Below are 92,522 nucleotides of genomic sequence, written 5' to 3'. Positions count from 1 at the left end.
CTTCAGAGATCGGAAGTGGCTCGTTATTTTCGTCTAATCCGAGGCTAAAGAAGTTGAGAATAATGCTTCCAATCTCTCCAAACGCTCGAAAAGATGAACTACCAGGCACATCGACAGTGAATTCAGCCACTATGGCATCTAGCTGTTGATCGCTAGGTAGATCTAGGCCACGGTATGCGAATGACTAGAGAGGTGGTGTGCCTTCTCCTCCGCCTGCAAACGTAAAGGTTTGCATGCCAACTGACCGATTGTACTCATCTTGATTATCATCAAAGGTCACAAGACGGTCGCTCGAGTCTGGATTTAACAGCACAACATCAATCACGGACCAGTCGAAATTTGGTCCAACATTTATCAAATCCAAGCTGAAAAGATGAAAGTTAACCTCAGTAAGATTGGGAACATCAACAACCATGACTCGATTAGCACCGACAATCGAGTCTGCTCCAGAACCGCCCCAGAAAACTGTCGGAAGAGTGCTTAGACCTAATTCATAGCGATCGTTCCCAGAGCCACCTGCTATCATCAATGGTGCGGTTGTGCCGAAGACACCGCCTCCAATGAATTTATCGCTCGCATCCGTACCGATGAAAACCTCAACATTGTCGTATGTATCGCCTTCCGCGTCGCCGCCGGAACCCGAGCCGCGGATGTTGCCGAAAGCAGGGTCAAGCAACGGCAGGTCAATTCTAACGCTCCCGCTCGTTGGATCAAACCGGACGACATCTATTCCAGCACCGCCATCAATCATATCCGCACCGGATCCGCCATCGAGAATATTCGCCTGATCATTGCCAATAATGAAATCGTTCTGATCGGTACCGATAACGTTCTCAAAACCCGTGATGATGGTTACGCCGAAGCCATTGTCATTCGACTGCATGAACTCTTGCAGCAGATCTATCATCACGCCGGACTCATCCGTCACGTCGCTCAGATCCAGCGTATCTCCTGATGCGGAATTTCCGAGTGCATCTATCAGGACCAGATCGGACGTAGCAACCGCCAGGCTTCCAGAAATTGCGAAAATGTCGTTGAATTCCGTACCAACGATCCCTTCGATATTCAAAAGCGTGTCTGTATCGCCCCAAGGGTCCGTGACCTGGGCAAAAAAGGTGTTCTGCCCTGCCTCCGGATTTTCCACAGCTATGAGGGCTGCGGCGATGCCAGACTGCACCGGCGCGTCCATGTCACCTTCCAAACCCGAGTAATCGACAAGGTCAGAACCACCCTCGCCATTCAACAGGTCATTCCCGGTGCCGCCTACAAGCGTGTCATTTCCATCGCCGCCCAAAAGCTGATCGTCACCACCGGCACCTATCAAACGGTCATTGCCGATGCCCGTTAACATGACATCCCCATTGCCGCCTCCGACGAGATCAAAATTTAGGCTAAGATCGTCAAGTGGATTGTAGGTGAAACCGGGAAAATCCACAACCGTGTCGATGCTGGAAATCAGACTGGCGACCTCGTCTGCACCATCAATCCCCAGCATGGAAAGCAAGGTTCCGATATAGGAGTTGGAATTCTGCGAATAGCTATAGTGAATGTTCGCTTGCGCTTGAAACTGGGCGTGAATTTGTGCCCATAGCGCCCAGACATCATCTTCTGTCCGGTCAGAACCTGCGAAAGAGATGTCGAGTGTAACAATTCCATAGCGATCTGTGACCTGGTAGTTTGGGGTGTTATCGAGATCGTCGTGTAAACGGTCCAACCCGGTAATACCGGTCGAAGGAAATTGCCAAGTACCGAACGTGTAGCCTGCCAGTGCTCCTGCCGTAAGTCCAAGCGGCCCGCCGAGAAGGCCTAACCCCACCGCTGTTGTCCAAAACGTAGTGGGGGCTTGAACCTCGATCTCACCGTCGCCGTTTACCAACTGCAAGTGTCCCCAACCGAGAGTCTCTGAGTTCTGATCGGGAACCAAAAAATCCGTTGCGTCGATGAAGTTTCCTGCCAATGCAATTGTTGCCATGTCCCACCCCTAAAATAAAACCACTACTTTGATGTTTGCCCGTATGCCGTTCCCCACAGTTGCCCATCCTCGTTCCAGCTTGCGGAGAAGGTTTCTGCGTGCACGACCTTAGAGCACAGAAAATTGCTGGAAAAATTACGTGAGACGTAGCATTTTTCTGTCTCGCTCAGAAGATTCCCTGCCTTAACGCTGGTTGTGGCAACTTCAACCTGTCTGCCGTCGCGTACCGCCCGCCCCGAGCTGGTGTAGAGTTCCACTCTCCGCAACCCTTGCACCTCAAACCAACGTTTTGCAGCCATGGGGTTTCCGAGGCTCGAGAAAATTCGGAAAAGGCAGACCTCGATGACGGCTTCGGATCGCATCTTGCGCCAGTCGATCTGCGTCAGGTCTGGAGCGTCGTTCCGTTTCTCGGCAGGCAACAGACAATCCCGAACATCATCAAACCGCGCTGCTGCCCAACGGTCAGCATGTTTGATCGGTGGGTTGCCGTAAACCTTGTAAGGATCAGAATTCTCTGTGGCCAGATGGTCGTACTTGATCGTGCAACTGCCCGTGGATCGACATTCCGCCCTGGTGTCCTCTTCTGAGGCGTCCGCAAATGCGACCGTCGCGGTCAGGAGCGCGAGTGCTGTGGCGGGCAGAACAAAAACACCAGTTTTCATCACTTATTCCCAAACAACGATCAACACTCTGACGTCCTCCGTCCGGACAATCGAGGGTTGAACAACCCGGCTTGTAAAGTACGGAAATCCTTACCGCCACGCAAATGCGCAGGATGATTGATGACTGGAACGCGCCGGTATGGTGACATCATACCCGCCATGAAACTGAAAAAGGCTGCGTAATGTTGATTTTCGTGTCGGATTGACCCATTGGGGGTGCGCACGAAAAGTTGGACTGTTTTCACGTCATAAGTCCTAGGCTTTTACGGTATTCCATTGGGCTTCGACCGCCGAGAGACATCTTGATGCGCGTTTCGTTATACCAGCGGATGTAGGCGTCAACCTCGTCAATAAACTGGGCCGCGGTGAGAGCCGGCCAATCACGAGGATAGAAGAACTCAGTCTTCAATCGCCCGAAGAAGCCTTCACATGCGGCATTGTCCTGCGAGCTCGCCTTTCGTGACATCGAACGAACGAGCTTTGCTGCATCTATACGTTCCAGCCAGCCAGGCCAGCGGTAGTGGCCTCCGCGATCGCTGTGGATTGGCCGCGCTTCGCTGTCCGCGATGGTCTCCGGCAAACACGGAGCGATTCAGTCAGCCTTGCGATTTTCATCTGCAATCATGCCTCTCGCCGCCGTCTACGCCGAGCGGCTGGTTGCCCCAGTCTTTCTTCGCGGATACGGGCGAGGAGGGTTTCGGCGGGCTCATCCGTGGGGTCTTGGGGGACGAGGTCGCCTGCGAAGGCGCGTGCCAGAATGCGCTGTTCGAGGCGGCCCAGCAGTTTCAGGGCCTTTGTGGCCTCGGCGGCAAGGCGGTCGATCTTGGCGAAGGCGGTTTCGATACGGCGGACGATTTCGTGATGTTCATCGAAAGAGGGCAGCGGAACAGGAGTGTCGCGGCAGATTTCCAAGGTAAGATTGCGCTGACCCGCTGTAGCTTTGGAGCGCGATAGAACCCAAGCAAGGAACCATTCACTCGACAGCCAGGTGAGCTACCCCCCGAAATTCGGACACTGACGTAAGCTGCAATTTGTTGTCTGCTGATCTTCAACATGAAGGAGATCAGGAATGTCTAAACGGAAGCAACATCACCCGGAGTTCAAGGCAAAGGTCGCTTTGGAGGCGCTGAAAGGCGAGGAGACGGTCAGCGAGCTGGCAAGTCGGTTCGGTGTACACCCTACGATGATCCATCAATGGAAGCGGGCATTGCTCGCAGGTGCGTCTGGCGTATTTGAACGAGGGGGGCAGAAGACACTGGAGGTCGATGAAGAGCAGGTAAAGGACCTGCATGCCAAGATCGGGGAGTTGGCCGTCGCCAACGATTTTTTGGCCAGCAAGCTCAAACCCTGGACCGGCAAGTGAGGCGCAAGATGATTGCACCGCATCTAGCGGGCCTGTCGGTTGGCAAGCAATGCGCGTTGCTGTCGATCCCGCGGTCGTCGTTTTACTACGAGCCCAAGGGCGAAAGTGAGATGAACCTCGACCTGATGCGCGTGATCGACAAGCAGTTCCTGGAGACGCCGTTTTATGGCGTGCGTCAGATGACTTGGCCCTTGCGGAATGAAGGTCATCTGGTGAATGAGAAACGGATCCGGCGCTTGATGCGGCTGATGGGTCTCATGCCGATCTACCAGAAGCCCAACACCAGCAAGGCGGCCAAAGCGCACAAGATTTATCCCTATCTGCTGCGCGGCCTTCGCGTGGGTCGACCCAACCAAGTCTGGTGCGCAGACATCACGTATCTGCCGATGCGTCGAGGCTTTCTGTATTTGGTCGCCATTATGGACTGGCACACCCGCAAGGTGCTGGCGTGGCGCATCTCAAATACTTTGGAAGCAGAGTTCTGCGTTGATGCGCTGAACGAAGCCATTCACAAGTTCGGCTTGCCAGAGATCATGAATACCGATCAGGGCTCACAGTTGACATCCTTTGCCTGGACAGATCGCCTACGGCGATCTGGTGTGCGTATCTCAATGGACGGCAAGGGCCGCTATCTCGACAACATCTTCGTCGAGCGCCTTTGGCGATCCATGAAATACGAATGCGTCTATCTGCACGCTTGGGAGACCGGATCAGAAGCGAAGGCAGGCGTCAGAAAATGGGTGGAGTTCTACAACCACAAGCGTCCGCATTCTGCCCTTGGCGGCAATCCACCTGCTGTGATCTACTGGCAGCGAAATGGAACAAACAAACCCGATCAGCAGGTGCAAAGAGTAGCTTAATCTACACCAGAACCTGTCCAACAATTGGGGAGTAGCTCAGACATCCGCAACCGCTTGCCTGCTGCGGAGCTTCTGAAAACCTTTACGCCAGGCCAGATCAATGCAGCTTTCGCGGCTCCGACGACGCTTTTGGTCGCAGATCGGCTTGCGGAAACTGCTCGGAAAATGACGCGCAAGAAAACCGAATTGACGCTGGATCATGTGTATGGTTTGGACAGCGTGCGGCAGTCTCTGGACCGAATGTTGAATGATCTCAAAGCGTGGCGGGCGGGAGAGGTATCTTGGGCTGAAGTGACATCCAGCGGCGTATTTCATGGCCCTCCAGGAACCGGGAAAACCACATTGGCGCGAGCGTTTGCTGGCTCCGCGGGTATCGCGATCATTGAAACGTCATATTCTGATTGTCAGAAACACGGCCATCAAGGGGATATGCTTGCTGCTCTGGACAGGAGCTTTGCTGCTGCGAAAGAGGCTGCCCCAGCTGTACTATTCATTGATGAACTCGACAGTTTCTCGCAGCGTGACGCCGCAAGTTTAAATACAGGCTATATGCGCGGGGTCGTCAATGGCCTGCTCGAACAGATCAACCGAGCGAAAGAAGTTGAGGGGCTAATTCTCCTTGGGGCGACGAATTCACTTGATGCGGTTGATCCGGCAGTCATTCGTAGCGGTCGGTTCGATCTCAAGCTGCATGTGCCGCACCCTGACAAGAAGGGGCTTGAGGCTATCCTTGCTGCGAAACTTGGGTCTGCGACTGCCAAAAGGCTCGATCTCGCCAGTCTTGCCGCCAGACTACTGGGTCAGTCCGGAGCTGTGGCGGAGGCAATCGTTCGTGATGCTTTGGGAAGAGCGCGGGAGGACCGAACAACCGTTCGACAAAAACACCTCGAGAACGCAGCAGATCAGATTGTGCCCAAATTGGACCAGGATATCCTGTGCCGGGCGGCAGTGCATGAGGCCGGTCACGCGGTGGCAATGATGCGTTTGGGTTGACCCCTTCCAAAACGGGTGTGTCTAACGGCACAAGGTGGGCAAGTCGAGCACATGCCGTTTCAGATACTGACACCAAAAACGGCACGACAGCGTGTCCAGGTCTTGCTGTCGGGCAGGGCCGCCGAAATTTGCATCTTTGGCGACCCGAGCTCTGGAGCGGGCATCGGTGCAGAAAGTGATCTTGCACAGGCAACAAACTTGGCCCTCGCAATCGAGCGAAAGTGGGGGTTCGGCGAGAGTGGTCTCATCTGGGATTCCGGGACCGCGAATGAGATGTGGCGCTTGCCGGAAAAAGAAAGACGCCGAGTGGAACGGCATTTGCAAGATGCGTCCAGCAGGGCTCTTGTAGTAGTCACAGAGAATAAAGCGCAGATCGTCGATTTGGCGGAGCATCTCTTTCGTGTCAGAGAGATGTCGACGCGCGACATCATCACGTTTGCAAAGCAAATCACAGGCGAAATGACTGTCGGCAAAGCCTCGTGAAGAGACGTGCGCGCGATATAGTGGTGTGTGACTGGGCTCAGTTTTCCGCAGCAAATCGTCACGCCACTCCACTGCAAAAGCCCACCGGGTGCAAACTGCAACCGGCGGGCTTTTTGATGATCTGATTGAAGTTCAGACCTCTGGCCGGTTCGCCAGCCAATCGAGGATGACGCTGGCTCGCCATCCAATGAGACGATCGGTAAACTTTATCGGGGGCGGAAATGTCCCCGCATGGACCTGTCTGTAAATTGTTGAACGGCTCAGTCCGATAATACTTTGCAAATCTTTCTGTCTTAAAATTTTGTCCGTCATTTAGATCCTCTTCTTATGCGACACGACAAAACTAACAGAAGAAGGTTAAAGCCACGTTTACGTTTTGTTCATGATTTTCCGCTCACGTAAGCGGCCCAGTCTTGCATGTAGGGAATGCGCTGCGCCAGGTAGCTTGTACGATTGTAAGCGTCGATCGCGGCATCACCTTTGCGCACATGCCCGATGCAAGCCTCGGCGACTTCAAACGGGCATTGCGCTTGATCTGAAAGCCAAGTCCGGAGCGAAGATCGAAAGCCATGGGGACGGGCTGCTACCTTGTGATCAACGAGGTAGTTGCGCATCGCCATTTTATTCAACGGACCTCCGGTGGCACTAGGGAAGAGATAGCCGTTGCGTTCATAGTTTTTGGCAAGTTCGATCACATTCAGGGCCTCTGGGCTCAAAGGCACGTCGAAGCCGGTCGTGTTGGACAGTCGCCCTTTTGCGTACAGCGCGGGGAGTTTCCAGATTGATCCGTTGATCTGATTGATCTGCATATTGATGACAGAATCTGCGCGAACGCCGGTCAGGATCAACATGCGCAGCGCGAGTTGCGTTGGGTCGTTGTCTCAGAGTGTCTGATAAAATGCGGGCACTTCTAACCACGGCAGGGCGAGGCTCGGTTTTGCAGGTTTCTTGTTTTCCCCGAGGATGATGATAGCTTCATCAATTATTTCGCGGTTTACGAGAAAGCCCTTCGCTCTGGCGTATTTGAACACGATCCGAAGCCGCGAGATTGCTTTTTTTCCCGTGACGGTTTTTTGATGCCATATGGGGGCGAAGGCCCGCGCAATGTCATCCTGATCGATTTTGACGATTGGCATTTAGCCAATCTTTGGCAAGACATGCACACGAAGTGGACCCAGCCATGCGCCGTTTGCGTTCGCACCCTTGAGGCTCGGCTTTTGAGCCTCAAAAGTTGCCGTGGCCAGAGCTTCCAGACGACCATCCCGCGCATTGGCTTGCTGACGTTGCAGGCGGCGCTCTTTGACGGGATCGATACCCTCGTGGACTTGTTTGCGAGCCATGTCAGTTTTTCTACGGGCGTCCGCCAGGCTGACAGTTTTCAGCGAGCCGAGGCCCATTTCCCTTTGCCGACCCCAGAGGCAAAAGCGGAATACCCACTGCCCCCCGCCGTCTGCGCGCTTGTGAAGCCACAATCCTTGCCCATCGCAATACTTGCCCGAGGGCAGGGATTTGAGTTCTGCAACCGTAAATTCATTTGATTTTGCCATGAGGGCACCTCGATTTTTGACTTTTCCCGCTCGTTCTGAGCGGGCTTGACGGCTTGAGGCGGGGATGATGCCGACAGACAGGATTGTCGCGCGTTGCGGGGCGTCCGGTTCGGGGCCTTTAGCGCGTTGGGTTTCATGCCTCGCGGCGTGATTTCAGCGATCCGCGGTCACGCCGGGCACGGGTTGATGCGGCGTAACTGGACGAGGCGGCGCATGTTGTAGGCGAGGTTCTTCATGCCGATCTTGGCCTTCGCCCGCACCATGCCGATCGTGCGCACCAGCGTGCCGCCCATGTCATTGGCCTGCGCGCCGAAGACATGCTCGACCCGAACCCGCACCGAGGATTTGGTCCGGTTGCTACCCTTGGCCTGTTCGGTCAGCGGCTTGCCCCGTTTCCCCTTGCGGTGGATGCGGCTCTTGAGGTTCCGGTCTCGCAGCTTGGCCTCCATCTCCTCTGACCGATACGCCGCATCTGCCCAGACGCCCGCGCCGGTGTTGCCTTTCATCAGCAGGTGATCCACCGCCTGGCTGTCGTGCAGGGCGGCATCGCTGACATGGTAACGACGGACCAGCTTGTGCTTGCGGTCCACGTTGACGCGGTTCTTGTAGCCGTAATGCGACTTCCCATGCTTCTTGGTCCAACGGGCGTCGGTATCCTTCTGCGATCGCTTGGCGGGCTTGTCGGCCCAGCCCTCGGGCACGTCGCCGCCCTTGATCGCCTTGTATTCATCACGGGTGTTGTGATTGCGCGGCACCGGCACGATGGACGCGTCCAGGATCTGCCCACCCCGCGCGATGTAGCCCTGCCGCGCCAGATAGCCGTCGAATTGCCCAAACAGCGCCTCAACCAGCCCCGCCTTGGCCAGCCCCTCGCGATAGAGCCACACCGTCTTGGCGTCGGGCACCCGGTCCTCGAGACCCAGACCAAGGAGTCGCATGAACGAGAGCCGGTCGCGGACCTGATACTCGATCTGGTCGTCGGACAGGTTGTGGAGCGCGCTCAAGACCAGCGTCTTGAACATCAAAACCGCATCCCAAGGCCTGCGCCCGGCCCGCGACTTGCGCTCCGCATCCGGCTTGCGCCAGACCCCTTCCAGCACCGACCGAAACTCCTCCCACGGCACGACCGCGTCGATCTCCACCAGCGGGTCACGCTTTGCGTCCAGGTTCGCGTAGCGGTCCGAAAGATCAAAGAAACCCATCTGCGCCATCGTCAAACCCCAAGCCATGGAACCTCCCGGCCATCATACCGACGTGGTCAGGTCAGGGCAATTTTTCGAGGTGCCCATGAGAATATCCTCCAAGTTATCTACATTCTGACGCAACACTGCCCGAGCTGCCCCGGGACGCCTTGACACACTAAAGCATTGTGATTTAAGGAAGATTAATTCCTGTGACACACAGTGAACACGCCTGACACGATAACGATACGCCTCCGGCGGGAGTATTTCGGCCAAGAAAAAGCACAACACGCCCGGTCCGCCCTGAAATTGGCAAGTTTCAGGGTTATGTCGGTGCAAGAGGCAGCAAGAGGAGCGGTGCTATGAACGCCAATCAGATGATCAACATGGTGGTTCGCATGATCCTGCAACGGGTGATGCGCGGCGGCATGACGGCGGTGAGCAAGAGAATGAGCGGCGGCGATGACGCGGCGGCACGCAAGACCGTGCAGCGCGGGCGGCAGGTGATGAAGATCGGCCGCAAGATGGGGCGCTTTTAAGCCTTGAAATGCTTGGAGAGTTTCAGGCCCTGACCCTGATAGTTTGACGCTATGCCCGCGCCGTAGAGCTGATCGGGCACGCGGTCCATGTGTTCATAGACCAAGCGTCCGACAATCTGGCCATGTTCCAACACGAAAGGTGCCTCGTGGCAGCGCACTTCGAGCACGCCGCGAGAGCCGGTGCCGCCTGCGGCAGCATGGCCAAAGCCGGGATCGAAGAAGCCTGCGTAATGCACCCGGAATTCGCCCACCATGGCCACATAGGGGGCCATTTCGGCGGCGCATTCGGGGGGGATATGCACCGCCTCGCGGCTCACCAAAATGTAAAAGGCACCGGGATCGAGGATGATCTGGCCGTTGTCGGAATGCACCTCTTCCCAATAGGCGGCGGGATCGTAATGGCCGATCCGGTCAAGGTCGATCACGCCGGTGTGCGGCTTGGCGCGGTAACCGACCAGCGTGCCGGTGGCAGGGCGCAGATCGACGGAAAAGCCAAGCCCTTCGTCGATCATGGCGGCACCATCCACCAGCGGCGTTTGGGCGTGGAGCGCGCGCAGGGCGTCATCCGAGAGCACGGCCTGACCTGCGCGAAAGCGGATCTGGTTGAGACGCATGCCGGGGCGCACCAGCACGGAAAAGGAGCGCGGGCAAATCTCGGCATAGAGGGGACCGGCATAGCCGGGGGTCACACGGTCAAACTCGACCCCGCTGTCGGTGATGAGGCGGGTCAAGAGATCGAGCCGACCGGTCGAGGATTTGGCATTGGCAACGGCCTGCACGCCCAGGGGAAGGGCCAGCGATTCCATCAAAGGGACCACGTAAACGCAGCCTTTTTCCAGCACCGCCCCGGCGTCGAGGTCGATGCGGTGCATTTCAAACTCGGCCAGCCTATCGGCGACGGTGCGCCCGGTCCCGGTGAGAAACGATGCCCGCACACGGTAGGCCATCTGACCGAGACGCAGGTCAAGGCTGGCAGGCTGGATCTGTTCGGGCTGGATCGCGGGTGTGCCGGACAGGGTGCCCGTGTCGATCATGGCGCGGATTTGTTGGCTGGAAAGAACCCCGGTCATCTCTGCCCCCTCTTTTTGCGCCCCGCATTCTGGTCAGGGTGCCCGAGGGGCCGAGGCGGGCGGAATCGTCGGTAAATTTGGTCGGGCTAGCAGGACTTGAACCTGCGACCTTCCGTCCCCCAGACGGACGCGCTACCAGGCTGCGCTATAGCCCGACGATGGGCTGTTCATAGCGATTTTGTCCGCAGGGGCAAGAGGGAAATCCCGAAATCGCGCAGGGATTTACCGGTCTTTGGCGTGAGAGGCGGCCTGAGCCCGGAGTGCTGCGACGAGCGGGGCAAAGCGGCGGGCCAATTCCGGGGACACGGGCCGGGGCAGGGTGCTGAGCGCGGTCAGAAGACCGGGGGCTGCGGCGAGGGTGTCGCTCGGATCTGCGGGGAGATCGGGCTCTGCGAAGGGCTCTGGCGGGGGGGTGGTCTCGGCCGCCACATAGTCTGTGGTCTCCGGCGTCTGGACCGGGACGGGAGTGGAGAGTAGGAGGTCATCCGGCTCGGCAGCGGGTTCTGGTTCGAGTGCTGATAGGGGTTCGTCCTCAGCAGTGTCAGCCTCTGGCTCCGGGTCACGGGCGGCAGAGTGCGTGGTCGGTGCGGCCCGCGCGTGGTCTGCTGCCTGGGAGATATCGCTCTCGTCTTTGGCCGTGTCCGCCAGATTATCAGTTGCGTCCGCAGTCCCGGAGTCCGGTTCAGGCTCTTGCCCGGGATGTGCGAAGGTCAGCACGTCGGCGGGGCGCGCGGGTGCTGTTTCGACATCGAGTGCAATGCCGCTGATCTCGCCCGTGGACTCGTCGTCCAAGGGCGGCGACATCCCGCATACGTGTTGAATACCGTTCTCGCGGAGATATTTTTGCGCGCCCTTGATGGTCATGCCCTGATCATGCAGGAGCGCTTTGATGCCACCAATCAGCGTCATGTCTGCGGGGCGGTAATAGCGTCGTCCACCGGCGCGCTTGACCGGCTTGATCTGGGTGAACTTGCTTTCCCAGAACCGCAGCACATGCGCCGGAACCTCAAGCCAATCCGCGACTTCGCTGATGGTTCTAAAGGCGTCGGCGGCTTTGCCCATGGGCGGCGATATCCTCAGCTCTTGGTGCCGTCGGCGACGCGGTCTTTCATCAGGTGAGAGGGGCGAAAGGTCAGCACCCGGCGTGGGTTGATCGGCACTTCTTCGCCAGTTTTGGGATTGCGGCCGACGCGGGCCGTCTTGTCGCGCACCGAGAAGGTGCCGAAAGATGAGATCTTGACCTGTTCTCCGCGCACAAGGGCGTCGGACATATGGTCCAGAACGCTCTCGACCAATTGCGCCGCGTCATTGCGCGACAGCCCAACCTCGCGGAAAACGGCCTCGCTCAAATCCATCCGTGTTAATGTCTTGTCGGTCATCACATCCCCGCGATTTTTTTCATTACATTGCGGCGAAGAGATTTCCGAGTCAATCTCAACCACTTACAGGCAGCGGTTAACCTGCGCCTTTTCGCGCATTTTGGTGAGATTCACCAGCGTAGGGCCACGGCGCCCCACGCCAGACCCCCGCCAATAGCCTCGGCAAGCAGCAAATCGCCCTGTTTGATCTTGCCGGAGGCCACCCCGACCGAGAGCGCCAAGGGGATCGAGGCGGCAGAGGTGTTGCCATGATCCTGCACGGTGACGATGACGCGGTCCATCGGCAGGCCCAGTTTCTTGGCCGTGCCCTGAATGATGCGGATATTGGCCTGATGCGGGACGATCCAATCGACATCGGCACCGGTCAGCCCGATTTTCTCGAGTGCGGCCTCGGCGGTCGACGCGAGCTTCTCGACCGCCTGACGGAAGAGGGGGTTGCCCTGCATGCGCAGTTTGCCCGCCTCGCCGGTGGTTGAAACACCGCCATCGACATAGAGCATATCGCGATAGCGACCGTCGGAATTGAGGTCGGAGGACAGGATTCCGCGATCGGCGGAGGTGCCGGTGCCCTGTTCTGCCGCCAGCACCAATGCGCCCGCCCCATCGCCAAAAAGCACGCAGGTCGAGCGGTCCGTCCAATCCATGATGCGGCTGAAGGTCTCTGCGCCGATCACCAGCACGCGCTGCGCCTGACCGGAGAGGATGAGCGCGTTGGCGGTGGTGAGCGCGTAGATGAAGCCTGCGCAAACGGCCTGAATGTCAAAGCCGAAGCCACGCGTCATGCCAAGCTCTTTTTGCACCATCGTGGCCACAGAGGGGAATGTCAGGTCTGGTGTCGATGTCGCGACAACGATCCCATCAATGTCATCGGCGACAAGACCCGCATTCGTGAGGGCTGCGCGCGCGGCGCGCACAGCGAGATCCGATGTGGGTTGGCCATCGGCGGCAAAATGACGGCGTTCGATGCCGGAGCGGGTGCGAATCCACTCGTCCGAGGTCTCCAGAGTCTTTTCGAATTCCGAGTTGGGAACGATGCGGTCTGGTAGATAATGCCCGATACCTTGGACGACGGAGCGCAGTGTCATTCAGTTTCAGCCTCTGGTTGGGGCTCTGTTTGGAGATCTGAGGGGGCATCCTGATCCAGCAGGGCCGCAGAGGCAACCCGCGCCGCCAGCTTGTCGGAAAAGCCCGATTGTGCCAACTCGAACGCCAGTTTGATTGCGGAGGATACGCCCATGGAATCGGCCGCGCCATGCGATTTGACCACGGTGCCGTTGAGCCCGAGGAACACGCCGCCATTGGCGCGGCGCGGGTCAATCCGCTTTTTCAGGCGGGCGAGCGAGGTATAGGCCAGCACCGAGGCCAGGCGCGACAGCAGCGAATAGGCAAAGGCCTCGCGCAGCAGGTCGGAAATCAGTTTGGCGATGCCTTCGCCGGTTTTGAGGGCCACGTTGCCGGTGAATCCGTCGGTGACGATCACATCACATTTGGTGCCGGGCAGGTCGCGCCCTTCGACAAAGCCGACGAAATCGAAATCCGCAATCCGGGCGTTGGCGGCGATGAGGTCATAGGCCTCTTTCAGCTCGGCGCGGCCCTTGTGCTCTTCGGTGCCGACATTGAGCAGGCCGATCCGGGGGCGCGCAAGGCCGAAGCCGTTGCGCGCATAAGAAGCCCCCATAAGGGCATATTGCATCAGATCCTTGGCATCGGCGCGAATGTCTGCGCCGCCGTCCAGCATGATATTGTGCTTTTGCGGATTCTTGGAGGGCCACATGACCGCTATGGCGGGGCGGAAGATGCCCGGCAGCTTGCGCAGTCGCAGCACCGACATGAGCATCAGCGCGCCGGTATTGCCGCAGGAGACACAGACCGTCGCCTCGCCCATGCGAACCGATTCGAGCGCGGACCACATCGAGGTCTCACGCCCGTGACGCACCACATGCGACGGCTTGTCTTCCATCTTGACAACTTCGGGCGCGTGCCGGATTTCGCATCGCTCGGAGAGGCCACGACGTTTCGAGATCAGGCGCTCCAACTCTTCGCGGGGGCCATGTACGATAAACCCGATATTGGGGTTCTTGGACGCGGAATCGGCAATGCCGGCGACAATGGTCGCCGGCCCCTGATCCCCGCCCATGGCGTCAATCGAGATGATGGTGCGTCCTGCACCCGCCTTGGATTGGTCCGTGCGAGCGGTCATGCAGCAAATCGCCTATCGCGGCTTCAGGCCGCGTCGTCTTCCAGGTCGATCTCTTCCACCAGCGCCACGACCTCGCGGTCGGCATAGTGTCCGCACGCGGAGCACACATGATGCGGGCGCTTCAGTTCGCCGCAGTTGGTGCATTCGTTCGGATTGCCTGCAACCAGCGCGTCATGGGCGCGGCGATTGTTGCGGCGCGATTTCGATACTTTGTTCTGTTGGACGGCCATGTCGCAACCTCAATTCCTGTGGGCCGATATGGCCCTGTTTCACGGGTGTTCGCGGCTCATAGTATGTTACGAGCCGCCGGTTCAACCCCAAATTCCGGTGAGAGCGGGAAAATACAGAGATTTAATGCCGGGGCAAGCGATTCTTGGGGTCAGCGCGAGGCGATCAGTCGTCATTGCCCTCTTGCAGCTTGTCTCGCAAGCTGGCGAGGGCGGCAAAGGGCTTGGTCTCTTCGTCCTGCAGGGGGGCAACACCCTCCTCGGCGATTGCGAGGCTGCCGAGTTCGGCACCATCGCGGCGCGGATAGGCGGGCAGCGCCAGCGCCAAGGCCTCGATCATCACGCGAGAGAGGTCGATTTCGGCACCCAGGGGCTCAAACGTGTCATCCTCGGGCATCTCGATCTCTGCGCCGGGTTCGACCGGGTCGAGATCGGCCTCTGGCGAAAAGCGTCGGGTGACTTTCTCATCAATGCGTGTCTGCACGGGCTCGAGCGTGACCACGCAGGGCTGGATCACGGTTGCGCCCAGGTCGGCCTGCAACAACCAATCCTTGCGCCCCTCGGCGCTCAGCGTACCGCGAAGGCGCAATTTGCGCAGACCGAGCAGATCGAGTTCCGCGGAGATGGCTTCTGTCTGCGCCGTGTCAGGCACCAGATCAAACGTCACGGGCCGGCGGGTCGAAAGGTCAGCCACGCGAATAACCTGGGTCTTTTGCGGGTGTTGTGACATCTTTCCCCTCGCTTCCATTCTTGAAACATTGCATCACCTTGCTGTAAGCGGGATAAAAGCCACAGGCGGCCAAGACAAGAGGGCAGAGATGACAGCGATCCGAAACCGAGTGGTCAGCGCCTTGGCGCTTTGCTGTCTTATTGTCGCAACCGGCTGTTCAGCCACCTACCGCAATCACGGCTATGTGCCGCCCGAAGAAGACCTGCAAAACCTCGTGGTGGGGGTGGATACCCGTGCCACCGTGGATGATGTCGTTGGGCCGCCATCTTTGTCAGGCGTGCTGGCGGATGGTGATTATTATTACGTGCGCAGCCGGGTGCGTGAATATGGCATGTTCCGCCCAAAGGTCGTGGAGCGTCGGGTTCTGGCAATTTCGTTCAATGACGATGACACGATCGCCAATATCGAAGAGTTCGGGCTTGAGGCCGGTCAAGTGGTGCCGCTGGCGCGGCGTGTGACGGATTCGTCTGTGATCAAGAATGGCTTCCTGCGCCAGATCCTGAGCAATATCGGCAATCTCAACCCCGCCTCTGCGTTCGAGTAAAAAGAGGTCATGCCGCTGTCACAGCTTGCGTGCTAAAGCGACCGGGACTAGGGTCGCTCAGCGCAGACGGGGTCGCGGCATGGCAGGGCTTGGCAATCAGCGGTATCAGGCACGGATCGGCACCACGCCCGAGGATCGCCACGCCGCACAGCGGTTGCGGGCGCGGGCCTTTCTGGGCGAAGCCGAGGGGCTGGATCGCGATGCGTTTGACGATATCTGCACCCATGTTCTGATCGAGGACGCTGCGAGCGGTGCTTTGGTCTGTTGCTTCCGGATGCTGATGCTGACCGGCGGGTCTGAGGTCGCGCAGAGCTATTCTGCGCAGTTCTACGAATTGTCCGCGTTGGCCGGATTTGAGGGCAAGATGGCCGAGATGGGCCGGTTCTGCATCGCGCCCGGCCTGAACGATCCCGATATTCTGAGAGTGGCCTGGGCGGCGATGACGCGGTTTGTCGATGCCAACGGCATTGAGATGCTGTTTGGCTGTTCGTCGTTTCAGGGAACCGAAACGGACACCTATCTCGATGCCTTTGCTATGCTGCGGGAGCGGCATCTGGCACCGCGACGCTGGTGGCCGCAGGTCAAGGCCCCGAGCGTATTTCGCTTTGCGCAGCGTCTGCGGCGGCACAAACCGGATGTGAAATTGGCGATGCGGCATATGCCGCCTCTGTTGCGCACCTATTTGATGATGGGAGGGTGGGTGAGCGACCATGCGGTCATCGACCGGCACCTCAACACGCTGCATGTGTTCACCGGCGTCGAGATTGGCGCCATTCCGGCCACGCGCAAACGACTGCTCCGAGCGCTGGCAGGCTGAGGTCCCTTGACGCTGCCGGGGCGGCAGGATAGCCCGCGCCCATGGCACGCGCACCTCTTTTACAACTCACCGACATTTCGCTCACCTTCGGGGGTGAGCCTGTGTTTCACGATCTCTCGCTTGTGGTGCAACCCGGCGACCGGGTGGCGCTTGTGGGGCGCAACGGATCGGGCAAATCCACGTTGATGAAGGTGATGGCCGGTCTGGTCGAGCCGGATCGCGGTGTGCGGGTTGTCACGCCGGGCATCAGTGTGGGCTATATGGAGCAGGAGCCTGACATGGTCGGGTTCACCACGCTGGGGGACTATGCCGCGAGTGAATTGGACCCGGCCGAGACATACAGGGTTGAGATGGCGGGCGAGGGGCTGAAATTCGATCCGGCACGCCCGGTCAGCACGGCTTCGGGCGGGGAACGGCGGCGCGCGGCGCTGGCCAAGCTGATGGCTGAGGCCCCCGATCTGATGCTATTGGACGAACCGACAAACCATCTCGATATTGAGGCGATTGCCTGGTTGGAAACCGAGTTGCGCGAGACCCGTAAAGGCTTTGTCCTCATCAGTCACGACCGCGCTTTTTTACGTGAACTGACGCGCGCAACCCTCTGGATTGACAGGGGAATGACGCGACGACAGGAAAAGGGTTTCGAGCACTTTGAAGTCTGGCGTGACAAGATCTGGGAAGATGAGGATCAGCAGCGGCACAAGCTGGATCGCAAGATCAAGTCTGAGGGGCGTTGGGCCGTTGAAGGGATCAGCGCGCGACGCAAGCGCAATCAGGGGCGGGTGCGTGCCCTTGCCGAATTGCGTGCGGAGCGCAGCAGTCAGATCAGGCGTCAGGGCACGGCAGCAATGGCGCTTGAAGCGGGGCCGTCCTCGGGACGGAAAGTCATCGAGGCTCTTGATATTTCAAAGGCTTATGGCGACAAGCTCATCTTGGACAAGTTCAGCATCAAAATCCTGCGCGGTGATCGGGTGGCCTTTGTTGGCCCCAATGGCGTGGGCAAGACGACGCTGCTCAAAATGCTGCTCAAAGAAATTGAACCTGATGCCGGAACCGTCAGCCAAGGCACCAATCTGATGCCTGCGGTGTTCGATCAGGCGCGGGCACAATTAGACCCGGAAATGAGTCTCTGGGAAAGCCTGACGGGCGATGCCGATATGCGGGTATCGGGGCAGGCGGATCAGGTGCTGGTACGCGGTCAACCCCGGCATGTGGTGGGTTATCTCAAGGATTTCCTGTTTGACGAGCGGCAGGTGCGCGCCCCGGTCAAGTCTTTGTCGGGGGGAGAGAAGGCCCGGCTTTTACTGGCCAAATTGATGGCGCGCGAAAGTAACCTGCTGGTCTTGGACGAACCGACCAATGATCTGGATATCGAGACGCTCGATCTCTTGCAGGAGCTGCTTGACGATTACGACGGCACGGTTCTGCTGGTCAGCCATGATCGCGATTTTCTGGACCGGGTGGCGACCAAGACAATCGCCATGGAGGGGGATGGTCATGCCACCACCTATGCCGGGGGCTGGTCGGATTACCGGGCGCAGCGCTTGGCGGATGTCACAGAGGATTCGGCGAAAAAAGCCGAAAAAACAGATAGTAAAAAGCCGGAGTTGAAGCAGAAAAAACCCGCCGCTACGCGCCTCAGTTTTACTGAAAAACACCGGTTCGAGGAACTGCCGGCGATGATTTCACGGCTTGGTGCCGAGATTGGCAAGCTCGAAGGTCTTTTGGCCGATCCGGCGCTTTTTAAGCGCGAACCGATCAAGTTCAAAAAGGCCACGGAGGCCTTGACGGCGCGGCAAGCGGCCTTGGCTGATGCCGAGGAGGAGTGGTTGGCATTGGCAGAGCGGGCCGAGGGCTGATTTCTGCTGTAGTCCGACACCTGTCGCCGCTAAGGTGCGTTTCATGACCGGCACGGACGACAAAATCAAGGATCGTATCAAGCGACTTTATGAAGGGCGCAGCACGCGCGCGACCCGATTTCGCTATGCGCTTCTGGCCTTTGACGCGTTGAGTATTCTGTTCTTTCTGGCGACGGCCACCTTGACGCTCAATCCGGCGCTGATCGTCGCGGATGTCGTCATTGCGCTCATCATCCTTGGCGATTTTGTCTGTCGGCTGTGGATTGCCGAGAATCGCTTGCGCCATCTGCGCCAGATCTATGTGCTCGTTGATATCGTTGTTCTGGCGTCGCTCATTGTGGCGCCGTTTCTGGGGCAGGGCTGGGCCGCGCTGCGGCTTTTGCGCGCGCTACGACTCGTGCATTCTTACCATCTGCTGCGTGATCTGCGCCGCGATGTGCGGGTATTCCGCCTGCATGAAGATGCGATTGTCGCGGCTGTGAACCTTTTGGTGTTCATTTTTACCATGACGGCGTTGGTCTTTCTTTTTCGCGGGGGTAAGGAGCCGGGGCTCGAGACCTATGTCGACGCGCTCTACTTCACGGTGACGACGCTGACCACGACGGGATTTGGCGATATCATCATGACCACGGGCACCGGGCGGCTCTTGGCGGTTGGGATCATGGTGGTGGGGGTTGGTCTGTTCCTCGGACTTGCGCGGGCCATCTTCATGCCCTCCAAAGTGCGCTACAAATGCGAAGGCTGTGGCCTGTTGCGGCATGACCCGGATGCGATCCACTGCAAGCATTGTGGCCGTGAGGTCCGGATCGAGACTGAGGGCGCATAGCTGCGCCTCACTGCATCCGCAGCGCCCCATCAAGGCGGATCACTTCGCCATTGAGATAGCCGCATTCGATGATGAAGGTCGCGAGCTGGGCATATTCCACCGGATCGCCCAGACGTTTGGGGAATGTCACTTCTGCGGCGAGACTGTCCTGAACCTCTTGCGGCAGGCCGCGCAGCATCGGCGTGGCAAAGGTGCCGGGGGCAATGGCCATGACGCGGATACCGTCGCGCGCCAGATCCCGGGCCATGGGCAGCGAGAGACCGACGATCCCCCCCTTGGAGGCGGCATAGGCGGCCTGACCCTTTTGCCCGTCAAAGGCGGCGATGGAGGCGGTGTTGATGATCACGCCGCGTGCGCCATCTGTATCGGGGACGTTCTGCGCCATTTCCGCCGCTGCCAGGCGCGCCACGTTGAAAGACCCCACAAGGTTGATGTCGAGCGTGCGCCGAAAGAGGTCGAGCGGGTGCGGGCCGTCGCGGCCCAGCACCTTGGCACCGGTGGCGATGCCTGCGCAATTGATCGCCGCTGTGATCCGGCCCATGGCGGATTTGGCTGTTGCGATGGCGGCTGACACTGAGGCCTCATCGGTGACATCGGTCGTTACGAACTGCGCACCGATTTCCGCGGCGATGGCCTCTCCTCGCTCCGCATCGCGGTCAAGCAGCGTCACCGCGGCACCCATGGCGCGGAAATGGCGGGCTGTCGCCTCGCCCAGACCAGAAGCACCGCCGGTGATGATCGCGGCTGTTTCGTCAATGCGCATTTTGCCCTCGCTTGATTTAAATGAACATGTGTTCAAATACTGGGTGTGATCCCTGCTGTCAAAGACTGTCTTGGGCTTTTTCTTGGTCCAAATACTCGGCTCCGTTCACTCTTGGCGCTGTCGTAAGCGGGTGATCACCCCGAGCGTCAGCACGGTGAGCACGATGCGGTAGATGTGGTGGATCGTCACAAAGGCGGGATTCGCCTGAAGGCTGAGCGCCACCAGCGCCATTTCGGTAACGCCGCCGGGGGCGAGGGTGATGAGGAGCACATCCACCGCCTCGCCCGTCATCTCATGCAGGGCGAGGGCCAGCCCGACGCCGAGGGTCAGCATCGCGCCCACCGCCGCCAAGGCGAGCGCAGCACCGCGCAGCAAGAGGCTGCGGCTAAGCCCGGTAAAGCGCATGCCAAGTGCAGTGCCAAGCACGATTTGTGCCATGTTCACAAGCCATTGCGGGATGTCAAAGCTGAGCCAGCCGCTGAGCGACAGGGCCGCCGCAAGGGCCATCGGCCCGGTCATTTGCCCTGCAGGCAGGCGCAGCAGATGACCGAGACCCAAGCCCCCAAGCCCCGCCAGCACGATCAGCGGCAGGTCTGACCAGGGCACATCGGGGCGGGCCATGGTCATGCCGGCAGAACTGCCCACCGGGGCCCCCAGCCAGAGCGAGAGGCCAAGGGGCAGGGCCGTCACCACCACGATGATGCGCAGGAATTGCTGCATCATCAGGCGGGTTACGTCGGCGCCTGCCGCCTCGCCCAGTTCGATGCTCTCATAGAGCCCGCCGGGGGTGCTTGCGTAAAAGGCGGTGGTGGGATCATAGCCACCAAGATGGCGAAAGATCGTATAGCCCATAGCATGCGCCAGACCGACAAAAAGCGTGACTGCGCCAAAGGTTAGCGCGTAGTGATGCGCCTCGGTGAAGAGGGCGGGGGTGACTTGGGCACCGATCATGAGGCCAATGATGGCGATGAACATGAGGCGCAGTTTCTGGGGAAAGCGGTAGCCTGTGGGCAAGCGTTCCGGCAGGACGGTGGCGATGAGCGCCGAGATCGTCAGCGGACCCAGGAGGAAGGGCAGGGGCAGGCCGATGGCCTGGCCTGCAAAGCCCGAGAGAGCAGAGAGTATGAGCAGGAGAAGGGTGGTCGCGTGGATCGGCATGGCGCCAGTTCAAGCATCGGGCGCGGGCGGGGGCAAGGGGGGGATCAGAGGAATGTGACGAATTTGTCAAAGGGCATTTCGCGCAGACGTTGACCTGTGGCTGCGAAGATCGCATTGGCCAGCGCCGGGGCGGCGGGGGGCACGGGCGGCTCGCCGATGCCCTTGATCTTGGTGCCGTTTTCCAGACCGCGGACGGTGATTTCCGGGCATTGATAGAGGCGAAGTGATTGAAATGTATCGAAATTGCCCTGTTCCGCCGCGCCGCCCGCATAGGTGATCTGGGCGTGCATCGCATGTCCCAGACCAAAGAGCACGCCGCCCTTGACCAGCCCTTCAAAGTTGATCGGATCAAGGATGCGGCCCACGTCGGCGGCGACGAAGACGCGGTCAATGCGGAGGCCGTTTTCGGTGTTCGTGACCTCGACCACTTGCGCGCAGGGAACGCCGAAGGAGAGGCAGAACGCGATGCCGCGACCCTGACCGGGGGCAAGGGCGCTGCCCCAGTTCGACATCTCGCCGACCGCCTCCAGCACCTGCCGCGAGGGGGCGTGAGTGCAAAGGCGCAGGCGCTCGGTCAGCGGATCGGCCCCGGCGGCGTGGATCAGTTCGTCAAGCAAACAGTCGTGGAAAAACCCGTTGGAGGATGCCCCCACCGAGCGCCAGGACGAGATCGGTGCCAATTCGGGCGCGCGGTAGCCGGTGACGCGGTAGTGAGGAATATCAAAGGGTTGATCCCATGCACCGGCCACGATTTGCAGGTCTGGACCGGGGGTGGGGATGCCTTGGCGGCCCATCTGTGAGGCGAGGATCGAGGGCATGGCGATGCCCAGATCATAGGCCGTGACCTGCCCGTTTGCGACCCGGCCCCGCCCGCGCGCCATGGCGATCTGGCGGGGAAAGTCGTGGGACATGTCCTCTTCACGGGAATAGGTCAGTTTCACCGGCCTGCCGGGCAATTCCATCGCGATGCGGGTGGCGTGGCGCGTCACCTCATCCTCGAGCCGGTGGCCAAAGCTGCCGCCGATCATCAGGGCGTGGATGTGGATCGCATCAGGTGTAAGGTTTGTAAGCTTTGCCACGTTATTTTGTACAAAGCGCGGCACTTGGGTGCCGGTCCAGATATCGACCCGCTCGGGCGTGTAGAGAACGGTGGCGTTGAGCGGTTCGAGCGGCGCGTGGGCGAGGTAGGGCGCGCGGTATTCGACGGTCAGATCGGTTCCCTCCGAGAAGGCGGTTTCGATATCGCCCGTGTCGCGGAACTGGCTGTCTTGCCGGTCGGGGGTGAAGCTGTCTGCGAGGGTTTGCCAATGGGCGTCCATCTCGGGTGGGATGGGGGCGGGGCCCCATTCGACCGGGATCGCGGCGACCGCCTGCATCGCGCGCCATGTGGTGTCGGCGATGACGGCGACGCCCTCGGGCAAGGCCACCACCTTGATCACGCCGCGCATGGTGAGGGCGGGGGCGGGATCATGGCTGAGGCGCGTGCCGCCCATCGCCGGGTTGAGGCGGAGCGCGGCATGGGCCATGTCGGGGAGCGTCATGTCGATGCCATAGGTTTGCGTGCCGGTGGATTTGGCGACGATGTCGATGCGCTGCATCGGTTGGCCGATGAGTCGCCAATCGGAGGGGGCGCGCAGGGTTACATCGGTGACAGGCTCGGTTTTCGCGGCCTCGGCGGCGAGGCTCTGATAGCTGAGGCTGGTGCCGTCGGGCAGGATCACCGCGCCGCGTTCGGTGCGCAGGTCTGTGACAGAGATGTTATGCAACCGGGCGGCGGTGGCCTTGAGCGTTTCGCGCGCGACGGCCCCGGCATGGCGGAGTTTGTCAAAGCCATCGGGGACGGTGGTAGAGCCGCCGGTGATCTGCATGCCGAGAAATTTCATTGGCGCATCGGCAAGGCTGCGCACGGTTTCGGCAAGCCAACTGTCATCTGTGGCGCGGAACGGCACGGCATCGCCCGACAGGGCGGTGTTGTAATAGGCGGGGCTGGGGGGGCCGGGATCGGTTTTGATCTGGTCAAGATCCACATCGAGTTCCTCGGCAATGAGGGCTGCCTGAAGGGATACGGCCCCTTGGCCTTTGTCGGCGCGGGGGGTGATGAGGGTGATCGCGTCAGCCGTGATGCGCACATAGGGGGTCAGCGCCGCTGCCCCCTCGGGCAGGTCGGTGAGCAGCGGGTTGGCGTAGGGCGTCTTGTACCGCCAGACACCAAAGGCCACACCGCCCGCGATGGCGGCGGAGCCGATGAGGAATGTGCGGCGAGCGATGGTTTTGGCGCGGCCCATGGGTCACGCCCCCTTGAGGCTGCGCGCCGCGGTTTTGACCGCCTCGCGGATGCGGGGATAGCTGCCACAGCGGCAGAGATTGCCGGACAGGGCGTCGTCAATCTCGGTGTCGGTGGGATCGGGGGTCTCACTGAGGAGGCTTGCGGCCTGCATGATCTGGCCGGACTGGCAATAGCCACATTGCGCGACCTGATGCGCGATCCATGCGGCCTGAACTGGATGCGGCGCATCGGGCGTGCCCAGCCCTTCGATCGTGGTCACAGGCCCCCAGACATCGCCCACCGCCACCTGACAAGAGCGAGTGGCCACCCCGTCGATATGCACAGTGCAGGCGCCACATTGGCCGATACCGCAGCCATATTTCGGCCCGGTGATCCCCAGAACATCGCGCAGCGCCCAGAGGAGCGGCATGTCGGGTTCGAGATCATCCAGAGAATGGTTGGTGCCGTTGACGGTGAGTTGCACGCGCAGCCCTTTTTGCAGCCTTTGGAATAATAATAAACCGATCAGTTCAGTTGTCCAGATGGCATGGCAATTGCTGTTTCACTCGGGCGCAAAGACCGTATAGTAGGGGCCTATGAAGCAAAAAACCGGAAAACGGATGCAGGTCGTCATTCACGCAGGAGCCCATCACACCGATGACGACAGGTTGATCAATTGCCTGTCCGCCAATCGAGAGATGCTGGCTGAGCACGGCACCAATGTGCCTGATCCGCAACGCTATCGCCGTTTGGTGCGGGATATTCTGCACCGGGCGCAGGACTCCGGGCTGGCACCGGATGCACGCGACATTCTGGTTGATGCCATCAGCAATGAGGGGGCGGTGGATCGCCTTGTTCTGTCCAATCCGGGATTCTTCGGCACACCCAAGATGGCGGTAGGCGGCGGGACTTTTTACGGTGCGGCCGAGCATCGGCTCAATCTCTTTCGGCAACTCTTTCCCGACGATCAGATCGAGTTGTTTCTTGGAGTGGTCAATCCGGCGACCTTCTTGCCACCGCTGCTCAGGCAGACCGAATTCGATACGATCGAGGCCTTGTTGCGTGGCTATGAGGTGGCGCAGCTGAGGTGGTCGGAGCTTGTCACCCGGATTCGCACCCATCATCCGGATATTCCCGTCACCGTCTGGTGCAATGAGGATACGCCGCTGATCTGGAGCCAGGTCGTGCGTGAATTGGCTGGAATTGACCCCACGGTGCAATTTGAAGGCGAGTTCAGCCTGCTGGAAGAAATTATGACGCCGGCAGGGCTCGAGCGGTTTCGCGGCTATGTGGCGGCCCATCAGGGCATGACCGAAGTGCAGAAACGCCGGGTCGTTGCTGCGTTTCTGGATAAGTTTGCCGATGAGGCCGCCATCGAGGAAGAGCTAGACGTGCCCGGCTGGACCGATGCTGTGGTGGGCACGTTGACCGAGCTCTATGACGAGGACATGTTCACAGTCCAGCGCATACAGGGCGTTCAGGTCATAACCCCGTAAAGCGGGGCAATTGAGTGAGAATTTCGCTTGCAGTGCCGAGACAGCTTGTCTAATCAGGCGCGCAAGCCCCTATAGCTCAGCTGGTAGAGCAACTGATTTGTAATCAGTAGGTCCGCGGTTCGAGTCCGTGTGGGGGCACCATTCCTAACATTCTAGAGTGTGAGCACCGAGGACGCGGTGCTTTACCTGTTGGACATATCCACAGTGATTAAGAGATTCGGCGATATCTTTGGAGCGTTGAGTTTCCAGAGTCGCAACAGACGTCAGTTCATAGCCCTATTGTTGCGGCTTTCGTCGCGGTGCCATGATTTTGCCACAGGTGCGGAGGGGGGTCGAAAGGGGGCCTCGCTTGTCGCAGAATTTGAAACAATTACACGCTATGCGTGTGGTGTGTGGCAGGGGCGACGGAGGTTGTTCCAGTTTTCTCATATTTTTAGAGATCAGCCCAATCGGTTTGGGAAACAGTGCATTACCATGAGGTGAGCATTGTGCGGCAAAAACAAGGCTGGCGTTAACCAGCGTGACGCAATTTTGGCACTTTTGCGCCAGATTTCCCTTGGGCCAGCCTATTCGAAAGGATAATGTCTAGTCAGCCCAACTGGGGGGTTATGTCTGTAGGTCGCGGGGGCGGCCGCACAAAACCATCGCGTTTATCCGTAATGCGCTTGCGCTTACTACGGGTCTGCCTGAACGTGATATTTGGAAGTTTTGGGTGTCTTGCCCCTAAGTGTAGTGCCATGTTGGTATTGCTTCCCCTTTGGTTCTGTGCCGGCCGCTCCTGTCTTGCATCGTCAGGAATGGCGCAGGCGTTTTTGAACAGGGTCGCAAGCATGTGCTTTTGAAGCACGGGAGATGGAACATGGCAATTAACAGAATTGACGGTGATAACACCGAAAACCGCATTGATATTGCTTATACAGCTGATCCCGAGGGGGATCGTATTGACGCGAACGATGCACCGGATGGTTCCAACGATGATGTGGTCGACGGGCTGGGTGGGGATGATACGATTCTCGCAGGTGCCGGGGACGACACGGTTTTTGCCGGGTCTGGCAGCGATTCTGTCGAGGGCGGCGCGGGAAATGATCTGCTCGTTGGCGACACGCCCGATCCGGCAGCGGGCGGGCGGGAGGTGTTTCAGTGGAGCGAGGCCCCCGATCCCAACGATGCAGACCCGATTGATGCGGGCGATCCGATCACGGGGTTCACGCAGAATACCGGCTCTGTCGATGTCACATTCTCGGTGCTCAAGACCTCGGTGACAAATGATACGACCTTTGGGGCGAACACGCAGGACGTTTCGGGCGTCGTGACGGGTGGCGCACCAGCGGATGCCAACAGTTCGCTCTCGGCGGACCTCACTGCGGCGGGAAAAACCGATCTCAAACTTCAGTTCTCGTCAGAGGTGGAGAATGTGTCGTTCAAGATCAACGATCTGGATGGCACTGAGCATGTCCAGATCTTTGCCCTCGATGCCGATGACAATCTCATCCCGGTGACATTCACGGCCGGATCAGCTGTGACCGTCCTGAGCCCGGAAGAGGCGCTTGGTGCCGGGTCCGGTTCAGACGATAATCCGACGCATGGTTTGTTGGTTGAAATCGCGGGTCCCGTGTCACAGCTTGTCATTCGGTATTCCGATGAGGCCGGAACCTCGGACGGCATTAACGTGACGGATGTGTATTTCGGTCTGCCGGGCAGCGTGATCGACACCGGGCTTCCGGGCGATGACACGCTGATCGGGGGCGACGGCGATGATACGCTCCTCGGTGAGATCGGAGACGATTCTCTGATTGGTGGCGATGGGGCGGACAGCATCCTTGGTGGCGCGGGAAATGACACGATCGACTCCGGGTCTCCGGTATCGACAGGTCCTCTCCCCGATCTGGGCTTTGGCACGATCGTTCCCGCTGATCCTGATCCCGAGAACGACCGGGATTTCGTATCGGGTGGCGATGGCGATGACGTGATCCTGACCGGCGACGATGCCGATACGATCACGGGCGGCACAGGTGCGGATGTCATCGACGGTGGTATTGATGCCGACCTGATTGATGGTGACGAGGGCAATGACACCCTCATCGGGGGCGAGGGATCGGATACGATCAATGGCGGCGCCGGTGATGATGTGATCTATGGCGGGCTTGATCCAAGCTTTCCGGACGAGTTCAACATTCCCGACGCGACGGACCCCGAGCCTGACAATGGTCGGGATCTGATTGATGGCGGCGATGGCAATGACACGATCTTTGGTCAGGATGATGACGACACGATTTTTGGTGGCGCCGGAGATGATGTGATCGACGGCGGCATCGACAATGACTTGATTGATGGCGGGGCTGGGGCGGATGTCCTGACCGGGGGCCAGGGCGACGACACGGTCACGGGAGGCACCGGCAACGACACGCTGAGCGGTGGCGATGGTGCCGATAGTCTGAGCGGTGGTGATGATCGCGATGTATTCCTCGCGGCTGGTGCGGGCGATGTGATTGACGGCGGCACTGGCGACAGCACGGATGACGGGGTCAATGACGATTTCGACACGCTCGACCTGCGCGGTCTTGGGCGGTTCGACATTGTTGGGCAAACTGTTGATGCGGATGGTGATTCGACCTCGGGGACTGTCAATTTCCTTGGCACGGACGGCGCGGTCACTGGGTCGCTGCAATTCACCGAGATCGAGAACCTCATTCCTTGCTTTACCCCGGGCACGGCGATTGCCACGCCGCGTGGCGAAAAGCTGGTGGAAGAGCTGAAGGTCGGCGACAAGGTGATCACCCGCGACAACGGCTTGCAGGAGATCCGTTGGATTGGTCAGCGTGTTCTCAGTGGGGATGAATTGATGCGCTCGCCGCATCTGCGCCCGATCCTGATCCGTGCTGGCTCTCTTGGGCATGGTCTGCCCGAGCGGGATATGCTGCTCAGCCCGCAGCACCGGATTCTGCTCAATTCGGATCGGGCCGCGCTCTATTTCGAAGAGCGTGAGGTATTGGCGGCGGCCAAGCATCTGATGGGAATTGAGGGGGTCGAACAGGTCGAGACGCGGGCGGCCACCTATATCCACTTCATGTGCGATCAGCATGAGGTGGTTCTGTCCAACGGCACCTGGACCGAGAGTTTCCAGCCCGGTGAGCAAGTGTTGGACGGGATGGGGGCTGCGCAGCGGAACGAGATCTTTGATCTCTTCCCAGAGCTTCGTGCGATTGAGGGGATTGACGCCTATCAGGCCGCGCGGCGCTCGCTCAAGCGGCATGAGGCACAGTTGCTGGTGCGCTGAACGGCGGCTCTATTGTTACGAATTCGTGGACAATCCCGGTGTAGTGCCGGGATTGTTTCGTTTTGATGCGGTGGATGGTGAGGCGTACCGGGGCAGGGGCCGACGGCGTGTTTTGCGCGCTGAGGCCGGCCCGAAACAGGTGGTCGATGCCGGGGGCATGATGCGGGTGCGCACGAGCAGATAAGCCCTGCGGGGCGCTATAAGCGCGGATCAGAGATTTTAGGGAATGCTAGCAGGATCAAGGGGGTAAGTGGCGGACCGAGGAGGATTCGAACCCCCGACCCCTTGATTCGTAGTCAAGTACTCTATCCAGCTGAGCTATCGGTCCGTGGAGGCAGCAATTAGACTCTGGCGCAGAGCATTGCAAGGGCGTTTTGGCAGAAATCAGGCGGAGAGGTCGAAATTTCCCTTGGGAAAGGTGATGCAAAAGGCAGTGCCGGTCTCGTCGCTGCGTTCGAGCGTGAGGGTGCCACCGTGACCGCGCACCAGCTCTGCGGCGATGGTCAGACCAAGGCCGCTGCCGCCCTTGGTGGTGCCGCCCTGAAACGGCTTGAACAGATGTTCGCGTGCGCGGGCGGGCAGGCCGGGACCGGTATCGGCGACACGGATATACCATTCGCCTGCATCCTCATCGGCCATGACGCTGATTTCGCCGGGGCGACCGCTGTTCACGATGGCCTGACGGGCATTGCGCACCAGATTGCCGATGATCCGGTAGAGTTGTTCGGCATCGGCCAGCAAGATCAAGGTGTTGGGAACGTCTTCGGCAAAGCTGACATTGGCCTCGCCTGCGGCCAAGCGTTCGCTGTCGATCACATCGGCCACGACATCCGCCAGATGCAGGCGGGCCAAGGTCGGCCCGGGCTCTTCGGCCTTGCCATAAGCGAGGGTCGCCTCGCAGAGATGCACGGCGCGGGTCAGGGAGTTCAACAGTTTGGGGGCGAGGCGCTTGACGGTCGGATCTTCGCTGGTCTCGATCCGATCGGTAAAAAGCTGGGCGGAGGTGAGGATATTGCGCAGGTCGTGATTGACCTTGGCCATGGCACCGCCAAGCTGGGCGAGGTGCTCTTTTTGTTTGAGCGCGCTGGTGAGCTGGGTCTGCAGCGATTGCAGCGTTTCCTCAGCCTCGCGCAGTTCTTTGACGCTCGACCTGGGGCGGATCACCAGCCGGGCATCTTCGGGGGAGGCGGCATAGGCCTGCATGGTGCTGACCACGCGTTTGATCGGTTTGACCAGCGTGACGCGCACCGCCAGAAAGAGCAGAACGGCGGTAAAGATGGAAATGACCAGCGAAAGCCAGAGGATACGCAACCCATAGTCGATCATCGCGGCGCGCAGGCCGGTGGTCTCGAGGGTGATTTCGATCAGCAGCCCGCCCATCCGAACGGGTTCACCGATGATGCGGATCACTTGAGAGTCGGGGGTGGCGAGGCGCAACATGGCGTCACGGATCAGGGTAAAAGCGGGAGCATCCCGCAGATCGAACGTTTTTGTGATGGGTTGCGGGACGGGTGACGAGAGCATGAGTTGCCGGGCATCATCGCGACGCAGAACAACGTTGAACACCTCGGCGTTGCGCAGGAGTTCTTCTTGCAAGTCGGGTGTCACCTCTTCGGAGGCGAGCAGGACGAGCGAGGCGATCTGCGCCCGCTCCAGTCGGGTCATCAGATAATCTTCGCGAAAGCGTGCGATGGAGGGCACAAAGATCAGCACCTCGGCCAGCATCACAAAGATGGCCGTCAGGATCAGAAAGCGTCCTGAAAGTGAGTTGAGCAAAATGTCCCCTCCCGAGGGTGGCTGCGATCAGGGCAGCCAGCGTTGCACGAAGCCGACGATACGTTTCACGCCTGTGCTGTCAAACAGACGTGGTGAAAAATAGGCCCCGGCGGCGCGTTTGTTGATTTCGCCTATCGTGGGGTAGGGGGCGACCATATTGGCCACATGTTTCATCTTGAGCTTGTTCGCGAGCACCAGCGCCCAGAGGTTGATCAACTCGCCCGCCTGCGCACCTGCGATGGATACGCCGACGGGACGCCCGCGCACGACCATGACCTTGATCAGACCGGCGGTCTTGCGTTCTGCGATGGCGCGGTCGTTATGGGAGTAATGAAAGCGCACGACCTCAAGGTTGCCGCCGTGTTCCTTGCGCGCCTGCGCCTCGGTCTGACCGACCTGCGCCAGTTCAGGATCGGTATAGCTGGCCCAAGGGATATGATCGGTGCGTTGTTTGGCGGGCAGGCCCAAGAGCGCCTGACGGATGATGAGACCCGCGTGATACCCTGCCACATGGGTGAATTGCAGACCGCCCGCGACGTCGCCTATGGCATAGACGCGTTTGTTTGTGGTGCGCAGAGAGGCGTCCACCTTGATGCCGCGTTTGGTGGTCTCGATTCCCGCAACCTCAAGATTGAGGCGTTGGGTATTGGCCTTGCGGCCCACCGCCATGAGCAGGTGGGTGCCTTTGAAAATGCGCCCGTCCTTGGTCTCGATCTCGATGGCCCCGGCAGTGCCGCGAATTTCGGCAGCGAGGGCGTCTTCGGCAATGTCGATGCCTTCGGCCCGGAATTGGTCGATCACCACAGCGGCCATTTCGGGATCGTCATTTCCAAGAACCTTGGCACCTTCGATCACCGTCACGGCGCACCCCAAGCGCCGATGGGCCTGTGCCATTTCCATTCCGATCGGACCGCCGCCGACGATCAGCAGATGCCCCGGCTTTTCTCGGAGATCAAAGAGCGTTTCGTTTGTCTCAAAGGGCACGGAGTCGAGCCCCGGAATAGGGGGGACAAGGGGGGACGAGCCGGTGGCGATGACGACGCGGCGGGCGGTAATGATGTGCTCGCCGGCCTTGACCTCTGTCGGGGAGATGAATTCGCCATAGTCACGGATGACGCGCACGCCCAAGCCTTCGAAGCGGTCTTGGCTATCGACCGGTTCAATCTGGGCGATCACATCGGCCACGTGATCCTTGGCTGCGGCGTAATCCGCTTGCGGTGTTTGATCCGCGACGCCGTATTGCACGGCATGGGATTGGGCATAGGCCGCCTTGCCGCTGGCAATCAGCGCCTTGGACGGCACGCAGCCGAAGTTGAGGCAGTCGCCGCCCATCTTGTGGCCTTCGAGCATAATGACGCTGGCGCCCATCCGCACGGCCCCCGCTGCGACGGATAATCCGCCCGAGCCAGCCCCAATGACCAGCAGATCGGTTTTCAATCGTGTCATGTTCAAAGTTCCTTCTTGCCGCGAATGGCCTTGATGATCATGGGAAGCGCCGCAAGGGCGCATAGACCAAGAATAGGTCCGATGATCTGGGGTTCCCACAAGAGGGAAAGATCGGGGGTTCCGCCCCGGTCGAACACTTCGCCCAAGCCCACACCGATCCAGGTAAAGACGATGGCGCCGGGAATGATGCCCAGCACGGTGGTGAAGGCAAAGTTGACGAATTTGACGCCAACCAGCGCGGGCAGCAGATTGGCGACGAAGAACGGCACCGCAGGCACCAGGCGCATGAGAAAGAGGACGCTGATTTCGTTGTTGTGCAACCCCTCCTTGAGGCGCTTGAGCGTGCCGTCGGAGGTTTCGATTTTAGCAGCAAGGGTCTTGCCCAGCCCGGCGCGCGCCGCGAGAAAGATGGCGCAGGCACCCAGCGAGGCGGCGATGACATTAAAGCCGGTGCCCAGCACGAGGCCAAAGAGAAAGCCGCCCGTGACCGAGGCCACCGCCGCACCGGGCAGGGAAAAGGCCACGATGACGAAATAGATCGCGATGAAGGCCAGTGCCATCAGCGCAATGTTGGCATCCCGATAGGCAATCAGCGCTTCGCGATTGTCGCGCAGCGTGTCAAAGGTGAGGTAATCGCGCAAGGTGACAAACCCCACCACCGCCACGATCAGAATGATCGCCAAAGGCACGTGGCGCGTCCAGGAGGAAGGTTTGGTCGATTTTGTCTCAGGGCTGCTCTGATCCATGGTCTCGCTCTGTTTCAGGACGGTTGTGTTCTAGGTGCCCTGTCCGAGGTGCATGCGCCAGTGGCCTCACGCGGGGGTGATCAAGGGTGATGGTTTGCGTCGCATGACTGGCGTGATACAAGCGACTTGTAACATTGACTGCGCAGGCGTGCAGGTTTTTGTTGCAAAAGCCGGGGCTGGGGTTTGACTTGTGAAATAGGGGCCTCTATAGACCGGGCTTCGGATACACATAAATGCGGCGCGATTCCTGATATGCGCGGCCAATTAAGTCGGAGACGGAGCGATGAAACGCACCTTTCAACCCTCGAACCTCGTTCGCAAGCATCGCCACGGGTTTCGTGCGCGCATGGCCACCAAGGCCGGTCGCAAGATCCTGAATGCGCGTCGCGCACGTGGCCGCAAGTCTCTCTGCGCGTAAGCGCTGAGGCAAGGTGACGAAAATGACACCGCCGGAGGCCCCGCGCAGCGATGCAGGGAGGATGCCACCGGCGGTTTCGTCATGTCCGGGGGTCAAGGCCTCGTCCAAGATGAGCGTGTTGCGCAAACGGTCGGATTTTCTGGCAGCGGCGCGGGCGCAGCGTCAAGGCACCGGGTCGATGATGGTGCAGGGGCGCGACCGACGGGATGGCGATGGGGCGATCCGGGTGGGGTTCACTTGTTCCAAGAAAGTGGGCAATGCGGTGGCGCGCAACCGGGCCAAACGGCGGCTCCGGGCCGTGGCACGGGAGCTGCTGGCCGCAGAAGGCAAGTCTGGTTGGGATTATGTGCTGATCGGACGCGCAGACGAGACGGCCGCGCGCCCCTTTGAGGCGTTGAAACGTGATCTTTGTTATGCGCTGCGCAAGCTGGCGGGGCAGGGATGAGCCCGCTGGCGCATGTGCTGGCCTTGCCCATTCGCGCCTATCGTCTGCTCCTGAGTCCCTGGGTGGGCTGGCATTGCCGCTATCATCCGACATGCAGTCACTATGCGCTGGAGGCGCTGGAAAAGCACGGCGCGTTGCGCGGGGGGGTGCTGGCGGCATGGCGCATCCTGCGCTGCAATCCCTGGGGGCAATGTGGACATGACCCGGTGCCTGAACCGGGACACCGCCGCGACCCTGTGGAATAAAAGGTCGAATCGCCCTTTTACCTCGGGGGTATCCATGCAATAGGGAAGCGCCAAACGAGCTGTCCATGGAGATGTGAAATGGAGATTCGCGAGGCCCTCACCTTTGATGATGTTCTGCTGGTACCGGCGGCGTCCAATGTCTTGCCGAACACGGCGGATACACGCACGCGGGTGACCCAATCTATCCTGCTGAACATCCCGCTGCTGAGCTCTGCCATGGACACGGTGACCGAGGGGCGCATGGCCATTTCCATGGCGCAGTCGGGTGGCATGGGGGTGATCCACCGCAACCTGACCATCGAGGAACAGGCCCGCGAGGTGCGCCGCGTCAAACGGTTCGAGAGCGGGATCGTCTATAATCCCATCACGCTCACACCCGATCAGACGCTGGCGGATGCCAAGGCCTTGCAAGAGCGCTATAATGTCACCGGCTTTCCGGTGGTGGATGAGACCGGCCGCGTGGTGGGGATCGTGACCAATCGCGACATGCGCTTTGCCGAGGATGACCGCACGCCGGTGCGGGTGATGATGACAAGCAACGATCTGGCGATCCTGCAAGAGCCTGCGGATCGGGATGAAGCCAAGAGCCTGATGAAGGCGCGGCGGATCGAGAAATTGCTCGTGACGGACAAGGCAGGCAAGCTGACCGGCCTCTTGACGCTGCGCGATACCGAACAAGCGGTTCTCAATCCGACGGCCTGCAAGGATGATCTGGGTAGGCTGCGGGTGGCGGCGGCGTCGACCGTGGGCGATGCCGGGTTCGAGCGGTCGCAGGCGCTGATTGATGCGGGCGTGGACATGGTGGTGATCGACACCGCGCATGGCCATTCCGAGGGCGTGGCCCGCGCCGTGGAGCGGATCAAGGCGCTGTCCAATGCCGTGCAGGTGGTGGCAGGCAATGTCGCCACTGCCGAGGCCACGCGCGCCCTCATTGGGGCCGGGGCCGATGCGGTCAAGGTCGGGATCGGGCCGGGCAGCATCTGCACCACGCGGATGGTGGCGGGCGTTGGCGTGCCGCAACTGACGGCGGTGATGGACAGTGCGCGCGCGGCGGGCGATGTGCCGGTCATCGCCGATGGGGGGATCAAGTTCTCGGGCGATTTTGCCAAGGCGATTGCGGCGGGTGCCTCTTGTGCGATGGTCGGATCCATGCTGGCGGGCACGGATGAAAGCCCCGGTGAGGTGATCCTCTACCAGGGGCGGACCTTCAAGGCCTATCGCGGCATGGGGAGCCTTGGCGCCATGGCGCGCGGCTCGGCGGATCGGTATTTCCAGAAAGATGCGGCGAGCGACAAGCTGGTGCCCGAGGGCGTTGAGGGGCAGGTGCCCTACAAAGGGGCTGCGGGCAGCGTGATCCACCAGCTTGTGGGCGGTCTGCGGGCCGCGATGGGCTATACCGGCTGTGCCACGGTCGAAGAGATGCGGCACAATTGCCAATTCGTGCGGATTACTGGCGCGGGACTCAAGGAAAGCCATGTGCATGATGTGCAGATCACCCGTGAGAGTCCGAATTACAGGATTGGATAGGGTTATCATCGTGTTGCGCGGCGTTCTTGAGGTGATGTGGTGACGCCCGGCGCGCGGGTTTCTGCCGCGATCGAGGTGCTGGACCGCGTGCGCGCTGGCGAGCCTGCGGAAAAGGCGCTGACAAACTGGGCGCGGGGCGCGCGCTATGCCGGGTCCAAGGATCGGGCGGCGCTGCGCGATCATGTGTTTTCCGTGCTGCGTTGCTGGCAGTCCTGCGCCGCGCGCGGTGGCGGTGAGACGGGGCGCGCCTTGATGCTGGGGGCGCTACGGGATCAAGGGATTGATCCTGATGACTTGTTTACCGGAGATGGGCATGCGCCGGAGCCTTTGACAGAGGCGGAGCGTGTCTTGGGTGAACGGGATGCCGCGGCGATGCGGGATCTGCCAGAGTGGCTCTGGGAGCGGTTTCAGGCGTCGCTTGGGGCGGACGCGGAGGCCGCAGCGCGCGCGCTTCGTACGCGCGCACCGATCATGCTTCGCGTGAACTTGCGCCGTGCCGCGCGGGATGAGATCATTGCGAGACTGCTGGATGAGGGCATTGTCGCGCGGCCCGTGGGAATTGCGCAGAATGCCCTGCAAGTTATTGAAGGTGAGCGAAAAATAGCAGGATCACAATGCTATTCCGAGGGCTGGATCGAGCTTCAGGATGGTAGCAGTCAAGCGGCGATGGACGCGGTCGAGGTGCCGGAAGGGGCGCGTGTTCTGGATTATTGTGCCGGAGGTGGAGGCAAGGTTCTGGCTCTTGCGGCGCGCATCGAGGCTGCATTTTTCGCCCATGACGCTGCACCTTCGCGGATGCGCGACCTGCCCGCGCGGGCGGCACGTGCTGGCGTCAAGGTGCGGTGCGTTGATCGCCCTGAGGGGCGGTTCGATCTGGTTCTCTGCGATGCGCCCTGTTCTGGCAGCGGCACGTGGCGGCGCACCCCCGAGGCAAAATGGGCGCTGACGCCGGACAGGCTGACGGAGCTGACAGAAATTCAGGCGCAGATTTTAGCGGATGCCGCGCCGCTTGTGACCGTCGGAGGACAGTTGGTCTATGCAACGTGTTCGGTATTAAATGAAGAAAATCAATTCATTATTGAGAGTTATTCAAGTAATAATCCTGGCTGGTCTCTCGTTGGGATGCAGCAATGGCCGATTTCCGACGAAGGGGACGGATTCTTTCTCGCGCAACTTCGGCGTGATTGTTAAAATTCGAGCAACCTTGACGTGATTTACGCCCCGTCGTTAAGTCTCACTTAAGGCTTTCACCCGATAAAGAGGTGGAAGAATTGTAAAGTGAGGGACCGGCGTGGCGTTCATCCCCTATTCGGGTGGTCCCTTTCATCAGGCCGCTCAGCGGCTTGGGCCGCGTGCAGGTTTCATGATGTTGGCGGCGGTTCTTTTTGGGGCGACTGCTCTCATTGTTCCGCGGGGGCAGGCGCAATGGCTCTTGTGGCTGGTCGGCGCAACCTTGGGTCTCGTGGCGCTTTGGGTTGTGATGATCAACCGACATGCACAGGGGCATCGGCGTGATACCTCAGGGCAAGCGGCGCTGATGCTGGAGGCAGACCCGGTGCCCTCGGTTCTGGCAGAGGTTGAGGGGCGTCTGCTTTACGTCAATGCCGCGGCGCGCCGGACATTGGATGCGGAGCGGGCAACGACGCTGACGAGCGCCTTGCGACAAATTTTGGCAAATCCGGGAGCCATTCTTTTTCGGATGGAAACCCGCGCTTTGGCAAAGGGAGCGGCCGTCGAGGATCTTGTGACCCGCGCGGGACATGTGCGGATCAGTGTGCACCGCAGCGGCGAGTCGCATTTCCTGTGGCGAATCGAGAGATCGGCGGATCATGCCACCCGAGAGTCAGAGGCGCATCCATTGCCGATGCTGACGGTGGGGCGCAACGATGCCGTCCTTTACATGAACTCTGCCGCTCGTGATCTGGTCGGAGAGCGGGCGCGCGCGCTCAGCCGGATTTGCGGAAACCTGCCTCTGAAGTCTGGACAGATTAATGACATCGCGACGCCGGACGGGCCGGTGCCCTGTCTTGTGGTCGAACGCGAAGGCATGGCCGGGCGGCGAGAGGTGTTCCTGTTGCCCGGCGTGCAGGGGCCAGAGCGGCCACCGGATGGCTGGGCGTTCTTTGACGAGTTGCCGGTGCCCCTTCTGAAACTGGCTGCAGATGGCACGATCCAGTTGTCCAACCGACCAGCCCGAGAGGTATTGGGGGTCGAGAGCGTTGCTGGGCTTGCCCTGAGCGATATGTTGGAGGGCTTGGGCCGGTCGATCACGGATTGGCTGAGTGATGTGGCGACGGGACGCGGCACTGTTCATTCCGAGTTTTTGAGGGTTCGGCGCGACGATCGAGAGATGTTCGTGCAGGTGACGCTGAACCGGGCGATGGATGCCGGTGCGGTGGTGCTGATTGCGGTGTTGACTGACGCGACGGCCTTGAAATCGCTCGAGGCGCAGTTTGTCCAGAGTCAGAAAATGCAGGCAATTGGGCAACTCGCCGGCGGCATCGCGCATGATTTCAACAATCTTTTGACGGCTATTTCCGGGCATTGTGACCTGTTGCTCCTACGCCATGATCAGGGTGATCCGGATTACAGCGATCTCATGCAGGTCAATCAGAATGCCAATCGCGCGGCGGCGTTGGTGAGTCAATTGCTGGCCTATTCCCGCAAACAGACGCTGCGGCCGCAGGTGATCGACCTGCGCGATACCTTGTCGGATCTCACGCATCTGCTCAACCGATTGGTGGGGGAAAAGGTATCACTCTCGCTCAGCCATGATCCGACCTTGTCGCCGATTCGCGCAGACAAGCGGCAATTGGAACAGGTCTTAATGAACTTGGTCGTCAATTCGCGTGATGCGATGCCAATGGGGGGCGAAATTCGGATTGTTACTCAGAATTTGGTGCTGACTGAACCGATGATGCGGGACCGGGCGGTGGTGTTGCCAGGAAGCTATGTGTCTGTTCGGGTCAGTGATGCAGGGGTCGGCATTGCCCCGGACAAGTTGCAAAAGGTGTTTGAACCTTTTTTTACCACGAAACGCACCGGAGAGGGGACGGGCCTCGGTTTGTCTACGGCCTATGGCATCGTGAAGCAAACAGGAGGGTTTATCTTTGTTGATAGCAAGCAGGGGGAGGGCACCTGTTTTCAACTGCTCTTTCCGGCACATGTGGGCGCGGAAAAGGTTGTGATGCAATCCTCTCTGCCGTTGGCGTCCGAGTCGCAAGGCAGCGGCGTGGTTCTGTTGGTTGAGGATGAGGCCCCGGTACGCGCCTTTGCCAGCCGGGCGTTACAATTGCGCGGTTTCACGGTGATGGAGGCCGAATCCGCCGAAGATGCGCTCGAGATTCTCGAGGATGCGACCCTGCATGTGGATGTGTTTGTGACCGATGTGGTTATGCCCGGGATTGACGGACCGGGCTGGGTGCGCCGTGCTTTGACGTCACGGCCAAAGGCGCGCGTTGTCTTCATGTCCGGCTATGCTGAGGAAACCTTTGGTGACACCCAGGCGCGCATTCCCAATTCCGTCTTTCTGCCGAAACCGTTCTCTCTCAATGAGCTGACGGAAATCGTGCTGCGCCAAATGATCTGAGTGAGCGCGTCTCGCTCTTGTTGGACCAGGCGCAGACCAACCGAAGAAGTTGGGGCGACGGCGGGAGTCAGACGGGCGTCAGGCGGGCGTATCCGGCTTTGATCTGGCACGCATCGGCGTATAGGCTCCGGCTGAGCCAATCCCGTCCCAAAGTGAGAAATCCTCAGAAAATTTGCGGCGCAACCGTGCCTCAATGTCAGGAGCCAGCGATAGCGGCACTTTTGGAGAGAGATTGAGGGTCTGGGGTGCAATGCTTGTGCCCAGCCGCGTATCAAGAAAGTGGCGCAGACCCGATTGGTCCTCGTAGCGGAAGAGATGTGTGACACAAGCACCGTTGCGCTGTGGTTCCAGAAATTTGGCCTGGCTGCCGACGCGCGCGAAATCGGGCTGATCGCCGGAGCAATAAGCGGTAACAAAGTCGTCAAAGGAGAGCCCTTGGGTGCTATTGGGATGGCCTGTCATTTCGGGCCGTTGGCGATAGCGATACCAGCTTCCGAGCCAGTCCAGCGGTTGGCGCATGACTGCGGCGACGTCAAAGCTGCCTTCGAAAAAGCGGTCGATCATCGGGCGAAAGAATCGATTGTAGCGAAACACGGGCGCGTGTTTGAGCTCGGGCGGGGCTGACACGACGATCGCGGCCAGAGGAGCGAGCGCCGCTTCATAGGCGGTGCTTCCGGTCTTGGGCACCGACAAGAGCACCAGCCTTGCTTTGGAAAAAACCAGCATATGCGCCTCTTGGGGTCCGTTCCGACAATTTAGATCCGCTTAAACTACTTGTTAATTGTTGTGCGGGAAAGTGGAGTCACCAGAATTTTCTTGAAATGTTCTCTCTTTGTCCTCATAAGATGCGGGAACAAGAGGCGAACACAGGCAATCATTGCCGCCCGCGGCAGGGTGTGGAATAAGGGACCGAACAAATGGCAACGGCAGATCTTCTCTCCATGGATAACAAGCGGAACGCGGACAAGCAAAAGGCGCTCGACAGTGCGTTGGCGCAGATCGAACGGCAGTTCGGCAAAGGCTCTATCATGAAGTTGGGCGGTGAAAATCCCATCAAGGATATCGAGTCGACATCGACCGGATCACTCGGGCTGGACATCGCGCTTGGTATCGGCGGTATTCCCAAGGGCCGGATTGTCGAGGTTTATGGCCCTGAAAGCTCTGGCAAGACCACGCTAACACTGCATTGCGTGGCGGAAGAGCAAAAGAAGGGCGGGGTTTGCGCCTTTGTGGATGCAGAGCACGCGCTGGATCCGATCTATGCCCGCAAGCTGGGGGTTGATCTGGATGAGTTGCTGATTTCGCAGCCAGATACCGGGGAACAGGCGCTGGAGATTGTCGATACATTGGTGCGCTCGGGCGCGGTCAGCATGATCGTCGTGGATTCGGTTGCCGCTTTGACCCCTAAATCCGAACTGGAAGGCGAGATGGGCGACAGCAGCGTGGGCGTACACGCGCGCCTCATGAGCCAAGCGATGCGCAAATTGACCGGATCCATCAGCCGGACGAACTGTACTGTGATCTTTATCAATCAGATTCGTATGAAGATCGGCGTGATGTTCGGCAGTCCCGAGACCACCACGGGCGGCAATGCGCTGAAATTCTACAGTTCGGTGCGGCTTGATATCCGGCGTATCGGGGCGGTCAAGGATCGGGATGAAATCGTGGGCAATGCAACCCGGGTCAAGGTCGTCAAGAACAAGGTTGCCCCGCCGTTTAAGCAGGTTGAATTCGACATCATGTATGGCGAGGGCATCAGCAAGACGGGTGAGTTGGTCGACATGGGCGTCAAGGCGGGCGTGGTCGAGAAATCTGGCAGTTGGTACAGTTATGGCGATGAGCGGATCGGTCAGGGGCGGGAAAACGCCAAGACCTATCTTCGCGACAATCCCGCCACCGCTCTGGAGATCGAAGACAAGATCCGTGCCTCGCATGGATTGGACTTTCACATGTCCGAAGGGACGGATGACGGTGATATCATGGAGGCCTGATTGCCTCTGCCAAGAGCACCACGGGGCCCGGGCGATGCTTGGGCCTTTTTCTTGCGGTGGACATGGTCCGGCGGCCCCGTTAAATCAGCAAGACGCAGGCCACACACTCGCCCCGGAAAGAGATACCCATGCCCACGCTGAATGAAATCCGTTCGACCTTTCTGAGTTTTTTCGAACGCAACGATCACCGCGTTGTCGAGAGTTCGCCCTTGGTGCCGCGTAACGATCCGACGCTGATGTTCACCAATTCCGGTATGGTCCAGTTCAAGAACTGTTTCACAGGGGTGGAGCATCGCGAGTATGTGCGGGCCACGACCAGCCAGAAATGCGTGCGCGCGGGCGGCAAGCACAATGATTTGGACAATGTCGGCTATACCGCGCGGCATCACACGTTTTTCGAGATGTTGGGCAATTTCAGTTTTGGCGATTATTTCAAGGAGCAGGCGATCCCCTATGCGTGGGACCTGCTGACCAAAGATTTTGGGATCGACAAATCAAAGCTTCTGGTCACGGTTTATCATACGGATGATGAGGCGGCGACCATCTGGAAAAAATACGCGGGCCTCAGCGATGATCGGATCATCCGGATCAAGACGGATGACAATTTCTGGTCGATGGGACCGACCGGTCCCTGCGGCCCCTGTACCGAGATTTTCTATGATCATGGGGACAGTATTTGGGGCGGCCCTCCGGGCAGCGCGGAGGAGGATGGCGACCGGTTCATCGAAATCTGGAACCTCGTTTTCATGCAGAATGAGCGGTTTGAGGATGGCACCATGCGCGCGCTCGACATGCAGTCGATCGACACGGGTATGGGGCTAGAGCGGATCGGGGCGCTCTTGCAGGGCAAGCACGACAATTACGACACCGACCTCATGCGCAGTCTGATCGAGGCCAGCGCGCATGCCACGAGCCAAGATCCGGATGGACCGGGCCGCGTGCATCACCGGGTGATTGCGGATCACCTGCGCTCGACCTCATTCCTCATGGCGGATGGCGTCATGCCGTCGAATGAGGGGCGCGGTTATGTGCTGCGCCGGATCATGCGTCGCGCGATGCGGCATGCGCATATGCTGGGCGCCAAGGATCCGGTGATGTACCGGCTCGTGCCGGCCTTGGTTGCGCAGATGGGACAGGCCTTTCCAGAATTGGGTCGCGCACAGGCGATGATCGAAGAAACGCTGCGCTTGGAAGAGACGCGCTTCAAACAAACGCTGGAACGGGGTTTGCGTCTGCTTGATGACGAGTTGACGGCGCTGGATGACTCCGCGGCCCTGCCGGGGGCGACGGCGTTCAAGCTCTATGACACGTATGGGTTTCCGCTTGATCTCACGCAGGATGCGCTGCGCGAAAAGGGGCGCGAGGTGGATACTGCCGGGTTTGACGCGGCGATGGCCGAGCAGAAGGCCAAGGCACGAGCGGCGTGGTCGGGCACAGGTGAGGCTGCGGATCAGGCCGTATGGTTTGATATTTCCGAACAGGTGAGCGCAACGGATTTTCTGGGCTACGATACCGAGGTCTCTGAGGCGCAGGTGGTTGCCATTGTGTCCGAGGGGAAACGGGTCGATGCGATTGAGCCGGGTGGAACAGGTTGGGTGATCTTTAACCAGACCCCCTTTTACGCGGAGTCCGGCGGGCAAGTCGGTGACCAGGGGCGTCTGGTTGGGAAAGCAGTGAGTGGCTCTATTTCAGACACCAAGAAATTTCCGGGTGGTCTCTTTGGTCACCTGTTTACGCCGGATGAGGGACGGCTGGGCGTTGGGATGAGCGTCAAGCTGGAAGTGGATCACAGCCGACGCAACGCGATCCGGGCCAATCATTCGGCGACGCATTTGCTGCATGAGGCGCTGCGCAAGGCGCTTGGAGAGCACGTGGCGCAGCGCGGATCGTTGAATGCAGAGGATCGGCTGCGGTTTGATTTCAGCCATGCCAAGGCGTTGAGTACCGCCGAGTTGGAGCGGGTCGAAAGCGAAGTGAATGAGTTTATCCGCCAGAATGCACCGGTCGAGACGCGGATCATGACGCCAGATGATGCACGGGCCCTCGGGGCGCAGGCGCTCTTTGGCGAGAAATACGGCGATGAGGTGCGCGTCGTGTCGATGGGCGCTGAGGCGGGATCGGGCAAGGGCGCCGATGGTCGGACCTATTCGATCGAGCTGTGTGGCGGCACGCATGTGCGGCGCACGGGTGATATCGGCGTCTTTGTCGCGCTCGGAGATGCGGCGTCGAGTGCTGGCGTGCGGCGAATCGAGGCGCTGACCGGAGCGGCGGCATTCGACTATCTGAGCGGTCAGGCAGCGCGTCTGGGGCAGGTGGCCTCGGAGTTGAAAGCCCGGCCAGAGGATGTGGCGGACCGTGTCAAGGCGCTGATGGACGAGCGCCGGGCGCTGGCCAACGAGGTGGCGCAGCTGCGCCGCGAATTGGCAATGTCCGGAGGTGCGGCACAGGGCGGCACCGTAGAAGCGCGGGACGTAGGCGGTGTCAAGCTGATCGCTCAGGTGATGACAGGCGTGCAGGGCAAGGATTTGCCCCCCCTGATTGACGAACATAAGGCGCGGCTTGGCTCGGGTGCGGTCTTGCTTATTGCCGATACCGGCGGCAAGGTGGCAGTTGCGGCGGGTGTCACCGACGATTTAACCGGTCGGCTCTCGGCGGTCGAGATGGTGCGCGTGGCGGTGGTCGAACTGGGTGGCAAGGGTGGCGGTGGGCGACCCGACATGGCGCAGGGCGGCGGCACGAGCATGGACGGGGCCGAGGCCGCGATTGCGGCGGCCACCGGGATCATAGAGGGGGTCTTTACCTCCTAGGGAGGTTGAATGAGCGCCTATATCATTGCCCGGATCACGGTGACGAATCCGCAGGATTATCAGACCTATGCCAGTCAGACCGTGGCCACAGCCGAAAAGTTTGGCGGGCGGTTTCTGGCCAAGGGCGGGGTTCAGGATGTGCTGGAAGGGATCTGCCCGGACCGGCATGTCATCATCGAGTTTCCCGATCGGGCGACCGCGCTGGACTGGTATGGGTCTGACGCCTACAGGCGGATATTGCCAATTGCGATGAGCAGCAGCGAACGCGATATCGTCCTTGTGGATGGTATCTGACTTTAGAGACAGGAGTTTTACCCTATGCCAGCCCTCTGGATTGCCCATGTGACCGTGACCGATGCCGAAGCCTATGGCCGCTATGCGGCGCTTGCTGGTCCGGCGATTGCCAAACATGGCGGGGAATTCATCGCGCGCGGGGGGCGGTTTGTGCAGCTTGAGGGCAAGGAACGGCCGCGCAATGTGGTGGCACGTTTTCCGAGCGTCGAGGCGGCAGAGACGTGCTATCACAGCGCCGAATATCAAGCCGCGCTGGATCATGCGCGGGGAGCGTCTGAGCGGGAGTTGGTGATCGTCGAAATCACCGAATAAGCTGGACCGCCTGCCGTCCGGCCCTACCTCTTGTCGCGCGACAGGAGCGGGCGATGCGGGTTTTATTGACAGTTTGGTTGGTCGTTGCGGGCAGTTTAGCGGGCGCGCAGGACCTGTCCGCACTCATGGCCCCGGGGGGAGTGGCGCTGATGCGGCATGCCTTGGCACCGGGAACGGGTGATCCGGCGGCGTTTCGTTTGAGGGATTGTGCGACGCAACGCAATCTGGATGCGCGGGGGCGGGCGCAGGCGCAGGAGACAGGAGCAGCGTTGCGGGCGGCGGGAATCGCGTTTGATCATGTCTGGTCAAGCCGCTGGTGCAGGGCGTTGGACACGGCCGCGTTGATGGAAATGGGCGCGGTCAGGGAACAGCCACCGCTTGATTCCTTTTACGCGGGGCAGGGCGATCCGGAAGGGCAGACAGCGGCGACGTTGCGCCTGATCGACGCGCTGCCAGAGGCGGCGCGGGTGCTGATCGTGACCCATCAGGTCAACATTACCGCGCTGACTGGGCTCGGTGTGGGATCGGGCGAGATTATCATGACGCGGCGTGGGCCAGAGGGGCTGATCCCCGTCGGGCGTTTCAGCATCGTCCCCTGAAAGCAAAAGCCCCGGCGCAGGGCCGGGGCGATCAGGTTCTAGTCCTTTTTCGACATGCGCTTGCGCTCGTGTGGGTCGAGATAGCGTTTGCGCAGGCGGATGGATTGCGGCGTCACCTCGACCAACTCGTCGTCATCGACATAGGCAATCGCCTCTTCCAGGCTCATGGTGATCGGAGTGGTCAGGCGCACCGCCTCATCCGTACCGGAGGCGCGGACGTTGGTCAGTTTTTTGCCCTTGAGGGGGTTCACTTCCAGGTCATTGTCGCGGCTATGCTCGCCGATGATCATGCCGGTATAGATTTTGGCCTGCGGGCCGAGGAACATGCGGCCGCGTTCCTCGAGATTCCACAGGGCATAGGCCACCGCCTCGCCGTTTTCCATAGAGATGAGCACGCCTGCGCGACGTCCGGGGATCGGGCCGCGATGCGGTGCCCAGGAATGGAACACGCGGTTGAGCACGCCGGTGCCGCGCGTGTCGGTGAGGAATTCGCCATGATAACCGATGAGCCCGCGCGAGGGCACATGGGCGATGATGCGGGTCTTGCCCGCACCCGAGGGTTTCATCTCGACCAGATCGCCGCGCCTGGGCCCGGTGATTTTCTCGATCACGGCACCGGTATATTCGTCGTCAACGTCGATGGTGACTTCTTCGATCGGTTCCAGCCGCTCGCCGTTCTCGCCTTCGCGCATGAGCACTTGTGGGCGGGAAATGCTGAGCTCAAAGCCTTCGCGGCGCATGTTTTCGATCAGCACGCCCATCTGCAATTCACCGCGTCCGGCCACCTCGAAGGCGTCGCCACCCGGTGTGTCGGTGACTTTGATGGCGACGTTTGATTCCGCCTCTTTCATCAGACGTTCGCGGATCACCCGGCTCTGGACTTTTTTACCTTCGCGACCGGCGAGGGGGCTGTCGTTGATGCCGAAGGTCACGGTGATGGTGGGCGGATCAATCGGTTGTGCCTTGATCGGGGTTTCGACGGCGAGGGCGCAGATCGTGTCGGCGACCGTCGCCTTGGTCATCCCTGCAAGGCTGACGATATCGCCAGCGGTCGCTTCTTCGATGTCTTGGCTGGCAAGGCCGCGGAAAGCCTGGATGCGGGTCACCCGGAACTGTTCGATCTTTTGGCCGATGCGGCTCAGGGCCTGAACGGTCTGGCCCACCTTGAGGCGGCCCGATTCGACGCGGCCGGTGAGCAGACGTCCAACAAAGGGATCGGCCCCAAGCGTTGTGGCCAGCATGCGGAAATCTTCGTCAATATGTGCAATCTGTCGGGGCGCAGGCACATGGTTGAGGATCAGATCAAAGAGGGCGGTCAGATCCTTGCGTGGGCCGTCCAACTCGTGATCGGCCCAACCGGAGCGGCCCGAGGCATACATATGCGGAAAGTCGAGCTGATCATCATTGGCGTCGAGCGACGCGAAGAGATCAAAGCATTCGTTGAGCGCACGGTCAGGCTCGGCATCGGGTTTGTCGACTTTGTTGAGTACGACGATGGGGCGCAGCCCGAGGCGCAACGCCTTGGCGGTGACGAATTTTGTTTGCGGCATCGGGCCTTCGGCGGCATCGACAAGCAGGACAACGCCATCGACCATGGATAGAATCCGCTCCACCTCGCCACCGAAATCGGCGTGGCCGGGGGTGTCGACGATATTGATGCGGGTCTTCTTGTAGAGAACGCTCGTCGGCTTTGCGAAAATCGTGATGCCCCGTTCGCGTTCCAGATCGTTGCTGTCCATGGCACGTTCATCGACGGATTGGTTGGCGCGGAACGAGCCCGACTGTTTCAGCAATTCGTCCACAAGCGTGGTTTTGCCGTGGTCGACGTGAGCGATGATGGCGATATTGCGCAGATCCATGGGGGACGTGTCCTGATATTGTTCGCCTGCGCCCTATACGCCGCAGCGCGGAATGACCAGAGGCAAAGCGCCCCTGTGGCCGTATCATGCCGCGTGCTTGTGTCGCTTTGGGAACAGAGGCACAGCGCGGGGCCACGCCAGCATACTCGGCCCGAGGCGCTGTGCCAAGGCACCGCTGCCAAGTTTGAAGCGGGCGAGGCCGGGGGATTGCACACTGTCGGCGGGACCGAGATCGAGCCGGACGATGCCCCGGTCTGCCAGTGCAGTCGCGGCCTCCCAAAGCAGGAGTGTATGCGCCGAGAGGCGGCGCCCCTCTGAGCCGGTCCAGCCGATGTGATAGGTCGCGGTGTCGCCATGGGTGAGGATCAGCAGATGCGCGATGCTCTCAGCCTTGTGGTGGGCGGACCAGACCTGAACAGTGCCCGGGTTTTGCGCCGCATAGGCGAGGGTAAAGGCCAGTGGCAGGGCGCGGTAACGGCATGTGCGCTGCTGAACGGCCTCTTGTCGCAAGAGGGCGCTGTGCCGATTGGGGTCAAACGAGGTTTCGATGATCACAAGCCCTGCCGCTTGCGCGTGGCGCAGTCGGTTGCGCCATTTGCCATGCTGCGCGGCCAGTCGCATCGCCTGTGGCGGGCGCAGGTCCAGTTCGGCAAGGGTCTGACCGGGGATGAGCGCCCGGTAACCTTGGGCGGCAAGCTGATCGCCGTCCGCCTCGGTCGCGGCATTGGCGAGCCATAGGCCGCGGGGCAAGGCCAGCGGCAAGGCGGAGAGAATGGCATGACAGGAGGCTGGGGGAAGGTTGGATCGCCAGATCGGGCCGCGCGGCATCCAGTGAAAGGTGAGAGGGCCGATGCGCCGCTCAACCACCTGCGCCTGTGCCAAGGTGTGACCGTCCTGAACGGCGCGCAGAGTCTGCACGGTGACGCCCAAGGCCCGGAGCGCACGCGCGTACTGCGGTTGCTGGTGCAGTGGCGCCGAAGCAGGGGGGGCAGAGAAGTCCGTTAAGAGGATATCCATGCGCCCTACATAAGCGCATGGTTCGTTAAGTCTGGGTTAAGTCGTGCCGATTCAGAACGGGATTTCGTCATCCATGTCGCGCGAGGGGCGGCTGCCGCCCGAGGCCGGGGCGGCGGCTGGAGCCGATCCGTAGTCGCCACCGTAATCACCGCCGTAGCCCTGATCCTGACCGCCACCATAGCTGCCACCACCACCGCCAGCCCCGCCCTCAGCGCGGCCATCGAGCATGACCAGAGTGGCGTCAAAGCCCTGAAGCACGATTTCGGTGCTATATTTGTCCTGCCCTGACTGATCCTGCCATTTGCGGGTCTGCAGCTTGCCCTCAAGATAGACCTTGGAGCCTTTGCGCAGATATTGCTCGGCGACGCGCACCAGCCCTTCGGAGAAGATGGCGACGGAGTGCCATTCGGTCCGCTCGCGGCGTTCGCCGGTGGCGCGGTCCTTCCACGTTTCGGAGGTGGCGATGCGCAGGTTGCAGACCTTGCCGCCGTTCTGAAAGGTCCGGACCTCGGGGTCGCGGCCCAGATTGCCGATGAGAATTACCTTGTTGACAGAGCCGGACATCGCGCCCTCCTTGAATCATGTCGTGGTTCGCGTTTGACGGTTACACCACCGCATTGGCGTGAAGGAAAGGTTAAAATTGTCGATAAATGCGGTGAAACTTGCCGATGTTGCGGAAAGTGCGAAAAGAAATGCTCGAATTCCGCGCCGGATTGCCTATAGTGCCCGGCAGAGACACGGATGGGGGCAGTACCGGAATGCAGCGGATCGCAAGCGCGCTTGTGGCCTTTGGGCTAATGTTACCGGGTGTGGCAGAGGCAGACGTGCTGTCGAGCAAGAGTCGGGTCAGTCTTTTCAAATCGCAAACCAGCGTTCTGGATAATCGGGCGCGACAGCAATACAACAATTCGGTGCGATTGCAGCCGCAGCGCGTCAAAACTCCGACAATGTGGGATGATCTGGCCCCGACCTTTCGGGGGGCGTATCGCGGTCCTTATCTCGAGATGGCGAAACAGGCGGCGCGACGCTATCGCGTACCCGAGGATCTTTTTCTGCGTTTGGTGCAACAGGAGTCTGGCTGGCGAGCCGATGCGCGGTCGCACAAAGGGGCGATTGGCCTTGCTCAGTTGATGCCACAGACGGCGCGCAATCTGGGGGTCAATCCGCATGATCCGCTTGAGAATCTCGAGGGCGGGGCGCGCTATCTGGCCGAGCAGTATCGCATGTTCGGATCGTGGCGGCTGGCTTTGGCGGCCTATAATGCTGGGCCCGGCGCCGTGCAGAAATACGGCGGTGTGCCGCCCTATAAAGAGACCCGGAATTACGTGAAGGTCATTCTGGGAAGCTGATCTGTCCGCTTCAGGTCGCAAATCCGATTTTGTACAGGTGAATTTCGTTGGCGGGATGCTTTGCGGCATTTACCAGCCCCGGCCGATGATGATTATAGAGCGCGCGCCAATAGGGTTGGATGATGACGCCCTCGTCGCGCAGGGTGGTTTGTAGCCGGGCCATGATCCCGCGGCGGCGATCGGGATCGTCGAGGTGATTGGCCTCGTCGAGAAGGGCATCAAACTCTTCATTGGCAAAGCCGCTTTCGTTCCACGCCGCGTTTGAGCGATAGGCAAGGCTCAGCACCTGCACGTCGAGCGGGCGGTGGTTCCATTGGGTCGCTGAAAAGGGAAACTCGCGCCAGTTGGCCCAAAACTCGGGGCCGGGTAGGATACGGCGGCGCACGGTGAGACCGGCGTCGCGCAATTGCGCCGCAACCGCATCGCCGGTGTTGCGCTGCCATTCGTCATCGACGGTCACAAGTTCATGTTCGAATCCCAGAAGGCCAGCCGCCTCAATCTCGGCGCGGGCGCGGCCGGGGTCGTAGGAGGCCGGGCCAATATCGGCGTAAGCAGGGTGGATCGGGCTGACATGGTGATTGGCTGCAACTGTACCGCGCCCGCCGTAGCCAAGTTCGAGACAGATCTCATTGTCCACCGCCAACGCCAAGGCACGCCGTATGGCGCGGTTCAAATACGGGTTGGTGCCCACCATACGCGCAGTCTGAGAGGCGCGGATCACGGTGGTGGCGGCGGTTTCGGTCCGGGTGCCGATCCAGCCAATGGCGTCCATCGCATCAATGAAATCGCCAACGGTTTCGTAGAGTAGGTCGATGTCGCCACGCTCGGCCGCGCTGAGCCAGCCCGAGGGGTTGGTGCCAAAGTCGATGAATTCCACCCGGTCGAGCCACGGCCCGCCAAAAATCTCGGTGCCCCACCAGCTATGATCGGGGTGACGTTCCAAGATGCAGCGCTCACCGGGCACGAGGCTGACGGGGCGGAATGGACCGGTGCCGATGCCGTGTAGAAAAGGATCGCCGCCCTCGTAGCTCTGATGCACGATCGCCGCGGGATAGTCCGACATATTGGCGATGACCGAGATGTCGGGCTGTGAGAGGTTGAGCGCGACCGTCAGATCATCCAGCACGGTGATACCCCCGTCGCGGGCTTGTCCGGTGCCGGGGTCGATCAGACCGGCAAAGCGTCCGGCCATTGAATTGCCCACCGCAGAGGTGTCGCACCAACGCACGATATTGCGCGCCACATCCTGAGCGGTGAAGAGATCGCCATTGTTCCAGATCACACCGGGGCGCAGATGCAAGAGGTAGCGGGTGGCATCCTCATTCACCTGCCAGCGCTCGAGCAGCATCCCGGTGAATGTACCATCGTTCTGATATTCCACCAGATACTCGAGAAAGCCGCGGGTCTGATTGCCAAGCTCGCTCCAGTCATAGCTGCGCGGATCGGTGAGGGCTTTGACACTCTGTTGAATGCGAAGTGTGCCGCCCTGAGCGGGAGCCGGCTGAGCCTGCGCGGGGCGCGTGAGGCCGCCCAGCGCATAGGCGGCACTTGCGCTGAGGCCGAAGGCGGTGGCGCGGCTCAGGAATTCACGTCGACCCATCTGACCTTCACGCAGGGCGCGGGCGTCGGTGAGTGTGGCGGTGTGAGAAAACTGGCGCGGCATCTGAGGCTTTCGCAGAGTGGAGACTCGTAGGGTCGTTGGTCGGGTCCTGAACATTAGATAATGCGTGCGTATAAAGAGCAACCCATTGTGGGCCAGGTGAGGCTCAGGTCGCGAGGGCGGCGGGCTTGCGCGTGGATGCTCCAGCGCGGAGTGCAGAGGGGGTAAGGCCGGTATGCTGCAAGACGAAGCGCGAGAAATAGGCAGCGCTGCCAAAGCCAAGGGTTGCGGCGATCTGGCCTATCGGTAGATCGCCCGCCTCCAACATGTCGCGCGCAGCGTGCAAGCTGCGTTCGGTGAGAAGATCGGCGGCGGTGAGGCCGGAAGCCTGCTTGCATACCCGCGTGAGATGGGTCGGCGTGACGCCCAGCGCACGGGCATAGACCGCCATCGCGCGCCCACTGGTGAAATCGCGGGCAACGAGGGCGGCATAGGCCTGCATCAGACGGGTGCTGGAACTGGGGCGCTCTTGCGGTCCTTGGGCAATCATGGCGCGGCGCAGCCAGACGGTCAGCATCCGCGCCTGCGCATTCAGCGCCTCGTCCATAAAGTCGCGGCGGGCAGATTGCTCGCGCTGCATCGCTTCGAGAATTGCGGTCAATTCGTTCTGGCTGGTGACGTCGCGGATGCGCAGATGATGGGCGGTATCCGGCAAGAGGATTGGGCCACCGGCAGGGAGGATGCAGACCTGTCCAAACCCGGTCTTGCCCAGATCGAGCGCGAACATGGTCCCGGCTGGAATGGCCAGTGCATTATGCACGCCCACGCCGCGCCGCACCCCGTCGATAATGGCGATTCCCTGACCTCGTGTGATCCAGACCAAGGCGTGATGGTCACAGCTATGCTGAAGAGTGAGGCGCCAATCGGTCCCTTTCGCCCATTGCACCACGGTCTTGATCTCGGCATGCGCCATCTTTGGGGCCTAAAAAAAGTTGCGTTTTCACAAGTATTGCATGCTGAATACGGCAAGTCAGGGGTAAAAGTCTGGAATATCTAAAATATTGGACTGGGATCGGCGGTGTGACGCCTAAGGTTGGAAATTTGCGACGATTGACGGATGGAAATCCTTGAGTGTATAAAATGAACAAGTGTTCAATAAATCCGTTTCGGAGGAGGAAACGCGATGTTCAATGCGGTCATGCAGTTTGATCTGGGCGAGGATGTGAATGCCCTGCGCGAGATGGTGCATCGTTGGGCGCAAGAGCGCGTCAAGCCGATGGCAGCGGAGGTTGATCGCAGCAACGCCTTTCCCAACGCGCTCTGGCGGGAAATGGGGGATCTGGGCCTTTTGGGGATCACCGTGCCCGAGGAATATGGCGGGGCAGGGATGAGTTACCTCGCCCATGTGATCGCGGTCGAGGAAATTGCGCGCGCCTCTGCCTCGGTCTCGCTGAGCTATGGCGCGCATTCCAATCTCTGCGTCAATCAGATCAAGTTGAATGGCACGGCTGAGCAGAAGGCCAAGTACTTGCCGGGGCTCGTCAGCGGGCAGCATGTCGGCGCGCTGGCCATGTCTGAGGCGGGCGCGGGCAGTGATGTGGTCAGCATGAAACTGCGGGCCGAGAAGCGGAACGATCATTACAAGCTGAATGGCAGCAAGTACTGGATCACCAACGGGCCGGACGCCGATACTTTGGTGGTTTACGCCAAGACCAACCCGGACGCCGGATCCCAGGGGATCACGGCCTTTCTCATTGAAAAGACGATGAAGGGGTTCAGCACGAGTCCGCATTTCGACAAGCTGGGGATGCGCGGCAGCAATACCGCTGAGCTGATCTTTGACGACGTTGACGTGCCGTTCGAAAATGTCTTGGGCGAAGAGGGCCGGGGCGTGCGCGTGCTCATGTCGGGTCTCGATTACGAGCGCGTCGTTCTGGCGGGCATCGGCACGGGCATCATGGCGGCCTGCCTCGACGAGATCATGCCCTATCTGGCGGAGCGCAAACAGTTTGGGCAGGCCATTGGCTCGTTCCAGCTGATGCAGGGCAAGATCGCGGATATGTATACGGCTATGAATTCTGCGCGGGCTTATGTCTATGAGGTGGCCAAGGCCTGTGACCGGGGTGATGTGACCCGGCAGGATGCGGCGGCCTGTTGTCTCTATGCCTCTGAGCAGGCGATGGTGCAGGCGCATCAGGCCGTGCAGGCAATGGGTGGGGCAGGCTTTCTTGCCGATGCGCCGGTGGCGCGCCTTTTCCGCGATGCCAAGCTGATGGAGATCGGGGCAGGCACGTCTGAGATTCGGCGCATGCTGGTGGGACGCGAATTGATGGGGGCGATGGGGTGAGACTGGCTTTGGTCCTCATGGTCATAGCGGGCGCCGCACTGGGTCAGGATGCCGTCGTCGATGAGGCCATTGTGAAGGCGTGTCATGCCGAGGCTGGACCAGGAGAGGATCAACCCTCTTGCGTCGGTGCGGCGGCACGGATGTGTCAGGCACAACCCGGCGGCGATACGACCTTGGGGACCACAGAATGTCTCATGGCGGAAACGGCGGTTTGGACAGATCTGATGCACGCGGCCTACGCCGCTCAGGTCGAGGCGCTGGACGAGGGTGAGCGCAACCTTGAGGCACAGTTGGCCGTCGCGCAGGACGCGTGGAACGCATATCGCGAGGCGGAATGCGGGCTGCGCTATGGCTACTGGATTGATGGATCAATCCGAACGATCATAGCTGCGGCGTGCCACTTGGAGAAGACGGCGGCACGCACACAGGAACTACGCAGTCTGGGGGATATGGAATGACAGCCGTGAGGCGAGTTATGGACCTATGTGGCGTGCTGATCTTGAGCGCAACACCGCTTGTCGCACAGGACTTGGTGTTTGACATCGCGCCGGTCGAGGCCTGTATTCGCGCAAACGGTGGCGAGGCCTGCGCGGGCAAGGCGGCTTCGGCCTGCATGGAGGCGACGCCAGGCGGGGGAACAACGGTCGGGATGGGCGGTTGTCTCGATCGAGAGCGGGCGCAGTGGGACGGGTGGCTGAACACGGTCTATCAGCAACTTTACGCGAAACTGGCGGCTCAGGATGCGCAAATCCAATCCTATGCGCCAAAGCAAGCCGAGGCGCTGCGCGACATGCAAAGGGCGTGGATCGAGTTTCGCGACGCGAAATGTGGGTATGAGGCGGCGCAATGGGGCGGTGGCACCGGGGCTGGACCTGCGGCGGTGAATTGTCACTTGCACGCGACCGCGCGGCAGATGCTCTATCTGCAATCCAGTCAACTGGGGCACTGAGGTCATGTCACGCCGTCTGCTGTTCCTGCCTCTGATTGCGCTCATCGCGGCCGCGGCCGGATTTGGGCTCATGCTGGGAGGGCGTGCGGCGACGACGACCGAGACTGAGGTGATCGAGCGTGTGGTGGCGGTATATCTGAGCGATGCGGGGGTGGGGGCCGCGCGGTCGGATTGTGCTGCGCGCCCGGCGGCGAGCGCCGATCTCTGGCTGGTGGTGGCCTGTGGGCCCTATGAATATTTTGTTGATGCCTATGGCAGACTGGTCCATGTGAACGCGCCCGAGGCTGCGTCATGAGCGGCGCGCGTCCGCTTTTGGAGCGCGCGCCTTATGAGGCGCTTTACGATGGGTTCCGCTGGGAGATCCCTGCGCGTCTGAACATGGCGGCGCAGGTCTGCGATGTCTGGGCCGCGTCAGAGCCTGAGCGCGTGGCGATCATCGACCTCTCGGGCGAGGGGCCACAGGAGGTCCGGTACGGCGCATTGCGGCGCATGGCGGATGGTCTGGCGCAGGCGCTGGTGGCGCGGGGTGTTCGGCGCGGCGATCGTGTTGGCGTGTTGCGCGCCCAAGGGGCGTGGTGTGCCGCGGCCCACATCGCGATCTGGAAGGTCGGCGCAATCTCAATACCTTTGTTCAAACTCTTCATGCAGGATGCCTTGACCAGCCGAGTGGGCGACGCTGGGGCGCGGGTGGTCGTGACTGATCCTGATGGCGTCAGGATGCTGCGTGCTTTACCCGAGGTCGCGACTTTGGTGCCCGAGGACGAAGGGCTGACCGAGGCGCGGTTTGAGACGGTCGATACGGGCGCGGATGAGCCTGCCGTGCTGATCTACACAAGTGGCACGACAGGCAGCCCCAAGGGTGCGTTGCATGCGCACCGGGTGCTGACCGGGCACCTGCCGGGCGTCGAGATCAGCCATGATTTTCTGGGCCAGACCGGCGATTGCCTCTGGACGCCTGCGGATTGGGCGTGGATTGGCGGGCTCTTCGATGTTCTGATGCCGGGATTGGCGATTGGCGTGCCGGTGGTCGCGGCGCGCATGGTCAAGTTCAGCCCAGAGGAATGCATTAAGATCATCGAGCAAGGCTTTGTCAAAAATGTATTTTTTCCCCCAACTGCGCTGCGCATGCTCAAAGCGACCGATGCGCGGATCACCGGGTTGCGGAGCGTGGCGAGCGGTGGAGAGCCTCTTGGGGCGGAAATGCTCGACTGGGGACGACAGGCGTTGAATGTGACGATCAACGAGTTCTACGGGCAGACAGAGTGCAATATGGTCGGGGCGTCTTGTGGCGCGCTGTTTGAGACGATGCCGGGCTGTCTGGGGCGGGCGGTTCCGGGGCATGCGGTGGCCGTCATTGACGACGCGGGTCACGTCACGGATGGTGAGGGAGAGATTGCCGTGCGGCGCGGATCGGCCTCAATGATGCTGGAATATTGGCAAAGACCGAGAGAGACAGCAGAGAAATTTCGCGGCGACTGGCTCCTGACCGGGGATCGCGGTGTGATCGAAGGCGGTTATATCCGTTTTGTCGGGCGCGAGGATGATGTGATCACCTCTGCCGGGTATCGGATCGGACCGGCTGAGATTGAGGATTGCCTGCTGACCCATCCAGCCGTGGCGACCGTGGGTGTGGTGGGCAAGCCTGACCGCCTGCGCACCGAGATCGTCAAGGCCTATGTCGTGCTGAAAGCAGGTGTATCGCCCTCGACCGCCTTGGCGACAGAGTTGCAGGATCACGTCAAGGCACGTCTCTCGGCCTATTCCTATCCCCGGGACGTTGCATTTCTCGATGCTCTGCCGATGACGGTGACGGGCAAGGTGATCCGCAAGGATCTCAGAGCGCGTGCGGCGGCGGAGGGGCTGGAATGATGGTCCCGATACAGGAAAAATGGGCTGGCACATTGGCCAGCCCCTTCAGTTCGATCCTGTTTGGGAGGGGATCAGAACTTCATCACGTAAGCGGCGTTGAAGATCCACGGATCAATCTTGACCTTGCCGATGTTTACACCACCGACTTTTGCGTCGGTTTCGATGTCGATGTAGCGCACGTCGAGGCGAAGCGCGGATTTCTCGCTGATGGCATAGTCCGCACCCGCATGCAGGGCGAGACCCCAAGAGTCGTCGAGGTCGATCGAGACGCCGTTCAGCGGACCCTTGCCCTTTTCATCAAAGAAGTAGGTGTAGTTGATGCCGACGCCGACGAACGGGGTGAAGGCGCTGGAATTGGTGAAGTGATACTGCAACGACAGGGTCGGCGGCAGATGCTTGGTCTCGCCAACCGTACCGGCACCGCCAAGGTCGATGTCATGCTCGAAGGGCCAAGAGGCCAGAAGCTCGATACCGATTTTGTCGGCAACGAAGTATTCCACCGTGATCGTCGGGCTGAAGGCGCCATCGGCGCTGACCTTGCCTGCGGCTGTATTGCTGCCGTCGCCGGGTTCGATCCAGCCGAGGCCGAGACCGAGAAGGAAGTCGCCCTTTTCTTGGGCGAAGGCCGGAACTGCCGCAGAAGCCAGCAGGGCCGAGAGGGTGAGGGCGGTGATATGTTTCATGGTCTGTCCACTCTTGTTCTTACCGGACGGGGTATGCGCCCATCCGACTCGGAAAACATTGATTTGGGTCAAGTTGCCCGGTTGCTGCGGCGCTGCGGTAAATATGCAACAGGATTGCCCAACCAAGGGGAAAGCTCATGCGTTTGACATCATCCGTTCTGACGGGGTCCGAGGTATTCAAGGCCAATCGCGCCGGCCATCTCGAAGCTCTGAGTTTGGTCCGCGAGGCTGCCGACTGGGCGGCAGCAGGAGGCGGCGCGCAGGCGCGCGAGCGGCATGTGTCACGCGGCAAGATGTTGCCGCGCGACCGGGTGGCGGGCCTGCTTGACCCCGGCAGCCCGTTTCTGGAGGTGGGCGCCACGGCGGCGCATGGGCTCTATGATGGGGCCGCCCCCTGTGCCGGGGTGATTGCGGGCGTGGGGCGCGTCATGGGGCGCGAGGTGATGGTGGTGTGCAATGACGCCACCGTGAAGGGCGGCACCTATTATCCCATGACGGTCAAGAAGCATCTACGCGCGCAGGAGATCGCCGAGGAATGTCACCTGCCATGTGTCTATCTGGTGGATAGCGGCGGCGCGAACCTGCCCAATCAGGATGAGGTATTTCCGGACCGCGACCATTTCGGGCGGATTTTTTACAATCAGGCCCGGATGAGCGCCAAGGGCATCGCGCAGATTGCTGTGGTGATGGGCAGTTGCACCGCTGGTGGCGCCTATGTGCCCGCGATGAGCGATGTCACCATTATCGTGCGCGATCAGGGGACGATTTTTCTGGCAGGCCCGCCCTTGGTCAGGGCCGCGACGGGCGAGGTTGTCAGCGCCGAGGATCTGGGCGGCGGCGACGTCCATACGCGCCTCTCGGGCGTGGCGGATTATCTGGCCGAGGATGACGGGCACGCGCTGGCACTGGCGCGGCGGGCGGTTGCGTCGCTGGGCAGCGGGGGCGCGCCGACTCTCCGTTGGGAGGCACCCGAAGAGCCGGCCTATGACCCCGAGGAATTGCTGGGTGTCGTGCCCGCCGATCTACGCACGCCCTATGACATCCGCGAGGTCATTGCGCGCGTTGTCGATGGCTCGCGGCTGGATGAGTTCAAGGCACGGTTTGGCGAGACGCTGGTGACGGGCTTTGCCCATATCAAGGGCTGTCCGGTGGGGATCGTGGCCAATAACGGCGTCTTGTTCTCTGAAGCCGCGCAAAAGGGCGCGCATTTCGTGGAACTGTGCAGCCAGCGGCGCATCCCTCTGGTGTTTCTGCAAAATATCACCGGTTTCATGGTCGGCCGCAAATACGAGAATGAGGGCATCGCGCGGCACGGGGCCAAGATGGTGACGGCGGTGGCGACAACCTCCGTGCCCAAGATCACCATGGTGGTGGGTGGCTCCTTTGGCGCGGGCAATTACGGCATGGCGGGGCGCGCCTATCAGCCACGTTTCATGTGGTCCTGGCCCAATAGCCGGATATCGGTGATGGGGGGCGAGCAGGCGGCGGGGGTGCTGGCGACGGTGCGCCGCGACGCGATCGAGCGCAAGGGTGGCACCTGGTCGACCGAGGACGAGGCCGAGTTCAAGCGCCCCACGGTCGAGATGTTCGAGCGGCAGGCGCATCCGCTCTATGCGTCTGCGCGGCTCTGGGATGACGGGATCGTCGACCCGCGCAAGAGCCGCGATGTGCTGGCGTTGTCCTTGCGCGCGGCGCTCAACGCGCCGGTTGAAGAGACGCGCTTTGGCGTGTTTCGGATGTGAGGGGCGGGTGACGTGCGAAAAGGCAAGATCACACGGTTCTATCGCGGGGCGCGCCGACATCCGAAATGGGATCTTGGAACGCCGCCGAACCCGCGCGACCGCTCTGCCTTACGCCTCGCACGACGCGGGTTGCGTGACAGAATACTCGATCCCGCGTTTTATCTGCGCGGTGTGATGGTGTTGGGGACGGTCACTTTGATCCTTTTACCGCTTGGGGCGGATATTTTCACCACGGCGCGCATTGGCACGCTGGCGGTTTCGGGGAGTCAGAGCCCGGGGTGTCGATTGGCCGGTGTGACTGATGGCGATACGGTTCGGCTCTACTGTCCGAATAGAGGGCTCATTTCTGCTCGGCTGACGGGGTTCGACACGCCAGAATTGTTCTCGCCGAAATGCGCATCGGAACTCAAGAATGCCATACGTGCGAAATGGGCGCTGAGATGGATGATGATGACGGCCCAAGAGGTGACGTTCGTTCGAGAGGGGACGGATCACTATGGGCGTGCTCTGGTCTTTGCATCCGTGGATGGCGTTCCGGTGGCGCGTTCGATGATCGCCCGTGGAATGGCGCGGTCTTATGATGGCGAAGCGCGACTTGGGTGGTGCTGAGGATAATCAAAATGGGGCATGCCGTGAAGATTGAGTATTTGAAGAACGATGAAACTGGGAGCATGTGCCATGTTTGAGCGGATATTGATCGCGAACCGGGGGGAGATTGCTGGCCGGGTCATGCGCACGGCACGGGCGATGGGCGTCGAGGTGGTGGCGGTCTATTCCGACGCCGACCGGGGGGCCGCACATGTGGCGCTGGCCGACCGGGCGGTATGGATCGGGGGGGCGGCACCAGCCGAGAGCTATTTGCGCGGCGAGGCCATTATCGCGGCGGCGCTGGAGACGGGGGCGCAGGCCATTCACCCCGGCTATGGTTTCCTGAGCGAAAACCCCGATTTTGTCGAGGCCGTGGAGGCGGCGGGGCTGGTCTTTATCGGCCCCTCCTCGGCGGCCATTCGGGCGATGGGCCTCAAGGATGCGGCGAAGGCGCTGATGGAAACGGCGGGCGTGCCGGTGGTGCCGGGCTATCATGGGGCCAATCAGGACCCTGAGCATCTTGCCGGGGCGGCGGAGGCGATAGGCTATCCGGTGCTCATCAAGGCCGTAGCGGGGGGGGGCGGCAAGGGGATGCGGCTGGTGGAGCGGCCTGAGGATTTTGCCGACGCTCTGGAGAGTGCGCAGGGTGAGGCGCGCACGGCCTTTGGCAATGCCGCCGTTCTGATCGAGAAATACATCCAGAAGCCCCGGCATATCGAGGTGCAGGTGTTTGGTGATGGCCACAAAGCGGTGCATCTTTTTGAGCGTGATTGCTCGCTCCAGCGGCGGCATCAGAAGGTGATCGAAGAGGCCCCCGCGCCCGGCATGACGTCCGAGGTGCGCGCCGCCATGGGGCAGGCAGGGGTGCGCGCGGCGGAGGCGATTGGCTATGCGGGGGCCGGCACGGTCGAGTTCATTGTCGATGGCTCAGACGGGCTGCGCCCGGACCGCTTTTGGTTCATGGAGATGAACACCCGGCTGCAAGTCGAGCATCCGGTGACGGAACTGATCACCGGCGTCGATCTGGTGGAATGGCAATTGCGGGTGGCGGCGGGTGAGGGGTTGCCGCTCGTCCAAGAGGAGTTGACGATCAACGGTCACGCCTTTGAGGCGCGGCTCTATGCCGAGGATGTGCCCAAAGGGTTCTTGCCCGCCACGGGGCGGCTGACGCATCTGGAGTTTCCGGCGGGTGTTCGCGCCGATAGCGGCGTGCGGGCGGGCGATGAGATCAGCCCCTGGTATGATCCGATGATTGCCAAGGTGATCACCCATGGCCCCACGCGCGCGGTGGCGTTGCGACGGCTCTCGGCGGCGCTGGCGGGAACCGAGGTGGCCGGGACGGTGACGAACCTCGGGTTTCTGGGGGCGCTGGCGCGGCATGCGGGATTCGCGGCGGGCGAGGTCGATACCGGGCTGATTGCGCGCGATAGTGAGGCGCTGGTGATGGTGCCTGAGGCGGGGTCAAGCGAGGTGGCTTTGGCGGCGCTGGCAGGGTTGGGGCTGCTGGACGATTCGCCGCCCGATGCGGGCTTTGTCCTCTGGGCACCGCTCGAGCGGGAGGTGGTGTTGATCCATGGCGGCGAAGAGACCGCGGTGCGGCTGATGACACACGGGGGCGATGCGCATGATCTGCGGGTAGGGGAGGCGCTGGTCGAGGTACGGCGCGTCGATGGTCGCTGGCGGCTGGATGGGCAGCCTGCGCCGAATGTGGCGGTGGATGGCAGCCGGATCACGGTTTTTGCGCGCTATGGGCTTAGTTTTGATCTGGTCGATCCCTTGGCGCGGGAAGGGGCCGCCGGGGGCGATGCCACCTTGATCGAAGCGCCGATGCCGGGGCTGGTCAAGGCGGTCTATGCCACGCCGGGGCAGGCGGTGGCCAAGGGCGACCGCTTGGCGGTGCTGGAAGCGATGAAGATGGAACACAGCCTCTTGGCCGCACGCGACGGGGTCGTGGCCGAGGTCTTGGTGTCGGCGGGTGATCAGGTCAGTGCCGGGGCGGCGCTGGTCCGGTTGGAAGACGCCGGTCAGACATGACGGACGCCCCGCATGTGATAGGCTACGGGCCGAGCGTCTATACCCGCGCGGTGCGAATGGCGCTCGTTCTCAAGCAGGTAGCCTACGATTATTCGGAAATTGACCCATTCGAGCCGAACCAAGCTGACACGCTCGGTCAAATCCACCCGTTCCACAAGGTGCCGGTGATTGAGCATCGAGGCTTCAGGCTTTCGGAAACGCAGGCCATTCTGGACTACATCGACGGAGTGTTCCCGGGGTTGGCATTGATGCCTCAAGATGTACTGGCCAGGGCCCGGGCCCGACAGGTTATGTGCATCACGGATTCCTATCTGTATCGACCTCTGATCACGCAGGCCTTTTCGCACGGCGTGTTTCGGCCGCTTGTCGGCGAAGCGTTCGACCCTGCCGAAGTCCATGCGGGGTTGATCGAGGCACCCAGAGTGCTGGACGCCTTGGAGGAGATCGCCGCTGAGGGGCAGGTCTTGACGACCGGGTGCCTGTCGCTTGCGGACTGTCTGCTCTGGCCGATGATGGATTATTTTGCCATGCTGCCGGAAGGAAGACAGATGATGACACAGCGCAGCGCGTTGTGGGCATGGGCACAGTGGATCGGGGAAACGCACGTCGCCGAAGTCACGCGGCCCGAGTTGGTAGGAGACAAGGTATCATGATTGCCCTACACCACGTGCCGCTCGCACGGTCGTTTCGGGTTATGTGGCTCTTGGAGGAGATGGGGCTGGATTATGAGGTGAGGTATTATTCGATCCGCGACGGCTCGATGCGCAGCGCGGCGTTTCTGGCGCTGTCGCCTGCCGGGCGCGTGCCGGTGTTGGAGCATCACGGCGCGGTCTGGTTCGAAAGTGCCGCGATTGTGCAGCTTTTGTGCGAGACCGATCCGGAGGCGGGGCTGATGCCCGCGTTGGGAAGTGCGGAGCGGGCGCGGTGTCTGGAGATATTCGGCTATGCCGAAACGGTGGGCTGTCTTTTGGAGAACCTCAACCTCAATCAGGTGTTTTTGCGCCCGCCCGCGCAGCCATCTCCGGTGGTGGTCAAGCTGCTCAATGCCCGCCTGCGCACGAGCCTTGCGGCGATGGAAGCGCGGATGGAGGCGGATTACCTCTTGCCCTCGGGCTTTTCGGCGGCGGATGTGATGTTCGCCTATGGGTTTGAATTGGCGCGCTATTACGTCGATCTTGCGGCCTATCCCCGGCTCATGGCTTACTGGGCGCGGTTGCGTGCGCGACCGGGCTATAGTCGGGCCAAGGCGCGGGACGGGGTTCAGGATATCTACACCCAAGAATTTTATCCGGTCTCGGAGGGGACGTGATGGCAGAGCATGTCGAGATTTTCGAGGTCGGTCCGCGCGACGGGTTGCAGAACGAGGCGCGGCACATTCCAACGCGGGACAAGATCGCTTTCGTGGATTGCCTGAGCGATGCGGGGTTCTCACGCATCGAAGTCGCGAGTTTCGTGAGCCCAAAATGGGTGCCGCAGATGGCGGATTCGGGCGAGGTGCTGCGCGGTATTCGGCGCGCGCCGGGGGTGCGTTATGCGGCCCTCACGCCGAATATGCGTGGGCTTCAGGATGCGCTGGAGGCGGGGGCGGATGAGGTGGCCATCTTTGGGTCCGCCTCGGAGGGGTTTTCACGCGCCAATATCAACGCCACGATTGACGAGAGCCTCGCGCGGTTCGCGCCGGTGATGCAGGCGGCGGGGGCGGAAGGGCTGCGCGTGCGCGGCTATGTATCCTGCGTGGTCGAGTGCCCCTATGACGGGCCGGTGGCCCCGGCTGAGGTGGCGCGGGTGGCTGAGGCGCTTTGGTCCATGGGCTGCTACGAGATCAGCCTTGGCGATACGATTGGGCAGGGCAGGCCCGAGGCGGTCGGGGCGATGCTGGCGACGGTCACGGATGCTGTGCCGGTGGATCGGCTGGCGGGGCATTTCCATGACACCTCGGGGCGCGCGCTCGAGAATATCGAGGTAGCCTTGGCGCAGGGGGTGCGGGTGTTTGATGCCGCCGTGGGGGGCCTCGGGGGCTGTCCCTATGCACCGGGAGCCGCTGGAAATGTGGCGACCGAGGAGGTGCAGGCGCGTCTTGAGGCGCTTGGCTATGAGACCGGGTTGGATCGCGAGGTCTTGACCAAGGCCGCCGAGATGGCGCGGGCGATGCGTTCGGGGCAGGGAGAGGGCTGATGTTCGAGACAATCCATGTGAACCGGGACGCGCGTGGCGTGGTGACGCTCACGCTGGACCGGGAAGAAAAACACAATGCCATGTCGGCGCAGATGATCGCCGAGTTGCACGATGCGGCGGAAACCTTGGGCGCGGATGCTGAGGTGCGGGTGGTCGTGCTGGCCGCGCGTGGCAAGACATTCTGCGCGGGCGGTGATCTGGGCTGGATGCGGGACCAGTTCGAGGCGGAGCCTGAGGCGCGGGGGCGTGAGGCCGCAAAACTGGCGTATATGCTTCAGGCGCTCAATACCCTGCCCAAGCCGCTGATTGGCCGGGTGCATGGCAATGCCTTTGGTGGCGGTGTCGGCCTGTTGAGTGTATGTGATGTGGCGATTGGTGCGGATCATGCGCTGATGGCCTTGACCGAGACTCGGCTGGGCTTGATCCCCGCCACAATCGGCCCCTATGTCGTTGCGCGGATGGGAGAGGCGCGGGCGCGGCGCGTATTCATGTCGGGACGCCGGTTTGACGCCGCCGAGGCGGTGCAGCTTGGCCTTTTGGCGCGGGCCGTGCCCGAGCGCGATCTGGATGCCGCCATCGAGGCTGAAGTGGCACCCTATCTGGACTGCGCACCGGGGGCGGTGGGACAGGCCAAGGCACTGGTGCGCGCCCTTGGTCCGCAGGTCGATGACGCAACGATAGCGATGACCATCGCGGCGCTTACGACCTGTTGGTCAGGCGACGAGGCCCGCGAAGGCATTGGCGCATTCTTTGACCGGCGCAGACCGGCCTGGCAGGTCTGAGTCGCGCGCTTTTGCCGCGCTGCACGAGTGTCTGGTCAGGGAACATGGCCAATTTAACCCATTTCCGGCATACCGCTGCATGCATAACAAGAGAATCCCGCAGACTTGAGGGTCAAACCTGCGCGCGCTCGGTTGACCCCTGCCAAGGGCGGGTTTAAACCCGCGTAAGTCATGCAGCCATCTTGATGCGCCGATCCTCGCGCATGAAAGGAGCCACCCCGTGGAAGAGATGCTGAGGGAATACCTTCCCATCCTCGTTTTCCTGGCCGTTGCCATTGGTTTGGGCCTTGTTCTCATCCTTGCCGCCGTCATTCTGGCCGTCCGCAACCCCGATCCCGAAAAGGTCAGCGCCTATGAATGCGGGTTCAATGCATTCGACGACGCGCGGATGAAGTTCGACGTGCGATTCTATCTGGTGTCGATCCTCTTCATCATCTTCGATCTCGAAATTGCGATGCTGTTTCCATGGGCGGTGGCGTTTCAGGATCTGAGCATGGCAGCGTTCTGGTCGATGATGGTGTTTCTGGGCGTGCTGACCGCAGGGTTCGCCTATGAATGGCGCAAAGGAGCGATGGAATGGCAGTGATGACAGGTGCCAATACCGCAGGGCCGGACCGCGAGGTCGCAACGCAGGCACTGAACGCCGAGTTGCAGGACAAGGGATACTTGCTGACCTCGACCGAGGATATCATCAACTGGGCGCGCACCGGGTCGCTGCATTGGATGACCTTTGGTTTGGCGTGCTGTGCTGTCGAGATGATGCATACCGCCATGCCGCGTTATGATGTGGAGCGTTTTGGCTTTGCGCCGCGCGCCAGCCCGCGCCAGTCGGACGTGATGATCGTGGCCGGAACGCTGACGAACAAGATGGCCCCGGCGCTGCGTAAGGTCTATGACCAGATGCCAGAGCCGCGCTATGTGATTTCTATGGGAAGTTGCGCCAACGGTGGCGGTTACTATCACTACAGCTACAGTGTTGTGCGCGGTTGCGACCGGATTGTGCCGGTGGATATCTATGTACCGGGCTGCCCACCAACGGCAGAGGCCCTGGTTTATGGCATTCTGCAATTGCAGCGCAAAATTCGCCGGACGGGGACAATTGTCAGATGAGCGCAACACTCAAGGAACTTGGCGGCTATATCGAGGCGAAGCGCGTGGATTGCGTGCTGGGCTGGGAGGTCGCGCATGGCGAATTGACGGTCGATGTGGCGATCAATCATATCGCGGGGCTTGCGGAGTTTTTGAAAACCGACCAGAACTGCGCCTTTTCCTCGCTGGTTGATATTACGGCGGTGGATTATCCCGAGCGGGCGAAGCGGTTCGATGTGGTCTACCATTTCCTTAGCATGTACCAAAATCACCGCATCCGTTTGCGGGTGGCGGTCCGCGAAGAGGATATGGTTCCCTCGATCACCGAGCCCTATCCGGCGGCCAACTGGTTCGAGCGTGAAATTTTCGACATGTTTGGCATTCTCTTTTCCGGCCATCCAGATTTACGCCGCATCCTGACCGACTACGGATTTCGCGGGCACCCGCTGCGCAAGGATTTCCCGACCACGGGCTACACTGAGGTGCGCTATGACGAGGTGCAAAAGCGCGTCGTCTATGAGCCTGTGAGCCTTGTGCAGGAATACCGGCAGTTCGATTTCATGAGCCCATGGGAGGGTGCCGAATACATCCTGCCGGGTGATGAGAAGGGGGCGAAGTGATGGGAGGTTACGGTATGGGCGGTGGCGGCCTGATCTTCATGCTGATCTTCGCCGTGCTGATTGTGATTCCTTTCTGGAAATTGTTGCCGAAGTTCGGCATCCCGAACTGGGTCAGTCTTGTCGCTATCATCCCACTTGGGGCACTTGTTCTGCTCTGGATCATGGCGTTCCGCGATCAGTTTGACGGAGGACGTGGTTAATGGACGGCAGCAAAGGTTTCGATGACGCCCTGACGGGCGAGCAGAAGATCCGCAATTTCAACATCAACTTTGGGCCGCAACACCCTGCAGCGCATGGGGTTTTGCGTCTGGTACTAGAGCTGGATGGTGAGTTGGTGGAGCGGTGTGACCCGCATATCGGCCTGCTGCATCGTGGCACCGAAAAGCTGATGGAGAGCCGGACCTATCTGCAAAACCTGCCCTATTTCGACCGGCTGGACTACGTGGCCCCGATGAATCAGGAACATGCCTGGTGTCTGGCCATCGAAAAGCTGACCGGCGTTGAGGTGCCGCGCCGCGCGAGCCTCATCCGGGTGCTCTATTGCGAGATTGGCCGTATCCTCAACCACCTCCTGAACGTCACCACGCAGGCGATGGACGTGGGCGCGCTCACCCCACCGCTCTGGGGTTTTGAAGAGCGCGAGAAGCTGATGGTGTTCTATGAGCGGGCGTGCGGTGCGCGTCTGCACGCGGCCTATTTTCGCCCCGGTGGCGTGCATCAGGACCTGCCGACCGAGTTGATCGACGATATCGAGACCTGGGCCAATGAATTCCCTAGGGTGCTGGATGACATCGACGGGCTGCTGACCGAAAACCGGATTTTCAAGCAGCGCAATGCCGATATTGGCGTCATCAGCCAGCAAGAGGCGCTCGATTGGGGCTTTAGTGGCGTGATGGTGCGTGGCTCTGGCATGGCGTGGGATCTGCGCCGCGCCCAGCCTTATGAATGCTATGACGAGTTCGATTTCCTCATTCCGGTGGGCAAGAATGGCGATTGCTATGATCGCTATCTGTGCCGGATGGAAGAAATGCGCCAATCGCTGCGGATCATCCATCAGGCGATTGAAAAATTGCGCGCCCCCGAGGGGCAGGGTGAAATTCTGGCACGGGGCAAGATCACCCCACCCAAACGCGCCGAGATGAAGCGTTCGATGGAGGCGCTGATCCACCATTTCAAGCTCTATACCGAGGGATTCCACGTCCCTGCGGGCGAAGTCTACGCTGCGGTCGAGGCGCCCAAGGGTGAGTTTGGCGTGTATCTGGTGGCAGATGGCACCAACCGCCCGTATCGAGCCAAGATCCGTGCGCCCGGCTTCTTGCATTTGCAGGCGATGGATCATGTCGCCAAAGGTCATCAACTGGCCGATGTCGCGGCGATCATCGGGACGATGGATGTCGTATTTGGGGAGATCGACCGATAATGAGTTGGGCAAGCCTTGCCATAGCACTTTCGGGTGCGGGTGTGCTGGTGACGGGGCTGCTTGCGGGCCTGTTCCTGCGCGACCCGGTGGCAGGGATGGCTGCAACGACGCATCGCGCCGAACAGTTGCCGCAGGTGATGGCAAACCGATATGTTGCCATGCTCATCCTGACCGTTGGGGCGACGATTTATGGTGATGTCAAAGTGATTGCGCTGCTCTTTGTGGCCTTCTCCTACATGGCGTTTCACGATGCCTGGATCTATAGCCGAGCAGGACAATCGGTGGCCAAGCATATCGGTGCCGGGGTTGCCGCTCTGAGTGTTGTGATGGTGGCACTCTTGGCAGTGGGGCAGGGCGCATGAAGGGTATCGTTACGCTTTTAGTTGCGGCGCTCCCTGCGTTGGCTCAGGCTCAGGCCGTGCCTTCAGAGCGGATCGAGGAATTCGTTGGCGTAATGGCCGAGCATGCCTGTCGGATGTCGCCCTATCAAGCAGACAAAGTCATGCCTGATGCTGGGTTCGCTGACAAGGATGAGAGCAAGGCGATCACTGAACAGCTCATCACCGAAGAGCGCGCGCGCATTCTCGATGGGCAGTTGGTGGTCTTTGGAGGCGCCTGTGGCGGCAAGCTTGATTATTCGGGCCGCGAGCGATTCTTTGCCGCGATTGCAGACAATAATTGCGCTATGACGATTGAAGAAGCCAAGCTCTTGTTGCCGCGTGTGGGTGTCGAGATAACCGAAGTGCAGCTCTTGATGGACAAGATGGAGCGGATGTCGGAAATCCGCGTGTCTGACGATCAAAAGGCGGTATTTCTGGAACAGAGCCTCTGCGACAAATTCAAGGGTCTGTCGGCGGATATGATGAAGAGCAATCCCGAAACCGCCGTTGCCCCACGCAACCCCGCGCAATTGCGCACAGATTTGATCGCTTATATGAAGACCGTCGATTGCAAACTTGGTCGAACAGACGCTGATAGCCAACTTCCCGCCGCTGGTTTCACCACCAAGGAACTGCGCCCCGTGATTGGCAAAATGATTGCGGACGGCGAGGCCGTGATGAATGTCGACGACGATTCCCTGACCCTTTCGCAAGAGGTGTGTTCCGAATGATGCATGCACGTGTCGCAGCGCTCGCCGCTTTGGCCTTGGTTGCGGGCTGTGGCCTGCCACCGCAGGGAGTGACCCAACAGGATATCGCCCTCTACGATGCTGCTGCCGCTTCATTGGGGTGCTCCATGGTGACCGAACCTGACTATCTGGCAGCCGAGATCCAGACCGGGCTGGAGCGGCAGCAATTACTTGATATCACTGCCTATAAATTGTCCTCGGGCGGAGCCGTTCGGCTGCCTGATGGGGGCGTGAAACTGACTACAGGAGCCTGTGCCTGAGAATGCTACGTCGTCTCTATCATAAACAGCCCGAGAGCTTTGCCTTCAGCCCCGCCAATCAGGCCTGGGCTGAGGGGCAGATCAGTAAATATCCCGAAGGCCGACAAGCCAGCGCGATCATCCCGCTTTTGTGGCGGGCTCAAGAGCAAGAGGGCTGGTTGAGCCGTCCGGCGATCGAGCATGTCGCGGATTTGCTGCGGATGGATTACATTCGCGCGCTCGAGGTGGCGACGTTCTATTTCATGTTCCAGTTGCAGCCCGTGGGCAGCGTGGCGCATTTCCAGATTTGCGGCACGACGACCTGCATGATCTGTGGTGCTGAGGATCTGATAGCTGTCTGTCAGGACAAGATCGCACCCAAAGCGTTCGAGCTGTCGGCGGATGGTAAGTTTTCCTGGGAAGAGGTTGAGTGTCTGGGGGCTTGTGCCAACGCGCCGATGGCGCAAATTGGCAAGGATTATTACGAGGATCTGACGACCGCGCGCTTTGCCGAGATCATCGACGAACTGGCCGCAGGCAAGGTGCCGGTGCCGGGGCCGCAAAATGGCCGCTACGCCGCTGAACCAAAGTCGGGGTTGACCAGCCTCAAGGAGTTCGAGAGTGGTCGGGCACAGTATAATGCTAGCGCACAGGCCGCGGTGGATATTGGTGATACGGTCAAACGGATTGATGGAACTGAGGTTCCGCTTCTAACGCCGTGGCGCGACAAGGGTGCGATGCACAAGCCCGCGCCCTCTGCGGTACAGCAGAACGCCGAACCGGTGGCGATCGTGCCCAAGGTAGCAGCCGGCACGCCTGCAGATGCCACCGGGGCTACCAAGGCCGAGGCGCAGGCGACGGCTACGGCGAAACCGGCAGTGGAACCGGCGGCCAAGCCCGTGAAAGCGGCGGCTGAGGCTGAGGTCACGCCGGGCAAGAAGCCCAAAGTAATGAAGTCACCGCGGAAATCCGGCCCGGATGATCTCAAGATGATCAAGGGTGTCGGTCCCAAGCTGGAGCAGCTTTTGCACAGCATGGGCTTTTACCACTTTGATCAGGTGGCAAGTTGGACGGAGGAGGAGATCAGTTGGGTCGATCAGAACCTTGAAGGTTTCAAGGGACGGGTCAGCCGGGACAACTGGGTTGAGCAGGCAAAATTACTGGCTGACGGCAAAGAGACGGAGTTCTCTGCCCGGGCCAAGAAAGGCGGAGTTTACTGAACACGCCTGCTTGAACAAAACAGGGGGTTACTGTCATGTCTGATACGTCGAAATTGAGCACTTGCCAGATCGTAAGTTGGGGTCTCGCGGCCCTGTCGGGGATACTGGTGGTCTGGTCAACCACGCCTGCCGTCGGTTTCTTCGCAGCGCTGCTGCTTGGATTGGCGTGTGCGGTGTTCTTTGGTCTGGTGCTGACAGGGCTGGTCTGTACCGGCTACAGCGCGGAGGACCGGGGGATCGCGGTCAGCGATGTCGAGGCAACGTTGCGCGGCGTGACGGGAATTACGGGCTACAAGGCCCCCGATGTTGAAGACGACGCTCCGGTCGCGGCATCGCCGGCACAATCCGCGCCGGTGCCGACACCCCAAGCCCAGCCGAAATCGGGGGGCACCGACACGGGGCCAAGCAGCGCGGCGCGGGCCAATGACGGCGATGACGAGGCGGTGGGTACGCAACCTGAGGCATTGGCCAAGCCACGCGGAGGTAAGGCGGATGATCTCAAGCAGATCAAGGGCGTGGGGCCCAAGCTCGAAAAGCTCTGTAACGCGATGGGCTTTTACCACTTTGACCAGATTGCAGGCTGGTCGGCAGACGAGATTGCCTGGGTTGATGCCAATCTCAAAGGGTTCAAGGGGCGGGTGACACGCGATAACTGGGCCGCACAGGCCAAGACGCTTGCCGCTGGTGGCGAGACCGAGTTTTCGAAACGCGTCGCAAAGGGCGGCGTTTACGAGGAATGATGCAAGCGATGAGCGCGCAGGACAGAGACAGGCAAATGGCACGCAAGGGCCGCACCGTGGGTGTGGTGATTGCAGCGACTATGCTGATCTGGATGGCCGCTCAATGGCTGGGCGCACAGATGGAATGGCCGATAAGGTTCGTTTTTTTGTTCGATCTGGCCGCCATTGCCGCCTTTGTATGGGCGTTGGTGGTGACTTATCAAATCTGGCGCATGCGCCGGGACAATCAGGGGTAGCGGAATGCTCAAGGACCAGGACCGTATCTTTACCAATCTCTACGGGATGCATGATCGCAGCCTAAAGGGTGCCTTGGCGCGGGGGCATTGGGATGGCACGGCCAAGATACTGCAGAACGGCCGCGATTGGATCGTGAACCAGATGAAGGCGAGTGGGCTTCGCGGCCGTGGCGGTGCGGGCTTTCCTACGGGCCTGAAATGGTCGTTCATGCCCAAGGAAAGCGACGGGCGCCCATCCTATCTGGTGGTCAATGCCGATGAATCCGAGCCGGGAACCTGCAAGGACCGTGAGATCATGCGCCATGATCCACACACACTGATCGAAGGCTGTTTGATAGCAAGTTTCGCGATGAATGCGCATGCCTGCTACATCTACATCCGCGGGGAATACATCCGCGAAAAAGAGGCGCTTCAGGTCGCTATTGATGAGGCGTATGCGGCGGGACTGGTTGGCAAGAATGCCTGTAAATCCGGCTGGGATTTCGACATCTACCTTGCACATGGGGCAGGCGCTTATATCTGCGGCGAGGAAACGGCGCTCCTTGAAAGCCTTGAGGGCAAAAAGGGTATGCCTCGGATGAAGCCACCCTTTCCGGCGGGCGCGGGCCTCTATGGCTGTCCGACCACGGTGAACAACGTGGAATCGATTGCCGTGGTTCCGACCATCCTGCGCCGTGGCCCTGAGTGGTTTTCAAGCTTTGGCCGTCCGAACAATTCGGGGACCAAGCTCTTTGCGATTTCGGGTCATGTGAACAACCCCTGCGTTGTTGAAGAAGCGATGTCGATCAGTTTTGAAGAGCTGATTGAAAAGCATTGTGGCGGGATTCGCGGTGGCTGGGACAACCTTAAGGCTGTGATCCCCGGTGGCTCCTCCGTGCCGTGCATTCGTGGCGAACACATGCGCGAGGCGATCATGGATTTTGATTACCTGCGCGAACAACGCTCGGGCCTTGGCACGGCAGCGGTCATCGTGATGGACAAGTCCACCGATATGATCAAGGCGATCTGGCGGCTCTCAAAATTCTACAAGCATGAAAGCTGCGGTCAGTGCACGCCCTGCCGTGAGGGCACCGGCTGGATGATGCGGGTCATGGACCGGCTGGTGCGTGGCGATGCCGAGGTCGAGGAAATCGACATGCTTCTCGACGTGACCAAGCAGGTCGAGGGCCACACCATTTGTGCGCTTGGTGACGCGGCGGCTTGGCCGATTCAGGGCCTTATCCGTAACTTCCGCGACGAAATCGAGGATCGGATCAAGTCGAAACGCAGCGGACGCGTCAGCGCCGTGGCGGCGGAATGAGCGCCTTGCGTGCATATCGTCTCGCAGGGATTGCCCTGATTGCGATGACCGTGCTCGCAGGCTGTGCAGAGCGCGAGGAGCGGGTGCTGTTCAACGGCAACTACTATCCCGGCAAGGCGCGGGCACAGAAAGAGGACCGGCGCAATTTCACTGCCTCGGTACGGCGTGCCGGTCGTGGACTCGAGGGCGCGCAACAGGCCGTCCTGTACGAGGCAACGCGGTATTGTCTGACCAATTTCGGCACCTCCGAGATTGCTTGGTCCGGCGTGCCTGTCGGGGCTGAAGGACCGGTTTACGGGCGCTCCGGGGACACGGTATCAGTCAGGGGACGCTGCATTATATGGTCGTAAACCGTTTCATATCAGGGGTTTGGGCTGTTTGCTATTGCATAGCAGACACCATGAAACCCATCTGCAGTGCAGATGGGCGCGCCGTGTTGGTGATGCCCCGTACTGATATGAAGGGAATGATCTGATGCGTATGATCCTGTCTTTTATCCTGAGCTTTGGCCTGAGTTTTGGACTGGGTGTATCCGGGAGCGTGGCGTCGGCCAGTGCCGGCTCGCTCTCTCAGGAGGCTGATATAAATAAGGGGCTTTTCTATATGGCAGTCGCCGATGAAATCCGCAAACGCTGCGGTGACATCTCGCCGCGTGTCGTGACCGCCATCTCGTACATGCGAGCCCTCAAAGCCGAGGCGCAGTCGCGTGGCTACACAGAAGCCGAGATTGACGCCTACATCACGGACAAGGCCGAAAAGCGAAAGATACGCGGGCGGAGCGACGATTACATCCGCTCGATGGGGGCCATGCCCAATGACGGCCCGAGCCTGTGCGAACTGGGCCAATCGGAAATCGCGAAGCAAAGCCCGATCGGCAAGTTTCTGAAAGCAAAGTGAGATAATATGTCTGACCTACGCAAGATCATCATCGACGATCAGCAGATCGAGGTAGAGGGCGCAATGACCCTGATTCAGGCCTGTGAGCAGGCCGGGGTCGAGGTGCCGCGCTTCTGTTATCACGAGCGGTTGTCGATTGCCGGGAATTGCCGGATGTGTCTTGTCGAGGTCGTGGGTGGTCCGCCCAAACCGGCGGCAAGCTGCGCCATGCAGGTCAAGGATCTGCGTCCCGGCCCTGATGGCCAGCCGCCGGTTGTCAAGACCAACAGCCCCATGGTCAAAAAGGCCCGCGAGGGGGTGATGGAGTTTCTGCTCATCAACCATCCGCTTGATTGCCCGATCTGCGATCAGGGCGGAGAATGCGATTTGCAGGATCAGGCCATGGCCTATGGGGTGGATTTCAGCCGCTATCGCGAACCAAAGCGGGCGAGCGAGGATCTGGACCTTGGCCCGCTGGTCGAGACCCATATGACGCGTTGCATCTCTTGCACGCGCTGTGTGCGTTTTACCTCCGAGGTGGCCGGGATTATGCAGATGGGTCAGACTGGACGCGGCGAGGATTCCGAGATCACCAGCTATCTGGGGCAAACGCTCGACAGCAATTTGCAGGGCAACATCATTGATTTGTGCCCGGTTGGCGCGCTGGTCAGCAAGCCCTATGCCTTTACTGCGCGTCCGTGGGAACTGACCAAGACCGAAACCATCGACGTGATGGATGCGCTTGGCAGCAGCATTCGGGTGGATTGCAAGGGGCGCGAGGTCATGCGCATCCTGCCGCGCAACCATGACGGTGTGAACGAGGAATGGATTTCCGACAAGACGCGCTTTGTCTGGGACGGGTTGCGGCGTCAGCGTCTGGACCGGCCTTATATCCGTGAAAACGGCAAGCTGCGGGTGGCCTCTTGGCCAGAGGCGCTCGCGTCGGTCGCGCAGGCCATCAAGGGTGCCAAGAAAGTCGCCGGTTTGGTCGGTGATCTTGTTCCCGTCGAGGCAGCCTTTGCCCTGAAAGGTCTGATCGAGGGGCAGGGTGGGCATGTGGAATGCCGCACCGACAAGGCCCATCTGCCCGCAGGCAATCGCAGTGGCTATGTGGGCAATGTCACGATTGAGGTTCTGGATACGGCAAAGAACGTCGTGCTGATCGGCACCGATCCACGTGTTGAAGCCCCGGTTCTGAACGCGCGTCTGCGCAAGGCGTGGATCAAGGGCGCCAATGTCACGCTGGTTGGTCCCAAGGTTGATCTCACCTATGAGTACACCCACGCGGGCACGGATCGAGCCGCGCTTGATGCACTCAAAGTGCCAGAGGATACGATTGTCATTGTCGGCATGGGCGCGCTGCGCGAGGCTGATGGCGCGGCGGTTCTGGCGGCAGCGATGGCGCTCTCGGGTCGGATGCTGGTGCTGCATACGGCGGCGGGGCGTGTGGGCGCAATGGACGTAGGTGCCGTGACCAATGGCGGGCTAGAGGCCGCGATTGACGGTGCTGATGTGATCTACAATCTCGGCGCTGACGAGGTTGAGATCGCGGCGGGGCCGTTTGTGATCTATCAGGGTAGCCATGGGGATCGCGGTGCGCACCGTGCCGATGTGATCCTGCCGGGGGCTGCCTATACCGAAGAACAAGGTCTCTTCGTCAACACCGAAGGCCGCCCACAATTGGCGCTGCGTGCGGGCTTTGCACCGGGTGAGGCTAAGGAAAACTGGGCCATTCTGCGGGCGCTCAGTGGCGAATTGGGCGCGGTATTGCCCTATGACAGCATCGCTCAACTGCGGCAGGCGCTGGTCAAGGCCTTACCCCATCTGAAAAAGATTGATCAGGTGGCGCAGAACGACTGGCAACCGCTGACCAAGGCCGCACTTGGCAAGGCCGATTTCCGGCTGGCGATTGCGGATTTCTACCTGAGCAACCCGATCGCCCGTGCCAGCGAATTGATGGCGGAACTCAGTGCAAATGCTAAGGCGCGCGGTACGCAACCGATGGCGGCAGAGTGAGAATGGTCATGGCCCTCATATCGCCTCTGGCGTTTGGGCTGGCGGGCTGTACCGAGAGCGCGGCCCCCGCGCCCTTTGCGCCCGAGTATCAGGGCATTGAGACGCGGCTCTTGGATGGCGATTTGGTGAATTTCCACGTCCGTATGCGTGGCGCGCGCGACGCCAAGGATGTGGAGCGGTATGCCGAATGCGCCGCCGCGCAATATGCGCTGATCCGGGGCTATGGCTTTGCCCGCCACCTGCGCACCAGTGTTGCGGAACAGGCTGGCATCTGGCAAGGCGATGCGGTCTATACGATCTCGGCGGCTCTGCCCCGAGGGCTACTGACAATCGACGCCGAAGTCGTCGCCGCGAATTGTGCGGAAAACGGAATACCGATGGTGTGAGGACCTGATGGCTGAATTTTTTACAACCCCGCTCGGGATTCTTGTGATCATCTTAGCGCAATGTCTTGCGGTGCTTGGCTTTGTCATGGTGTCGCTATTGTTCCTGGTTTACGGCGATCGCAAGATCTGGGCTGCCGTGCAGATGCGCCGGGGTCCGAATGTGGTGGGCACATGGGGCCTGTTACAGACGGTGGCGGATGCTCTGAAATATGTGGTCAAAGAGGTCGTGGTTCCCGCAGGGGCCGACAAAACGGTGTTCATGTTGGCCCCGATGACGAGCTTCGTGTTGGCGGTGCTGGCTTGGGCCGTGATTCCGATGAACGAGGGTTGGGTCTTGTCGGACATCAACGTCGCCGTGCTCTTTGTCTTCGCCATCTCCTCACTTGAGGTTTACGGTGTGATCATGGGGGGGTGGGCATCAAACTCCAAATACCCGTTCCTTGGATCGTTGCGCTCTGCCGCGCAGATGATTTCCTATGAGGTCTCTTTGGGCCTCATCATCATTGGCGTGATCATCTCGACCGGCTCGCTCAATTTCAGCGAAATTGTCCGGGCACAGGATACCGATTTCGGATTCTTCGGCTGGTATTGGCTACCGCATTTCCCGATGGTGTTCCTGTTCTTTATCAGCGCCTTGGCCGAAACCAACCGGCCGCCCTTCGATCTGCCTGAGGCTGAATCGGAGCTGGTGGCGGGGTATCAGGTGGAATATTCCTCGACGCCGTTCCTGCTGTTCATGGCCGGCGAGTATATCGCGATCTTCCTGATGTGCGCGCTGATGAGCCTTTTGTTCTTTGGCGGCTGGCTGTCACCCATTCCGGGGTTGCCCGATGGGGTGTTGTGGATGATCGGCAAGATGGCGTTCTTCTTCTTCATCTTCGCCATGGTCAAGGCGATCACACCACGTTACCGCTACGATCAGTTGATGCGGATTGGCTGGAAAGTGTTCCTGCCAATGTCTCTGGGATGGGTCGTTATCGTGTCCTTCCTTGCGAAATTCGAAGTGCTGGGCGGCTTTTGGGCCCGCTGGGCGATTGGAGGCTGAACCATGACCAAGATAGATTACGGACGTGCGGCGGGGTATTTCCTGCTCTCCGATTTCATCAAGGGGTTCCGGTTGGGGCTGAAATACTTCTTTGCACCCAAGGCCACGCTGAACTATCCGCATGAAAAAGGCCCGCTCTCGGTCCGGTTCCGGGGTGAGCACGCGCTGCGTCGTTATCCCAATGGCGAAGAGCGCTGCATCGCCTGCAAACTCTGCGAGGCGATTTGCCCGGCGCAGGCGATCACCATTGATGCCGAACCCCGCGATGACGGAAGCCGCCGCACAACGCGCTACGACATCGACATGACGAAATGCATCTATTGTGGTTTCTGTCAGGAGGCCTGCCCGGTCGATGCTATCGTCGAGGGGCCGAATTTCGAGTTTGCCACCGAGACCCGCGAAGAGCTGTTCTATGACAAGGCCAAACTGCTCGCCAATGGCGACCGCTGGGAGGCCGAGATTGCCCGCAACCTCGAGATGGATGCACCCTACAGATGAGCGATCCAACCAACCCCTTTGAGATGATGATGCGTCAGGCTCAGGAAATGGCCAAGGCGATGAACCCGGCACTTGAATCCTTTTCTCCCAAAGGGTTCGAGTCGTTATGGCCGACCATGCCCAAGGAATTCATGGAAATGAGCTTTGGCAAGGGGTTGAACAAGGAGGGGCTGGATGCCAAGACGCGCCTGCTGATCACATTGGCGGGGTTGACCATGTTGGGCGCGCAGAGCGACACCCAGATCCGCATGACCGTTCGCCACGCGCTCGAAGCGGGGGCCACTCAGGACGAGATCGCCGAGACCATTGCGCAGATGGCGATGTTTGCTGGTATCCCTTCGATGACCCGCGCGATGGATTTCGCCCGCGAGGTCATGGACGAGGCCGATAAGGAAGGAAAAGACAAATGACGATTGCGGCCATGGCCTTTTATCTCTTTGCGGTCTCGCTGCTGATCGGGGGACTGTTCACTGTCATCAGCCGCAACCCGGTGCATTCCGTGCTCTGGCTGATCCTGTCCTTCATAAGTGCGGCTGGTCTCTTCGTGCTTCTTGGTGCCGAGTTTGTCGCGATGCTCTTGATCATTGTCTATGTCGGCGCGGTTGCGGTGCTTTTCCTCTTTGTCGTGATGATGCTGGATGTGGATTTTGCCGAACTGAAAGCAGAAATGGCGAAGTATATGCCGCTTGCCCTGCTGATCGGGGTCATCCTGCTCATGCAATTCGGCCTGGTCTTTGGCAATTGGCAGATGGCGGATGGCGCGGAGGCCGCGCGCCGCTCTGTCACCCCGGACGGGGTCGAGAATACTGCCGCCTTGGGGCTTCTGCTCTATGACACCTATTTCATTCTGTTCCAATTGGCGGGCCTGATCCTATTGGTGGCAATGATCGGGGCGATCGTTCTTACGCTGCGGCACCGGACCGATGTCAAACGGCAGGATGTGCTGGCGCAGATGTACCGCGACCCGGCCAAAGCGATGGAATTGCGCGACGTGAAGCCGGGGCAGGGGCTTTAATGGCTGACATCGCGCATCAGGTGGTATCAACCCTCGGTGTGGCGGGTTTGGCCGCACTTTGGGGACTAAAGGCGCTTTTGGGTTTTGCCACCCTGCGCGTCATGAAAAGAAGAAAATTGAGGGTCAGAGGGTGAAACGATGATCGGACTTGAACATTACCTGACGGTGGCAGCGGCGCTGTTCGTCATCGGTATATTTGGCCTCTTCCTGAACCGTAAGAATGTGATCATCCTCTTGATGTCCATCGAACTTATGTTGCTTTCAGTGAATATCAACCTTGTTGCCTTCTCGTCGTTTCTGGGCGATCTGGTCGGGCAGGTTTTCACCCTTTTCGTGCTGACAGTTGCAGCGGCAGAGGCTGCGATCGGCCTCGCGATTCTTGTTTGTTTCTTCCGTAATCGCGGCACCATTGCTGTCGAAGACGTCAATGTGATGAAAGGCTGACGCCATGGAAACCATTCTCCTATTCGCGCCTCTCGTCGGGGCGCTTCTCGCAGGTTTTGGCTGGCGGATCATCGGTGACAAGGGCGCACAGTGGCTGACCACCGGCCTTTTGTTTCTCTCCTGTCTGCTAAGCTGGGTTGTGTTCCTCGGGCATGACGGCGTCATGGAAAAGGTACATCTGCTCGATTGGGTGCAGTCTGGCACGCTAGATACGGCCTGGGCGATACGGATGGATCGCCTGACCGCGATCATGCTGATCGTGATCACGACCGTGTCGGCGCTCGTGCATCTCTATTCCGTGGGCTACATGGCGCATGACGAGAATTTCCGCGAGAACGAGAGCTATCGCCCACGCTTTTTCGCCTACCTGTCGTTCTTTACATTTGCGATGCTGATGCTGGTGACCTCGGACAATCTCTTGCAGATGTTCTTTGGTTGGGAGGGCGTTGGCGTTGCCTCTTACCTGCTGATCGGGTTCTACTATCGCAAGCCGTCGGCCAATGCCGCCGCGATCAAGGCCTTTGTGGTGAACCGGGTCGGGGATTTCGGCTTTGCGCTTGGCATAATGGCGCTCTACTTCCTTGTCGACAGCATCAAGCTCGATGACATCTTTGCCGCAGCACCAATGCTGGCGGAAACGCAATTGACGTTCCTCTGGTCCGAATGGAACGCGGCCAACCTGATTGCAGTGCTTCTTTTCATTGGCGCCATGGGTAAATCGGCGCAGCTTTTCTTGCACACCTGGCTGCCCGATGCGATGGAAGGTCCGACACCTGTGTCCGCGCTTATTCATGCGGCCACCATGGTGACCGCAGGCGTGTTCCTTGTCTGCCGCATGTCGCCGTTGATGGAATATGCACCTGAGGCAAAGACCTTTATTGTCTTCCTCGGAGCTTCGACCGCGTTCTTTGCGGCCACAGTGGGGCTGGTCCAGAATGACATCAAGCGCGTGATTGCCTATTCGACCTGTTCGCAGCTTGGGTACATGTTTGTGGCCGCTGGTGTGGGCGTCTATTCGGTCGCGATGTTCCACCTCTTCACACATGCGTTCTTCAAGGCGATGTTGTTTCTTGGGGCGGGTTCCGTGATCCACGGCATGCATCACGAACAGGACATGCGCAACTATGGCGGGTTGCGCAAGAAACTGCCCTATACCTTTTGGGCGATGATGATCGGCACGCTGGCGATCACCGGCGTGGGCATCCCGCTGACCCATATCGGCTTTGCGGGATTTCTCAGCAAAGACGCGGTGATCGAGAGCGCGTGGGCTGGCACCCAAGGTGGCTATGCCTTCTGGATGCTGGTGATTGCGGCGCTCTTCACCTCGTTTTATAGCTGGCGTCTGATCTTTCTCACCTTCTTTGGCGAGGCGCGCGGCGACAAGCACACACATGAGCACGCGCATGAAAGCCCGATGGTCATGGTGGTCCCGCTCGGGGTACTGGCGCTTGGCGCGGTCTTTGCGGGGATGATCTGGTACAATAGTTTCTTTGGCAGCCATGACGCCGTCAATAAATTCTTTGGCATTGCTGCGCATCACGCAGAAGCGTCTGAGGCACATGGCGCTGATGCAACCGGCGAGGCCGCAGCCGCAACCGACCACGCCGAAGACGTCACGACCGAAGGCAACGCACCTGTCGCAACCCATGGTGAGGCCCCGCAAGGTGCCATCTTCATGCATCCCGACAATCACGTCATGGATGAGGCGCACCATGCCCCCACTTGGGTCAAGGTCAGCCCGTTCATTGCCATGCTGATCGGGTTTGTGATGGCAGTCTGGTTCTACATTCTTGATCCCTCAATGCCGCGTAAAGTGGCCGATACACAGCGACCGCTGTATCTCTTTCTGCTCAACAAGTGGTATTTCGACGAGATCTTCGACTTTCTCTTTGTCCGGCCTGCCAAGGCGCTCGGAAATCTCCTGTGGAAGCGCGGCGATGGGGACGTGATCGACGGGTCGATCAATGGTGTGGCCATGGGGCTCATTCCTTGGGTCACCCGCCTCGCTGGTCGGGCACAGTCCGGCTACATCTTTACCTATGCCTTTGCCATGGTGATCGGGATTGCGGTTCTGGTGACATGGATGACGATCTTCGGGGGGGCCAACTGATGGACAACCTGCTTTCCATTGTGACCTTCATCCCGGTGGTCGCGGCGGCAATCCTTGCGGTTTTTCTCCGTGGTCAGGACGCAGCGGCACAGCGTAATGCCAAATGGGTGGCGCTCATCGCCACCACACTGACCTTTGTCGTGTCGCTGTTTATCCTCTTTCAGTTCGACCCCTCCAACACCGGGTTCCAGATGGTCGAAGAGCGGGAATGGCTCTTGGGCTTGCAGTATAAGATGGGCGTTGATGGGATCAGTGTGCTTTTCGTTATGCTGACGACCTTCATCATGCCGCTGACCATCGCGGCGTCTTGGACTGTGACAACCCGCGTCAAGGAATATATGATCGCCTTCCTGTTATTGGAGACGCTCATGTTGGGCGTATTCATGGCGCTTGATCTCGTGCTCTTTTACCTCTTCTTCGAGGCAGGGCTTATTCCGATGTTCTTGATCATCGGGATATGGGGCGGCAGGGAACGTATCTACGCGTCGTTCAAATTCTTCCTCTACACCTTTCTTGGCTCCGTGCTGATGCTTGTGGCGATGGTCGCAATGTTCTCGGATGCAGGGACCACCGATATTGCGGACCTGCTCAAGCATGAGTTCGAGAGCGAGACGTTCTCGATCCTAGGAGTCCATGTGATCGGCGGCATGCAGACGCTGATGTTCCTCGCGTTCTTTGCCAGCTTTGCGGTCAAAATGCCGATGTGGCCGGTCCACACATGGCTGCCGGACGCCCACGTTCAGGCACCCACGGCTGGCTCTGTTGTGCTGGCAGCGATCCTGTTGAAGATGGGCGGCTATGGCTTCTTGCGCTTCAGCCTGCCAATGTTTCCGGTGGGCACTGAGGTGCTGACGCCTCTGGTGCTCTGGATGTCGGCCATTGCCATTGTCTACACCTCACTGGTTGCACTTGCCCAAGAAGACATGAAGAAACTGATCGCCTATTCCTCGGTCGCCCATATGGGTTACGTCACAATGGGCATATTTGCGGCCAATCAACAGGGCGTGGATGGTGCGATTTTCCAGATGATCAGCCACGGATTCATATCGGGCGCGCTCTTTCTCTGTGTCGGCGTGATTTACGATCGGATGCATACCCGCGAGATTGATGCCTATGGCGGTCTCGTAAACCGGATGCCCGCCTATGCGCTGATCTTCATGTTCTTCACCATGGCCAATGTCGGCCTGCCAGGCACCTCTGGCTTTGTCGGGGAATTCCTGACGCTGGTCGGTGTGTTTCAGGTCAATACATGGGTTGCAGCGGTTGCGACATCAGGTGTGATCCTGTCGGCAGCCTACGCGCTCTGGCTCTATCGTCGGGTGGTCTTTGGTGATCTGATCAAGGAAAGTCTCCGCACCATCACAGATATGAACAAACGCGAGCGGGCGATTTTCGCGCCGCTGGTGGTGATGACGCTCTTGCTTGGGGTTTACCCCCGGCTTGTGACCGACATCACCGGCCCCTCGGTCGAGGCGCTGATTTCCAACGTTGAGACGGCACAGGCCGTGGCGCAAGCTGCGACACAACTTGCCGAAACCTCGCATTGAACCGGAGGCCCTGAGACATGCAGGCTGATCTATCCATAATCCTGCCCGAGATCGTGCTCTCGGCCTATGCGCTGTTGGCGCTCTTGGGTGTGGCCTATACCGGGCAGGACCGAATGGCGGGCATGCTGGTCTGGGTCACGGCGGGGTTGTTTGCGCTGCTGGCGATCTGGATCGGGGCATCGGGGACCGGCACGCGCACCGCCTTTGGCGGCATGTTCAACGATGATGGATTTGCGCGTTTTGCCAAGGTCACGATTCTCCTCTCAGCGGCGGCTGTGCTGGTGCTGGGACAGGATTACATGTCGCGCCGCGGTATTCTGCGGTTTGAATATCCGCTCCTTGTGGCCCTGGCCGTCGTGGGCATGATGGTCATGGTCAGCGCGGGCGATCTGATGGCGCTCTATATGGGGCTCGAACTGCAATCGCTGTCGCTTTATGTCGTGGCCTCTTTGCGCCGGGACAGCGCAAAATCGACCGAGGCGGGGCTCAAGTATTTCGTATTGGGCGCGCTGTCGTCTGGCCTGTTGCTCTATGGGGCGTCGCTGATCTACGGCTTTGCGGGCACAACGCTTTTCTCCGGCATCATCGCAGCAGCCGAGGGGCAGGCTCCGATCGGTCTTTTGATCGGTCTGGTCTTTGTCATCTCCGGTCTCGCGTTCAAGATTTCGGCGGTGCCCTTTCACATGTGGACGCCCGATGTCTATGAAGGCGCGCCAACTCCGATCACTGCGTTCTTTGCGACGGCCCCCAAAATGGCGGCAATGGGGCTTTTTGCCCGCGTCGTGCATGACGCCTTTGGTGGGGTGGTTGCGGATTGGCAGCAGGTGTTGGCGCTTCTGGCGCTGCTCTCGATGTTCCTTGGCGCATTTGCAGCCATCGGCCAGACCGATATCAAGCGTCTGATGGCGTATTCTTCTATTGCCCACATGGGGTATGCGCTGATGGGACTGGCGGCCGGCACGGTGTTTGGTGTGCAGGCGATGCTGATCTATATGGCAATCTATGTCACCATGAACGTGGGAACCTTTGCCTTTATCCTGTCGATGGAACGAGATGGGCAACCGGTGACGGACATTCGCAGCCTCGCCCTGTATTCCCGCGCCGAACCGGGCCGCGCCTTGGCGATGTTGATCCTCTTGTTCAGCCTCGCGGGCGTTCCGCCGCTCTTGGGCTTTTTCGGCAAGCTGTATGTGCTCCGTGCCGCCTATGAAGGTGGGCTTGCATGGCTCGCGATTGCCGGGGTTGTCGCGTCTGTCATCGGCGCGTTTTACTATCTGCGCATCGTCTTCTACATGTATTTCGGAGAAGAGGGGACTGGGGTCGAGACCGGTCGTTCGCCCGTGCAATGGGCGTTTCTGATGGGTTCGGCAGCGGTGATGCTGCTTGGCATCGTCAACATGTTCGGAGTCGAGGCCATGGCACAGGCGGCCGCGGCGACACTGGTCAACTGAGCCTCATTCCAATGCCAAGCCAAACAGGCGCGCCGCAGTGGCGCGCCTGTGTCGTTTATGGGCGCAGATACTTTTCAAGAACGATTGCGGGCATGGCCCCACGCAACAACATGTCTGGCAACACATACGAGGGGGCCATGTCGAGGCCCAGCTCAGCGGCCAGTGCCGCATCCCGCACCATGTCAAATACGCTGACCCGCAGCGAAAGCCGTTCCGCGAGATGGCGTAATTCGTCTTCGGCGGCGGCACAGTCGGGGCAATCATCTTGCGTGAAGAACGCTATTGCGGCGGGCTCGCCCTCTGCCCCAAAGCCGGGCAGACCGGGTGAAAAAAGCTGTCTGGAGGCCCGGTCCAACAGTCCCAAATCACGCGCGGCATCCTCACTATAAAGATCGGTTGCGACAATCTGTGGCCGCTCACGCAATGGATAGATCAGTGCTGGTGTCTCGACCAACACTGCGCGTATTGCCTCTCCGAGTGCCGTTCGCGATGGCTGCGGTAACTCTTGCGCAACGACAGGTAAGGCTGTCCCGTGTAACAGGGCAGCAACGAAGAGGGTAGGGCGCATGGCTATTGTGCGCGGATCTCGTTGGCGATCTCTTGCATGGCATCTTGAGGCAAGTATCCGCGCAGCATTTGATCGCCCATCACAAAGGACGGTGTGCCGGTGATCTGCATTCTCTGACCAAGCGCATGATTGGCGGCGATCACCTCAGAGACCGCCTCGCTGTTCATCTCCGCGATGATTTTAGTGGCATCCAGGCCGAGCGTATCCGCCAGACGGGAGAATCCGGTCTCATTCATGCTGCCGCTATAGCTCATCAGCGCGTCATGCACCGATTTATAGGCCTCATCCCCTGCAACTTGGCGTGTCGCGATGGCAAAGCGAGAGGCGAGCACAGAATCCTCACCCAGAATGGGGAATTCCTTGATAATGAAACGGATATTGCCATCGGCGGCCAAGAGACCCTTCACGTCATCAAAGGCGCGGCGGCAATAGCTGCAGCGATAGTCCATGAATTCAACCAATGTCAGGTTGCCTTCCGGATTGCCCCCAACCCAAGAGTTCGGATCGTTGAAGAGGGCATCGGCATTGCTTCTGACCAGATCGCTATCGGCCTGTGCCTGGCCTTGGGCTTCGCGCTTTTCCAGCACGGCAACTGCTTCCATGATCACTTCGGGGTTCTCGAGCAAGTAAGCTCGAATTTCCTCGCGCAAGAGCGTGCGTTCGGCCTCGTTCAAACTTTCAAGATCGAGCGCGGAGGCCGGCTGTGTCAGAATCAAGCAAAGGCCAAAACTGGCAGAGGACAGAACAGAACGTAGCATCAGGGTCATTTTCTCCGTTTTTCTTCGGCTTCTGCCGCAAAAAGTACATCCTGTGCCCTTTGCCACGCGGCAGAACCGCGGGGTAACAGGGAGGAAGCGCGCGTCGCATGTATCTTAGCATCTTTCAACTGGCCTGCCATCGCATATCGCTCTGCGGTCAGGACCGAGGCCATCCCGTTATTGCCTAACTTTGCATTGGCCTGTGCCAGATCGCGCAGGATGCGGGAGTCACGACCATCGCGCCCCCTCGCGGTTTCCAGAAACTCTGCCGCCTTTTGCACCTGACCATCAGCCAAGAGAGCCCGCCCATAAGATCCAAGGATCAGCGCATTCCGCGGGGCCAGATTGGCAGCGCGCGCATAGGCAGCGACGGCGGGCTTGATCTGTCTGCTTTCCATGAGAATCTGCCCGCGCAACTCGTGCAAATAAGGATCGTTTGGACGCCGTGCGATGGCCCCGTCTATCGCGGCCAAAGCCCGGCGCAGATCAGCCTGCCGATGATAGGCAATTGCCTGACGCATCAATTTGACGTCTTCATAGCCATATTCTCCGGCTCGCGTCAGCGTCCATTTCGGAGATCGCTGAAACGCCGAGAGCTTGCTTTTGGCCCGCGCAAACCAATAGGTTGCTTCAGGGTCGGGCGTTACGGTTTTTGACTGTGCGTCGGCCAATTGGCTGATCCGCCGGAACCGGTCCCGAGAGAGCGGATGGGTGCGCGCATAGGCATCCTGACGGCCTAGCGACAGGGATTCTTGTCCCCGAAATAGATCCATGACCTGCACGGCACCGCGCAGATCGATACCTGCGGCGGCCATAAACCGCATACCGCTGGCATCGGCCGCATTTTCCTCGGCCCGCGTGTGCGAAAAAAAGCTGCGCATCGCGGCCCCCTGAAGCCCGGCTGCGGCCCCTGCGGCAAACTCGCCACTTCCGGCGGCTGCTCCGGCGGCGACGGCCAATGCTGTTCCAAGTGCCGCAGCGGTTCGGGCGTTGCGGGCATTGATCGGGCGACGCATGAGGTGACCATTCGCAATATGGGCCGCCTCATGCGCAATCACCGATTGCAGCATGGCCGGGGTCTCCATCCTCAAGATTAGCCCGGAGTGTATGAAAATACTGTCCGAATCGATCACAAAGGCATTCATGCTCGAATCGTCAATCACCAGAATATCCACCCGTGCGGGACTCAATCCTGCGGCTTGCAATACAGGCGTCGCAAGACTGCGCAAGGCCTGCTCAATATCGGGATCACGCAGCAACGTCACGGCCCGCGCTGGAACAGCCAGCGTCAGGGTCAGCAGCAATGAGAGCGCGGCGAGTCGGAGAAGCAGCATTGACCTTGGCGGCCTTTTCCAGTGAGACGGGTCGGCAAGTGCGCGCAGTCTAGGAGAAAACCCATGCGAAACTCAACCCGGTCGCAGGTCGATGCCTTCATCGTGATGGATGTGATGGAGGCCGCGCGCCGTGCCGAGGCAATGGGACGCCACATCATCCACATGGAGGTGGGGCAACCGGGTACTCCTGCTCCGCAAGGCGCGCGGGATGCCCTTGTCGAAACAATGGCGCGCGAGTCTCTGGGATACACGGTGGCGCTCGGCCTGCCAGCCCTGCGCGCACGGATCGCGCGGCTCTATAAAGACTGGTACAATATCGACCTGAACCCCAACCGGGTCGTCATCACGCCCGGCTCTTCTGGGGCCTTCATTCTCGCCTTTACGGCCCTTTTCGATGTTGGTGACCGGGTCGGAATCGGTGCGCCGGGATATCCCAGCTATCGCCAGATTCTGCGGGCGTTGGATCTCGTGCCGGTGGATATAGAAACAGCGGCGGAAAACCGCTTGCAGCCAACCCCTGGGGATCTCGCGGGGCGCGACTTGCGCGGGCTTCTGGTGGCGAGCCCGGCGAATCCGTCCGGTACGATGCTGGACCGGGCAGCGCTTGGCGGGCTCATTGAGGCGTGTCACGCGCAGGGGGCATCCTTCATCAGCGACGAGATTTATCACGGGATCGACTATGAGCAACGCGCTGTCAGCGCGCTTGAGATCACCGATGAATGCTATGTGATCAACTCCTTCTCCAAGTATTTTTCCATGACCGGCTGGCGCATCGGCTGGATGGTGGTGCCCGAAGATGACGTACGCGTGGTCGAACGTCTGGCGCAGAATCTCTTTATCTGTCCGCCTCACGCCAGTCAGATCGCCGCCCTCGCAGCGATGGATTGTACGTCGGAACTTGAGGCCAACATGGCGATTTACCGGCGCAACCGCACCCTGATGCTGGATGGGCTGCCCAAAGCTGGGTTTGACCGTATCGCACCGCCTGACGGCGCCTTTTATGTTTATGCTGATGTCAGCCATCTGACCGACGACAGCCGCGCCTTTGCTGCCGAAATTTTGGAGAAGGCCGGGGTTGCAGTGACACCGGGATTGGATTTCGACCCAGTCCGCGGTGCCGGAACGCTGCGGTTTTCCTATGCGCGCGCCACGGCGGATATCGAAGAAGGGCTGTCGCGGCTCCAGCACTTTATGGACCAACGCAGCATCTAGAGCAGGCAGGGCGATTGAGTGGGCAATGGGCGCTAAAGCCCGTTCGCCAAAGTTTCACCACAGTCCTGTCCTGAATTCGCCAGATCGGCATGGCACTCGTTTTGGTGGCGGCAACTTTGTCAAAGGGGTGCGAAATGCAACAGCTGAGAAATGGCTATCAAAGCGCTAGTGTGTTGCTTCAGGTCAATGCCGATCTGTTGCTCTATCTGGTCACTCTTGGGTTGGCTCTTTTTGCCGGTGGATTTATTGGCGCGCTCTGATCCATGCGACCTGTTTCACGGCCACTCGCGTTTTGACAAGGCCAGACAGACGGGTTACTGACATCCATAATGAGATGTCTGACTGGGTTTGAGCAATGAATGATCGCGACATGAATCGGCAGAATAGCCGCAACGTTTTTTTCGCGTTGAGAACCGTTAAAGCCGCTCTTGTCTCAGTGATCATTGCCACATTCCTGTTAGGAACCGGCCAACGAGCCGAGGCGCAATCCTATCGCTTCTCCTCGGTGTCCATTGAGGGCAACCAACGTATCGAAGCAGGGACGATTCTTTCCTACGCAGGCATCGCGCGGAACGAGACCGTTTCGGCCGGTCAATTGAACGACGCCTATCAGAAAGTCTTGACCTCGGGACTTTTTGAAGAAGTTGAACTCGTCCCGCAGGGCAATAATCTGCTGATCCGCGTCACCGAGTTTCCAACCATCAATCGCATCGCCTTTGAGGGCAACGACAAGATCAAGGACGAGGATCTTGCTGGATTCATCCAGAGCAAATCGCGTCAAGTCTTTAGCCCGACGCAGGCCGAGCGTGACGCGGGAATAATTTCAGAAGCCTATAGCCAAAACGGTCGCATTGCCGCCCGTGTGACGCCGAAGGTAATCCGGCGGAGCGATAACCGTGTTGATCTGGTGTTCGAGATTTTTGAGGGCCGCAAGATCGAGGTGCAGCGTATTGGCTTTGTCGGCAATCGCGCCTTTTCCGACACTCGCCTCCGTCGCGTGGTCGAAAGCAAGCAAACCGGCCTCCTGCGCGCCCTGATCGAACGCGACACCTTTGTCGAAGATCGGGTGAACTTTGATCGTCAGGTGCTGACCGATTTCTACAACTCGCGCGGCTACGTGGATTTCCGCGTGACGGGAACCAATGCCGAATTGGCCCGCGAGCGGGACGCTTACTTTGTCACGTTCAATGTTCAGGAAGGCCAACAGTTCAAGTTCGGCCAGATCACAACCGTGAGCGAGATGAACGGCGTTGAGGCCGAGACCTATCACGACACACTCAAGATCAAACCGGGAGTGGTTTACTCCCCGACGCTGGTCGAAAATTCGATCGCTCGGATGGAACGTCTGGCCATCAAGAACGGCGTTGATTTCCTGCGAGTCGAGCCGCGCATCACCCGAAACGACCGCGATTTGACGCTGAATGTGGAATTCGCCCTCCAACGCGGGCCGCGTATCTTTGTCGAGCGGATCGACATCGAAGGTAACACGACGACCCTCGACCGCGTGATCCGACGCCAGTTTGATCAAGCCGAAGGTGATCCGTTCAACCCGCGCTCGATCCAGCAGGCGGCAACCCGCATCCGGGCCTTGGGGTATTTCAAGGAGGTGGACGTGAATGCGCGCGAAGGGTCGCGTCCGGACCAAGTTGTGATCGAGACCGACGTGGAAGAGCAAACTACTGGAACGGTGTCCGTCGGTGCCAGCTTTTCCACCAACTCGGGTCTTGGCATTTCTCTTGGCTTCTCGGAGCGCAACTTTATCGGGCGCGGCCAACGGTTAACCGCGCAGATTTTGGCCACTGCCGATTCGATCAACTACAATCTCGGCTTCGTTGAGCCAGCTTTTCTTGGGCGTGATGTGGCCTTGGGTCTTGATTTCTCATTTCAGGAGACAGAGAGCGACAACAGCCTGTTTGACACTGCAATCGGGACATTCCGCCCCAGCCTGACCTTTCCGACCGGCGAGAATACCCGGCTTGGCGTCTACTACAATGCCAGCTACGAGGACATGTCTGACTATCAGGGCACGTCCGGTATTCTTCTGGACGAGATCAACCAAGGGGCGCTATGGACCAGTTCTGTGGGTTACAATTTCAATTATGACACGCGGGAGTCAGGGCTTAATCCCAATGCGGGGGTTCTCTTGTCATTTGGCCAGGAATTTGCCGGTCTCGGCGGTGACAACGACTATATCAAGACCACGGCGCGTCTGGTCGGCCAAACGACTGTCATGAATGAGGATGTGACCTTGAGGGCTATCCTCGAGGGCGGTGCGATCGAGTTTTCCGGAGGCCAAAGCAGCCGCTTTCTCAATCGCTTTGGTTCACAGGTTATTCGCGGCTTTGAGCCGAATGGCATGGGGCCGATTGAAGACGACGAACTGTTGGGCGGTGATTATTTCGCTGCACTCAAATTCGAAGCAGAATTTCCCCTCGGCCTGCCCGACGAATATGGCATCACTGGCGGGGCGTTCTACGACATCGGCTCGATCTGGGGTATTGGCAACCGGGGGTCTGTTGCTCCGGGCAATACGCTGTCCTCGACTGGATTCAAAGCGCGGCATGTGGTTGGTTTCTCGATATTCTGGTCTTCACCCTTTGGCCCGATCCGGATGAACTTCTCCAACGCGCTCAAGAAAGAACCGGGCGATATCGAGCAACAGTTCGATTTGACGGTTCGAACGGAATTCTGAACATGCGAACGGCCCTTGCTCTGGCTGGGCTGATCGTGGCGCTGTCTCTTGGCACCCATGAGACAGCGCGTGCGCAACAGATGGGCGTAATTCAGAGCGATGTTCTTGTGATTGATCCCGAGCGTATGTTGATCGAATCCGATTATGGTCGACGGCTTCAAGTTGATATCCAGACAGAGCGGGACCGGCTCATTGCGCATAATGACCGGATTGCCAAGGAGTTGGAGGCTGAAGAACAAAGCCTGACAAGCCTGCGGGCGACAACGCCGTCGAATGAATTTCGTGCTCTTGCAGATTCCTTTGATCAAAAAGTGGAAGAGTTGCGGCTTGAAAGCGAACGCATGTCCCGCGACCTCGAACGCCGCCGGGATTTGGTGCCGGTGCAGTTCATGCGCGTCGTGCAGCCCGTCTTGGAGGACCTGCTGCGTGAGGCGGGCGCGATGGTGATGATAGATGCGCGCGCTGTGATGCTGCATGCGGGGGCCGCGGATGTAACGGATCTTGCTGTGGTTCGCATAAATGAGCGCATAGGGCGTGGACCACAGGCCCCGGATGTATCCGACAAAGAACCGGACCCTGCTCCGGAGACCCCGGTCGAATAGGCAGGTTTGAGATATTGCTCCTTTGTCTTCCGCTTGCTAGGGACGAGCAAGGTGTTATGCGAAAGGACAGCCCATGACAGAGCCTCTCAAATCTGCGGACATCCATCTGATCCAGCGGCTGATTCCGCATCGTTATCCGTTCCTTTTGGTCGACAAGGTGGTCGATATCGATGGCTATCAGTCGGCGCGCGGCATCAAGAATGTGACGATGAACGAGCCGCATTTTCAAGGACATTTTCCGGGCAAGCCGATCATGCCTGGCGTTACCATCATCGAGGCGATGGCGCAGACGGCCGCCGTGATGGTTGGCACGGCTCTGAACATGCAAGACCGAAACATGCTGGTCTATTTCATGGCGATAGACAGCGCCAAGTTTCGCCGCATGGTGGTGCCGGGCGATGTGCTTGAAATGAAACTGCGCACGACGCGTGGCAAGCCCGGCGGCAAGGTCTGGAAGTTTTCGGGTGTTGCCGAAGTCGAGGGCGAGTTGGCCGCTGAGGCCGAATTCACCGCCATGATGGATTTGCCGAAAGAGTAACTGCGGCGGCGAGCGGTCCCTGTTGCAACTCGCGCGCCGTCACGGGGTGACGGCGCGCCTCTCTTTTCACTTGGGAACGGTGATCGCCTCTATCTTTGGCATCATTTCTGGCATCGCCTTCTGCAAGACAGCAGAAATCATCGGTTGCTGGATCTGCGCCAGTTGCGGCATTTTGCGCATCACGGCGCCGCCATGCTCTGACGTGTAGAAGTCGCGCAATGCGGTCAACTCTTCCAGCGTCATGATATCGGCCATGATTTCATCCTGCTGGAGCATGACATCGGTGAGAGGGTCGGTTAATTCTGAAGAGAAAAGCTGGCCAATTTGCTCGATCTGTTCCGGTGTCATCGCCTGACGGGTTGCCGCCATTTGTTGAATCATGGGCTGCCAAAGTTGTTTGATGAACTCTTGGATATCGGTATCCGTCATCGTCGCTTGCACATACTCCTTGGCAACCGCTACCCGCGCCTCGCGATCACTGTCTGCATAGGCAGGAAACGCAAGACAAAAGGTCAACAAGGCACCACTCAAAATCCGCATGGGACAAACTCCAATCATGTAAATGCGTCGCCACACAAACACCTCTGCTTCTACCTGTCAACGGGCCGCAGGGCATATGGGTTGCATGGTGTCGCAGGGGTTGATATTTCCAGCGGATAAAACCCGATAGATTTGATCGGAAAGAACAAGAGGCTCCGGTGCAGACCCCAATTCCCCGGCTTGAAGTCAACAATCTGATGCGTCGGTATGATGGACGCCTCGTCGTCAATGACGTCTCACTCCGGGTGATGCCGGGGCATCTGACCTGCCTGCTTGGGCCGTCAGGGTGTGGGAAATCGACGACGCTGCGTATGATCGCAGGGGTCGAGATGCAGGATGCTGGTGAGATCTGGGTCGATGGCAATCTTGTGTGCAACACCGTGTTTCGCATACCGCCAGAGCGGCGGCACATTGGCTTGATGTTTCAGGACTTTGCCCTCTTTCCGCATCTCAGCGTGGCGCAGAACGTGGGATTTGGTCTTAGTGGCGACAAATCTGCCAAAGCGGTCCGTATTGGAGAATTGCTCGAGCGGGTGGGGTTGGAACGGCATCTCAACGCCTACCCTCATGAACTGTCTGGTGGCGAGCAGCAGCGTGTGGCCTTGGCCCGCGCGCTCGCGCCCCGTCCCGGCATCATGCTCATGGACGAGCCGTTTTCGGGCCTTGATAACCGCTTGCGCGATGGTATTCGCGACGAGACGCTGGACATCCTGCGTGAACAGGACACCGCCGTGCTCTTGGTCACGCACGAACCCGAAGAGGCTATGCGCATGGCCGACGAGATCGCCCTTATGCGTGATGGGCGCATCGTGCAACAGGGGGCGCCCTATAACGTCTACAATGCTCCGGTGGACCGAAGTGCCATGGCGTTTTTCTCTGAGGTCAACGTGATCCGGGGCAGGGTGCGCGGCTCATTGGTGGATACGCCCTTTGGCCAGTTTCTCTCGCCCGGCGCGTACGAAGGCAGCGAGGTCGAAATCGTGATCCGACCACAGCATATCAAGATCGACTTTGACCGGCACGGGCGCGGCCCAAATCCCACCTCGCAGGACGGCACTCCCGCGCGCGGTGTGGTCGAGCGCGCGCGCTTCATGGGCTCCGAGAGTCTGGTCGAGTTTCGGATGGATCATGACGGCTCGCTGCTCAAGGCCACAGTGCCCAATGTATTCCTGCCGAAACCGGGCAAGGCGCTATGGCTGATGATCCGCCGAGATCGCTGTTTCTTATTTCCCGTCAAGCGGTGAGGCGCTCGTCTCAGACCAATCGCGACGTCGCTATCGCCGCGCGCACGAAATCAGCAAACAGAGGGTGCGGCGCAAAGGGTTTGGATTTCAATTCCGGGTGATATTGCACCCCAATGAACCATGGGTGATCCGACCATTCCACGATTTCTGGCAGGCGACCATCGGGCGACATTCCAGAGAACGTCAGGCCACATCCTTCGAGCTTTTCGCGATATTTTGTGTCCACCTCATAGCGGTGGCGGTGCCGTTCGT

General features: G+C 59.9%; 99 protein-coding genes, 3 tRNA genes and 1 pseudogene (1 of these 103 running past the window's edge). 66 read left to right on the top strand and 37 right to left on the bottom strand.

The genetic code is table 11. The features are described 5' to 3' along the window. Positions 1–184: 184 nt before the first annotated feature. The 4 genes and pseudogenes from VR71_RS16260 to VR71_RS25175 all read right to left on the bottom strand — a co-directional run bounded on the left by VR71_RS16260 (position 185) and on the right by VR71_RS25175 (position 3,546). On the bottom strand, positions 185–1,972 hold the full coding sequence (locus tag VR71_RS16260; protein ID WP_045685768.1) for a calcium-binding protein: 1,788 nt from the start codon (positions 1,970–1,972) through the stop codon (positions 185–187). 23 nt (positions 1,973–1,995) lie between these two features. Beyond that, positions 1,996–2,634, bottom strand: coding sequence for a hypothetical protein (locus VR71_RS16255; protein WP_045685767.1), 639 nt, complete (start codon positions 2,632–2,634; stop codon positions 1,996–1,998). Between the two features lie 241 nt (positions 2,635–2,875). Continuing rightward, positions 2,876–3,205, bottom strand: a pseudogene (locus tag VR71_RS16250) (transposase); the annotation flags it as partial. A 50-nt stretch (positions 3,206–3,255) separates the two neighbouring features. Further along, a complete protein-coding gene (locus tag VR71_RS25175) occupies positions 3,256–3,546 on the bottom strand; it encodes a hypothetical protein (RefSeq protein WP_296430490.1) in 291 nt (96 codons plus the stop codon). A 157-nt stretch (positions 3,547–3,703) separates the two neighbouring features. Between VR71_RS25175 and VR71_RS16235 the strand changes: the two genes are divergently transcribed. The 3 genes from VR71_RS16235 to VR71_RS16225 all read left to right on the top strand — a co-directional run bounded on the left by VR71_RS16235 (position 3,704) and on the right by VR71_RS16225 (position 6,333). Next, positions 3,704–4,857 (top strand): IS3 family transposase gene (locus VR71_RS16235; RefSeq protein ID WP_296430488.1). Its coding sequence is split into 2 segments (ribosomal slippage): positions 3,704–3,982 and positions 3,985–4,857, totalling 1,152 coding nucleotides; the frame shifts between segments, so codons are not numbered across the junction. A gap of 165 nt (positions 4,858–5,022) precedes the next feature. After that, on the top strand, positions 5,023–5,850 hold the full coding sequence (locus tag VR71_RS16230; protein WP_045685763.1) for an ATP-binding protein: 828 nt from the start codon (positions 5,023–5,025) through the stop codon (positions 5,848–5,850). A gap of 51 nt (positions 5,851–5,901) precedes the next feature. Beyond that, positions 5,902–6,333 (top strand): hypothetical protein, encoded by a 432-nt coding sequence (locus VR71_RS16225; protein ID WP_045685762.1) that lies wholly within the window; start codon positions 5,902–5,904, stop codon positions 6,331–6,333. Positions 6,334–6,465: 132 nt separating this feature from the next. Here the strand turns inward: VR71_RS16225 and VR71_RS25580 are convergent, their stop codons facing one another. The 5 genes from VR71_RS25580 to VR71_RS16215 form a co-directional block, all read right to left on the bottom strand. After that, the gene (locus VR71_RS25580) at positions 6,466–6,645 is read right to left on the bottom strand and encodes an AlpA family transcriptional regulator (RefSeq protein WP_297776186.1); all 180 of its coding nucleotides are present in this window, start codon (positions 6,643–6,645) and stop codon (positions 6,466–6,468) included. Positions 6,646–6,713: 68 nt separating this feature from the next. Further along, positions 6,714–7,190: a tyrosine-type recombinase/integrase gene (locus VR71_RS25170; protein WP_296430494.1), complete on the bottom strand. Its 477-nt coding sequence runs from the start codon at positions 7,188–7,190 to the stop codon at positions 6,714–6,716. A gap of 24 nt (positions 7,191–7,214) precedes the next feature. Then, complete coding sequence (locus tag VR71_RS25165) at positions 7,215–7,469, bottom strand: hypothetical protein (protein ID WP_296430486.1); 255 nt, start codon at positions 7,467–7,469, stop codon at positions 7,215–7,217. After that, positions 7,470–7,880 carry an Arm DNA-binding domain-containing protein gene (locus tag VR71_RS25160; RefSeq protein WP_296430484.1) on the bottom strand — a complete coding sequence of 137 codons (411 nt, stop codon included), beginning with the start codon at positions 7,878–7,880 and terminating at the stop codon, positions 7,470–7,472. A gap of 167 nt (positions 7,881–8,047) precedes the next feature. Then, the gene (locus VR71_RS16215) at positions 8,048–9,091 is read right to left on the bottom strand and encodes an IS5 family transposase (protein ID WP_045685778.1); all 1,044 of its coding nucleotides are present in this window, start codon (positions 9,089–9,091) and stop codon (positions 8,048–8,050) included. Positions 9,092–9,423: 332 nt separating this feature from the next. On the opposite strand from VR71_RS16215, the gene VR71_RS25155 reads away from it, so the two are divergent. Next, positions 9,424–9,600 carry a hypothetical protein gene (locus tag VR71_RS25155; RefSeq protein ID WP_296430482.1) on the top strand — a complete coding sequence of 59 codons (177 nt, stop codon included), beginning with the start codon at positions 9,424–9,426 and terminating at the stop codon, positions 9,598–9,600. Here VR71_RS25155 and VR71_RS16210 read toward each other — a convergent pair. The 8 genes from VR71_RS16210 to VR71_RS16175 all read right to left on the bottom strand — a co-directional run bounded on the left by VR71_RS16210 (position 9,597) and on the right by VR71_RS16175 (position 15,206). Further along, on the bottom strand, positions 9,597–10,670 hold the full coding sequence (locus tag VR71_RS16210) for a 2'-deoxycytidine 5'-triphosphate deaminase (protein WP_045685761.1): 1,074 nt from the start codon (positions 10,668–10,670) through the stop codon (positions 9,597–9,599). The genes VR71_RS25155 and VR71_RS16210 overlap by 4 nt on opposite strands. 78 nt (positions 10,671–10,748) lie before the next feature. Then, positions 10,749–10,825 (bottom strand) — tRNA-Pro (locus VR71_RS16205). 67 nt (positions 10,826–10,892) lie between these two features. Beyond that, entirely contained in the window at positions 10,893–11,732 is an 840-nt protein-coding gene (locus tag VR71_RS16200) for a MerR family transcriptional regulator (RefSeq protein WP_045685760.1), read from the bottom strand. A 14-nt stretch (positions 11,733–11,746) separates the two neighbouring features. Further along, entirely contained in the window at positions 11,747–12,091 is a 345-nt protein-coding gene (gene ihfA, locus VR71_RS16195) for an integration host factor subunit alpha (RefSeq protein WP_296430493.1), read from the bottom strand. Between the two features lie 68 nt (positions 12,092–12,159). After that, positions 12,160–13,134, bottom strand: a complete 975-nt coding sequence (locus tag VR71_RS16190; protein ID WP_045685759.1) for a beta-ketoacyl-ACP synthase III — start codon at positions 13,132–13,134, stop codon at positions 12,160–12,162. After that, the gene (plsX, locus tag VR71_RS16185) at positions 13,131–14,249 is read right to left on the bottom strand and encodes a phosphate acyltransferase PlsX (RefSeq protein WP_045685758.1); all 1,119 of its coding nucleotides are present in this window, start codon (positions 14,247–14,249) and stop codon (positions 13,131–13,133) included. Before plsX ends, VR71_RS16190 begins: the two co-directional genes overlap by 4 nt. Before the next feature lie 23 nt (positions 14,250–14,272). After that, entirely contained in the window at positions 14,273–14,479 is a 207-nt protein-coding gene (rpmF, locus tag VR71_RS16180) for a 50S ribosomal protein L32 (protein ID WP_008281050.1), read from the bottom strand. 163 nt (positions 14,480–14,642) lie between these two features. Beyond that, positions 14,643–15,206: a DUF177 domain-containing protein gene (locus VR71_RS16175; protein WP_045685757.1), complete on the bottom strand. Its 564-nt coding sequence runs from the start codon at positions 15,204–15,206 to the stop codon at positions 14,643–14,645. Between the two features lie 88 nt (positions 15,207–15,294). Between VR71_RS16175 and VR71_RS16170 the strand changes: the two genes are divergently transcribed. From VR71_RS16170 to VR71_RS16155, 4 genes are all read left to right on the top strand, one after another. Further along, positions 15,295–15,750, top strand: a complete 456-nt coding sequence (locus tag VR71_RS16170) for an outer membrane protein assembly factor BamE (protein WP_009819006.1) — start codon at positions 15,295–15,297, stop codon at positions 15,748–15,750. A gap of 79 nt (positions 15,751–15,829) precedes the next feature. After that, a complete protein-coding gene (locus VR71_RS16165) occupies positions 15,830–16,567 on the top strand; it encodes a GNAT family N-acetyltransferase (protein WP_009819005.1) in 738 nt (245 codons plus the stop codon). Positions 16,568–16,608: 41 nt separating this feature from the next. Further along, the gene (locus VR71_RS16160) at positions 16,609–18,426 is read left to right on the top strand and encodes an ABC-F family ATP-binding cassette domain-containing protein (protein ID WP_045685756.1); all 1,818 of its coding nucleotides are present in this window, start codon (positions 16,609–16,611) and stop codon (positions 18,424–18,426) included. 43 nt (positions 18,427–18,469) lie between these two features. Continuing rightward, positions 18,470–19,252, top strand: coding sequence for a potassium channel family protein (locus VR71_RS16155; protein ID WP_045685755.1), 783 nt, complete (start codon positions 18,470–18,472; stop codon positions 19,250–19,252). Positions 19,253–19,259: 7 nt separating this feature from the next. On the opposite strand, the gene VR71_RS16150 is transcribed toward VR71_RS16155, so the two are convergent. From VR71_RS16150 to VR71_RS16135, 4 genes are all read right to left on the bottom strand, one after another. After that, complete coding sequence (locus VR71_RS16150; RefSeq protein ID WP_009819002.1) at positions 19,260–20,015, bottom strand: 3-hydroxyacyl-CoA dehydrogenase; 756 nt, start codon at positions 20,013–20,015, stop codon at positions 19,260–19,262. A 105-nt stretch (positions 20,016–20,120) separates the two neighbouring features. Beyond that, entirely contained in the window at positions 20,121–21,173 is a 1,053-nt protein-coding gene (locus tag VR71_RS16145; protein ID WP_045685754.1) for an AbrB family transcriptional regulator, read from the bottom strand. Between the two features lie 44 nt (positions 21,174–21,217). After that, positions 21,218–23,458, bottom strand: coding sequence for a molybdopterin cofactor-binding domain-containing protein (locus VR71_RS16140; RefSeq protein WP_045685753.1), 2,241 nt, complete (start codon positions 23,456–23,458; stop codon positions 21,218–21,220). A gap of 3 nt (positions 23,459–23,461) precedes the next feature. After that, on the bottom strand, positions 23,462–23,923 hold the full coding sequence (locus tag VR71_RS16135; protein ID WP_045685752.1) for a (2Fe-2S)-binding protein: 462 nt from the start codon (positions 23,921–23,923) through the stop codon (positions 23,462–23,464). A gap of 112 nt (positions 23,924–24,035) precedes the next feature. On the opposite strand from VR71_RS16135, the gene VR71_RS16130 reads away from it, so the two are divergent. The 3 genes from VR71_RS16130 to VR71_RS16120 all read left to right on the top strand — a co-directional run bounded on the left by VR71_RS16130 (position 24,036) and on the right by VR71_RS16120 (position 28,212). Next, positions 24,036–24,935 (top strand): hypothetical protein, encoded by a 900-nt coding sequence (locus VR71_RS16130; protein ID WP_296430480.1) that lies wholly within the window; start codon positions 24,036–24,038, stop codon positions 24,933–24,935. Between the two features lie 65 nt (positions 24,936–25,000). Then, positions 25,001–25,076, top strand: a tRNA-Thr gene (locus tag VR71_RS16125). Between the two features lie 718 nt (positions 25,077–25,794). Then, the gene (locus VR71_RS16120; RefSeq protein WP_045685751.1) at positions 25,795–28,212 is read left to right on the top strand and encodes a Hint domain-containing protein; all 2,418 of its coding nucleotides are present in this window, start codon (positions 25,795–25,797) and stop codon (positions 28,210–28,212) included. 251 nt (positions 28,213–28,463) lie between these two features. On the opposite strand, the gene VR71_RS16115 is transcribed toward VR71_RS16120, so the two are convergent. From VR71_RS16115 to VR71_RS16100, 4 genes are all read right to left on the bottom strand, one after another. Next, positions 28,464–28,540, bottom strand: a tRNA-Arg gene (locus VR71_RS16115). A gap of 56 nt (positions 28,541–28,596) precedes the next feature. After that, positions 28,597–29,988 carry a HAMP domain-containing sensor histidine kinase gene (locus VR71_RS16110; RefSeq protein WP_009818996.1) on the bottom strand — a complete coding sequence of 464 codons (1,392 nt, stop codon included), beginning with the start codon at positions 29,986–29,988 and terminating at the stop codon, positions 28,597–28,599. Positions 29,989–30,015: 27 nt separating this feature from the next. Beyond that, complete coding sequence (locus tag VR71_RS16105; protein WP_045685750.1) at positions 30,016–31,434, bottom strand: FAD-dependent oxidoreductase; 1,419 nt, start codon at positions 31,432–31,434, stop codon at positions 30,016–30,018. Between the two features lie 2 nt (positions 31,435–31,436). Further along, on the bottom strand, positions 31,437–32,180 hold the full coding sequence (locus tag VR71_RS16100; RefSeq protein WP_045685749.1) for a TVP38/TMEM64 family protein: 744 nt from the start codon (positions 32,178–32,180) through the stop codon (positions 31,437–31,439). 283 nt (positions 32,181–32,463) lie between these two features. Here VR71_RS16100 and rpmH point away from each other — a divergent pair, with 283 nt between their 5' ends. The 6 genes from rpmH (at position 32,464) to VR71_RS16070 (ending at position 38,404) form a co-directional block, all read left to right on the top strand. Beyond that, complete coding sequence (gene rpmH, locus VR71_RS16095; protein WP_008281032.1) at positions 32,464–32,598, top strand: 50S ribosomal protein L34; 135 nt, start codon at positions 32,464–32,466, stop codon at positions 32,596–32,598. A gap of 22 nt (positions 32,599–32,620) precedes the next feature. Continuing rightward, on the top strand, positions 32,621–33,043 hold the full coding sequence (gene rnpA, locus VR71_RS16090; RefSeq protein ID WP_045685748.1) for a ribonuclease P protein component: 423 nt from the start codon (positions 32,621–32,623) through the stop codon (positions 33,041–33,043). Continuing rightward, entirely contained in the window at positions 33,040–33,288 is a 249-nt protein-coding gene (gene yidD, locus VR71_RS16085) for a membrane protein insertion efficiency factor YidD (protein ID WP_045685747.1), read from the top strand. Before rnpA ends, yidD begins: the two co-directional genes overlap by 4 nt. Positions 33,289–33,366: 78 nt before the next feature. Continuing rightward, positions 33,367–34,815: an IMP dehydrogenase gene (gene guaB / locus VR71_RS16080; RefSeq protein WP_045685746.1), complete on the top strand. Its 1,449-nt coding sequence runs from the start codon at positions 33,367–33,369 to the stop codon at positions 34,813–34,815. A gap of 39 nt (positions 34,816–34,854) precedes the next feature. Next, entirely contained in the window at positions 34,855–36,006 is a 1,152-nt protein-coding gene (locus tag VR71_RS16075) for an RsmB/NOP family class I SAM-dependent RNA methyltransferase (protein WP_045685776.1), read from the top strand. 100 nt (positions 36,007–36,106) lie between these two features. Beyond that, positions 36,107–38,404 carry an ATP-binding protein gene (locus VR71_RS16070; protein ID WP_045685745.1) on the top strand — a complete coding sequence of 766 codons (2,298 nt, stop codon included), beginning with the start codon at positions 36,107–36,109 and terminating at the stop codon, positions 38,402–38,404. A 78-nt stretch (positions 38,405–38,482) separates the two neighbouring features. On the opposite strand, the gene VR71_RS16065 is transcribed toward VR71_RS16070, so the two are convergent. Beyond that, complete coding sequence (locus VR71_RS16065; protein WP_009818988.1) at positions 38,483–39,130, bottom strand: hypothetical protein; 648 nt, start codon at positions 39,128–39,130, stop codon at positions 38,483–38,485. Between the two features lie 191 nt (positions 39,131–39,321). Here VR71_RS16065 and recA point away from each other — a divergent pair, with 191 nt between their 5' ends. The 5 genes from recA to VR71_RS16040 all read left to right on the top strand — a co-directional run bounded on the left by recA (position 39,322) and on the right by VR71_RS16040 (position 44,407). Continuing rightward, entirely contained in the window at positions 39,322–40,395 is a 1,074-nt protein-coding gene (recA, locus tag VR71_RS16060) for a recombinase RecA (RefSeq protein ID WP_009818987.1), read from the top strand. A gap of 128 nt (positions 40,396–40,523) precedes the next feature. Next, positions 40,524–43,202, top strand: coding sequence for an alanine--tRNA ligase (alaS, locus tag VR71_RS16055; protein ID WP_009818986.1), 2,679 nt, complete (start codon positions 40,524–40,526; stop codon positions 43,200–43,202). A 9-nt stretch (positions 43,203–43,211) separates the two neighbouring features. Further along, complete coding sequence (locus tag VR71_RS16050; protein WP_009818985.1) at positions 43,212–43,496, top strand: DUF1330 domain-containing protein; 285 nt, start codon at positions 43,212–43,214, stop codon at positions 43,494–43,496. A 24-nt stretch (positions 43,497–43,520) separates the two neighbouring features. After that, positions 43,521–43,808: a DUF1330 domain-containing protein gene (locus tag VR71_RS16045; RefSeq protein ID WP_009818984.1), complete on the top strand. Its 288-nt coding sequence runs from the start codon at positions 43,521–43,523 to the stop codon at positions 43,806–43,808. 53 nt (positions 43,809–43,861) lie between these two features. Then, the gene (locus VR71_RS16040) at positions 43,862–44,407 is read left to right on the top strand and encodes a histidine phosphatase family protein (protein WP_045685744.1); all 546 of its coding nucleotides are present in this window, start codon (positions 43,862–43,864) and stop codon (positions 44,405–44,407) included. A 38-nt stretch (positions 44,408–44,445) separates the two neighbouring features. Here the strand turns inward: VR71_RS16040 and typA are convergent, their stop codons facing one another. From typA to VR71_RS16025, 3 genes are all read right to left on the bottom strand, one after another. Continuing rightward, positions 44,446–46,266 (bottom strand): translational GTPase TypA, encoded by a 1,821-nt coding sequence (gene typA / locus VR71_RS16035; protein ID WP_009818982.1) that lies wholly within the window; start codon positions 46,264–46,266, stop codon positions 44,446–44,448. Positions 46,267–46,350: 84 nt separating this feature from the next. After that, entirely contained in the window at positions 46,351–47,283 is a 933-nt protein-coding gene (locus VR71_RS16030; RefSeq protein ID WP_045685743.1) for a GNAT family N-acetyltransferase, read from the bottom strand. A gap of 51 nt (positions 47,284–47,334) precedes the next feature. Next, on the bottom strand, positions 47,335–47,847 hold the full coding sequence (locus VR71_RS16025) for a single-stranded DNA-binding protein (protein ID WP_009818980.1): 513 nt from the start codon (positions 47,845–47,847) through the stop codon (positions 47,335–47,337). A 194-nt stretch (positions 47,848–48,041) separates the two neighbouring features. Between VR71_RS16025 and VR71_RS16020 the strand changes: the two genes are divergently transcribed. Continuing rightward, positions 48,042–48,632 (top strand): lytic transglycosylase domain-containing protein, encoded by a 591-nt coding sequence (locus VR71_RS16020; RefSeq protein ID WP_045685742.1) that lies wholly within the window; start codon positions 48,042–48,044, stop codon positions 48,630–48,632. Between the two features lie 10 nt (positions 48,633–48,642). On the opposite strand, the gene VR71_RS16015 is transcribed toward VR71_RS16020, so the two are convergent. Then, complete coding sequence (locus VR71_RS16015) at positions 48,643–50,295, bottom strand: ABC transporter substrate-binding protein (protein WP_045685741.1); 1,653 nt, start codon at positions 50,293–50,295, stop codon at positions 48,643–48,645. A gap of 103 nt (positions 50,296–50,398) precedes the next feature. Beyond that, positions 50,399–51,205 carry an AraC family transcriptional regulator gene (locus VR71_RS16010; RefSeq protein ID WP_045685740.1) on the bottom strand — a complete coding sequence of 269 codons (807 nt, stop codon included), beginning with the start codon at positions 51,203–51,205 and terminating at the stop codon, positions 50,399–50,401. 210 nt (positions 51,206–51,415) lie between these two features. Between VR71_RS16010 and VR71_RS16005 the strand changes: the two genes are divergently transcribed. The 5 genes from VR71_RS16005 to VR71_RS15985 are packed head-to-tail and all read left to right on the top strand — an operon-like array spanning position 51,416 to position 55,397. Next, positions 51,416–52,579, top strand: coding sequence for an isovaleryl-CoA dehydrogenase (locus VR71_RS16005; RefSeq protein WP_045685739.1), 1,164 nt, complete (start codon positions 51,416–51,418; stop codon positions 52,577–52,579). Further along, the gene (locus VR71_RS25150; RefSeq protein WP_296430478.1) at positions 52,576–53,037 is read left to right on the top strand and encodes a lysozyme inhibitor LprI family protein; all 462 of its coding nucleotides are present in this window, start codon (positions 52,576–52,578) and stop codon (positions 53,035–53,037) included. The genes VR71_RS16005 and VR71_RS25150 overlap by 4 nt, the downstream gene beginning before the upstream one ends. 32 nt (positions 53,038–53,069) lie before the next feature. After that, positions 53,070–53,528: a lysozyme inhibitor LprI family protein gene (locus VR71_RS15995; protein ID WP_009818974.1), complete on the top strand. Its 459-nt coding sequence runs from the start codon at positions 53,070–53,072 to the stop codon at positions 53,526–53,528. A gap of 4 nt (positions 53,529–53,532) precedes the next feature. Continuing rightward, positions 53,533–53,823: a hypothetical protein gene (locus tag VR71_RS15990; RefSeq protein WP_045685738.1), complete on the top strand. Its 291-nt coding sequence runs from the start codon at positions 53,533–53,535 to the stop codon at positions 53,821–53,823. Next, positions 53,820–55,397 (top strand): AMP-binding protein, encoded by a 1,578-nt coding sequence (locus tag VR71_RS15985; RefSeq protein WP_045685737.1) that lies wholly within the window; start codon positions 53,820–53,822, stop codon positions 55,395–55,397. The genes VR71_RS15990 and VR71_RS15985 overlap by 4 nt, the downstream gene beginning before the upstream one ends. A gap of 71 nt (positions 55,398–55,468) precedes the next feature. Here the strand turns inward: VR71_RS15985 and VR71_RS15980 are convergent, their stop codons facing one another. After that, on the bottom strand, positions 55,469–56,080 hold the full coding sequence (locus tag VR71_RS15980) for an OmpW family outer membrane protein (RefSeq protein WP_009818971.1): 612 nt from the start codon (positions 56,078–56,080) through the stop codon (positions 55,469–55,471). Between the two features lie 137 nt (positions 56,081–56,217). On the opposite strand from VR71_RS15980, the gene VR71_RS15975 reads away from it, so the two are divergent. From VR71_RS15975 to nuoN, 32 genes are all read left to right on the top strand, one after another. Next, complete coding sequence (locus VR71_RS15975; RefSeq protein ID WP_009818970.1) at positions 56,218–57,822, top strand: carboxyl transferase domain-containing protein; 1,605 nt, start codon at positions 56,218–56,220, stop codon at positions 57,820–57,822. A 12-nt stretch (positions 57,823–57,834) separates the two neighbouring features. Then, positions 57,835–58,431 carry a thermonuclease family protein gene (locus VR71_RS25145; RefSeq protein WP_296430474.1) on the top strand — a complete coding sequence of 199 codons (597 nt, stop codon included), beginning with the start codon at positions 57,835–57,837 and terminating at the stop codon, positions 58,429–58,431. A gap of 69 nt (positions 58,432–58,500) precedes the next feature. Next, positions 58,501–60,444, top strand: coding sequence for an acetyl/propionyl/methylcrotonyl-CoA carboxylase subunit alpha (locus VR71_RS15965; RefSeq protein ID WP_045685736.1), 1,944 nt, complete (start codon positions 58,501–58,503; stop codon positions 60,442–60,444). Further along, positions 60,441–61,097 carry a glutathione S-transferase family protein gene (locus VR71_RS15960; RefSeq protein WP_296430471.1) on the top strand — a complete coding sequence of 219 codons (657 nt, stop codon included), beginning with the start codon at positions 60,441–60,443 and terminating at the stop codon, positions 61,095–61,097. The genes VR71_RS15965 and VR71_RS15960 overlap by 4 nt, the downstream gene beginning before the upstream one ends. Then, a complete protein-coding gene (locus VR71_RS15955; RefSeq protein ID WP_045685735.1) occupies positions 61,094–61,753 on the top strand; it encodes a glutathione S-transferase family protein in 660 nt (219 codons plus the stop codon). The genes VR71_RS15960 and VR71_RS15955 overlap by 4 nt, the downstream gene beginning before the upstream one ends. Next, positions 61,753–62,619 carry a hydroxymethylglutaryl-CoA lyase gene (locus tag VR71_RS15950; protein WP_045685734.1) on the top strand — a complete coding sequence of 289 codons (867 nt, stop codon included), beginning with the start codon at positions 61,753–61,755 and terminating at the stop codon, positions 62,617–62,619. Before VR71_RS15955 ends, VR71_RS15950 begins: the two co-directional genes overlap by 1 nt. Then, on the top strand, positions 62,619–63,401 hold the full coding sequence (locus VR71_RS15945; RefSeq protein WP_045685733.1) for a crotonase/enoyl-CoA hydratase family protein: 783 nt from the start codon (positions 62,619–62,621) through the stop codon (positions 63,399–63,401). The genes VR71_RS15950 and VR71_RS15945 overlap by 1 nt, the downstream gene beginning before the upstream one ends. A 220-nt stretch (positions 63,402–63,621) precedes the next feature. Then, positions 63,622–63,987 (top strand): NADH-quinone oxidoreductase subunit A, encoded by a 366-nt coding sequence (locus VR71_RS15940; RefSeq protein ID WP_040650684.1) that lies wholly within the window; start codon positions 63,622–63,624, stop codon positions 63,985–63,987. After that, the gene (locus VR71_RS15935) at positions 63,978–64,511 is read left to right on the top strand and encodes an NADH-quinone oxidoreductase subunit B family protein (protein ID WP_040650682.1); all 534 of its coding nucleotides are present in this window, start codon (positions 63,978–63,980) and stop codon (positions 64,509–64,511) included. Before VR71_RS15940 ends, VR71_RS15935 begins: the two co-directional genes overlap by 10 nt. Continuing rightward, complete coding sequence (locus tag VR71_RS15930; protein ID WP_009818961.1) at positions 64,508–65,110, top strand: NADH-quinone oxidoreductase subunit C; 603 nt, start codon at positions 64,508–64,510, stop codon at positions 65,108–65,110. The genes VR71_RS15935 and VR71_RS15930 overlap by 4 nt, the downstream gene beginning before the upstream one ends. Then, positions 65,110–65,310 (top strand): hypothetical protein, encoded by a 201-nt coding sequence (locus VR71_RS15925; RefSeq protein ID WP_254656447.1) that lies wholly within the window; start codon positions 65,110–65,112, stop codon positions 65,308–65,310. Before VR71_RS15930 ends, VR71_RS15925 begins: the two co-directional genes overlap by 1 nt. Further along, positions 65,310–66,530, top strand: a complete 1,221-nt coding sequence (locus VR71_RS15920; protein WP_009818959.1) for an NADH-quinone oxidoreductase subunit D — start codon at positions 65,310–65,312, stop codon at positions 66,528–66,530. The genes VR71_RS15925 and VR71_RS15920 overlap by 1 nt, the downstream gene beginning before the upstream one ends. Next, positions 66,530–66,892, top strand: coding sequence for a hypothetical protein (locus tag VR71_RS15915; protein ID WP_009818958.1), 363 nt, complete (start codon positions 66,530–66,532; stop codon positions 66,890–66,892). The genes VR71_RS15920 and VR71_RS15915 overlap by 1 nt, the downstream gene beginning before the upstream one ends. Further along, complete coding sequence (locus VR71_RS15910; protein ID WP_009818957.1) at positions 66,889–67,641, top strand: hypothetical protein; 753 nt, start codon at positions 66,889–66,891, stop codon at positions 67,639–67,641. Before VR71_RS15915 ends, VR71_RS15910 begins: the two co-directional genes overlap by 4 nt. Further along, positions 67,638–67,919 (top strand): hypothetical protein, encoded by a 282-nt coding sequence (locus VR71_RS15905; protein ID WP_009818956.1) that lies wholly within the window; start codon positions 67,638–67,640, stop codon positions 67,917–67,919. The genes VR71_RS15910 and VR71_RS15905 overlap by 4 nt, the downstream gene beginning before the upstream one ends. Positions 67,920–67,921: 2 nt before the next feature. Further along, a complete protein-coding gene (locus VR71_RS15900) occupies positions 67,922–69,118 on the top strand; it encodes an NADH-quinone oxidoreductase subunit E (protein WP_045685732.1) in 1,197 nt (398 codons plus the stop codon). A 35-nt stretch (positions 69,119–69,153) separates the two neighbouring features. Beyond that, positions 69,154–69,858, top strand: a complete 705-nt coding sequence (locus VR71_RS15895; RefSeq protein WP_045685731.1) for an NADH:ubiquinone oxidoreductase — start codon at positions 69,154–69,156, stop codon at positions 69,856–69,858. Continuing rightward, on the top strand, positions 69,855–70,094 hold the full coding sequence (locus tag VR71_RS15890) for a DUF5337 domain-containing protein (protein ID WP_045685730.1): 240 nt from the start codon (positions 69,855–69,857) through the stop codon (positions 70,092–70,094). The genes VR71_RS15895 and VR71_RS15890 overlap by 4 nt, the downstream gene beginning before the upstream one ends. A gap of 4 nt (positions 70,095–70,098) precedes the next feature. Continuing rightward, positions 70,099–71,394, top strand: a complete 1,296-nt coding sequence (nuoF, locus tag VR71_RS15885; protein WP_045685729.1) for an NADH-quinone oxidoreductase subunit NuoF — start codon at positions 70,099–70,101, stop codon at positions 71,392–71,394. Next, positions 71,391–71,744: a hypothetical protein gene (locus VR71_RS15880; RefSeq protein WP_045685728.1), complete on the top strand. Its 354-nt coding sequence runs from the start codon at positions 71,391–71,393 to the stop codon at positions 71,742–71,744. Before nuoF ends, VR71_RS15880 begins: the two co-directional genes overlap by 4 nt. A 124-nt stretch (positions 71,745–71,868) precedes the next feature. Continuing rightward, positions 71,869–72,291 carry a DUF5333 domain-containing protein gene (locus VR71_RS15875; protein WP_009818948.1) on the top strand — a complete coding sequence of 141 codons (423 nt, stop codon included), beginning with the start codon at positions 71,869–71,871 and terminating at the stop codon, positions 72,289–72,291. Between the two features lie 6 nt (positions 72,292–72,297). Further along, positions 72,298–74,286 (top strand): NADH-quinone oxidoreductase subunit NuoG, encoded by a 1,989-nt coding sequence (gene nuoG / locus VR71_RS15870; RefSeq protein ID WP_045685727.1) that lies wholly within the window; start codon positions 72,298–72,300, stop codon positions 74,284–74,286. A 2-nt stretch (positions 74,287–74,288) separates the two neighbouring features. After that, the gene (locus VR71_RS15865; protein ID WP_009818946.1) at positions 74,289–74,672 is read left to right on the top strand and encodes a hypothetical protein; all 384 of its coding nucleotides are present in this window, start codon (positions 74,289–74,291) and stop codon (positions 74,670–74,672) included. A 7-nt stretch (positions 74,673–74,679) separates the two neighbouring features. Further along, positions 74,680–75,717, top strand: a complete 1,038-nt coding sequence (nuoH, locus tag VR71_RS15860; RefSeq protein WP_045685726.1) for an NADH-quinone oxidoreductase subunit NuoH — start codon at positions 74,680–74,682, stop codon at positions 75,715–75,717. Positions 75,718–75,720: 3 nt separating this feature from the next. Continuing rightward, on the top strand, positions 75,721–76,215 hold the full coding sequence (gene nuoI / locus VR71_RS15855) for an NADH-quinone oxidoreductase subunit NuoI (RefSeq protein ID WP_009818944.1): 495 nt from the start codon (positions 75,721–75,723) through the stop codon (positions 76,213–76,215). Continuing rightward, positions 76,212–76,625, top strand: coding sequence for a carboxymuconolactone decarboxylase family protein (locus VR71_RS15850; protein WP_009818943.1), 414 nt, complete (start codon positions 76,212–76,214; stop codon positions 76,623–76,625). Before nuoI ends, VR71_RS15850 begins: the two co-directional genes overlap by 4 nt. Further along, positions 76,622–77,230: an NADH-quinone oxidoreductase subunit J gene (locus VR71_RS15845; protein WP_009818942.1), complete on the top strand. Its 609-nt coding sequence runs from the start codon at positions 76,622–76,624 to the stop codon at positions 77,228–77,230. The genes VR71_RS15850 and VR71_RS15845 overlap by 4 nt, the downstream gene beginning before the upstream one ends. Continuing rightward, on the top strand, positions 77,230–77,364 hold the full coding sequence (locus VR71_RS25140; RefSeq protein WP_296430469.1) for a hypothetical protein: 135 nt from the start codon (positions 77,230–77,232) through the stop codon (positions 77,362–77,364). The genes VR71_RS15845 and VR71_RS25140 overlap by 1 nt, the downstream gene beginning before the upstream one ends. Positions 77,365–77,368: 4 nt before the next feature. Continuing rightward, positions 77,369–77,674, top strand: a complete 306-nt coding sequence (nuoK, locus tag VR71_RS15840) for an NADH-quinone oxidoreductase subunit NuoK (protein WP_009818941.1) — start codon at positions 77,369–77,371, stop codon at positions 77,672–77,674. A gap of 4 nt (positions 77,675–77,678) precedes the next feature. Next, complete coding sequence (nuoL, locus tag VR71_RS15835; protein ID WP_045685725.1) at positions 77,679–79,784, top strand: NADH-quinone oxidoreductase subunit L; 2,106 nt, start codon at positions 77,679–77,681, stop codon at positions 79,782–79,784. Continuing rightward, positions 79,784–81,331 (top strand): NADH-quinone oxidoreductase subunit M, encoded by a 1,548-nt coding sequence (locus tag VR71_RS15830; RefSeq protein ID WP_045685724.1) that lies wholly within the window; start codon positions 79,784–79,786, stop codon positions 81,329–81,331. The genes nuoL and VR71_RS15830 overlap by 1 nt, the downstream gene beginning before the upstream one ends. Positions 81,332–81,348: 17 nt before the next feature. Next, a complete protein-coding gene (gene nuoN, locus VR71_RS15825; protein ID WP_045685723.1) occupies positions 81,349–82,782 on the top strand; it encodes an NADH-quinone oxidoreductase subunit NuoN in 1,434 nt (477 codons plus the stop codon). Positions 82,783–82,837: 55 nt separating this feature from the next. On the opposite strand, the gene VR71_RS15820 is transcribed toward nuoN, so the two are convergent. From VR71_RS15820 to VR71_RS15810, 3 genes are all read right to left on the bottom strand, one after another. Continuing rightward, entirely contained in the window at positions 82,838–83,239 is a 402-nt protein-coding gene (locus VR71_RS15820) for a hypothetical protein (protein WP_296430468.1), read from the bottom strand. Between the two features lie 113 nt (positions 83,240–83,352). After that, a complete protein-coding gene (locus tag VR71_RS15815; RefSeq protein ID WP_296430467.1) occupies positions 83,353–84,117 on the bottom strand; it encodes a DsbA family protein in 765 nt (254 codons plus the stop codon). Continuing rightward, complete coding sequence (locus VR71_RS15810; RefSeq protein ID WP_009818935.1) at positions 84,114–85,442, bottom strand: M48 family metalloprotease; 1,329 nt, start codon at positions 85,440–85,442, stop codon at positions 84,114–84,116. Before VR71_RS15810 ends, VR71_RS15815 begins: the two co-directional genes overlap by 4 nt. Positions 85,443–85,505: 63 nt before the next feature. Between VR71_RS15810 and VR71_RS15805 the strand changes: the two genes are divergently transcribed. The 5 genes from VR71_RS15805 to fabZ all read left to right on the top strand — a co-directional run bounded on the left by VR71_RS15805 (position 85,506) and on the right by fabZ (position 90,486). Beyond that, on the top strand, positions 85,506–86,654 hold the full coding sequence (locus VR71_RS15805) for an aminotransferase class I/II-fold pyridoxal phosphate-dependent enzyme (RefSeq protein ID WP_045685722.1): 1,149 nt from the start codon (positions 85,506–85,508) through the stop codon (positions 86,652–86,654). 134 nt (positions 86,655–86,788) lie between these two features. Continuing rightward, positions 86,789–86,914 (top strand): hypothetical protein, encoded by a 126-nt coding sequence (locus VR71_RS25135; protein WP_296430465.1) that lies wholly within the window; start codon positions 86,789–86,791, stop codon positions 86,912–86,914. Positions 86,915–87,024: 110 nt separating this feature from the next. Further along, positions 87,025–89,346 carry an outer membrane protein assembly factor BamA gene (bamA, locus tag VR71_RS15800; protein WP_254656446.1) on the top strand — a complete coding sequence of 774 codons (2,322 nt, stop codon included), beginning with the start codon at positions 87,025–87,027 and terminating at the stop codon, positions 89,344–89,346. 2 nt (positions 89,347–89,348) lie between these two features. Next, positions 89,349–89,948 carry an OmpH family outer membrane protein gene (locus VR71_RS15795; RefSeq protein ID WP_045685721.1) on the top strand — a complete coding sequence of 200 codons (600 nt, stop codon included), beginning with the start codon at positions 89,349–89,351 and terminating at the stop codon, positions 89,946–89,948. Between the two features lie 73 nt (positions 89,949–90,021). Further along, positions 90,022–90,486, top strand: coding sequence for a 3-hydroxyacyl-ACP dehydratase FabZ (fabZ, locus tag VR71_RS15790; RefSeq protein WP_009818930.1), 465 nt, complete (start codon positions 90,022–90,024; stop codon positions 90,484–90,486). Positions 90,487–90,552: 66 nt separating this feature from the next. Here fabZ and VR71_RS15785 read toward each other — a convergent pair whose 3' ends face one another. After that, entirely contained in the window at positions 90,553–91,026 is a 474-nt protein-coding gene (locus tag VR71_RS15785) for a DUF2059 domain-containing protein (protein WP_009818929.1), read from the bottom strand. Positions 91,027–91,184: 158 nt separating this feature from the next. Between VR71_RS15785 and VR71_RS15780 the strand changes: the two genes are divergently transcribed. Further along, the gene (locus tag VR71_RS15780; RefSeq protein WP_045685720.1) at positions 91,185–92,270 is read left to right on the top strand and encodes an ABC transporter ATP-binding protein; all 1,086 of its coding nucleotides are present in this window, start codon (positions 91,185–91,187) and stop codon (positions 92,268–92,270) included. Between the two features lie 10 nt (positions 92,271–92,280). Here VR71_RS15780 and VR71_RS15775 read toward each other — a convergent pair whose 3' ends face one another. After that, positions 92,281–92,522, bottom strand: the final stretch of a protein-coding gene (locus tag VR71_RS15775) for a CTP synthase (protein ID WP_045685719.1). It continues 1,402 nt past the right edge of the window; only the last 242 of its 1,644 coding nucleotides appear in the window; its start codon lies off the right edge, out of view; the stop codon is at positions 92,281–92,283.

It is taken from the genome of Roseovarius sp. BRH_c41, from assembly GCF_000961715.1.
GTDB lineage: Bacteria > Pseudomonadota > Alphaproteobacteria > Rhodobacterales > Rhodobacteraceae > Roseovarius.
This window is presented reverse-complemented; position numbering and strand designations above follow the sequence as displayed.

Excerpts from the sequence above, each read along its gene's own strand:
- VR71_RS16260 (WP_045685768.1), bottom strand. The coding sequence starts at position 1,972 with ATGGCAACAATTGCATTGGCAGGAAACTTCATCGACGCAACGGATTTT.
- VR71_RS16255 (WP_045685767.1), bottom strand. The coding sequence starts at position 2,634 with ATGAAAACTGGTGTTTTTGTTCTGCCCGCCACAGCACTCGCGCTCCTG.
- VR71_RS16230 (WP_045685763.1), top strand. The coding sequence starts at position 5,023 with ATGACGCGCAAGAAAACCGAATTGACGCTGGATCATGTGTATGGTTTG.
- VR71_RS16225 (WP_045685762.1), top strand. The coding sequence starts at position 5,902 with ATGCCGTTTCAGATACTGACACCAAAAACGGCACGACAGCGTGTCCAG.
- VR71_RS25580 (WP_297776186.1), bottom strand. The coding sequence starts at position 6,645 with ATGACGGACAAAATTTTAAGACAGAAAGATTTGCAAAGTATTATCGGA.
- VR71_RS25165 (WP_296430486.1), bottom strand. The coding sequence starts at position 7,469 with ATGCCAATCGTCAAAATCGATCAGGATGACATTGCGCGGGCCTTCGCC.
- VR71_RS25160 (WP_296430484.1), bottom strand. The coding sequence starts at position 7,880 with ATGGCAAAATCAAATGAATTTACGGTTGCAGAACTCAAATCCCTGCCC.
- VR71_RS16215 (WP_045685778.1), bottom strand. The coding sequence starts at position 9,091 with ATGGCGCAGATGGGTTTCTTTGATCTTTCGGACCGCTACGCGAACCTG.
- VR71_RS25155 (WP_296430482.1), top strand. The coding sequence starts at position 9,424 with ATGAACGCCAATCAGATGATCAACATGGTGGTTCGCATGATCCTGCAA.
- VR71_RS16210 (WP_045685761.1), bottom strand. The coding sequence starts at position 10,670 with ATGACCGGGGTTCTTTCCAGCCAACAAATCCGCGCCATGATCGACACG.
- VR71_RS16200 (WP_045685760.1), bottom strand. The coding sequence starts at position 11,732 with ATGGGCAAAGCCGCCGACGCCTTTAGAACCATCAGCGAAGTCGCGGAT.
- VR71_RS16190 (WP_045685759.1), bottom strand. The coding sequence starts at position 13,134 with ATGACACTGCGCTCCGTCGTCCAAGGTATCGGGCATTATCTACCAGAC.
- plsX (WP_045685758.1), bottom strand. The coding sequence starts at position 14,249 with ATGACCGCTCGCACGGACCAATCCAAGGCGGGTGCAGGACGCACCATC.
- rpmF (WP_008281050.1), bottom strand. The coding sequence starts at position 14,479 with ATGGCCGTCCAACAGAACAAAGTATCGAAATCGCGCCGCAACAATCGC.
- VR71_RS16175 (WP_045685757.1), bottom strand. The coding sequence starts at position 15,206 with ATGTCACAACACCCGCAAAAGACCCAGGTTATTCGCGTGGCTGACCTT.
- VR71_RS16170 (WP_009819006.1), top strand. The coding sequence starts at position 15,295 with ATGACAGCGATCCGAAACCGAGTGGTCAGCGCCTTGGCGCTTTGCTGT.
- VR71_RS16165 (WP_009819005.1), top strand. The coding sequence starts at position 15,830 with ATGGCAGGGCTTGGCAATCAGCGGTATCAGGCACGGATCGGCACCACG.
- VR71_RS16160 (WP_045685756.1), top strand. The coding sequence starts at position 16,609 with ATGGCACGCGCACCTCTTTTACAACTCACCGACATTTCGCTCACCTTC.
- VR71_RS16155 (WP_045685755.1), top strand. The coding sequence starts at position 18,470 with ATGACCGGCACGGACGACAAAATCAAGGATCGTATCAAGCGACTTTAT.
- VR71_RS16150 (WP_009819002.1), bottom strand. The coding sequence starts at position 20,015 with ATGCGCATTGACGAAACAGCCGCGATCATCACCGGCGGTGCTTCTGGT.
- VR71_RS16145 (WP_045685754.1), bottom strand. The coding sequence starts at position 21,173 with ATGCCGATCCACGCGACCACCCTTCTCCTGCTCATACTCTCTGCTCTC.
- VR71_RS16140 (WP_045685753.1), bottom strand. The coding sequence starts at position 23,458 with ATGGGCCGCGCCAAAACCATCGCTCGCCGCACATTCCTCATCGGCTCC.
- VR71_RS16130 (WP_296430480.1), top strand. The coding sequence starts at position 24,036 with ATGAAGCAAAAAACCGGAAAACGGATGCAGGTCGTCATTCACGCAGGA.
- VR71_RS16120 (WP_045685751.1), top strand. The coding sequence starts at position 25,795 with ATGGCAATTAACAGAATTGACGGTGATAACACCGAAAACCGCATTGAT.
- VR71_RS16105 (WP_045685750.1), bottom strand. The coding sequence starts at position 31,434 with ATGACACGATTGAAAACCGATCTGCTGGTCATTGGGGCTGGCTCGGGC.
- VR71_RS16100 (WP_045685749.1), bottom strand. The coding sequence starts at position 32,180 with ATGGATCAGAGCAGCCCTGAGACAAAATCGACCAAACCTTCCTCCTGG.
- rpmH (WP_008281032.1), top strand. The coding sequence starts at position 32,464 with ATGAAACGCACCTTTCAACCCTCGAACCTCGTTCGCAAGCATCGCCAC.
- rnpA (WP_045685748.1), top strand. The coding sequence starts at position 32,621 with ATGACACCGCCGGAGGCCCCGCGCAGCGATGCAGGGAGGATGCCACCG.
- yidD (WP_045685747.1), top strand. The coding sequence starts at position 33,040 with ATGAGCCCGCTGGCGCATGTGCTGGCCTTGCCCATTCGCGCCTATCGT.
- guaB (WP_045685746.1), top strand. The coding sequence starts at position 33,367 with ATGGAGATTCGCGAGGCCCTCACCTTTGATGATGTTCTGCTGGTACCG.
- VR71_RS16065 (WP_009818988.1), bottom strand. The coding sequence starts at position 39,130 with ATGCTGGTTTTTTCCAAAGCAAGGCTGGTGCTCTTGTCGGTGCCCAAG.
- recA (WP_009818987.1), top strand. The coding sequence starts at position 39,322 with ATGGCAACGGCAGATCTTCTCTCCATGGATAACAAGCGGAACGCGGAC.
- alaS (WP_009818986.1), top strand. The coding sequence starts at position 40,524 with ATGCCCACGCTGAATGAAATCCGTTCGACCTTTCTGAGTTTTTTCGAA.
- VR71_RS16050 (WP_009818985.1), top strand. The coding sequence starts at position 43,212 with ATGAGCGCCTATATCATTGCCCGGATCACGGTGACGAATCCGCAGGAT.
- VR71_RS16045 (WP_009818984.1), top strand. The coding sequence starts at position 43,521 with ATGCCAGCCCTCTGGATTGCCCATGTGACCGTGACCGATGCCGAAGCC.
- VR71_RS16040 (WP_045685744.1), top strand. The coding sequence starts at position 43,862 with ATGCGGGTTTTATTGACAGTTTGGTTGGTCGTTGCGGGCAGTTTAGCG.
- typA (WP_009818982.1), bottom strand. The coding sequence starts at position 46,266 with ATGGATCTGCGCAATATCGCCATCATCGCTCACGTCGACCACGGCAAA.
- VR71_RS16030 (WP_045685743.1), bottom strand. The coding sequence starts at position 47,283 with ATGGATATCCTCTTAACGGACTTCTCTGCCCCCCCTGCTTCGGCGCCA.
- VR71_RS16025 (WP_009818980.1), bottom strand. The coding sequence starts at position 47,847 with ATGTCCGGCTCTGTCAACAAGGTAATTCTCATCGGCAATCTGGGCCGC.
- VR71_RS16020 (WP_045685742.1), top strand. The coding sequence starts at position 48,042 with ATGCAGCGGATCGCAAGCGCGCTTGTGGCCTTTGGGCTAATGTTACCG.
- VR71_RS16015 (WP_045685741.1), bottom strand. The coding sequence starts at position 50,295 with ATGCCGCGCCAGTTTTCTCACACCGCCACACTCACCGACGCCCGCGCC.
- VR71_RS16010 (WP_045685740.1), bottom strand. The coding sequence starts at position 51,205 with ATGGCGCATGCCGAGATCAAGACCGTGGTGCAATGGGCGAAAGGGACC.
- VR71_RS16005 (WP_045685739.1), top strand. The coding sequence starts at position 51,416 with ATGTTCAATGCGGTCATGCAGTTTGATCTGGGCGAGGATGTGAATGCC.
- VR71_RS15990 (WP_045685738.1), top strand. The coding sequence starts at position 53,533 with ATGTCACGCCGTCTGCTGTTCCTGCCTCTGATTGCGCTCATCGCGGCC.
- VR71_RS15985 (WP_045685737.1), top strand. The coding sequence starts at position 53,820 with ATGAGCGGCGCGCGTCCGCTTTTGGAGCGCGCGCCTTATGAGGCGCTT.
- VR71_RS15980 (WP_009818971.1), bottom strand. The coding sequence starts at position 56,080 with ATGAAACATATCACCGCCCTCACCCTCTCGGCCCTGCTGGCTTCTGCG.
- VR71_RS15975 (WP_009818970.1), top strand. The coding sequence starts at position 56,218 with ATGCGTTTGACATCATCCGTTCTGACGGGGTCCGAGGTATTCAAGGCC.
- VR71_RS15965 (WP_045685736.1), top strand. The coding sequence starts at position 58,501 with ATGTTTGAGCGGATATTGATCGCGAACCGGGGGGAGATTGCTGGCCGG.
- VR71_RS15960 (WP_296430471.1), top strand. The coding sequence starts at position 60,441 with ATGACGGACGCCCCGCATGTGATAGGCTACGGGCCGAGCGTCTATACC.
- VR71_RS15955 (WP_045685735.1), top strand. The coding sequence starts at position 61,094 with ATGATTGCCCTACACCACGTGCCGCTCGCACGGTCGTTTCGGGTTATG.
- VR71_RS15950 (WP_045685734.1), top strand. The coding sequence starts at position 61,753 with ATGGCAGAGCATGTCGAGATTTTCGAGGTCGGTCCGCGCGACGGGTTG.
- VR71_RS15945 (WP_045685733.1), top strand. The coding sequence starts at position 62,619 with ATGTTCGAGACAATCCATGTGAACCGGGACGCGCGTGGCGTGGTGACG.
- VR71_RS15935 (WP_040650682.1), top strand. The coding sequence starts at position 63,978 with ATGGCAGTGATGACAGGTGCCAATACCGCAGGGCCGGACCGCGAGGTC.
- VR71_RS15930 (WP_009818961.1), top strand. The coding sequence starts at position 64,508 with ATGAGCGCAACACTCAAGGAACTTGGCGGCTATATCGAGGCGAAGCGC.
- VR71_RS15925 (WP_254656447.1), top strand. The coding sequence starts at position 65,110 with ATGGGAGGTTACGGTATGGGCGGTGGCGGCCTGATCTTCATGCTGATC.
- VR71_RS15920 (WP_009818959.1), top strand. The coding sequence starts at position 65,310 with ATGGACGGCAGCAAAGGTTTCGATGACGCCCTGACGGGCGAGCAGAAG.
- VR71_RS15915 (WP_009818958.1), top strand. The coding sequence starts at position 66,530 with ATGAGTTGGGCAAGCCTTGCCATAGCACTTTCGGGTGCGGGTGTGCTG.
- VR71_RS15910 (WP_009818957.1), top strand. The coding sequence starts at position 66,889 with ATGAAGGGTATCGTTACGCTTTTAGTTGCGGCGCTCCCTGCGTTGGCT.
- VR71_RS15905 (WP_009818956.1), top strand. The coding sequence starts at position 67,638 with ATGATGCATGCACGTGTCGCAGCGCTCGCCGCTTTGGCCTTGGTTGCG.
- VR71_RS15900 (WP_045685732.1), top strand. The coding sequence starts at position 67,922 with ATGCTACGTCGTCTCTATCATAAACAGCCCGAGAGCTTTGCCTTCAGC.
- VR71_RS15895 (WP_045685731.1), top strand. The coding sequence starts at position 69,154 with ATGTCTGATACGTCGAAATTGAGCACTTGCCAGATCGTAAGTTGGGGT.
- VR71_RS15890 (WP_045685730.1), top strand. The coding sequence starts at position 69,855 with ATGATGCAAGCGATGAGCGCGCAGGACAGAGACAGGCAAATGGCACGC.
- nuoF (WP_045685729.1), top strand. The coding sequence starts at position 70,099 with ATGCTCAAGGACCAGGACCGTATCTTTACCAATCTCTACGGGATGCAT.
- VR71_RS15880 (WP_045685728.1), top strand. The coding sequence starts at position 71,391 with ATGAGCGCCTTGCGTGCATATCGTCTCGCAGGGATTGCCCTGATTGCG.
- VR71_RS15875 (WP_009818948.1), top strand. The coding sequence starts at position 71,869 with ATGCGTATGATCCTGTCTTTTATCCTGAGCTTTGGCCTGAGTTTTGGA.
- nuoG (WP_045685727.1), top strand. The coding sequence starts at position 72,298 with ATGTCTGACCTACGCAAGATCATCATCGACGATCAGCAGATCGAGGTA.
- VR71_RS15865 (WP_009818946.1), top strand. The coding sequence starts at position 74,289 with ATGGTCATGGCCCTCATATCGCCTCTGGCGTTTGGGCTGGCGGGCTGT.
- nuoH (WP_045685726.1), top strand. The coding sequence starts at position 74,680 with ATGGCTGAATTTTTTACAACCCCGCTCGGGATTCTTGTGATCATCTTA.
- nuoI (WP_009818944.1), top strand. The coding sequence starts at position 75,721 with ATGACCAAGATAGATTACGGACGTGCGGCGGGGTATTTCCTGCTCTCC.
- VR71_RS15850 (WP_009818943.1), top strand. The coding sequence starts at position 76,212 with ATGAGCGATCCAACCAACCCCTTTGAGATGATGATGCGTCAGGCTCAG.
- VR71_RS15845 (WP_009818942.1), top strand. The coding sequence starts at position 76,622 with ATGACGATTGCGGCCATGGCCTTTTATCTCTTTGCGGTCTCGCTGCTG.
- VR71_RS25140 (WP_296430469.1), top strand. The coding sequence starts at position 77,230 with ATGGCTGACATCGCGCATCAGGTGGTATCAACCCTCGGTGTGGCGGGT.
- nuoK (WP_009818941.1), top strand. The coding sequence starts at position 77,369 with ATGATCGGACTTGAACATTACCTGACGGTGGCAGCGGCGCTGTTCGTC.
- nuoL (WP_045685725.1), top strand. The coding sequence starts at position 77,679 with ATGGAAACCATTCTCCTATTCGCGCCTCTCGTCGGGGCGCTTCTCGCA.
- VR71_RS15830 (WP_045685724.1), top strand. The coding sequence starts at position 79,784 with ATGGACAACCTGCTTTCCATTGTGACCTTCATCCCGGTGGTCGCGGCG.
- nuoN (WP_045685723.1), top strand. The coding sequence starts at position 81,349 with ATGCAGGCTGATCTATCCATAATCCTGCCCGAGATCGTGCTCTCGGCC.
- VR71_RS15815 (WP_296430467.1), bottom strand. The coding sequence starts at position 84,117 with ATGACCCTGATGCTACGTTCTGTTCTGTCCTCTGCCAGTTTTGGCCTT.
- VR71_RS15810 (WP_009818935.1), bottom strand. The coding sequence starts at position 85,442 with ATGCTGCTTCTCCGACTCGCCGCGCTCTCATTGCTGCTGACCCTGACG.
- VR71_RS15805 (WP_045685722.1), top strand. The coding sequence starts at position 85,506 with ATGCGAAACTCAACCCGGTCGCAGGTCGATGCCTTCATCGTGATGGAT.
- VR71_RS25135 (WP_296430465.1), top strand. The coding sequence starts at position 86,789 with ATGCAACAGCTGAGAAATGGCTATCAAAGCGCTAGTGTGTTGCTTCAG.
- bamA (WP_254656446.1), top strand. The coding sequence starts at position 87,025 with ATGAATCGGCAGAATAGCCGCAACGTTTTTTTCGCGTTGAGAACCGTT.
- VR71_RS15795 (WP_045685721.1), top strand. The coding sequence starts at position 89,349 with ATGCGAACGGCCCTTGCTCTGGCTGGGCTGATCGTGGCGCTGTCTCTT.
- fabZ (WP_009818930.1), top strand. The coding sequence starts at position 90,022 with ATGACAGAGCCTCTCAAATCTGCGGACATCCATCTGATCCAGCGGCTG.
- VR71_RS15785 (WP_009818929.1), bottom strand. The coding sequence starts at position 91,026 with ATGCGGATTTTGAGTGGTGCCTTGTTGACCTTTTGTCTTGCGTTTCCT.